The organism is uncultured Kocuria sp. (assembly GCF_947500125.1).
Lineage (GTDB): Bacteria > Actinomycetota > Actinomycetes > Actinomycetales > Micrococcaceae > Kocuria.
The window spans coordinates 1-113658 of record NZ_CANMRA010000009.1 but is presented as its reverse complement, the minus strand read 5'-3'; the positions used below and the strand labels follow the sequence as shown (position 1 = coordinate 113658).

General features: G+C 72.8%; 94 protein-coding genes and 3 pseudogenes. 50 read left to right on the top strand and 47 right to left on the bottom strand.

Annotation, left to right across the window (positions count from 1 at the left end; genetic code table 11):
- The first annotated feature begins 69 nt into the window (after positions 1–69).
- The 3 genes from Q0817_RS08325 to Q0817_RS08315 all read left to right on the top strand — a co-directional run bounded on the left by Q0817_RS08325 (position 70) and on the right by Q0817_RS08315 (position 3397).
- Complete coding sequence (locus Q0817_RS08325; RefSeq protein WP_298585697.1) at positions 70–1068, top strand: zinc-dependent alcohol dehydrogenase family protein; 999 nt, start codon at positions 70–72, stop codon at positions 1066–1068.
- Positions 1069–1225: 157 nt separating this feature from the next.
- Positions 1226–1741, top strand: a complete 516-nt coding sequence (locus tag Q0817_RS08320; RefSeq protein WP_298585696.1) for a flavodoxin domain-containing protein — start codon at positions 1226–1228, stop codon at positions 1739–1741.
- Positions 1742–1798: 57 nt separating this feature from the next.
- Entirely contained in the window at positions 1799–3397 is a 1599-nt protein-coding gene (locus tag Q0817_RS08315; protein ID WP_298585695.1) for a DUF4389 domain-containing protein, read from the top strand.
- Between the two features lie 82 nt (positions 3398–3479).
- Here Q0817_RS08315 and Q0817_RS08310 read toward each other — a convergent pair whose 3' ends face one another.
- Positions 3480–4241, bottom strand: a complete 762-nt coding sequence (locus tag Q0817_RS08310) for a DUF6920 family protein (RefSeq protein ID WP_298585694.1) — start codon at positions 4239–4241, stop codon at positions 3480–3482.
- Complete coding sequence (locus Q0817_RS08305) at positions 4238–4936, bottom strand: hypothetical protein (RefSeq protein ID WP_298585693.1); 699 nt, start codon at positions 4934–4936, stop codon at positions 4238–4240. The genes Q0817_RS08310 and Q0817_RS08305 overlap by 4 nt, the downstream gene beginning before the upstream one ends.
- A 119-nt stretch (positions 4937–5055) precedes the next feature.
- Here Q0817_RS08305 and Q0817_RS08300 point away from each other — a divergent pair, with 119 nt between their 5' ends.
- The 4 genes from Q0817_RS08300 to Q0817_RS08285 all read left to right on the top strand — a co-directional run bounded on the left by Q0817_RS08300 (position 5056) and on the right by Q0817_RS08285 (position 9539).
- Positions 5056–7050: a serine hydrolase gene (locus tag Q0817_RS08300; RefSeq protein WP_298585692.1), complete on the top strand. Its 1995-nt coding sequence runs from the start codon at positions 5056–5058 to the stop codon at positions 7048–7050.
- Between the two features lie 130 nt (positions 7051–7180).
- The gene (locus tag Q0817_RS08295; RefSeq protein WP_298585691.1) at positions 7181–7414 is read left to right on the top strand and encodes a hypothetical protein; all 234 of its coding nucleotides are present in this window, start codon (positions 7181–7183) and stop codon (positions 7412–7414) included.
- A gap of 282 nt (positions 7415–7696) precedes the next feature.
- Complete coding sequence (locus Q0817_RS08290) at positions 7697–8932, top strand: VCBS repeat-containing protein (RefSeq protein ID WP_298585690.1); 1236 nt, start codon at positions 7697–7699, stop codon at positions 8930–8932.
- Between the two features lie 196 nt (positions 8933–9128).
- Positions 9129–9539, top strand: coding sequence for a hypothetical protein (locus tag Q0817_RS08285; protein ID WP_298585689.1), 411 nt, complete (start codon positions 9129–9131; stop codon positions 9537–9539).
- Positions 9540–9614: 75 nt separating this feature from the next.
- Here Q0817_RS08285 and Q0817_RS08280 read toward each other — a convergent pair whose 3' ends face one another.
- From Q0817_RS08280 to Q0817_RS08260, 5 genes are all read right to left on the bottom strand, one after another.
- On the bottom strand, positions 9615–10667 hold the full coding sequence (locus Q0817_RS08280) for a hemolysin family protein (RefSeq protein WP_298585688.1): 1053 nt from the start codon (positions 10665–10667) through the stop codon (positions 9615–9617).
- Positions 10664–12127: a hemolysin family protein gene (locus tag Q0817_RS08275; protein WP_298585687.1), complete on the bottom strand. Its 1464-nt coding sequence runs from the start codon at positions 12125–12127 to the stop codon at positions 10664–10666. The genes Q0817_RS08280 and Q0817_RS08275 overlap by 4 nt, the downstream gene beginning before the upstream one ends.
- A gap of 166 nt (positions 12128–12293) precedes the next feature.
- Positions 12294–13301: a DNA topoisomerase IB gene (locus Q0817_RS08270; RefSeq protein WP_298585686.1), complete on the bottom strand. Its 1008-nt coding sequence runs from the start codon at positions 13299–13301 to the stop codon at positions 12294–12296.
- Positions 13302–13395: 94 nt separating this feature from the next.
- On the bottom strand, positions 13396–14493 hold the full coding sequence (locus Q0817_RS08265) for a hypothetical protein (protein ID WP_298585685.1): 1098 nt from the start codon (positions 14491–14493) through the stop codon (positions 13396–13398).
- 93 nt (positions 14494–14586) lie between these two features.
- Positions 14587–15585 (bottom strand): NAD(P)/FAD-dependent oxidoreductase, encoded by a 999-nt coding sequence (locus tag Q0817_RS08260; protein WP_298585684.1) that lies wholly within the window; start codon positions 15583–15585, stop codon positions 14587–14589.
- A 231-nt stretch (positions 15586–15816) separates the two neighbouring features.
- On the opposite strand from Q0817_RS08260, the gene Q0817_RS08255 reads away from it, so the two are divergent.
- From Q0817_RS08255 to Q0817_RS08235, 5 genes are read left to right on the top strand one after another with little or no spacing between them, the layout of a single operon-like run.
- The gene (locus Q0817_RS08255) at positions 15817–16923 is read left to right on the top strand and encodes an iron-siderophore ABC transporter substrate-binding protein (RefSeq protein WP_298585683.1); all 1107 of its coding nucleotides are present in this window, start codon (positions 15817–15819) and stop codon (positions 16921–16923) included.
- A 13-nt stretch (positions 16924–16936) separates the two neighbouring features.
- Positions 16937–18025, top strand: a complete 1089-nt coding sequence (locus tag Q0817_RS08250) for an iron ABC transporter permease (protein ID WP_298585682.1) — start codon at positions 16937–16939, stop codon at positions 18023–18025.
- Positions 18022–19116, top strand: coding sequence for an iron chelate uptake ABC transporter family permease subunit (locus Q0817_RS08245; RefSeq protein ID WP_298585681.1), 1095 nt, complete (start codon positions 18022–18024; stop codon positions 19114–19116). The genes Q0817_RS08250 and Q0817_RS08245 overlap by 4 nt, the downstream gene beginning before the upstream one ends.
- The gene (locus Q0817_RS08240) at positions 19113–20057 is read left to right on the top strand and encodes an ABC transporter ATP-binding protein (RefSeq protein ID WP_298585680.1); all 945 of its coding nucleotides are present in this window, start codon (positions 19113–19115) and stop codon (positions 20055–20057) included. The genes Q0817_RS08245 and Q0817_RS08240 overlap by 4 nt, the downstream gene beginning before the upstream one ends.
- On the top strand, positions 20054–21142 hold the full coding sequence (locus Q0817_RS08235) for a siderophore-interacting protein (RefSeq protein ID WP_298585679.1): 1089 nt from the start codon (positions 20054–20056) through the stop codon (positions 21140–21142). Before Q0817_RS08240 ends, Q0817_RS08235 begins: the two co-directional genes overlap by 4 nt.
- A 73-nt stretch (positions 21143–21215) precedes the next feature.
- Here the strand turns inward: Q0817_RS08235 and Q0817_RS08230 are convergent, their stop codons facing one another.
- A complete protein-coding gene (locus Q0817_RS08230) occupies positions 21216–22391 on the bottom strand; it encodes a sorbosone dehydrogenase family protein (RefSeq protein WP_298585678.1) in 1176 nt (391 codons plus the stop codon).
- Positions 22392–22483: 92 nt separating this feature from the next.
- Between Q0817_RS08230 and Q0817_RS08225 the strand changes: the two genes are divergently transcribed.
- Positions 22484–23425, top strand: coding sequence for an EamA family transporter (locus Q0817_RS08225; protein ID WP_298585677.1), 942 nt, complete (start codon positions 22484–22486; stop codon positions 23423–23425).
- A 261-nt stretch (positions 23426–23686) separates the two neighbouring features.
- Here the strand turns inward: Q0817_RS08225 and Q0817_RS08220 are convergent, their stop codons facing one another.
- Entirely contained in the window at positions 23687–25276 is a 1590-nt protein-coding gene (locus Q0817_RS08220) for an alpha/beta hydrolase (RefSeq protein ID WP_298585676.1), read from the bottom strand.
- A 224-nt stretch (positions 25277–25500) separates the two neighbouring features.
- Positions 25501–26931, bottom strand: coding sequence for an MFS transporter (locus tag Q0817_RS08215; protein ID WP_298585675.1), 1431 nt, complete (start codon positions 26929–26931; stop codon positions 25501–25503).
- Positions 26932–27117: 186 nt separating this feature from the next.
- Here Q0817_RS08215 and Q0817_RS08210 point away from each other — a divergent pair, with 186 nt between their 5' ends.
- Positions 27118–28044 carry a DUF5996 family protein gene (locus tag Q0817_RS08210; protein ID WP_298585674.1) on the top strand — a complete coding sequence of 309 codons (927 nt, stop codon included), beginning with the start codon at positions 27118–27120 and terminating at the stop codon, positions 28042–28044.
- Between the two features lie 7 nt (positions 28045–28051).
- Here Q0817_RS08210 and Q0817_RS08205 read toward each other — a convergent pair whose 3' ends face one another.
- Positions 28052–28489: a GNAT family acetyltransferase gene (locus tag Q0817_RS08205; RefSeq protein WP_298585673.1), complete on the bottom strand. Its 438-nt coding sequence runs from the start codon at positions 28487–28489 to the stop codon at positions 28052–28054.
- 131 nt (positions 28490–28620) lie between these two features.
- Here Q0817_RS08205 and Q0817_RS08200 point away from each other — a divergent pair, with 131 nt between their 5' ends.
- Positions 28621–29235 carry a hypothetical protein gene (locus Q0817_RS08200; protein ID WP_298585672.1) on the top strand — a complete coding sequence of 205 codons (615 nt, stop codon included), beginning with the start codon at positions 28621–28623 and terminating at the stop codon, positions 29233–29235.
- Positions 29232–30830, top strand: coding sequence for a GMC family oxidoreductase (locus Q0817_RS08195; RefSeq protein WP_298585671.1), 1599 nt, complete (start codon positions 29232–29234; stop codon positions 30828–30830). Before Q0817_RS08200 ends, Q0817_RS08195 begins: the two co-directional genes overlap by 4 nt.
- Positions 30831–30853: 23 nt before the next feature.
- On the opposite strand, the gene Q0817_RS08190 is transcribed toward Q0817_RS08195, so the two are convergent.
- Together Q0817_RS08190 and Q0817_RS08185 are read right to left on the bottom strand one after the other, a co-directional pair.
- Positions 30854–31651, bottom strand: a complete 798-nt coding sequence (locus Q0817_RS08190; protein WP_298585670.1) for an IclR family transcriptional regulator — start codon at positions 31649–31651, stop codon at positions 30854–30856.
- An 82-nt stretch (positions 31652–31733) separates the two neighbouring features.
- Positions 31734–32054: a putative quinol monooxygenase gene (locus Q0817_RS08185; protein WP_298585669.1), complete on the bottom strand. Its 321-nt coding sequence runs from the start codon at positions 32052–32054 to the stop codon at positions 31734–31736.
- 178 nt (positions 32055–32232) lie between these two features.
- Here Q0817_RS08185 and Q0817_RS08180 point away from each other — a divergent pair.
- Both Q0817_RS08180 and Q0817_RS08175 read left to right on the top strand, forming a co-directional pair.
- Positions 32233–32334: pseudogene (locus tag Q0817_RS08180) on the top strand (FadR family transcriptional regulator); the annotation flags it as partial.
- Between the two features lie 46 nt (positions 32335–32380).
- Entirely contained in the window at positions 32381–34453 is a 2073-nt protein-coding gene (locus Q0817_RS08175; protein WP_298585668.1) for a chorismate-binding protein, read from the top strand.
- Here Q0817_RS08175 and Q0817_RS08170 read toward each other — a convergent pair.
- From Q0817_RS08170 to Q0817_RS08160, 3 genes are all read right to left on the bottom strand, one after another.
- Entirely contained in the window at positions 34450–35859 is a 1410-nt protein-coding gene (locus Q0817_RS08170; RefSeq protein ID WP_298585667.1) for an aminomethyl transferase family protein, read from the bottom strand. The two genes, Q0817_RS08175 and Q0817_RS08170, sit on opposite strands and share 4 nt — an antisense overlap.
- A gap of 61 nt (positions 35860–35920) precedes the next feature.
- Complete coding sequence (gene purU, locus Q0817_RS08165) at positions 35921–36775, bottom strand: formyltetrahydrofolate deformylase (protein WP_298585716.1); 855 nt, start codon at positions 36773–36775, stop codon at positions 35921–35923.
- A gap of 17 nt (positions 36776–36792) precedes the next feature.
- Positions 36793–37665 (bottom strand): methylenetetrahydrofolate reductase, encoded by an 873-nt coding sequence (locus Q0817_RS08160; protein ID WP_298585666.1) that lies wholly within the window; start codon positions 37663–37665, stop codon positions 36793–36795.
- A 374-nt stretch (positions 37666–38039) separates the two neighbouring features.
- Here Q0817_RS08160 and Q0817_RS08155 point away from each other — a divergent pair, with 374 nt between their 5' ends.
- On the top strand, positions 38040–39260 hold the full coding sequence (locus Q0817_RS08155; protein WP_298585665.1) for an MFS transporter: 1221 nt from the start codon (positions 38040–38042) through the stop codon (positions 39258–39260).
- Positions 39261–39264: 4 nt separating this feature from the next.
- Here the strand turns inward: Q0817_RS08155 and Q0817_RS08150 are convergent, their stop codons facing one another.
- The 3 genes from Q0817_RS08150 to Q0817_RS08140 all read right to left on the bottom strand — a co-directional run bounded on the left by Q0817_RS08150 (position 39265) and on the right by Q0817_RS08140 (position 43620).
- The gene (locus Q0817_RS08150) at positions 39265–41331 is read right to left on the bottom strand and encodes a fructose-specific PTS transporter subunit EIIC (RefSeq protein WP_298585664.1); all 2067 of its coding nucleotides are present in this window, start codon (positions 41329–41331) and stop codon (positions 39265–39267) included.
- A complete protein-coding gene (locus Q0817_RS08145) occupies positions 41328–42056 on the bottom strand; it encodes an HAD family phosphatase (protein WP_298585663.1) in 729 nt (242 codons plus the stop codon). Before Q0817_RS08145 ends, Q0817_RS08150 begins: the two co-directional genes overlap by 4 nt.
- A gap of 397 nt (positions 42057–42453) precedes the next feature.
- Positions 42454–43620, bottom strand: coding sequence for an ROK family protein (locus Q0817_RS08140; RefSeq protein WP_298585662.1), 1167 nt, complete (start codon positions 43618–43620; stop codon positions 42454–42456).
- 150 nt (positions 43621–43770) lie between these two features.
- On the opposite strand from Q0817_RS08140, the gene xylA reads away from it, so the two are divergent.
- From xylA to Q0817_RS08125, 3 genes are all read left to right on the top strand, one after another.
- Positions 43771–44994 carry a xylose isomerase gene (gene xylA, locus Q0817_RS08135; protein WP_298585661.1) on the top strand — a complete coding sequence of 408 codons (1224 nt, stop codon included), beginning with the start codon at positions 43771–43773 and terminating at the stop codon, positions 44992–44994.
- Positions 44995–45136: 142 nt separating this feature from the next.
- A complete protein-coding gene (xylB, locus tag Q0817_RS08130) occupies positions 45137–46561 on the top strand; it encodes a xylulokinase (RefSeq protein WP_298585660.1) in 1425 nt (474 codons plus the stop codon).
- Positions 46551–47606 carry an aldose epimerase family protein gene (locus Q0817_RS08125; protein WP_298585659.1) on the top strand — a complete coding sequence of 352 codons (1056 nt, stop codon included), beginning with the start codon at positions 46551–46553 and terminating at the stop codon, positions 47604–47606. Before xylB (Q0817_RS08130) ends, Q0817_RS08125 begins: the two co-directional genes overlap by 11 nt.
- Positions 47607–47610: 4 nt before the next feature.
- Here Q0817_RS08125 and Q0817_RS08120 read toward each other — a convergent pair whose 3' ends face one another.
- The gene (locus Q0817_RS08120; protein WP_298585658.1) at positions 47611–48117 is read right to left on the bottom strand and encodes a PTS sugar transporter subunit IIA; all 507 of its coding nucleotides are present in this window, start codon (positions 48115–48117) and stop codon (positions 47611–47613) included.
- 205 nt (positions 48118–48322) lie between these two features.
- Here Q0817_RS08120 and Q0817_RS08115 point away from each other — a divergent pair, with 205 nt between their 5' ends.
- The 3 genes from Q0817_RS08115 to Q0817_RS08105 are packed head-to-tail and all read left to right on the top strand — an operon-like array spanning position 48323 to position 52516.
- Positions 48323–49087 carry a LamB/YcsF family protein gene (locus Q0817_RS08115; protein ID WP_298585657.1) on the top strand — a complete coding sequence of 255 codons (765 nt, stop codon included), beginning with the start codon at positions 48323–48325 and terminating at the stop codon, positions 49085–49087.
- Entirely contained in the window at positions 49084–50784 is a 1701-nt protein-coding gene (locus Q0817_RS08110) for a 5-oxoprolinase/urea amidolyase family protein (RefSeq protein ID WP_298585656.1), read from the top strand. The genes Q0817_RS08115 and Q0817_RS08110 overlap by 4 nt, the downstream gene beginning before the upstream one ends.
- Before the next feature lie 4 nt (positions 50785–50788).
- Positions 50789–52516, top strand: a complete 1728-nt coding sequence (locus Q0817_RS08105; protein WP_298585655.1) for a biotin carboxylase N-terminal domain-containing protein — start codon at positions 50789–50791, stop codon at positions 52514–52516.
- 32 nt (positions 52517–52548) lie between these two features.
- Here Q0817_RS08105 and Q0817_RS08100 read toward each other — a convergent pair whose 3' ends face one another.
- On the bottom strand, positions 52549–53511 hold the full coding sequence (locus tag Q0817_RS08100) for an ABC transporter substrate-binding protein (protein ID WP_298585654.1): 963 nt from the start codon (positions 53509–53511) through the stop codon (positions 52549–52551).
- A gap of 113 nt (positions 53512–53624) precedes the next feature.
- Between Q0817_RS08100 and Q0817_RS08095 the strand changes: the two genes are divergently transcribed.
- Positions 53625–54359: a GntR family transcriptional regulator gene (locus Q0817_RS08095; protein WP_298585653.1), complete on the top strand. Its 735-nt coding sequence runs from the start codon at positions 53625–53627 to the stop codon at positions 54357–54359.
- Here the strand turns inward: Q0817_RS08095 and Q0817_RS08090 are convergent.
- Both Q0817_RS08090 and Q0817_RS08085 read right to left on the bottom strand, forming a co-directional pair.
- Positions 54322–55065 (bottom strand): putative hydro-lyase, encoded by a 744-nt coding sequence (locus tag Q0817_RS08090; protein ID WP_298585715.1) that lies wholly within the window; start codon positions 55063–55065, stop codon positions 54322–54324. The two genes, Q0817_RS08095 and Q0817_RS08090, sit on opposite strands and share 38 nt — an antisense overlap.
- 71 nt (positions 55066–55136) lie before the next feature.
- Entirely contained in the window at positions 55137–56390 is a 1254-nt protein-coding gene (locus Q0817_RS08085) for an NRAMP family divalent metal transporter (protein WP_298585652.1), read from the bottom strand.
- 202 nt (positions 56391–56592) lie between these two features.
- On the opposite strand from Q0817_RS08085, the gene Q0817_RS08080 reads away from it, so the two are divergent.
- Positions 56593–57582 (top strand): DNA-3-methyladenine glycosylase, encoded by a 990-nt coding sequence (locus Q0817_RS08080; RefSeq protein ID WP_298585651.1) that lies wholly within the window; start codon positions 56593–56595, stop codon positions 57580–57582.
- Between the two features lie 28 nt (positions 57583–57610).
- On the opposite strand, the gene Q0817_RS08075 is transcribed toward Q0817_RS08080, so the two are convergent.
- From Q0817_RS08075 to Q0817_RS08050, 6 genes are all read right to left on the bottom strand, one after another.
- On the bottom strand, positions 57611–58642 hold the full coding sequence (locus Q0817_RS08075) for an ABC transporter ATP-binding protein (protein WP_298585650.1): 1032 nt from the start codon (positions 58640–58642) through the stop codon (positions 57611–57613).
- On the bottom strand, positions 58635–59693 hold the full coding sequence (locus Q0817_RS08070) for an ABC transporter ATP-binding protein (RefSeq protein WP_298585649.1): 1059 nt from the start codon (positions 59691–59693) through the stop codon (positions 58635–58637). The genes Q0817_RS08075 and Q0817_RS08070 overlap by 8 nt, the downstream gene beginning before the upstream one ends.
- Positions 59690–60667, bottom strand: a complete 978-nt coding sequence (locus Q0817_RS08065) for an ABC transporter permease (RefSeq protein ID WP_298585648.1) — start codon at positions 60665–60667, stop codon at positions 59690–59692. The genes Q0817_RS08070 and Q0817_RS08065 overlap by 4 nt, the downstream gene beginning before the upstream one ends.
- A complete protein-coding gene (locus tag Q0817_RS08060; RefSeq protein ID WP_298585647.1) occupies positions 60660–61583 on the bottom strand; it encodes an ABC transporter permease in 924 nt (307 codons plus the stop codon). Before Q0817_RS08060 ends, Q0817_RS08065 begins: the two co-directional genes overlap by 8 nt.
- 125 nt (positions 61584–61708) lie before the next feature.
- Entirely contained in the window at positions 61709–63340 is a 1632-nt protein-coding gene (locus Q0817_RS08055; protein ID WP_298585646.1) for an ABC transporter substrate-binding protein, read from the bottom strand.
- A 292-nt stretch (positions 63341–63632) separates the two neighbouring features.
- Positions 63633–64799 carry an AI-2E family transporter gene (locus Q0817_RS08050; protein ID WP_298585645.1) on the bottom strand — a complete coding sequence of 389 codons (1167 nt, stop codon included), beginning with the start codon at positions 64797–64799 and terminating at the stop codon, positions 63633–63635.
- Between the two features lie 669 nt (positions 64800–65468).
- Here Q0817_RS08050 and Q0817_RS08045 point away from each other — a divergent pair.
- Both Q0817_RS08045 and Q0817_RS08040 read left to right on the top strand, forming a co-directional pair.
- Positions 65469–66695 carry an IS110 family transposase gene (locus tag Q0817_RS08045; protein ID WP_298585644.1) on the top strand — a complete coding sequence of 409 codons (1227 nt, stop codon included), beginning with the start codon at positions 65469–65471 and terminating at the stop codon, positions 66693–66695.
- A gap of 85 nt (positions 66696–66780) precedes the next feature.
- Positions 66781–67863, top strand: a complete 1083-nt coding sequence (locus Q0817_RS08040) for a Gfo/Idh/MocA family protein (RefSeq protein ID WP_298585643.1) — start codon at positions 66781–66783, stop codon at positions 67861–67863.
- 372 nt (positions 67864–68235) lie between these two features.
- Here Q0817_RS08040 and Q0817_RS08035 read toward each other — a convergent pair whose 3' ends face one another.
- The gene (locus tag Q0817_RS08035; RefSeq protein WP_298585642.1) at positions 68236–69672 is read right to left on the bottom strand and encodes a PLP-dependent aminotransferase family protein; all 1437 of its coding nucleotides are present in this window, start codon (positions 69670–69672) and stop codon (positions 68236–68238) included.
- Between the two features lie 135 nt (positions 69673–69807).
- On the opposite strand from Q0817_RS08035, the gene Q0817_RS08030 reads away from it, so the two are divergent.
- The 4 genes from Q0817_RS08030 to Q0817_RS08015 all read left to right on the top strand — a co-directional run bounded on the left by Q0817_RS08030 (position 69808) and on the right by Q0817_RS08015 (position 75320).
- Positions 69808–70692, top strand: a complete 885-nt coding sequence (locus Q0817_RS08030; protein ID WP_298585641.1) for a dihydrodipicolinate synthase family protein — start codon at positions 69808–69810, stop codon at positions 70690–70692.
- A gap of 181 nt (positions 70693–70873) precedes the next feature.
- The gene (locus Q0817_RS08025; protein ID WP_298585640.1) at positions 70874–71983 is read left to right on the top strand and encodes an MFS transporter; all 1110 of its coding nucleotides are present in this window, start codon (positions 70874–70876) and stop codon (positions 71981–71983) included.
- 1102 nt (positions 71984–73085) lie between these two features.
- Positions 73086–74231 carry an ABC transporter ATP-binding protein gene (gene ugpC / locus Q0817_RS08020; protein ID WP_298585639.1) on the top strand — a complete coding sequence of 382 codons (1146 nt, stop codon included), beginning with the start codon at positions 73086–73088 and terminating at the stop codon, positions 74229–74231.
- Positions 74232–74252: 21 nt separating this feature from the next.
- Entirely contained in the window at positions 74253–75320 is a 1068-nt protein-coding gene (locus tag Q0817_RS08015) for an NAD(P)-dependent alcohol dehydrogenase (RefSeq protein WP_298585638.1), read from the top strand.
- 587 nt (positions 75321–75907) lie between these two features.
- Here Q0817_RS08015 and Q0817_RS08010 read toward each other — a convergent pair.
- Genes Q0817_RS08010 through Q0817_RS08000 form a run of 3 tightly spaced genes read right to left on the bottom strand, consistent with a single transcriptional unit; the run spans position 75908 to position 79048 of the window.
- Positions 75908–76795, bottom strand: coding sequence for a carbohydrate ABC transporter permease (locus tag Q0817_RS08010; RefSeq protein WP_298585637.1), 888 nt, complete (start codon positions 76793–76795; stop codon positions 75908–75910).
- Positions 76796–76799: 4 nt separating this feature from the next.
- A complete protein-coding gene (locus tag Q0817_RS08005; protein WP_298585636.1) occupies positions 76800–77735 on the bottom strand; it encodes a carbohydrate ABC transporter permease in 936 nt (311 codons plus the stop codon).
- 5 nt (positions 77736–77740) lie between these two features.
- The gene (locus Q0817_RS08000) at positions 77741–79048 is read right to left on the bottom strand and encodes a sugar ABC transporter substrate-binding protein (protein WP_298585635.1); all 1308 of its coding nucleotides are present in this window, start codon (positions 79046–79048) and stop codon (positions 77741–77743) included.
- Positions 79049–79274: 226 nt separating this feature from the next.
- On the opposite strand from Q0817_RS08000, the gene Q0817_RS07995 reads away from it, so the two are divergent.
- Positions 79275–80255 carry a sugar-binding transcriptional regulator gene (locus tag Q0817_RS07995; RefSeq protein WP_298585634.1) on the top strand — a complete coding sequence of 327 codons (981 nt, stop codon included), beginning with the start codon at positions 79275–79277 and terminating at the stop codon, positions 80253–80255.
- The gene (xylB, locus tag Q0817_RS07990; RefSeq protein WP_298585633.1) at positions 80252–81661 is read left to right on the top strand and encodes a xylulokinase; all 1410 of its coding nucleotides are present in this window, start codon (positions 80252–80254) and stop codon (positions 81659–81661) included. Before Q0817_RS07995 ends, xylB (Q0817_RS07990) begins: the two co-directional genes overlap by 4 nt.
- A gap of 39 nt (positions 81662–81700) precedes the next feature.
- Here xylB (Q0817_RS07990) and Q0817_RS07985 read toward each other — a convergent pair whose 3' ends face one another.
- Positions 81701–83200, bottom strand: a complete 1500-nt coding sequence (locus tag Q0817_RS07985) for a mannitol dehydrogenase family protein (RefSeq protein WP_298585714.1) — start codon at positions 83198–83200, stop codon at positions 81701–81703.
- 475 nt (positions 83201–83675) lie between these two features.
- Here Q0817_RS07985 and Q0817_RS07980 point away from each other — a divergent pair, with 475 nt between their 5' ends.
- Complete coding sequence (locus tag Q0817_RS07980) at positions 83676–83897, top strand: hypothetical protein (protein WP_298585632.1); 222 nt, start codon at positions 83676–83678, stop codon at positions 83895–83897.
- 159 nt (positions 83898–84056) lie between these two features.
- Here Q0817_RS07980 and Q0817_RS07975 read toward each other — a convergent pair whose 3' ends face one another.
- Genes Q0817_RS07975 through Q0817_RS07965 form a run of 3 tightly spaced genes read right to left on the bottom strand, consistent with a single transcriptional unit; the run spans position 84057 to position 86919 of the window.
- Positions 84057–85109, bottom strand: coding sequence for a LacI family DNA-binding transcriptional regulator (locus Q0817_RS07975; protein WP_298585631.1), 1053 nt, complete (start codon positions 85107–85109; stop codon positions 84057–84059).
- On the bottom strand, positions 85106–85894 hold the full coding sequence (locus Q0817_RS07970) for a TIM barrel protein (RefSeq protein ID WP_298585630.1): 789 nt from the start codon (positions 85892–85894) through the stop codon (positions 85106–85108). Before Q0817_RS07970 ends, Q0817_RS07975 begins: the two co-directional genes overlap by 4 nt.
- Positions 85891–86919, bottom strand: coding sequence for a Gfo/Idh/MocA family oxidoreductase (locus tag Q0817_RS07965; RefSeq protein WP_298585629.1), 1029 nt, complete (start codon positions 86917–86919; stop codon positions 85891–85893). The genes Q0817_RS07970 and Q0817_RS07965 overlap by 4 nt, the downstream gene beginning before the upstream one ends.
- Before the next feature lie 245 nt (positions 86920–87164).
- Between Q0817_RS07965 and Q0817_RS07960 the strand changes: the two genes are divergently transcribed.
- The 3 genes from Q0817_RS07960 (at position 87165) to Q0817_RS07950 (ending at position 90441) form a co-directional block, all read left to right on the top strand.
- A complete protein-coding gene (locus Q0817_RS07960; RefSeq protein WP_298585628.1) occupies positions 87165–87455 on the top strand; it encodes a GntR family transcriptional regulator in 291 nt (96 codons plus the stop codon).
- Between the two features lie 236 nt (positions 87456–87691).
- Positions 87692–89188, top strand: coding sequence for a sugar porter family MFS transporter (locus tag Q0817_RS07955; protein WP_298585627.1), 1497 nt, complete (start codon positions 87692–87694; stop codon positions 89186–89188).
- A 71-nt stretch (positions 89189–89259) separates the two neighbouring features.
- The gene (locus Q0817_RS07950; protein WP_298585626.1) at positions 89260–90441 is read left to right on the top strand and encodes an alpha/beta fold hydrolase; all 1182 of its coding nucleotides are present in this window, start codon (positions 89260–89262) and stop codon (positions 90439–90441) included.
- A 162-nt stretch (positions 90442–90603) separates the two neighbouring features.
- Here the strand turns inward: Q0817_RS07950 and Q0817_RS07945 are convergent, their stop codons facing one another.
- Entirely contained in the window at positions 90604–92436 is a 1833-nt protein-coding gene (locus Q0817_RS07945; RefSeq protein WP_298585625.1) for a glycoside hydrolase family 15 protein, read from the bottom strand.
- A 423-nt stretch (positions 92437–92859) separates the two neighbouring features.
- Between Q0817_RS07945 and Q0817_RS07940 the strand changes: the two genes are divergently transcribed.
- The 3 genes from Q0817_RS07940 (at position 92860) to Q0817_RS07930 (ending at position 95434) form a co-directional block, all read left to right on the top strand.
- Complete coding sequence (locus Q0817_RS07940) at positions 92860–93678, top strand: alpha/beta fold hydrolase (RefSeq protein ID WP_298585624.1); 819 nt, start codon at positions 92860–92862, stop codon at positions 93676–93678.
- 107 nt (positions 93679–93785) lie between these two features.
- Positions 93786–94589 carry an SDR family oxidoreductase gene (locus tag Q0817_RS07935; RefSeq protein ID WP_298585623.1) on the top strand — a complete coding sequence of 268 codons (804 nt, stop codon included), beginning with the start codon at positions 93786–93788 and terminating at the stop codon, positions 94587–94589.
- 131 nt (positions 94590–94720) lie between these two features.
- A complete protein-coding gene (locus tag Q0817_RS07930) occupies positions 94721–95434 on the top strand; it encodes a haloacid dehalogenase type II (protein WP_298585622.1) in 714 nt (237 codons plus the stop codon).
- Here Q0817_RS07930 and Q0817_RS07925 read toward each other — a convergent pair whose 3' ends face one another.
- The 5 genes from Q0817_RS07925 to Q0817_RS07905 form a co-directional block, all read right to left on the bottom strand.
- The gene (locus Q0817_RS07925; protein ID WP_298585621.1) at positions 95435–95641 is read right to left on the bottom strand and encodes a hypothetical protein; all 207 of its coding nucleotides are present in this window, start codon (positions 95639–95641) and stop codon (positions 95435–95437) included. It lies immediately after the preceding gene.
- A gap of 106 nt (positions 95642–95747) precedes the next feature.
- The gene (locus Q0817_RS07920; protein WP_298585620.1) at positions 95748–96290 is read right to left on the bottom strand and encodes a carboxymuconolactone decarboxylase family protein; all 543 of its coding nucleotides are present in this window, start codon (positions 96288–96290) and stop codon (positions 95748–95750) included.
- 84 nt (positions 96291–96374) lie between these two features.
- A complete protein-coding gene (locus Q0817_RS07915) occupies positions 96375–97163 on the bottom strand; it encodes a Crp/Fnr family transcriptional regulator (protein WP_298585619.1) in 789 nt (262 codons plus the stop codon).
- Entirely contained in the window at positions 97160–97345 is a 186-nt protein-coding gene (locus Q0817_RS07910) for a hypothetical protein (RefSeq protein ID WP_298585618.1), read from the bottom strand. Before Q0817_RS07910 ends, Q0817_RS07915 begins: the two co-directional genes overlap by 4 nt.
- Before the next feature lie 386 nt (positions 97346–97731).
- Positions 97732–98157 (bottom strand): nuclear transport factor 2 family protein, encoded by a 426-nt coding sequence (locus Q0817_RS07905; RefSeq protein ID WP_298585617.1) that lies wholly within the window; start codon positions 98155–98157, stop codon positions 97732–97734.
- Between the two features lie 219 nt (positions 98158–98376).
- Here Q0817_RS07905 and Q0817_RS07900 point away from each other — a divergent pair, with 219 nt between their 5' ends.
- Positions 98377–98784, top strand: a complete 408-nt coding sequence (locus tag Q0817_RS07900) for a YciI family protein (RefSeq protein WP_298585616.1) — start codon at positions 98377–98379, stop codon at positions 98782–98784.
- 6 nt (positions 98785–98790) lie between these two features.
- A complete protein-coding gene (locus tag Q0817_RS07895) occupies positions 98791–99936 on the top strand; it encodes an RNA polymerase sigma factor (RefSeq protein WP_298585615.1) in 1146 nt (381 codons plus the stop codon).
- 19 nt (positions 99937–99955) lie between these two features.
- Here Q0817_RS07895 and Q0817_RS07890 read toward each other — a convergent pair whose 3' ends face one another.
- Entirely contained in the window at positions 99956–100732 is a 777-nt protein-coding gene (locus Q0817_RS07890; protein ID WP_298585614.1) for a GAF and ANTAR domain-containing protein, read from the bottom strand.
- A 172-nt stretch (positions 100733–100904) separates the two neighbouring features.
- Between Q0817_RS07890 and Q0817_RS07885 the strand changes: the two genes are divergently transcribed.
- Both Q0817_RS07885 and Q0817_RS07880 read left to right on the top strand, forming a co-directional pair.
- Positions 100905–101732 carry a DUF1206 domain-containing protein gene (locus Q0817_RS07885; RefSeq protein ID WP_298585613.1) on the top strand — a complete coding sequence of 276 codons (828 nt, stop codon included), beginning with the start codon at positions 100905–100907 and terminating at the stop codon, positions 101730–101732.
- A 112-nt stretch (positions 101733–101844) separates the two neighbouring features.
- Positions 101845–102117, top strand: coding sequence for a hypothetical protein (locus tag Q0817_RS07880; RefSeq protein WP_298585612.1), 273 nt, complete (start codon positions 101845–101847; stop codon positions 102115–102117).
- A gap of 30 nt (positions 102118–102147) precedes the next feature.
- Here Q0817_RS07880 and Q0817_RS07875 read toward each other — a convergent pair whose 3' ends face one another.
- Positions 102148–103002: an SDR family oxidoreductase gene (locus Q0817_RS07875; RefSeq protein ID WP_298585611.1), complete on the bottom strand. Its 855-nt coding sequence runs from the start codon at positions 103000–103002 to the stop codon at positions 102148–102150.
- Positions 103003–103229: 227 nt separating this feature from the next.
- Between Q0817_RS07875 and uvrB the strand changes: the two genes are divergently transcribed.
- The 3 genes and pseudogenes from uvrB to Q0817_RS07860 all read left to right on the top strand — a co-directional run bounded on the left by uvrB (position 103230) and on the right by Q0817_RS07860 (position 108448).
- The gene (gene uvrB, locus Q0817_RS07870; RefSeq protein WP_298585610.1) at positions 103230–105350 is read left to right on the top strand and encodes an excinuclease ABC subunit UvrB; all 2121 of its coding nucleotides are present in this window, start codon (positions 103230–103232) and stop codon (positions 105348–105350) included.
- Between the two features lie 278 nt (positions 105351–105628).
- Positions 105629–106585, top strand: a pseudogene (locus Q0817_RS07865) (TerC family protein); the annotation flags it as partial.
- A gap of 534 nt (positions 106586–107119) precedes the next feature.
- Positions 107120–108448: a TerC family protein gene (locus Q0817_RS07860; RefSeq protein WP_298585609.1), complete on the top strand. Its 1329-nt coding sequence runs from the start codon at positions 107120–107122 to the stop codon at positions 108446–108448.
- Between the two features lie 120 nt (positions 108449–108568).
- On the opposite strand, the gene Q0817_RS07855 is transcribed toward Q0817_RS07860, so the two are convergent.
- Entirely contained in the window at positions 108569–111181 is a 2613-nt protein-coding gene (locus Q0817_RS07855; RefSeq protein WP_298585608.1) for an RNA helicase, read from the bottom strand.
- A 98-nt stretch (positions 111182–111279) separates the two neighbouring features.
- On the opposite strand from Q0817_RS07855, the gene Q0817_RS07850 reads away from it, so the two are divergent.
- Complete coding sequence (locus Q0817_RS07850) at positions 111280–113016, top strand: formate--tetrahydrofolate ligase (RefSeq protein WP_298585607.1); 1737 nt, start codon at positions 111280–111282, stop codon at positions 113014–113016.
- On the opposite strand, the pseudogene Q0817_RS07845 reads toward Q0817_RS07850, so the two are convergent.
- Positions 113000–113658 (bottom strand): annotated as a pseudogene (locus Q0817_RS07845) (hypothetical protein); the annotation flags it as partial. The gene Q0817_RS07850 and the pseudogene Q0817_RS07845 sit on opposite strands and share 17 nt — an antisense overlap.

Here is a 113658-nt window from a genome sequence, read left to right as displayed (position 1 = left end):
TAGACTCGGAGCAGGACAGGGGTCACGGCCGCGGCCGGAGCCCTCCGCCGGGGGATCGACGAGGACGGCATGCGTGCGTGGTGGATCGACGAGCCCGGCCCCGCCGCCGGCGGGCCGATGCGGTTCGGACAGTGCCCCGACCCGGTACCGGGAGCAGGGGAGCTGCTCGTCCGGGTGCGGGCCTGCGGGGTGTGCCGCACCGATCTGCACCTCGTGGAGGGTGATCTCCCGCTGCACCGCGCGGGGGTGATCCCGGGCCACGAGATCGTCGGCGAGGTGGTGCGCCCGGGTCCCGGGTGCGCCCGGTTCCGGAATGGCGAGCGCGTGGGCGTCGCGTGGCTGCGGCACACCTGCGGACGCTGCCGCTTCTGCCGCCGCGGGCAGGAGAACCTCTGCACGGCGCCGCGCTTCACCGGGTGGGACCAGGACGGCGGCTACGCGGAGCTCACCCTGGTCCCCGAGGCCTTCGCCTACCGTCTGCCCGAGGAGTTCGACGACGAGCACGCGGCCCCGCTGCTGTGCGCCGGGATCATCGGCTACCGGGCGCTGCGGCGGGCCCAGCTGCCGCCCGGGGGCCGGCTGGGCATCTACGGCTTCGGGGCCTCCGCGCACCTCGCCGCCCAGGTCGCCCTGCACCAGGGCGCGGAGGTCCACGTCATGACCCGCTCGGCCGCGGCGCGCGAGCTGGCCCGCGAGCTGGGCGCCGCCTTCGTGGGCGAGGCCGACGAGCCTCCCCCGGTGCCGCTGGACGCGGCGATCCTCTTCGCCCCCGTGGGCACGCTCGTCCCCCCGGCGCTGCGCGCCCTCGACCGGGGCGGCACCCTCGCCGTCGCCGGGATCCACCTCAGCGACGTCCCGGCCCTCGACTACGCCGCGGAGCTCTTCCAGGAGCGGCAGCTGCGCAGCGTCACCGCCAACACCCGGCAGGACGGCGAGGAGTTCCTGCGGCTGGCCGCCCGGCTGAGGCTGCGCCCCACCACCGTCCCCTATCCCCTGCGCGCGGCCGACCGGGCCCTCGCGGACCTGGCCGCGGACCGGATCACGGGCGCCGCCGTCCTGCGCCTGTGAGCCGTGGCCCCGCGGACGACGCCGGCCGTGCGGGACGCCGGCCGTGCGGAAGGGACCGCGGGAAAAACCGCGGGGAAGGACCGCGGGGGAAGGAATCGCGGGGCAGGAACCGCACGGAGGAGTGCGCTTCGCACGGATCACAGAGAGGAGACCCGCCATGACCGTCCTGGTGGTCTACGAGTCCATGTACGGCAACACCCACCGGATCGCCGAGGCGATCGGGCGGGGGCTCACGGAGGGAGGAGTCCCCGCGGAGGTGCGCTCGACCGCCGAGGCGCAGCGGCATCCACCGGGCGCCGGGGACGTGCTGGTGGTGGGCGCCCCCACCCACGGCCACGGGCTGAGCCGGGAGAACTCCCGCGAGCAGGCCATGCGGGACGCCTCCCGCCACCACCTGGACGTGGACGGCTCCGCGACCGGTCCCGGGGTCCGCGAGTGGCTGGCCGCCCTCGACGCGCAGGGCGGACGGGCGACCGCCTTCGACACCCGGGTCAAGGGCCCGGCGATGCTCACCGGCCGCGCCTCGCAGAAGATCGTCCGCGCCCTCGAGGAGCACCGCTACGAGCTGGTCGCGGAGCCCGAGAGCTTCCTCGTGACCATGGGCAACGAGCTGGTCCCCGGTGAGGAGGAGCGCGCCGTCGCGTGGGGCCGCGGCCTCGCCGCCGCCCTCTGACCACCCGGACGCCCCGCCCCGGGCCCCGGCCACCCGTCCGACTCCTCAGGAGCTCCCATGAACGCCCACCCCGTCACCCACCCACCCCGCCCGGCCGGCCGGCACGGCGCCCCGCGCCGCACCAGACCCGGGCAGTGGGTGCTGCTGGTCCTGGGCGCCGTCCTGACCGCCCTGGGCCTGGGGGCGCTCGTCAGCGGTCTCGTCCTCGCCGGCGCCGCCGCGGCCCAGCAGGACGGGCGCTTCCTCACGACGTCCCCGGACCGGCACCAGACCATCACCTACGCCCTGGTCGGCCCGCCCGCCGTGCTCGACGTCGGCGACGCGCAGATCTCCCCCGTGCCCTTCCTCGACCAGCTCGGCCGGGTGCAGGTGCGCGTGACGGCGGCGGACCCGGAGCAGGAGATCTTCGTGGGCGTGGCCGGGACCGGCGACGTGGACCGGTACCTCGACGGCGTCGCCCACGCCGAGCTGGGCCGCGCCACGGAGTCCGGGGACGACACCGCGTCCCGTGTGCCCGGTGAGCGGGTGCCCGACCGGCCCGGGAACCAGACCTTCTGGGCCGACTCGGACCAGGGCACCGGCACCCGGGAGCTGACCCTGGACCTGCGCTCCGGGAGCTGGACGCTCGTGGTGATGAACGCCGACGCCACCCGGCCGGTCTGGGCGGACCTGCAGCTCGGGGCGCGCTCCGAGCTCCTCGGGCCTCTGGCCGGCGGTCAGCTGGTCGGCGGGCTGGTCGGGCTGGTCCTGGGCGTCCCGCTGCTGCTGCTCGGCGCCGCCGGACTGGGCCGGGACATCGACCCGCGCACGCCGCCGCGCGGCACGGGTCCGGGCGCGGCACTCGCCGGGGCCCCGGCCCGGGACGGGACCCCGCGGCAGGTCTCCCCCGTGCGCCTGACGGGCTTCCTCGACGCGGGGCTGTCCCGGTGGCTGTGGCTGGTCAAGTGGTTGCTGGTGATCCCGCACCTGATCGTGCTGGCCGTGCTGTGGTTCGCCCTCGGGGTCACCACGGTGGCCGCCGGGGTCGCCGTGCTGTTCACGGGCCGGTACCCGCCCTCGTGGTTCTCCTTCTGCGTGGGGGTCCTGCGGTGGAGCTGGCGGGTGGGGTTCTACTCGTACTCGGCCCTGGGCACCGACCGGTACCCGCCCTTCACCCTGGCCCGCGCGGACCATCCCGCGGAGCTCGAGGTCGCCTATCCGGAGCGGCTCTCCCGGGGGCTCGTGCTCGTGAAGTGGTGGCTCCTGGCGATCCCGCACCTGCTGATCCTCGGGGTGCTCGCGGGCGGCGGGAGCACGTGGAGCACCACCCGCAGCGGCGACGACGGCACGACGACCACCAGCTGGGGGCCGTCCCTGCTCGGGCTGCTCGTGCTCGTGGCCGCCGTGATCCTGCTCTTCACGGGCCGGTACCGTCCCGAGCTGTTCGCGCTGGTCGTGGGCATCAACCGCTGGGTCAACCGGGTCCTCGCCTACGTGCTGCTGATGCGGGACGAGTACCCGCCGTTCCGGCTCGACCAGGGGCCCGTGGAGCCCCAGCCCCACGGGACGGCGGCACCCTGGGCCCCTCCGCCGCAGCATCGGCCGGAGGACCGGCCGGACGACCGTCCGGGCGAGGGGCCGGAGCACGGACCGGGGCGCCAGGACCCGGCCCGCTGAGCCGGCGCCCTCCCGGCACGGCCCTGCCCGGGAGGATTTGCTCGGGAGGATTTGCTCGGGAGGGCCGGCCCGTGAGGGCCGCTCAGCGGAAGCGGACGTCCTCGATCCGCGCCCGGAAGAACTCGCCCGCGGCCTGCCGGTCGGTCCCCCACGCCCAGCCGGCGCGCAGGAGGGCGGGCACGCGCACGCCGTCGACGTCGGCCTCCTCCGACAGCGCCACGCCGAAGGGGTGGCGGCCGAAGCCGGTGCCGTCGGGGTCACCCCACCGCTGCATGCTCAGCTCCTGCAGCCGGCCCTCCGGGTCGACCCGGATCAGGGCGTCCTCGCGCACCCCGCCGAGCACCCCGGACATGACGGCGGTGTCCGGGGCCGGTCCCTCGGACCAGGCGGCGCGCAGACAGGCCGTCGGGACGAGGACCCCCTCGCCGGCGAGCCGGCCGGCGGCGCTGCGGGTGACGTCCGGGCCCGCGGCCGACAGCACGGGCACGAGGCCCAGCAGCCGCCACCGCAGCTCGCCCCCGCCGGGGCCGTACCGGTCGAAGCCCGCGACCGGCAGGCCGAGGACCCGGGTGCGGGCGGCCCACACGAAGCCGGTGCCGGGAACGATGAGCTGCCGGGCGGAGAAAGCGTGCCAGGAGCCGCCGAGCCGGATCTCGCCGCGCATCGACAGCTCCGCCGCGGACCACGCCGGGGTGCCGGGCGGCACGGCCCGCTCCAGCCAGCGGCGCGCGGGCTCGGGCAGACCGGCGATCGCCGCGGTGTCCGCCGCGGGCGGTGGCGGCAGGCCGGGGCGGTCCAGCGCCGCCCAGTGCCGGCGGGCGCCGCGCGGCAGCCGCCCGGTCACGGCCGGCCCCGGAGCATCACGACGGCGGCCGGCAGGTACCACAGGACGGGCACGAGGCGCAGTGCCGTGGTGAGCTCGCCGAGCGGGGAGAGCGGCCCCGCGGTGGGCACGAGGGAGAAGACGGAGAGCAGGGCCGCCGCGGCCGCCCCGGCGGCGATCCCGCCGAGCCACCGCGGGTACGCGCCGCGGGCGAGGGAGAGCGCGGCGACAGCGGCGAACGAGACGGCGAGGGGGAGGTTGGCCAGGGCGAGGAGGACCACGCACAGGTCCGTCACCGCGCCCGCCGTCCCCGCACCCATCGACGCCGCCGCCGGCATGGTCAGCACGATCTGCACGCCCTGGCCGGCGATGTTCAGGGCCGCGGCCATGAGCCCGGCCCCGAAGGCCACGGCGGAGACCGCGCCGGGCGGGCCCTCCGCCCGGAGCAGGCGCGCCCGCACCCACCCGAGGAAGCACACCAGCGCTCCCTGGCCGAGGACGAAGAGCATGCTCTGCGCCAGCAGGGGGCCACGGTTGCGCGCCAGGAACGGCCCGTAGGCAGGGTCCCCGGTGGCCGGCCAAGGACCGGAGAGCGCGGTCTCCAGGAGTCCTCCGGCGATGCCGAGGAGCACGGAGAGCAGTCCGGCGGCCGCTCCGGCGACCGGCCACAGGACGGCTGCGGGAGCGGAGTGCGACAGGGTCCGGGACCGGGTCATGCTCCCAGGCTAGACCGGTGGTCCGGCCCCGGTCCCGTTCCGGGCGCCGGACCGGCCGCACGCCTGCGCTCCCCGGTCACACTCGGACACGGGACCCGGTGCCGGAGCAGGATGGCCTCATGCGCGTGCACCCGTTCCCGGTCCGGTCGCCGATCCCCGCGGCGCCCCCGCGAGCGCCCGGGGCGGTGCTCGCGCTGGTCCTCGTGACGCTGCTGCTGCTCGCGCACCTGGCGGTGCCGTCGTCCGCCGCCGCGCGGGAGCACGGGGCGCAGGAGGATCAGGGCGTGCGGGAGCTGACCGCCGGCGACGTCGACACATGGCTCGACGGCCTGGTCCCGGCCCTCCTGGACGCCGAGCGGCTCCCGGGGGCGACGGTGGCGGTCGTCTCCGGCGGCGAGATCGTCACGGTGCGCGGCTTCGGCGCGGCGGACCGGTCCCGGCTCGTGCCGGGCGCCACCCCGGTGGACCCCGAGCACCACCTGTTCCGGATCGGGTCGGTGTCCAAGCTCTTCACCGCCACCGCCGTGCTGCAGCAGGTGGAGCGCGGCGCCCTGGACCTGGACGCCGACGTCCGCGAGCACCTCGACTTCCCGCTGGAGCTGCCCCGGGGAACGGTGACGCTGCGGCACCTGCTGAGCCACACCGCCGGTTTCGAGGAGCGCGTGGACCACCTCATCACCCCGGACGCCGAGAAGGTCCGCGACCTGCGCACCGAGCTGGCCGAGGACCCGCCGCAGCAGATCTTCGCGCCGGGCACCACCCCCGCGTACTCCAACTACGGCCTGGCCCTGGCCGGCTACGTCGTGCAGCAGGTCACCGGCGTCCCGTTCGAGGAGTACGTGCGCGAGGAGGTCCTCGGCCCGCTGGGCATGACCTCCAGCACCGCCGAGCAGCCGCTGCCGCCCGCGCTCTCCGACCGCGTGGCCGGCGGCTTCCCGGCGCCGGGGGCCGAGCCCGCGCCCTTCGAGCACATCTCCGTCCCGCCCGCCGGGTCCGTGAGCAGCACCGCGCAGGACATGGCCGCGTTCCTGAACCTGCACCTGGGCCACGGTCCCGACGACGTCCTGGGCCCCGGGGCGCTGGCGGCCATGCACGCCCCGGCGCTGCCGCCCGCGTCCCTCGGCGGGCTCGGTGCCGCCGAGCAGATGACCCTGGGCTTCCGGGGCCACGAGATGCGGGGGCAGCGGGTGCTCTCCCACGGCGGCGACACGAACCTGTTCCACAGCGAGCTGGTCCTGTTCCCCGACGCGGACACGGGCCTGTTCGTCTCCGTCAACGGCAACGGGGTGCGCGCGCTCAGCACCTCGGTGCTGCGGCAGCAGCTGGTCGGGCAGTTCGCCCGCCGCTACGTCGCCCCGCCCGAACCGGCGGCGCCGGAGCCGCCGCCCGGCGCCGCGGAGCGGGCCGCCGCGGTGGCCGGCCACTACCGCAGCGCACGGCGGGCGGAGTCGAGCGCCGCGGCCCTGGTGGGCGCGCTCGCGATCACCACGGTGCGCGCCGGCCCGGACGGGACGATCAGCGTCGGCTCCCTCGCGGCTCCTCCCACCACGATGCACGAGGTCGAGCCGTGGCTGTGGCGGGAGACCGGGGGCACGGCCACCCTCGCGGCGCGGGCCGACGAGGACGGTGTCCGGGACATCGCGCTGGTCGCCTACAGCACCGAGGGGAGGGTGAGCGCCTGGCACGGGCTGTTCGTGCCCCACCTCCTGCTGCTCGCGGCGCTGCTCGTCCTCGTCGTGACGCTGGTCGCCTGGCCGGTGAACCGCCTGCGGCGGCGGCGCCGGTGGGACACGCCGGGGGGCGCGGCCCGTCCCCGGCGCGTGCGGCGGCTGGCCTACGCGGCTCCGGTGGCCGTGCTGGCGGGGCTGGCGCTGTTCGCCGCGAGCGTGCAGCCGGACCTGTCCCTGGTGCGGCCCCTCACCCGTCTCGGGCAGGCGCTCCTGCTCCTGGGCGTCCTCGGCGTGGTGCCCGCCGTCCGGCACCTGGCCGGTGCGCTCCGGCACCGCCGCGGGGTGGTCGCCGTGGCCGGGGCGGGGCTGCTGGCCCTGTCCCTGGCCTGGATCGCCGGCTACGCGGTGGCCTACCGCGTCCTGTGGCCCGACATCAGCGTCTGACCGGCGCCCGGGCACCGGCGCCGGAGGCGGGCGTTGACTGCCGGCGGCGCCCGCACCAGCATGAGTGCCACAGGCCGCCCACGGAGCGGCCGCCGGGACCACCGGGTCCCCGAGCACCAGGAGGACGACCATGACGCGCATCGGCACCAGGAAGAGCACCAGATGGAAGGACCTCACGCCGGGGCAGCAGACCGCGCTGCTGACGCTGGCCTCCGTGCAGGTCTCGCTGGCGGCCACCGCCTGGGCGGACCTCGCCCTGCGTCCCGCCGAGGAGGTCAACGGCGGCAAGGGGAAGTGGGCGGCGATCATCGCCGTCAACTTCGTGGGCCCGGTCCTGTACTTCCGGCGCGGCATCCGCCGCTGAAGGCCCTCGGGGGTCCGGACCAGGACCCGGTTCCCGGGCGGGGCTCCGGATAACGATTCGGCACGGAGCGGAGAACACTTAGCGATGGCATACGCGCGGATCTAGACTGGTTCCACCAGCAGTTCCGTCCGCTCGGCGGGAGGCGGTCACCGGTGGACCACGGTCCCGGGACCCCGGCCGAGCCCACGGCCAGACGCCGGTCGGTGGGGGTCGACCGGCTCCCACCCGAGGTCCGGCGATCCGGACCGAGTTCTCCGCTCTTCGGAACCTGGAGGTTCCACCATGAAACGCTCACCGATGGCCCGTCTGCTCACCGGGGTCTCCGCGACGGCACTGGCCGCCACCGGCATCGCCCTCGCCGGACCGGCCCACGCCGTGTCCACCCAGGGGTTCCTCTCCTACGTCGACGGCTGGCGGGTCGACCAGCACGTGCGCGAGCTCGCCGACGTCAACGGGGACGGACGCGCCGACGTGGTGGCCTTCGGCGACCCCGGCGTCTTCGTCGCCCACGGCCAGGCCAACGGCACCTTCGCCGCACCGGTGCTGAGGGTCCGCGACTTCGGCACCGCGCAGGGCTGGGGCACCGACCGGCACCCGCGGCAGGTCGCCGACGTCGACGGCGACGGCCGCGCCGATCTCGTCGGCTTCGGCGACGCCGGCGTGCTCGTCGCCTACGCGCAGCCGGACGGCAGCTTCACGGCGCCGGCGCTGAAGGTCCGGGAGTTCGGCTGGAACCAGGGCTGGCGGGTCGACCAGCACGTCCGCGAGCTCGCCGACCTCGTCGGGGACGGCGCGGCGGACGTCGTCGGCTTCGGGTACTCCGGCGTGACGATCTCGCACGGCCGGTCGGACCGCACCTTCTTCGGCACCGGCAAGCGGATCGACAGCTACGGCTGGGACCGTGGCTGGCGGGTCGACCAGCACCCGCGGATGCTCGCCGACATGGACGAGAACGGGACGGCCGACATCGTCGGTCTCGGGGACGCCGGCACGTACGTCTCCTACTTCTCGGCGCTGGGCGACACGTTCACCCAGCCCGCCCTGGAGGTCCGCGACTTCGGGTACGCCCAGGGCTGGCGGGTCGACCAGCACCCCCGGGACGTCGGCAACGTCAGCGGGCACCTTGCCCCGGACGTCGTCGGGTTCGGCCACCGCGGCGTCCTCGCCGCCTACTCCCGGCCCTACGCCCCGGGCGAGCCGAAGTACCTCCCGGTCACCCTCGAGCTCGCCGACTTCGGCATCGCGCAGGGCTGGCGCACCGACCGGCACCCCCGGGACCTCGCCGACATCAACGGCGACGGGATCCTGGACGTCGTCGGATTCGGCGACGCGGGTGTGCACGTGGCCTACGGGGACGACAACGCCTTCTTCGGGCCCGAGCTGACGTCCACGTCCTTCGGCTGGTCGGCCGGCTGGGACCCGGCGCGGTTCCCGCGCCTGCTCGGGGACGTCGACGGCGACGGCCGGGACGACGTCGTCGGCTTCGGGTACTCGGCGACCTACGTCGGCCTGTCCTGAGGTGCACGGCGGACTCCGCCGAGACGCGGCGCCGGGCGCGGCACGCCCTCGAAGGCCTCCTCCGGGGCCGGTCCCGCCCCGGCCAGGAACAGCCCTCTCCGTGTCGCCCGGCGGCTCCGGCGGCTAGGGTGGGTCGTCCCGGGCCGATGGCGCCCAGCCCGGAGCACGTCCCGCCCGACCACCGAGGAGCACGCTGATGACCCACCGCACCCTGACCCTTGCCGCGGCCGGCCTGACCGGGGCGCTGCTGCTGAGCGGATGCCAGGACGAGACGAGACTGACCCAGCTGGACCAGTCCGAGGTCGCCACCGAGGAACTCGTCGGGAAGGAGATCACCCTCACCAACGAGGTGGAGGGGATCTACGGCGAGGAGTTCCTGACCATGGGCGACGAGCAGACGGTGGTCTTCGTGCGCGAGATGCCCGCCGACCTGCGCCCCGGCGACGAGGTCGAGGCCACCGGCACCGTCGAGGCGGACGACCTGTTCAGCGAACCCGGCGACCGGGACCGGCTGCTGCGGCTCACCGACGAGGAGACCGCCAACCACCTCGTCAACCGCGAGTCCGAGCCCTACCTCACCGAGGCCACCGTCACCGTCGTCGAGTAGGCACCCGCCCGCGGAGGGGCGAGGCCCTCGTCCCCCGGCGGGACGAGGGCCTCGTCGGTGCGGGCCGGCGCCGGCTCAGGACGGGCGGCTGGTCGCGTCCCGGACCTCCCCGACGAGCTCCTCGAGGACGTCCTCGAGCGCGACCACGGAGACGTCGCCGGCCGTCGTGCCCCGTCCCTCGACGAGGGCCAGGTGGGCGTTGCGCTGCTGCATGGAGCGCATGACGTGCCGCAGCTTGGCGTCGGCGGCCACCGTGCCGAGCCGGCGGACGGCGTCCTGCGGGACGGGGGCGTGGCGGCGCTCGGGCGGGATCCCGAGCAGGTCCTTGGTGTGCACGTAGCCCACCAGCGTCCCGTCGTCCTCCTGGACGGGGAAGCGGGAGAAGCCCGTGCTCGCGCAGATCTGCTCCAGCTCCGCCACGGTGGCGGACCGGGACACGGTGTGCAGCTGCTCGGGCGGGATGGCCACGTCCTCCGCGGTGAGGTGCTCGAAGTTCAGCGCCCCGGTGAGCAGGGTGATCTCGTCCTCGTCGAGCAGGCCCTCGCGGCCGGACTCGGCGACGAAACCGGCGACCTCGTCCGAGGTGAAGCTCGACGCGACCTCGTCCCTGGGCTCGGCCTTGAACACGAACCGGACCACGAGGTTCGCGGACTGGTTCATCAGCCAGATGAACGGGCGGAAGACCAGCACGAAGACCCGCAGGACCGGGCCCAGCAGCAGGGCCGAGGCCGCGGGCTTGGCGATGGCCATGTTCTTGGGCACCATCTCCCCGATCACCATGTGGAAGAACGTGACGACCAGCAGCGCGATGACCAGGGCGACGGGGTGCACGAGTCCCTCGGGCACGCCGGCGTCGGCCATGGGGCCCTCGATGAGGTGGGCGATCGCGGGCTCCCCCACGGCGCCGATCAGCAGGGAGCAGGCGGTGATGCCCAGCTGGGTGGCGGCCAGGGACGTCGAGACGTCCTCGATGCCCTTCAGCGCGGTCCTGGCGGCGGCGGAACCGGCGGCGGCCTTCGGCTCGATCTGGTCGCGGCGGGCCGAGACCATGGCGAACTCCGCGGCCACGAAGAACGCGTTGCCGCCCAGCAGCAGGACCAGGAACAGGATGGCGAGGCCTTCGCTCATCGGGACTCACCCCTCTCGGCGTCGACGGCCGTGGAGCCGGACGCATCACCGGTCCCTTCGGGGGCCCTCTCGGCGGGCGTCCCCGCGGGCGTGGCACCGCCCGCCTCGGCCCGGCGGCCGTCGCCGCGCCGGACGACGATCCGGTCCACCCGGTGCCCGTCCATCCGCACCACGGTGAGGGTGACGTCGGTGCTGGTGGGCAGGTTGTCCTCGTCCCGGTGGACGTGGTCGACGGCCTCGAACGAGACCGTGTCCCCACCCAGGGGCAGCCGGTCGAGCCGCTCGGCCATCAGCCCGCCGAGGGTGTCGGACTCCTCCCCCTCGGGCAGCTCGAGGCCCATGACGTCGCCGAGCTCGTCGGGGCGCAGCAGACCGGACACGGAGATCCCGCCGTCGCGGGTGCGGCGGTACCGGGCGACGGTCTCGTCCTGCTCGTCGTCGATCTCCCCGACGATCTCCTCGATCAGGTCCTCGAGGGTGACGATCCCGGCGGTCCCCCCGTACTCGTCGACGACGACGGCCAGCTGCAGTCCGGGCTTGCGCAGCTCGCGCAGCAGCGGGTCCAGGGTCATGGACTCGGAGACGGTCGTCGTCGGGACCGCGATCTCGCGCACGGTGCGGGTGCCGCGTTCGTCGAAGGGCACCGCGAGGGCGTGCTTGAAGTGCACGACACCCACGATGTCGTCGACGGAGTCGCCCTCCACCGGGAAGCGGGAGTGCCCGGTCTCGGCGGAGATCGCGATGAGGTCCTGGACGGTGTGGTCGTCCAGGAAGGTGACCTGCGGGCGCGGGCGCATGACATCGGCGGCCGTGCGGTCGCCGAACTCGATGGACCGGGCCACCAGCTCGGCGGTGCCGGCGTCGAGGGTGCCCTCGGCCCCGGAGCGGGAGACCACGGCCATCAGCTCCCCGGCCGTGCGCGCGCTGGCCACCTCCTCGGTCGGGGTGAAGCCGAGCAGCTTGAGCACCCAGTTGGCGGAGGAGTTGAGGATCTTCACGAGCCAGCCCAGCAGCAGCATGAAGATCCGCTGCGGGTGGACCACGAGCCGGGACACGCGCATCGGCTCGGCGATCGCCCAGTTCTTCGGCACGAGCTCGCCGAAGACCATCTGCGTGAAGGTGGCGATCACGAACGCGGCCGTGGTGGCGACACCGGTGGCGACCGCCGGGGACAACCCGGTGAGGCCCAGGCCCTGCCCCAGGATCACGCCCAGGGAGGGCCCGGCGAGGAACCCCACGATGAGGCTGGTGAGGGTGATGCCCAGCTGCGCGCCGGAGAGGTTGGTGGCGGTCTTCGTCAGGGCCCGCTCGATGGCGGCGGCCCTCCGGTCGCCGGCCTCCTCAGCGGCCCGGACCTCGTTGCGGTTGACCGTCAGGAAGGCGAACTCCACGGCCACGAAGAGCGCGTTGCCGAGGACCAGGAGAACGGCCACGGCGAGCAGGATCCATGCTTCTAGCACGCGGCGCTCCCCTCGGGCGGGAGAGTGCGGTCAGGGGAACCCGTACTTCGGGGCTCCGTTTCGTCCGGACCGGCGGTGGCGCGGTGCGCGCCTCCGGGGGACCGGGAGTCGAGGGAAGGCATGCCCCCCAGAATAACGGCACCGCGTGGGAGCGCGGTGCACGCGCTCAGGTGAGGAACGCGCGCAGGGACCGCTCCGCGGCCCGGTAGGTGGCGGCGTCGATGGTCTCGCCGTCCAGGAACCGGTCGATCACCCGCGGGTCCGTGTAGGAGCTGCGGGCGATGGCGGCCGTGTTGCCCAGGTGCTCGGCGACCTCCCGCATGGCGGCGGACACGGCCTTCTTCCGGGCGCTCTCGCCGGGCCCGGTGCCGGCGCGGGCGGCGAGCGCCATCGCGGCGGTCACCGTTCCCTGCCAGGTGCGGAAGTCCTTGGCGGTGAAGTCGGGGCCGCACCGGTCCCGCACGAAGTCGTTGAGCCGGGCGCTGGTGATGCCGGCCCACTGCCCGTCCTCGTCGCGGTACGCGAGCGCGGTCTCCTCCGGGCCGCGCTCCAGCATGGGCGCGAGCGCGGCGGCGAGGTCGGCGTCCCGGAGGGTCAGCGTCCATCGGTGCCCGCTCTTGCCGGGGAAGTCGAGGTGCACGTCCTGACCGTCCACCCGGACGTGCTGGACCAGCAGGGTGGTCACGCCGTAGGAGCCGTTCGACTGGGCGTACTCCTCGTTGCCGACGCGCAGGGCGGCCTCGTCCATGAGCCGGAAGGCCGCGGCGCAGGCCTTCTCCGCCGTGGCGCCCTCGGACCGCAGCAGCCGGGTGACGGCCGGGCGGGCCTGCGGGAGCGTGTCGCCGAAGTCCAGGACGCGGTCGAACTTCTCGCGGTCCTTCAGCTCCCGCCACCGAGGGTGGTAGAGGTACTGGCGCCGCCCGGCGTCGTCGACGCCCGTGGCCTGGATGTGCCCGTTGGGCTGCGGGCTGATCCACACGTCCTTCCAGGCAGGGGGGATCGCCAGCTGCCGGATCCGCTCGAGCTCGGAGCGGTCCTGCACCTTCGTGCCGTCGGCGTGGCGGTAGGCGAAGCCCGTGCCGTGTCCGCGGCGGGTGATCCCGGGACGGTGGCAGTTGCTGCGCCGCAGGCGGGGCGTGCGGGGCTTCGCCGGGGTCTGCTGCGTGGCGGCCATCGTGTCCTTCCGGGTCGGACCCGGGGAGCACCCCGGGAACACCAAGTCTACTGACTGTCGGGGTCCGCGCAGAGGGGCACGGCGGCGGCCCCGGTCAGGGCTCCGAGCGGGTGTACGCGGCGGCGCGCACGGCGTCGTCGTCCTCGAGCCCGGCGCCGAGGGCCCCGCCCACGGTGGCGAGCGTGGCGGTCAGCCACGCGAGCTTGACGTACTCCACCGCCCCGACCGGGGCGCCGATCACGTCCGCGAAGACGTCGCCGTCCACGAGCAGCAGCGCCCCCAGCCAGGACAGGGCGAAGACCGCGAGGTAGAAGACGGACACGCCGATGGCCACGGTGGCGGCCGTGGCGAGGTTGAACAGGGCCACCTGCTCGCGCTCGGCCCGCCGGCGCGGGCGCTCCCACAGCCGGGCGCCGACGACGAGCGCTCCGGTCACCGCCGCGATCGACAGCAGGCCCAGCAGCCCCAGCCGCCAGGGGCCGTAGGCGGCGGCGAGCAGCCACAGGTCGGACGCGACCAGGGTGAGCACGCCGGTCGCCGCGGCCAGGGCGAGGAGGCGGGAGAGCCGCACCACCAGGGTCCAAGGGCGGTTGGCGCGGATCATCCCGAGGAGCAGGCGCACGTTGCCGCCCAGGACGCGGGCGGTGAACTGCACGGCGTTGTCCTCGGGCCGGTCCTCGACGTCCTCCGAGCGCTGCCGCGCCCGCCGGACGAGCTCCTCCTGGGCGTCGGCGTCGTCCGCGTCCTCCGTGTCGTGGCCGAGCAGGTGGCCGACCACCCGCACGGTCGCCTGCCGGACCTTCTGCCCCACGTGCAGGGCGCCGAGGGCCGGGACGGCCACGAGGCCCACGCCGTGCACGGGGCTCAGCTGCATGAGCACCGGGCTGCGGCCGTCCTTGAGCGGGACGTCCGTGAGGACGACGACGAGGTCCCAGTCCTCGTCGAGCATCCGGTCGCGCGCGGCCTCGAGCAGGTCGAGGCCGTCGGCGGGCGGGACGACCAGCCGGTCGGTCACCGCCGCCACCCGCCAGCGCACTCCGGGGTAGCGCCCGTGCAGCGGCCCGGGCAGGGAGGCCGCGATGTCCGGGGGCAGGGCGCCCGCGATCTGGGGCGAGAGGACGAGGCCGACCAGCAGCTCGGGCACGGGCTCGTGGGCGGGGTCGGCGGCGGTGGCGGAACGGTCGTCGGGCACCGGTCAATCCTGGGGCAGGTCGCCCGGAAACTCCATTCGGGTCCGGTCCCGCACGTCCCGCCGCCGCTCCTGCGCCCGGTCGGGGCGAGGTCCTCAGCGCGCGGTGAACCAGCGCGTCGGCGGCGCCGGGGCGGGGGCCGAACCGGCGCCGGAGTGCCCCCGCAGCGAGGTGGCGCACGCGACCCCGGCGGCCGCCCCCTTGCCGATGGCGATCGGCACCAGCTGCAGGCCGGCGGTGATGTCGCCGGCGGCGTAGACACCGTCGACGCTGCTGAGCTGGAACGCGTCGACCGCGATGCGTCCTTCGTGGTCGAGCTCGCACCCCAGCTCCCTCGCGAGGTCGTTGGTGGGGTGGTGCGCACAGGAGAAGAAGACCTTGTCCCCCTCCACGAGCTCCCCGCCGGCCAGCTGGACCCCCGTCAGGGCGCCGGGGGCCCCGATCAGCGCCTCCGCGACCCCGTCCACGACCTCGGCCCCGTGGTCGGCCAGGACGGTGCGCTGCTCCTCGTCGAACGCCGGTTCGGTGGTCCCGGTGACGATCCGGACGCTGTCGGCCCAGTCGAGCAGTTCCGCGGCGTAGGCCGGCACGTGCCGCCCGGAGCCGAGGACGATGACGACCTGGCCGCGGGCGGTGTACCCGTCGCAGGCCGGGCAGTGGTGCACGTCGACGCCGTAGTGGTCGGAGAAGCCGGCGATCCCGGGCACCTGGTCGCGGACCCCGGTGGCCAGCACGACCCGCTCCACGGTGATCTCGGCGCCGGTGATCTCGGCGCCGGTGATCTCGGCGCCGTCGACGACGGCGCGGAACAGGCCGCCCTCGTCCCGGCGCAGGCCGGTGACCGTCCCGTGGTGGAGGCTCACCTGCGGGTACTGCGCCAGCCCGGCGCGGGCCTCGGCCAGCAGCTCGCCCGGGGTGGTCGGGTCCCTGCCCAGCAGGCCGTGGGTGAACTCGGCGGACAGGTTGCGCTGCCGCCCCGCGTCCACGACCACGGTGGAGCGGAGGTAGCGGCCCAGCCAGGTGGCCGCGGACAGACCGGCGGGGCCACCACCGACCACGAGCACGTCGGCGGAGGACGGGAGGGCAGATGCCATGGGTTCTTCTCTCCGGCTCGGGACCAGCACTGCATCGGTCGTCCGGCCCACTCTACGCAACGGGCCGGAGGCGGATCCCGGCCGGCTTCGACCGCCGCGCCGGAGGATTAGCTCATGCTCGTGTTGCGTATTCTCCGGATCACGCCCTAGGGTGATCCCTGTCCTGGAGGTTAGGCAACCCTTGCCTCACCTCCGTCCGCGCCGACGGCCCCGCCGTCGACCTCCGAAAGGGTGGCCGTGGCCCCTCTGCTTCCCCGCGCTCCGCGTCCTCTGTCCCCCGGCGCCGCGCGCCGCCACGTCCTGGTCCCGGCCGCCCTGCTGACCGCGGGGGCCCTGGTCCTCACCGGGTGCTCCACCGGCCCGGCGGGCGGGGGGTCCGGAGGCGGGGCCACGACCGCGGAGGGCGCCACCGGCGAGTTCCCGCGCACCGTGCAGCACGCCTTCGGCGAGACCACGCTCGAGGAGGCCCCCGAGCGCGTGGCCACGGTGTCCTGGGTCAACCACGACGTCGCGACCGCCCTCGGCGTGGTCCCGGTCGGGGTGCCCGCCCTGGACTTCGGCGCCAACGAGAACGGGTCCACCGACTGGTTCGACGCCGCGCTCGAGGACGCCGGCGCCGAGGCCCCGGAGACCTACGCCGAGACGGACGGGATCAACTTCGAGGCCATCGCCGCGCTCCAGCCCGATGTCATCCTGGGCGCCTACTCCGGGCTGACGCAGGAGGACTACGACAAGCTCTCCGAGATCGCCCCCGTGGTCGGTTTCCCGGAGGACGCCGTCGCCTACGGGACGTCCTGGCAGGACTCCACGGAGCTCATCGGCCAGGCCCTGGGCCGGGAGGAGCGGGCCGCGGAGGTCGTGGCGGACGTGGAGCGGCAGATCGACGAGGCCGCGGCCGAACACCCCGAGCTGGAGGGCACCTCGTTCGTGTACGGCACGCTCGACCCGTCCGCGGCCGACCAGATCTTCGCCTACACCGCGGTGGACAACCGCCCCAAGTTCCTCGAGTCCCTCGGCATGGTCCAGTCCGGGGCGGTCGCGGAGGCCGCCGAGGGCGAGGAGGACGAGTTCTTCATCACCTGGTCCCCGGAGCGCGCCGACGAGCTGACCTCCGACGTCTTCGTCAGCTGGGCCGAGGACGAGGGCGTGCGCGAGTCCATCGAGAACGACCCCCTGCTCAGCCGCGTCCCCGCGGTCGCCGACGGCGCCCTGGTGCTCCAGAGCGACCAGCAGGAGGTGCTCTCGGTCTCGGCCGCCTCCCCGCTGAGCATCCCGTGGGCGCTCGAGAACGTGGTCCCGGACATCGCCGAGGCCGCCGCGTCCGCCGGCGGCGAGTGAGACGGCGGACCCGGTGATCAGCACGAGCACGGTCTTCCCCGTCCGGGCCACCCGGCAGACCCCCGGCACCGCGCAGCGGCGCCGGGGCCTCGCCCTGTCCGCGGCCGTGCTGCTGCTGGCCCTGGCCGCCGCGGCCTCCCTGTTCTGGGGGGCCCGCTCGGTGGACCCGGCCACCGTGGTCGCCGTGCTCACCGGGCTGCCGGCCGACCTGCTCGAAGGAGGCTGGTCCCAGGTCTCCGCCGGGCTGGGCATCGACGCCGCCGTGGTGCAGAGCAGGATCCCCCGGACCCTGACCGCGGTGCTCGTGGGGGCGGCCCTGGCCGTGGCCGGCGCCGGGATGCAGGGAGTCAGCCGCAATCCGCTGGGCGACCCCGGGCTGCTCGGGCTGACCGCCGGCGCGGCGTGCGCCGTGGTCCTCGGGATCGGCTGGCTCGGCCCGGTGGCCACGTGGCAGCTCACCGCGCTGGCCCTCGCCGGCTCGGCCGTGGCCGCTGTGCTCGTCTTCGGCTCGTCCCGGCTCGGCGGCGCCCCGACCCCGGCGGGCCTGGTCCTGTCCGGCGCGGCCGTGAACGCCGGCTTCACCGCGCTGACCACCTCCGTGGTGCTCGTGCTGCCCGCGGTCCTGGACCGCTTCCGGTTCTGGAGCATCGGCTCGGTCGCCCGCGCCGAGACCACCGACCTCGCCGCCGTGGCACCCCTGGTCCTGCTGGGCGTCCTCCTCGTGCTCGGCGGCTCCTCCGGGCTCAACGCCATGGCCCTCGGGGACGAGCTCGCGCACGGGCTGGGCGTGGACCTGGGGCTCCAGCGCGTCCTCGTCTTCGTGGGCGTGGTCCTGCTCTCCGGCTCGGCCACGGCGCTCGCCGGCCCCATCGCCTTCGTGGGGCTGCTCGTGCCCCACGCCGTGCGCCGCCTCCTCGGCGGCGACTACCGCTGGATCGTCCTGTTCAGCGCGGCGCTCGGCCCCGTGCTGCTCCTGCTGGCCGACGTCCTGGGCCGGGTCCTGACCCCGCCCCAGGAGATCCACGTGGGCGTGACCACGGTGGTGCTCGGGGTGCCCGTGCTGCTGGCGCTGCTGCGCCGGGGACGGAGCGTGACCCTGTGACCGGCACGGTCCTCGCCCCCTCCCCTGCCGCCTCCGAGGAGACCGGTCCCGGGGAGACCGGCCCCGCCGAGCTCGTGCGGGCGGTCCGCCGCGACCGGCTCCGGCGCACCCGCCGGGCCGTCGCCCTGCTGGCCCTGGCGCTGCTCGCGGCCCTGGCCGTGCGCGTGCTGCTCGGGCGCTACACCGTGACGGTCCCCGACTTCCTCGCGATCCTCGCCGGGGAGCAGATCCCCGGGGCGAGCTTCATCGTGCTGCAGGAGAAGCTCCCGCGCGCCGTGCTGGGCGCGCTCGCCGGGGCCGCCCTCGGCTGCTCCGGCGCCCTGTTCCGCCGGGTGCTGCGCAACCCCCTGGCCAGCCCCGACATCCTGGGCATCACCTACGGCGCCGCGGCGGGGGCCGTGGCCGGCACCGCGGTATGGGGCCTGCGCGGCACGGCCGTGTCCTGGACCGCCCTGGCCGGGGCGCTGCTCGCCGCGGCCCTCATCGCCACCGCCTCGGTGCGGCTGCGCACCGGCGGGATCGTGGGCGAGCGCTTCCTGCTCGCCGGCATCGGCGTGGCCGCGCTCGCCCAGGCCCTCACCGCGGCCCTGCTGGCGCGGCTGTCCCTGAACTCCGCCCAGGACGCCGCCCTCTGGACCGCGGGCTCGCTCAGCGCCGCCACGTGGGAGCGGATCGCCGTCCTCGGCGCGTGCCTGGCGGTGGCCGTGCCCGCGGCCGTGGCGGTGCACCGCGCGCTCGAGCCGGCCGAGCTCGGACCGGAGCTGGCCGCCGGGCTCGGGGCGCGCCCGGCGCGCAGCCGGGCCCTCGCCCTGGGCCTGGGCGTGCTGCTGGCCGCCGTGGCCACCGCCGCGACCGGTCCGCTCGCCTTCGTGGCGCTGATGTCCACCCCGGTGGCGACCGCCCTGACCCGGGGACGGACCTCGATCGTGGCGTGCGCCCTCGTGGGCGCCGTGGTGGTGGTGGTCGCCGACGCCGTCGGCGCGGGCCTGGTCGCGCAGGTGCAGCTGCCGGCCGGGGTGGTCACCGGCGCCGTGGGCGCCCCCGTGATGCTGTGGCTGCTCGTGCGGCAGCGCAGAGGAGCCCTGGCATGAGCCCCGACCCGCGCTCCGATCCGCGTCCCGCGGAGGCCCCCGCGGCCGACGCCCCCGCCTTCCGGATGCGCGGCCTGTCCCTGGGCTACGGCGACCGCCCCGTGGTGCGGGACGTGGACCTCGACATCCCGCACGGGGCCACCACCGTGCTCATCGGCGCCAACGGGTGCGGCAAGACCACCCTGCTCAAGGGCCTGTCCCGGCAGCTGCGCCCGCTCACCGGCACCCTCGAGGCCGACGGCCGCGGCGTGCGCGAGTGGCACGCCCGCCGGTACGCCCGCTCGGTCAGCCTCCTGCCGCAGTCGCCGGTGGTCCCGGAGGGCCTGACGGTCGCGGAGCTCGTGGAGCGCGGCCGGCACCCGCACCGCCGCTGGTGGGGCGCGCCCGCCCCCGACGACGACGCGGCCGTGGCCCGGGCGATGGAGCTCACCGAGCTCACGGCCCTGGCGGCGCGGCCGGTGGAGGAGCTCTCCGGCGGGCAGCGCCAGCGGGTCTGGATCGCCCTGACCCTGGCCCAGCGGGCCCGGACGATGCTGCTCGACGAGCCCACCTCCTACCTCGACCTGGCGCACCAGGTGGACCTGCTGGACCTGCTCCGGGGGCTGGAGCACCCGGACGGACCGGGCGCCGGCCGGGCCACCGTCGTCGCCGTCCTGCACGAGCTGAACCTGGCCGCGCGCGTGGCCGACCGGCTCGTGGCGATGGCCGCCGGGCGCATCGTGGCCGTGGGCACGCCGGAGGAGGTGCTCACCCCCGATCTGCTGGCCGAGGTCTTCGGGCTCCGGGCGGACGTCGCCCGGGACCCCGAGGGCGGGCGGCCCGTCGTCCTGCCCCGCGGGCGGGCCCGCGAGGGCTCCCACCCCACCCCGCCCACCGCACCCGTGTCCCTGGACCCCGGGCCCCGGGCTGCCGCCGCCCCGACCGGAAGGACCCCGCTGTGACCGTCGTCCCCGCCCCCGAGACCACCGCCCCCGACGCCCCCGTGCTGTGCGTCGAGGCCGCCGTGACGTCCGTGACCCAGCTGTGCCCGTCCTTCCGCCGGATCACCCTGGCGGGACCGGAGCTCGCCGGCCTGTCCCCGGCCCTCGTCGGGGCCGGGGACCGGACGCGGTGCCGCGACGCCTACATCAAGCTGCTGGTCCCGCCCCCGGGCGGAGAGCCCGAGCGGGCGGACCTGTCCCTGGGGCTGCGCGAGGGCTGGTTCGCCCGGCCGGCCGAGGAGCGCGGCTGGATGCGGACCTACACCGTGCGCGGCGTCCGGCGCACCACGTTCTGCGGGATGGTGGTCCCGGAGCTCGTGATCGACGTCGTGGTGCACGGCGGGCACACCCAGGACGGTCCCGGCAGCCGCTGGGCGGCCGGGGTGTCTCCCGGCGAGCGCGTGTACCTGCTCGGGCCCGGCCCGCAGGAGCGGCCCTGGGCGGCGTGGGACCACGGCGGGACCCAGCGCGTCCTCGCCGTCGGGGACGAGACCGCGGCCCCGGCCCTGATGTCCGTCGCGGAGGAGTTCACGGACACCCTTCAGGGGGCGCCCGACGGCGGGACCCGTCCCCGCCTCGACGTGGTGCTCGAGGTCCCCCACCCCGAGGACGTCGCTGCCCACCGCCTGCCCGCCGACCTGCCGGACGTGCGGCTGCACGTCCTGCCCCGGGCCGGGAGCGGGGAGCCCGCCGGGCACGGGCACCGGGCCGCGGAGCGCCTCGCGCGTCTCCTCGAGCTGCCCGGCGGCGCCGTGGACGACGTCCTGGCGGGCCGCCGACCGCAGCGCGGCCGCGGGGCGCCCGCCCGGTCCGCCCTGTCGGCCCCGTCGGCCCCGTCGGCCGGAGAGAACGCCGCCGAGAACGCCGCCGAGCCCCGGGCGTGGTCGGTGGCCGGCCCCGGGCGCGCCGACGTCCCCTACGTGTTCCTCGCCGGTGAGTCCGGCACCGTCAAGGCCCTGCGCCGACTGTGCGTGGACGCCGCGGGCATCCCCAAGGACCACGTCTCCTTCATGGGCTACTGGCGGCAGGGTCAGGCGGAGTCCTGAACGCTCCGCACAGGCCCGCACCGGGCGGCCTCCGCGCCGGGATCCGCCCGAGGACGGAGCACCGGGGCGCAGATCAGCCGTCGTCCGGCCGCGGGGTGACGCGCAGGACGGCGTCGTCGTCGCCGTTGGAGGTGGTGACCCACAGGGCGCCGTCGTCGTCGAGGGTCAGCGAGCGCAGCCGGCCGTAGTCGTTCTCCAGCTCCGCCATGCGGGTCAGGCCGGTGACCGCGGTGTCCTCGACCCGGTAGACCCCGACCCCCGTGTTCTTCAGCTCGGCCACGGCCAGCGCGCCCTCCCACGCACCCCACTGCTCCCCGTCGAGGAAGGCGGCGCCGCTGAGGGCGACGGTCGGGCGCCCGGAGGACCACGCCGCCGGGACCGCGTCCGGGTACTCCTCGAGATCGGTCATGGGCACGGACTCGTCGTAGCCGGGCGCCGGGTCCCACCCGTAGTTGGCGCCGGGCTCGAGGACGTTGATCTCGTCGTCGGTGCCGGGGCCGTGCTCCGCCGACCACACCGTGCCCGTGCCGGGCTGCACCGCGAGGCCCTGGACGTTGCGGTGGCCCAGGGTGTGGACGGCGGCCGCGGACCCGTCCCGGTCGGCGAACGGGTTGTCCTGCGGGATCGTGCCGTCGGGGTGGAGCCGCAGCGTCTTGCCCCCGAGCGAGTCCGGGTCCTGCGGGTTCCCGCCCTGGGCGGCGTCGCCGGTGCCGACGCGGAGGGTGCCGTCCGGGGCGAAGCGCAACCGGCAGCCGCTGTGCCGGCCGGAGCTGATGGGCAGCCCGTCCACCACGGTCCCGGTGCGCTCGGCCGCCGCGGCGTCCTCGTCGAGCCGCCAGCGGGTGACCCGCACGTCCTGCGGCCGGCCGTCGCCGGTCCGTGTGGCGTGGCACAGGAAGATCTCCCGGGTCCGCTCGAAGTCCGGGGAGACCTCCAGGCCCATCAGCCCGGCCTCGCTGCCCACGAACAGGTCGTCCAGGTCGGCCGCGACCTCCCGCGTGCCCTGCGCGTCGTGGGCCAGCAGCCGGCCGGCCCGCTCGGTGACCAGCACGGTGCCCTCCGGGGTGAGGGCCACGTCCCACGCCAGCTCGAGGTCGTCCACGACCACCTCGACGTCCAGGGCGGGCGCGTCCGCCGGGGCGCCCAGGCCCTCGCCGGTCGCCACGGTCCCGCCGCCCTCCGGGGCACAGCCGCTCAGCAGCAGTGCCAGCACGGACAGCGTGCTCACGATCCCCCCGCGGACGTCCATGGTGGCAATCTACTCCGGTTCCCGGCCGGCGGGACCGTAGGATCGGTGCATCCCGCCCCGGACGGGGCAGGACGCAGAGCGGGGGTGCACCGGTGGACCACGACCCGGCCGGTCATGCCCGGCTGATCCTCCTCGGCGCGGTGGCGCCGGTCGTGTGGGGGACGACCTACGTGGTCACCACCGAGCTGCTGCCCCCGGACCGGCCCATGACCGCGTCCCTGCTGCGGGCCCTCCCGGCCGGGCTGCTGCTGCTCGCCCTGACCCAGCAGCTGCCGCCGCGCGCCTGGTGGGGACGGTTGGCGGTGCTCGCACTGCTCAACTTCGGGGCGTTCTTCCCCCTCCTGTTCCTCGGCGCCTACCGCCTGCCGGGGGGTCTCGCCGCCGTGGTGGGCTCCGCCCAGCCCCTGGTCGCGGCGCTCCTGCTGCTCCTGGCCTTCCGGCAGCGCACGCCCCTGCCCCGGGTGCTGTGGGCCCTCGCCGCGGTGGCGGGCGTGTCCGTGGCCGTGTTCGCGGGCACCGTCACCCTGGACGCCCTGGGGCTCGCCGCGGCCTTCGCCGGGACCGCGGTCATGGCCGCCGGGGTGGTCCTGACCCGGCGGTGGGGGCTGCCCGACGGCCTGAACGGGCTCGCGGCGACCGGCTGGCAGCTGACCCTCGGCGGTCTCATGATCGCCCCGCTCGTGCCCCTGCTGGACACCGGTCCCCTCGTCCTGGACCTGCCGGCCGTGCTCGGCTACGCCTGGCTGGCGCTGCCCGGCGGCGCCATTGCCTACGCCGCGTGGTTCCACGCCGGCCGGCGCGTGCCGGCCACGAGCCTGACCCTGCTGATCCCGCTGACCCCGGTGACGGCCGCGGTGCTGGGCTGGCTGCTGCTGGACGAGACGCTCACGGGCCTCCAGGCGGCGGGGTTCGGGCTGGCCCTCGTGGCGTCCCTGGCCGGGCAGCTGCCGGGCCTGCCGCGCCTCGGGGCCCGGCGTGCGGGCGCCGGCCCCGGGACCCGGCGTGCAGGCGCCGGCCCCGGGCGGCGGCCATGACGCCGCCCTCTCCGAGGGCAGGACGCGTCACGGTTCTTCATGTCCTCCCCGCTCACCGCCCGGGGCCCTCCGGTCCGGCCGGCGTCCGTCCGCGGGCCGTCCCGGAGGGCGTCCGGGAAAATCAAGTGGTGATCCGTGACCCGCGTCTCAGTAGGATGGGCCGGAGTCGCCGGATCTTCCTGATTTCCCTGGCGGCTGGGCCGGTGCGGGGGCGATCTCGTACCGGCCCGTTTCTGCCCCCGTCACCGGGGACGGTCCCGCTCAGCAGATCCGCTCCTCCGCGGGCAGCACGCCCTCGAGGAAGTAGGTGGTGATCGTCTCGTCGACGCACCGGTTGCCCCTCAGGTAGGACCCGTGCCCCTCGCCCACCCGGGTCAGCAGGTGCCCGCCCTCGAGCTGCGCGGCCAGCGCCTGCGACCACGCGTAGGGCGTGGCGGTGTCCCCTGTGCCGCCGACGACCAGGATGGGGCCGGCCCCCGCGGCGTCGATGGGCGCCGGCTCCCGGACCGGCTCGTACGGCCAGGCGTCGCATGTGACCGCACCGTGGCTGAACCAGTCGCCCAGGGTCGGCGCCACCTCCTGGAGCCTGGTGTCGACCGCGGCCATGGCGGCCGGATCGGCGTCGTAGGTGCGGTCCAGGCAGTTGACCGCGACGTTCGCCTCGGATCCGTTGTCCTGGTAGGAGCCGTCCGGCTGCCGGCCGTGGTAGGCGTCGGCGAGCGCCAGCAGCGCGGTCCCGTCGCCGTGATCGAGCGCGAGGACGAGCGCGGGGGTGAGGAACCACCAGTTCTGCTCGTTGTACAGCGGCAGGATCACCGCGGTCAGCGCCTCGTCGACGGTGAGCGGCCGTCCGTCGGCGGTCGGCAGCGGCTGCGCCTCGGCCTGCCGGAGCAGGGCCTCGATCTCGGCCAGCCCCTCGTCGACGGTCCCCTCGAACGGGCACCCGTCCAGCGGCAGGCACGACTCGACGTACAGCCGGAGAGCCCGCTCGAAGCCGGCGGCCTGGTCGAGGATCGTCCCGGTGCCGTCGAGGGACGGGTCCATCGCCGCGTCGAGCACGAACCGGCCCGTGGTCGCGGGAAACAGATCGGCGTAGGTGGCGCCGAGCAGGGTGCCGTAGGAGTAGCCGAGGTAGTGGAGCTCGTCGTCGCCCAGCACGGCCCGCAGGATGTCCAGGTCCTTGGCGGCGCTGATCGTGTCGACCTCGCCGAGCAGCGGGCCGGTGTTCGCCGCGCACGCCGCGGCCAACCGCTCGGCGGCCGCGACCGCCTGGGCCAGCCCCTCCGGGGTGTCGGGGTCGACGGAGGTGGCGCGCATCGCGTCCATCGCGGCGTCGTCGATGCACTCCACCGCGGTGGAGCTGCCCACGCCCCGCGGGTCGAAGCCCACGACGTCGTACGCGGCCCGGACGCGCGGGTCCAGTCCGGCCGCCCACGGCTCGATCGACGCCGTCCCGGACCCGCCCGGCCCGCCGAAGTTCACGAGCAGGGAGCCCTGGCGGGCGGCGGGGTCGGTGCTCACCACCCGGGTGACCGCCAGCTGGATCGCTCCGGCGGCCGGGTTCTCGTGGTCGAGCGGCACCCGCACCTGGGCGCACTCCGCCGCCGCGCCGCACGCGGTCCACACGAGCTGCTGGGCGTAGAACTCCTCGAGCCCGGGCGGCACCTGCGCGGTGACGACGACGCCCTGCTGCGGCGCGGCGACCGTGGCCGCGGCGGCCCCGCCCGCCGGAGCGGCCGCCAGGAGCACGGCCAGGGCCAGCGCGGAGCCCGCACGGCGCGTCCGCCGGCGCCTCCTGCCGCGAGCGCCGGAGGAGTCGTCGGGGCCGTGGGTGTTCTCGGGAGGACGCATGGCTCACCACTGCTTTCGGTCGAACCGGCCGGACGCCGGTGCGCGAGCACGAGCGCGGACGCGCACGTCATGACCCCTTCCGGCGGTCTCGCGGCCCGCCGGGCCCTCGGGCGCCCCCGCGCCCCGCAGCCCCCGGCCTCCACGCCCCACCACCGCACGACAAGGGGCTTCAGGGTAGGAACGCGCCGATCGGGCGGTCAAGGATGTGTCGCGCCGCGAAGCCGTCACGCATCGTCCCGCGCCGTGGGGCGGAGCACCGCCGCGGACAGCAGCCCGCCCGCCGCGAGCAGGCCCGCGCACAGTCCCATGACCACGGGGAAGCCCTCGCGGACCCGGACCGGGTCGGTGAGGCCGGTCTCCCCGAGCCCGCCCACCAGCGGGATCGCCGCGACCGCGAGCAGGCCCGCCGTGCGCGCCACGGCGTTGTTGACCCCGCTGGCCAGCCCGGCCTGCTCCGTGGGCAGTGCGCCGAGGACCGTGGCCGTCAACGGCGTGACCAGCAGGGTCAGTCCGGCGCCGAACACCGCGGCCGGGACCAGCACCTCCAGGAGGTAGTGCGCCCCGGGTCCCGCCCGCCCCAGCAGGAGCACCCCGAGAGCGGCGATCAGCGGACCGGCCGTCATGGGCAGTCGCGGACCCACCCGGTGCACCAGGGCACCGGCGGACGGCGAGAGCAGCAGCATCAGGACGGTGACGGGCAGCAGGGACAGCCCGGCCGCCAGGGGTGAGAAGCCGGCTCCCACCTGGAGGGCGACGACGAGGACGAAGAAGACCGCGCCCAGGCCGGCGTAGACCACGAAGGTGATGACGTTCGCCGCGACGAACAGTCGCCGGCGGAGCAGGGCGGGAGGCAGCAGCGGGGACACCGCACGCCGTTCGCGGAGCAGGAACGCCGCCAGCAGGCCCGCTCCGGCCGCGAGCGCCCCGCCCGTGCGCGGCGCCGACGCGTCGTCGCCGGCCGCCGCCGTCAGCCCGAGCGTCAGCGCCCCGAGCCCGGTCACCAGCAGCGCGGCGCCGGGCACGTCGAGCTGCGGGCAGGCCGCCGGGTCCCTCGACTCGGGGACGTGCCGGCGGGCGATCAGCGCCACGGCGAGCGCCACCGGCAGATTGACCAGGAACACCCACCGCCACGAGGTGGTCTGGACGAGCCAGCCGCCCGCGAACGGGCCCACGGCCGAGGCCACCCCCGTGAGCCCCGACCAGGCGCCGATGGCGCGGGCGCGGTGCCCCGGCGCGAAGGACGACTGCAGGATCGCGAGGGCGGTCGGCACGAGGAGGGCGCCGCCGACCCCCTGGACGGCCCGCGCGGCGATGAGGACGGTGACGTCGGGGGCCAGTCCGCACAGCGCGGAGGCTCCCGCGAAGCAGGCGACGCCGATCAGGAAGATCCTGCGCCGGCCGTACCGGTCCCCCAGCGAGCCGCCCAGCAGCACGAGGGCGGCCAGGCTCAGCGTGTACCCGTTGACCACCCAGGTCAGGCCGGTGCTCCCCGCACCGAGGTCGGCGCCGACGGCCGGCAGGGCGATGCTCACCACGGTCGTGTCGATGAACGTCAGGGCCGAGCCGAGCACGGTGGCGGCCAGCACCCACCGGGCCCGCCGCTGCCCCCAGGACAGCAGCTCGGGCGGAGGGTCGTCGCCGGAGGATCGCAGCACGGGCAGCTCGTTCGTCGTCGTCGTCGCCGGTGGCGGGGCGGGGCCCCGCCGGAGCACCACCGCACCGCCACCGGATCGTCTCCGCCCAGTGTCCCACCGGGAGGACCGCACGGCCCCGTGCTGCCGGCCCCGGATGCCCTGGACGCCCGGCCCGGTCCGGCCGCACACTGGGGCGCAGGAGGCCTCATGACCCACGCCGCTCTCCCCGAGATGCCCTACGAGTCCTGGCGGGACACCCTGGACACCGTGCACCGGTTCGCCCAGGTGGTCGGCAAGGTGCGGCTGGCGGCCGCGCCGCGCCGGAACCACTGGTGGAACGTGCCGTTCCACCTGACCGGCCGCGGCATCACCACCCGCCCCATGGGACGGGACCCGGTCTTCGCGATCGACTTCGACTTCCTCGACCACCGCCTCGACGTGAGCACCGCCGCCGGCGCCCGGCACTCCTTCGCCCTGCCGGGGCTCTCCGTCGCCGAGTTCCACGCCCGGGTCCTGCACGCCCTGGCGGCGGTGGGGGTGGAGGTGACCATCGCCCGCCCCCACCCGTTCGACCTCCCCGACTCCGCGCGCCCGTTCAGCGCCGACACCGCGCACGCCGCCTACGATCCCGCCGCCGTCACCCGCTACTGGCAGGTCCTCGGCCGGGTGAACCTGCTGCTGGAGGAGTTCGCCGCCGGCTGGTCCGGCAAGACCAGCCCCGTGCACCACTTCTGGCACACGTTCGACATCGCCGTGACCCGCTTCGCCGACCGCTCCGTGGACCTCCCGCCCGGCACGGACCCGGTCACCCGGGAGGCCTACTCCCGGGAGGTCATCAGCTCCGGGTTCTGGTTCGGGGACCCCGCCTTCCCGGAACCGGCCTTCTACTCCTACACCGCGCCGGAACCGGAGGGGCTGACCGGCGAGCCCCTGCGTCCGGACGCCGCGTTCTGGAGCGAGCGCGGCGGCAGCCACCTCGCGGTCCTGCGCTACGAGGACGTGCGTGCGCTGCCCGATCCGCACGGCGCCGTCCTGGAGTTCTGGGACAGCGCCTACCGGGCGGGGGCGCGCCGCAGCGACTGGGACTTCACGCGCTACGACTGCCCGGAGGGCGTCACCGACCCCGAGGGGTGAACCGGGCTCAGCCGCTCTGCTGGGCCTGCCGCCCGGGGTCGAAGAACTTCCCGAGCACCACGGTGTCCTGGACGGCGTAGCCCATCCGTTCGTAGAACTCCCGGGTCCCGGTGTTCGTGGTGCGGACCATGAGCTGCATCTTCGGGATGCCGCGCCCGGCCACCCACTGCTCGGCCGCGGCCATCAGCTCGCGGCCCAGCCCCTGCCCCCGGCGGGACGGGTGCACGGCCACGTAGTACACCCACCCCCGGTGGCCGTCGTGGCCGACCATGGCGGTGCCGGTGAGCCGGCCGTCCTCGACGGCGGCCAGGACGGTGGAGGACGGGCTCCCGAGCGCCCGGTCCAGGTCCGCACGGGGGTCGTTCCAGGGGCGGGTCAGCCCCGCGTCCTGCCACAGGGACACGGCGTCCTCGCACAGGTGCTCCGGCAGTCGTTCGACGATCACGCGGCCTCCTTCGCTCGGCCCATGCTCTCACGGGCACCGGATTCTCGCCCTGCGATAACAGGCCTGGCCCACCACGGTGCGCTGGCTCACACTCTGGACTACACCCGTCACCGCCGACGAGGAGGAGACCCATGGTCTATCCCGCGAAGTACTCCGCACTGAACGCCCTGGCCCTGACCGACGAGGCCAAGCGCACCCTCACCCGCGTCATCCGGGTCGCGTTCCCCCACCCGCAGATCCCCGACGGCCCGTACGAACGGATGACGGAGAAGATCGTCGCCGAGGCCGAGGGCTCCACGTGGTTCCGGATGGCCCTGACCCAGGGACTGCTGACCCTGAACTCGCTCAGCGACGCGCCGTTCGTGGAGCTGCCGGACGACGCCGCGCTCAAGGTGCTCAAGCGGATCGCCGACCTCGAGTTCTTCGGCTTCATCCGCCGCACCACCGTGCTGCACCTCTACGACGACCACGAGGTGTGGGAGGCCCTGGGCTACGAGGGCGAGTCCTTCTCCCGGGGCGGCTACCTGCACCGCGGCTTCGACGACCTCGACTGGCTGCCGGACCCGCGCGTCGAGGAGTCCGAGGAGGAGCTCACCGAGTGCGGGCCCCTCGGGTACCAGGTGGCGACCGCGGCCCCGAAGGAGGGCTGGAACCTGGACCAGCAGGGTGCCTCGGAGACCACGGAACAGCCCTTCAGCGACCTCTTCAAGGGGTCGGACGTCATCGAGCACGGGGAGACCGCATGACCACCACGCCCCAGGACCAGCAGCGCTCCGCCCGGATCGAGCTCGACGACGACTCCGCCGTCGTCGTCATCGGCTCCGGGGCCGGCGGAGGCACCCTCGCCCACGAACTGACGGAGAAGGGCATCAAGGTGGTGCTCCTCGAGGCCGGGCCGCACCTGACCAGCGAGGACTGGGTCAACGACGAGTGGGAGGCCTTCCACCAGATGGCCTGGCTGGACCCGCGGACCACCACGGGGTCGTGGCGGATCGCCCGGGACTTCCCCAACCTCCCGGCGTGGATCGTCAAGGCCGTCGGCGGGACCACCACCCACTGGTCGGGGGCCACGCCCCGGTTCAAGGCCCACGAGTTCCGCACCCGCAGCGTCTACGGCCGTGTCGACGGCGCCAACCTCCTGGACTGGCCGATCGGCCTGGAGGACCTCGCCCCCTACTACGACCGGGCCGAGCAGAAGATCGGCAGCACCCACCGCCACGGCCGCCCGCCGCTGCCCGCGAACAACAACTACAAGGTGCTCGCCGCGGGCGCGGAGAAGCTCGGCTACCGGCACTACGCGACCGGCCCCTACGGGACGAACGCGGAGCCGTACGACGGGCGCCCGGCGACCGTCCAGGACGGGTTCAACTTCCAGGGCGACAAGAACCGCTCGAAGTGGTCCACGCTCGTCTCGGAGATCCCCAAGGCCCTGCGCACCGGCAACCTCGACCTGCGCCCGGACTGCCACGCCGTGCAGATCACCCACACGGAGAAGGGCCTGGTCGACAGCGTGCTCTACGTCGACGGACAGGGTCAGGTCCAGCGGCAGCGGGCACGGCTCGTGGCGGTGGCCTGCAACGCCATCGAGACACCCCGGCTGCTCATGCTCTCGGGCTCCCCGCTGTTCCCGGACGGGCTCGCGAACTCCTCCGGGCAGCTGGGCCGCAACTACATGCGGCACACCACGGGCTCCGTCTACGCGCAGTTCGACCGGCCGGTGCACATGTACCGGGGCGAGACGATGGCGGGGCTCGTCGCGGACGAGTCCCGGCACGACGTCGACCGCGGCTTCGCCGGCGGGTACTACATGGAGACGATCTCCCTGGGCCCCGCCTTCCTCGCCAGCTTCGTGGACCCCGGCTCCTGGGGGCCGGACTTCACGGCCCTGCTGGACGGCTACGAGAACACCGCCGGGATGTGGGTGGTGGGCGAGGACATGCCGCAGGAGAGCAACCGGGTGACCCTCAACCCGTCCGTGACCGACCACCTGGGGCTGCCCGTGCCCAACGTGCACTTCGACGACCACCCGAACGACGTGGCGATGCGCAACCACGGCTACCAGCAGGCGTCCCTGCTCTACGAGTCCGTGGGCGCCACCTCCGTGCACCACACCCCGCCCTACCCGTCGACGCACAACATGGGCACGGCCCGGATGAGCGAGCGGCCCGAGGACGGGGTGACCAACGCGTTCGGCCAGACCCACGACGTGCCGAACCTCTTCGTCTCGGACGGATCGCTGTTCACGACCGGCGCGGCGGCGAACCCGACGCTGACGATCGTGGCCCTGGCCGCCCGGCAGGCGGACTACATCGCGCAGCAGCTGGCGGGCCGGCACCTCTGACGGCCGCGGCGGCGGAGGGCTGCTCAGCCGGGCGCGGGCCCGGCCGGGCAGCCCTCCGCCGCGCGCAGGGCCCGTCCCACCCGGTCCGCCGCGTCCCGCAGTACCGGGGCGATCGACCGGTGCCGCTGCTCGAACTCGGCGGGCGGCAGGGACACGGCCACGGAGCCCAGGGTGCGCCCGGCGGCGTCGACGACGGGCGCGGCCAGGCACGAGGCGCCGGGCACGAACTCCTCCCGCTCCACGGCGACGCCCTCCGCGCGCACCTGCCCGAGCTCGCGCCCCAGACCCTCCGGCGTGGTGCGCGTGCGGTCCGTCAGGGGACGCATCCCGTGGCGGCCGAGGTAGTCCGCCACCTCGTCGTCGCCCATGCGGGAGAGCAGGATCTTGCCGAAGGCCGTGGCGTGGGCGGCGTCCGTGAACCCGAAGTCCAGGGGGGTGATGCGCGGCCGGCGCGGGGAGTCGACCACGTGCGACACCACGATGGCGTCGCCGCGGTAGATCGCGAAGTAGGCGGCGGCGTCGGCGCTCGCGTGCAGCTCCCGCACCGCGCGCCGGACCGTGGCCGGCGTGGCGACCTGCTGGCGCAGCGAGGCGTCGAGGGCGTGCAGCTTGTAGCCCAGGCCGTAGCGGCGCTGGTCCCGGAGGTGCACCACGTGCTCGGAGGCGACGAGCGTCTGCAGCAGCCGGTAGACCGAGGGCAGCGGCATCCCGAGCTCGGTGCTGATGTCCTTGGCCGTGGCCCCTCGGGGGTCCCCCGCGACCACGTCCAGGAGGGCGAAGGCCTTCTGGACGGAGGCCATGCCGGTGTCGCGTGTGCTCATGCCCCACAGTCTGGCGTGCCGGGTTGCACCTGCCAACAGGCCGGGAGCGCTGCTCCCGGCGCGCCGGCACGCCGGCGGGCGGTCAGTCGACCGTGATCTCGCCCATCCGGTTCCAGCCCGAGGCCGAGATCTGCTCGCTGATGATCTGCGGGGTCTCCACCAGCGCCTGGGGCGCCTCCGCCGTGAACTTCTGGAAGTGGTCGCTGTTCACGTGCGGGCCCGCGGCGTCGTCCTCGAAGGCCTCCACCAGCACGAACTCGTGCGGGTCCTCCACGCTGCGGGACCAGTCGAACCACAGGTTGCCCGGCTCCGCGCGGGTGGCCTCCGTGAACTCCTTCGAGAACTCGACCCAGCGGTCGGCCCAGTCCGGCTTCACCTTGAACTTGACGACGATGAAGATCATCCCTGCTCCCTTCTCGGCGGACGCCCCGCAGTGCCGGGGGCTCTCCGTGCCAGTGTCACGGGCCGTGGACGGCCCGCCAAGGGAGGTTATCGCGGACCGATAACGACGGCGCGCCGCCGCCCCCGCCGTGGACTCCTGGCCGCCGGGGAGACCGCCGGCGGGGTGGGATCATGTCCTCATGAGCCGCAACCTCACCACCGCCCTCGTGGACGACCTCCGGGCGCGCATCGTCGACGGGCGCATCTCCTCCGGCGAGCGCCTGCCCAGCGGCAGCTCCGTGCCGGCCCCTGCGCCTCCGGCCGCGGCGGGGAACGGCTGAGGCCGGGATGGCGAGGGAGGAGCTCCTCGCCGGGGTCCGCCTGTCCCCGGCGCAGATGCTGCGGGCCCTGCGGGACCAGCCCGGGCTGGTGGGGCTGTTCGGCGACTGGCACGCCGGCGACACCGTGATCGGCGTCCGGCCGCTCCGGGTGCTGGGCGCCGACGAGGACCCCTTCGCGGCCCTCGACGCCCGGGATCCGCAGGAGCACGACCCCCAGGGGGACGGCCCCGGCACCGCCTTCGGCGGCGGCTGGATCGGCTACCTCGGCTACCAGCTGGCCCAGCGGCTCGAGCGGCTCCCCGCCGCCCCGCCGCGCCCCGCACGGCTGCCGGACCACCACCTCGGGTACTACGACCACGTCCTGCGCCACCGCTCCGCGGACGGCGCCTGGGTGCTCGAGTGGCTGCCCGGCACGGACCCGGCCCGGGTGGCGGCCGCGCGGGAGCTGGCCCTGACGGCGGCGGCCACGGCGCCCGCACCGGCCCCCTACCGGTGCGGGCCCTTCACGGCCGACGCCTCGGCGGCCGCGCACGCCGCCGCCGTGACCGCGGTGCTGGGCCACATCCGCGACGGCGACGTCTTCCAGACCAACGTCTGCCGCGGTCTCGAGGCCGGCTTCGAGGACGACCCCCTGGACCTGTTCTGCGCCGGTCTCGAGGCCCTGTCCCCGCGCTTCGCCGCCTTCCTGCGCCTCCCGGCAGGGGCGGTGGCGAGCCTGTCCCCGGAGCTGTTCCTGCGCCGCACCGGGCGCACGGTGCTGACCTCCCCGATCAAGGGCACCGCACCGGCCACGAGCGACCCTGCGGCGCTGCACTCCTCGGCGAAGAACCGGGCGGAGAACGTCATGATCGTGGACCTGATGCGCAACGACCTCTCCCGGGCGTGCGTCCCCGGATCGGTGCGGGCCCCGGCGGCGCCCCGCGTCGAGCCGCACACCGGGGTCCACCACCTGGTGGCGGACGTGCACGGGCGGCTGCCTCCGGGCCTCGGGGACGGGGCGCTGCTGCGGGCCACGTTCCCGCCGGGGTCCTGCACTGGCGCGCCCAAGATCCGGGCCATGGAGATCGTCAACGCGCTCGAGCCCGCGGCCCGCGAGGTCTACACGGGGGCGGTCGGCCGCTCGGGTCCGGCCGGCCTCGTGCTCAACGTGGCGATCCGCACCTTCGAGTTCACCGGCGGCCGGGTCCGGCTCGGGGTGGGCGGCGGGATCGTGGCCGACTCCGACCCCGCGGACGAGGCGCACGAGACGCTCGTGAAGGCGGTGCCCCTGCTCGACGCCGTCGGCGCCGTGCTGGGCGAGGACCTCCGGCGGGACTGGGACGGGCACCGGCCCGCGACCGGCCTCGAGCTCCTCCCGGCCCTGCCGGCCCTCCCGCCGATCCGCGGGGAGGGGGTCTTCACCACGCTGCTCGTGCGCGAGGGCGCACCCGTGGACCTCGACGCGCACCTCGAGCGGCTCGGCACCAGCTGCCTCGCCTGCTGCGGCGCCGCCCTGCCCCCGGGCGTCCGCGGCGAGGTGCTGGACCGGGCCTCCGGGCTCCCCGGCCCCCACCGGCTGCGGATCACGGCGGTCCCCGCCCCGGAGGGCGCGCCCACCGTCACGGTCACGGTCACGGCCACGGCCCTCCCGCCGGAGCCGGTGCCGCCGTGGCGGCTCGTCCCCGTCCGGCTGCCCGGCGGTCTCGGCGGGCACAAGTGGGCGGACCGCCGGACGCTGGCCCACGAGCCGGTTCCGGGCCTGTGGTCCCGCAGCTGCGACCCGCTGCTCGTGGACGCCGACGGCACGCTCCTGGAGACGGGCCGGGCCAACGTCTTCGTCGTCGTCGACGGTGCCGTGCGCACCCCGCCCGCGGACGGCCGGATCCTGCCCGGGGTGGTGCGCGCCCGGGTGCTGGCGGCGCTGCGCGCCGCCAGGGCGGACGTGCGCGAGCGCCCGGTGCGGTGGGAGGAGCTCGCCCGCGCCACCGAGGTGTTCGTGACCAACTCGGTGGCGGGCGCGCACCCCGTCGGATCCGTCGACGGCGTCGGACGGTGGGAGCCGGGGCCCGTGCTGCGCGCCCTCGGGCCGCTCCTCGGCTAGCGCTGGGCCGAGGCGGTCCGCCAGCCGCCGTGGTAGTCCTTGCGCACCACCTCGGAGTAGGGCACCGGGCTGACCACGGCGCGGACCTCGAGCTGCTCGTGCGGCTCCACGGTGGTCTTGCGGCTGCCGCCGTCGGGCTCGCCCCAGACCACCTTGAGCTCCGTGCCCTCGGGCACGTTCGGGTCGACGGTGGCCAGGGACAGGCCCTTGCGCTCGTTGTAGCTGTAGCCGGTGAACATGGACAGGCCCACGGTGCGGCCGTCGGCGTCGACCACCGCGTCGTAGTTGGACGAGCCGTAGTTGGCCAGGGGCAGGTCGAAGTACTTGTAGTCCGGTCCCTCGGTGTCGAAGAGGGAGGCGAAGATCTTCGTCATGTCCTCGGCGTTCCAGGCGAGGGTCGCCTTCCGGCGCTGGGTCGAGGGGTCGACCTGCTCCAGGGCGTCGCGGCCGATGAAGTCGTGGTCGAACTTCACGAAGGACCCGTAGCCGAGCTCCCACGGCGTGAGGTAGTAGTCCTCGATGTTCTCGGAGACGAAGCTGCCGGCGAGCGCGTTGGTGGCCTCGTAGCTGTCCGCCCCGAGCCACTTCCGGTAGCCGGCCGTGCCCGCACCGGTGTAGATCGCCGGCAGCGGGGACGGGATCCAGCCCGACTCCAGGGTGTTCGAGGGGTACGCGCGGGCGCCGACGGGGACGATGCCGAACTCGGCGCCGACCTCGAGGATCGTGGCCCGGACCTGGTCGTAGGACTCGTACGGGCCCCAGATCTCGAGCCCCGGCTCCCCCGCCATGCCGTGGCGCAGGGTGCGGACCTGGGCGCCGCCCACGCTCATGCGGTCCATCGTGAAGAACTTCAGCTGCTCGAGCGGCCCGCCGTTGAGCTTCTCGATGATCTGCCACGCGTTGGGGCCCTGGATCTGGAAGCGCCAGTACTTCCGGACCACGGGCTTGCCCATCGGGCGGGACGGCGAGCGGCGGTCGACCTCGATGTCGACGTCGTAGCCGCCGGTCTCGCCGTGGTAGAGCAGCCAGTTGGCGGCCGGGGCGCGGCCCACGTAGACGTACTCGTCCTCCTCCTGGTGGAAGAGGATGCCGTCGCCGATGACGTGGCCCTCCGGGGTGGTGGGCACGTACTGCTTCGCCTTGTTCACGGGGAACGTCTTCGTGCTGTTGATCGCGGTGTCCGAGATCAGCCTCAGCGCGTCCTTGCCGCGGATGAACAGGTTGTCCATGTGGTGGGACTGGTCGTAGAGCACGGCGGTCTCCCGCCAGGCCTTCTGCTCGCTGCGCCAGTTGTGGAACTCGGGCGCGACGACGGGGTAGACGTACGCGCCGATCTGCGAGTTGCGCAGCAGTTCGACGGTGCCGTTCGAGGCGTCGAGGACGTCCTGGAGAGTGCGGGGTGCCACGGTGAACTCCTTCTCTGCGGTGGTGCCCCGGACGCGCTCGCGGCCGGGGCGGGAACGGGGATCAGAACACGATGGTCTGGCGGTCGTGCCGGATGATGCGGTCCTGGCAGTGCCACAGCACGGCGCGGGAGAGCACCTGGCGCTCCACGTCCGCGCCGCGCCGGGCGAGCTCCTGGGCGGAGTCCCGGTGCGAGGCCCGGACCACGTCCTGCTCGATGATCGGGCCCTCGTCGAGGTCCTCGGTGACGTAGTGCGCGGTGGCGCCGATGATCTTCACGCCCCGCTCCTTGGCCTTCCGGTAGGGCTCGGCCCCGATGAAGGCCGGCAGGAACGAGTGGTGGATGTTGATCACCGGGACGCCCACGGCCTCGAGGAACGGGGAGGAGAGGATCTGCATGTAGCGCGCGAGGACCACGAGGTCGACGTTGCCCTGCAGCAGGCGCAGGTGCTCCGCCTCGGCGGCCGCCTTGTCCCGGGTGGGGACGTGGAAGAACGGGATGCCGAAGCCGCGGACGTCCTCGGCCATGTCGGGGTGGTTGGAGACGACCATGGAGATCGTCATGGGCAGCTCGCCCCGGCGCTGGCGCCAGATGAGGTCCAGCAGGCAGTGGTCGGACTTCGAGGCGAAGATCGCGACCCGCCGCGGCACCGAGAGGTCCGTGAACCGCCACTGCAGCTCGAAGCCGTCCGCGAGCGCGGCGCCGAGGTCCTGCTCGAGCGCGGGGCGCAGCGCCGGGTAGCCGGGCAGGTGGAAGACCGTGCGCTGGAAGAAGGCCCCGCCCTCGGGGTCGTCCGAGTGCTGGTCGAGGGCCACGATGTTCGCCCCGTGCCGGGCGAGCACCGAGGTGACGACGGCGACGATCCCCGGCTGGTCCCGGCCGTGCACCACGAGGCTGGCGTGGTCCGGGCGGAGCATCGACGGGCGGGCGGCGCTCACGGGGTCCGCCCGCCCGTGCCGAACGCGCGGACCCACTCGGCCGTGGTCCGCAGCCCCCCGAAGGTGTAGAAGTGCAGCAGCACCTGACCGTGCACGGCGGGGTCGTGACCGGCGGCGAGGTCGCGCAGGAAGCGGTCCGGGCCCGCGGTGCCCAGCAGGTTCGTCAGGGAGAAACCGTACTTCTGCACGATGCCGGCCGAGGTGCCCACGCCGAAGCGGCGCGCGTAGCCGAGCAGGCGCTTGACGCCCGCCGGCCCGGGCACCCCGATCCGCACGGGGGCGTCGATGCCCCGGCGGCGCACCTCGGCCAGCCACTCCAGGACCGGGTCCTTGTCGAAGCCGAACTGGGTGATGACCTCGGGCTCGAGGCCCTGGTCGCGGATCGCGGCCGTCTTGTCGGTCAGGGCCGACCAGAGGGTGTCGTCGTCGATGTCGGGGTGGCCCTCCGGGTAGCCGCTGACGCCCACGCCGCGGACCCCGTGCCGCTGGAGCACCCCGGTGCGGATGACGGACAGGGAGTCCTCGTACGGGCCCTCCGGGGTCTCGGGGTCCCCGCCGACCACGAAGACGTGCTCGGCGGCGCCGACCTCCGCGAGCGCCGCGAGGAACTCCTCGAGCTCGTCCTGGGAGCGCAGCCGCCGCGCCGAGAGGTGGGGCACGGGGACGAACCCGTGCTCCCGGACCGCCCTGGCCGCGGCCACCCGCATGGTCAGGTCCTCGTTGCCGAGGAAGGTCACGTTGATCCGGGTCCCCGCCGGCACCACGGCGGCGGCCTCCTCCAGCGCCGGCACGTCCTTGCCCGTCATCTCGAGGGAGAAGTCCCGCAGCAGGGCGGCGGCCGGTCCGGCGTCGGGCGTGTCGATCGGCATCGATCCACTTCCTTTCCACGGCGCGTGCCCGGGGGCCCGCCCCGCGGCGTGGGGTGTACACGGTCTCGCCGCCAGTGTCGCAGGTCACAATAACTATGTACAGAGTGTTTGCGTCCAGAGCTTGCCCCGCTTCGCGAGGGCGCCCCGGCGCCGGGGCGGGAGCGGGACGCGACCCGGCAGGCATCTCCCGGTGCGGAGACCAGCTCGCCTCGTCCGCCGGCCCGGCCACCGGCCCGTCCGTCACCGTCCGACCGGGCACGGCGCGCGGCGGACGGAGGACCTGCTGCCCGCGGAGTACTGTGGTCCCGCGCAGCTCACGGTCGGTCGGCGTCGCCGTTCCCCGGCCCGCGCCCCGAGCCCTGAGGAGACCCCCCGTGCCGAGCCCGCACGCCGATCCGACGACGGCCCCGACGTCCCGCAGGGCGCTGGTCTACCTCGCCGTGTGCGTGGTCCTGGTGGGCCTGAACCTGCGCACCGTCTTCTCCAGCTTCTCCGCGATCCTCCCGGAGATCACCGCGGCCGCCGGCCTCCCCGGGTGGGCGGTCACCGTGCTGACCACGGCCCCCGTGACGCTGCTCGGCGTCTTCGCGCCGTTCGCGCCGCGCCTGGCCCGGCGGTTCGGGCCGGAGAACGTGCTGCTGGGCGCCATGGTGGTCCTGACCCTGGGCCTGCTGGCCCGCGGTCTCCCCCTGCCCGGCGCGAGCGCCCTGCCGCTGCTGCTCGCGGGGACGGTCGCGTGCGGCGCGGCGATCGCCCTGGGCAACGTGCTGCTGCCCTCTATCGTGAAGCGGGACTTCGCCCACCGCATCGGCCTGATGAGCGGGCTCTACACCACCGCGATCTGCGCCTCCGCCGCCCTCGGCGCGGGCCTCACCTACCCGGTGTTCCAGGCGACGGACTCCTGGCGGGGGTCCCTGGCGGTGTGGGCGGCCCCCGCGGCGGTCGTCGTGGCCCTGCTCGTCCCGGTGGCGGTCCGCCACCGCACGTCCGGCCCCCCGCAGCCCGACACCGGCGGGCCCGGCCCGTGGCGCTCGCCGGTGGCCTGGCAGATCACCCTGTTCATGGTCTTCCAGGCGATGATGTCCTTCAGCGTCTTCGCCTGGCTCGCCCCCATCCTGCGGGACCGCGGGATCGACGGGGCCACCGCCGGGCTGATCGTGGCGGTGTCCATCCTGCTGCAGATGACGGGCTCGCTCTTCGCCCCGGTCCTGGCCGCACGGCTGGCCGACCAGCGGGTGCTCAACGCCGCGGTGGCCCTGATGGCCGGCGGCGGCTTCGTGCTCTCCATCTTCGGACCGACCCAGCTGATCTGGATCTGGACCGGGCTGCTCGGGCTGGGCCAGGGCAGCCTCACCGCCGTGGCCCTGACGATGATCGCCCTGCGCACCCGCAGCAGCCACATGGCGGTCCGGCTCTCGGGCATGATGCAGGGCGTCGGCTACGGCCTGGGCTCCTCCGGCACCTTCCTGGTGGGGCAGCTGCTGCACTGGACCGGGGGCTTCGCCGCGGCGGGCGTCATGTTCGCCGTGGTCGGCGCGCTCGCGGCGGTCTTCGGCTGGCAGGCCGGCAGGGCCCGCTTCATCCGCGAGGAGTGAGCGCTCAGCCCAGCCGGTCCTCCAGGACCCGGATCACCTCGGACCTGCTCCGCGCCTCGAGCAGGGAGTTCCGGAACTCGGTCTTCGTCAGCGCCCGGGACAGGGTGGCCAGGATCTTCAGGTGCTCGTCCCCGGCCTGCTCCTGCGGCACCGCGATGAGGAAGACCAGGTGGACGGGCGCGCCGTCCATGGCCTCCCACTCCACGCCCTCGTCGCTGCGGGCGAACGCGATCAGGGGCGCGGCCACCTCGGCGGACTTGGCGTGCGGGATCGCGATGCCCTGCCCCACCCCGGTGGTGCCCTGCCCCTCCCGGGCCAGGGCCGCGGCGACGACGGCGTCCACGTCCCGCACCTGCCCCGTGGCGGCGCCGAGCTCCACGAGCCGGCGGACGACGTCGTCGCGGCCCGCGCCGTCGACGTCGAGCAGCACGGTGTCCTCGCTCAGGTGGTCGAGGACGGAGCCGGTGCGCCGCTGCCCGGCACGGGCGGCGGGCGCGGCGCCCGACAGCCCGGGGGACGGCGCGGAGGCCGACGCCGCCGCGGTGGAGCCCCCCGCCGCCCCGACCGCCACGGGCTCGCGCTCCCCGGTGCCGGTCCGGTCGCTCTCCGCCCCGGCGCTCCCGCCGCGGCCCTCGGTGTCGCCGTCCGGCGCGGCGCCGTCCGTCCCGTTCCGGCGCGCGCTCAGCCCGAGCAGGAACAGGGCCGTCAGGGCCGTCACGAGCAGGCCGATCCCGATGGCCACGAAGAACCCGGCCACGTTCTCGACGGCGCCCAGGACGGCGACGATCGGGCCGCCGTGCATGACGTTGTCCTCGACGGCCAGCACCGCCGCGACGGCCCCGGCGACGGTGCCGCCGAGCATGTTCGCCGGGATGACCTGCAGCGGGCGGGCGGCCGCGAAGGGGATGGCCCCCTCCGTGATGCCGAAGAAGCCCATGAACAGGGCCGCAATCCCGGACTCGCGCTCCTGGGCGGTGAAGTAGCGGCGGCGCAGGAGCGTGGCCAGCCCCATGCCCAGGGGCGGGACGGCGATGGCCGCGGCGACCATGCCCATCGGGGCGGCGTTGCCGGCCGCGATGAGCCCGCCGCCGAACAGGAACGCGGTCTTGTTGACGGGCCCGCCCATGTCGAAGGCGATCATCGCGCCGAGGACGGCGCCGAGCAGGATGACGCTGCCGCCCTCGAGCCCGGCGAGGAAGGCCGTGAGCGCGGCGAACGCCCCGGCGATCGGGGCGCCGAGGACATAGACGAACAGCAGGGCGACCACCAGGGTGGTCAGCACCGGGATGACGATGATGGGCCAGATCGGGGCGATGTAGCGGTGCACGGGGATCTTCTTGATCGCCAGCGCCACGTAGCCGGCCAGGAAGCCGGTCACGATCGCGCCGATGAAGCCGGCCCCGGACTCGGACCCGTACAGCGCTCCCGTGTTGGCGATGAACCCGCCGATCATCCCGGGGGCGAGCCCGGGCCGGTCCGCGATCGCGTAGGCGATGTAGCCGGACAGGACCGGGACCATCAGCGTGAACGCGAGCACGCCGACCTGGCTGATCACGTACCAGAAGCTGTCCTCGGGGATGACCAGGCCCTCGGGGGTCGGGGTGCCGCCGAGGGACAGCGAGACGGCCAGGAGCAGACCTCCGGCCACCACGAACGGGATCATGTGCGAGACACCGTTCATGAGCGCCTTGTAGACGGTCGCACCGAAGCCGGTGCCGGCGTCCTCCCGGGTCTCCTGGCGCGGGGCGTCGGCCCGGGGCGTCGCGGCGAGCGCCTCGCGGATCAGCTCCTCGGGCCGGCGGATCCCGTCGGCCACGGGAGCGGTGACCACCCGCTTGCCGGCGAAGCGGGAGAGGTCCACCTGCTTGTCGGCGGCGACGACCACGGCGTCGGCCCGGTCGATGTCCTCGGCCGTGAGGGCGTTCTCGACCCCGATCGAGCCGTGGGTCTCCACCTTGATCTCGTGGCCGAGCCGTGCCGCGGCCTGCTCGAGGTTCTCGGCGGCCATGAAGGTGTGCGCGATGCCGGTGGGGCACGCGGTGATGGCGAGGATCCGCTGCGAGTCGCTCATGTCTGTTCCGATCGACGTGGTGGGCGGTGCCCGGACCGCGGGGCGGGGCCGGTGCGCGGCAGGCTCCGCAGGAGCGGGAGATCGATGGTCTCCAGGCTATCCACGACGAGGCGCCGGGTGGCGTGTTCCACGGGTATGACGCCGCGGACCGCGACGACCCACGCCCCGGCCGCGGTCCCCGCGGCGGCCCCCGTGGGCGAGTCCTCCACGACGACGCAGTCCGCGGCCGACACGCCCAGCAGCTCGCACGCCGCCAGGTACGGGGCCGGGTGCGGCTTGGGCCGGTGCCCGTGGTCGCCGGCGACCACGGCGGAGAAGACCCCGGGGGGCAGGGCGCGCACGGCGGCACGGAGCAGCGAGGCGGGCGAGGACGAGACGAGCGCCGAGGGCACGCCGGCGGCCCCGAGCTCCCCGAGCAGCCGCTCGACGCCCGGCTGCCACCGGAGTCCTCCCCCGCCGAGGTGCGCGTGCATGGCGCGCTCGAGCCGGCCCGCGACCGCCTCGACCTCACCCGGGGACGGCTCCGGGCGACCGGCGTGGCGCAGCAGGATCCCCGCCGTGGCCGTCATGGTGGTCCCGACGAGCTCGGCCGCGAGCTCGGGGCTCCACGTGCCGCCGAGCGCCTCGAGCTCCTCGCGCTCCAGCTCCAGCCAGAGCGGCTCGGTGTCCACGAGCGTGCCGTCGAAGTCCCACAGGACGGCGGCAGGGAACCCGGGCGCGGTCACGACGTCGCCCCCTCGGCGACGACCACCCGGGGCCGGCGGGCGGACGAGCTCGTGCAACCGAGGGCGGCGGCCTGGCTCACCGTGGTTCTCTTCATCAGGACGATCTCCTCGGACGTCGAAGGGGCCACCGGGACAGACCGTTCGTCGCGTCCGGCACGGTGGTGACCTGTCTACCAGGGATCGGTGCGTGGAAGACCCTGGTCCGGTCCCAGCCGGGCGGCGCGGCGACGTGGAAGCACCACCCCGCGTTCCGCTGAGCCGGGCGTCCGGCCGAGTGCCGGAGCGCGACGGGGCCCGCTCGTGCGAGCGGGCCCCGTCGTCGCCCCCGGGCGGCGAGGGGATCAGCCGCAGAGCGCCGGCGCCGGAGCATCGGCACCGGAGGATCAGCGCCGGCGGCTCAGCGCCGGTCGATCCAGCGGGCCGGGGAGGCGTAGATCGGCTCGAGCGCCGTCGCGGCCGCACCGGTCAGGGCGGGACGGGCGTCCGCCGCCGACCGCTGGATCTCGACGGGCCCCGCCTCCGCCGTGAGCGCGTGCGCCTCGAGGACCTCGCGCAGCACGGGCTCCAGCTCCGTCGCGATGGGGGCGAAGTATCCGGAGAGCACGACCGTCGACAGGTCCAGGAGGTTCATGGAGTTCGCGAGCACCACGCCCAGGGGCCGCCCGATCATCTCCATGACCGCCGCCCGGCTCTGCAGCCGTTCGGCCGTGGCCGCCACGAGGTCCTCGATCCGGACGTCCTCCGGCAGTCCCGTCCGCCCCCGCAGCGCGTGGTAGCTGGCGTAGGCCTCGAGGCAGCCGCGCCGGCCGCACCGGCACAGCTCCCCGCCGGGGGTGATCGTCACGTGGCCCAGCTCCCCCGCCCAGCCGTGCTCGCCCCGGTGGATGCGCCCCTCCAGGACCACGGCGCCGCCGATGCCGGTCTGGCCGTGGAGGAAGAGGAAGGACTCGCCGGGCCGGCGCAGGACCTCCGTGCGCGCGGCCAGCATGCTGTCGTTGCCGGCGGTGAGCATCGGTCCCCGGAACTCCGGGAGCCGGCGGAGCCGCTCGACCAGCGGCACGTCCCGCCAGGCCAGGTTGGGGGCGGAGAGCACGGTGGCGCGGTCCGTGGAGAGCCTCCCGGGGACCGAGACGCAGACACCGGCCAGGGGCACGTCCCGGCGGGGGGACAGGGCGGCGTCGAGCAGGCCGGCCAGCACGGCGGCGACCTCGTCCACGGACGCCCCCGCGAAGGCCCCGAACCGGGCCTCCTCGTGGAGGACGCGACCACCGAGATCGGTGACGAGGCACGCGAGGTGGTCGGCGGCGATCTCCAGGCCCACGCCCAGCACGGTCCCCCGGGCCACGGTCAGGGGGATCATCGGCCGGCCGGAGACCCGGGCGGCCGCCTGCCGCCCCTCGACGAGGAGTTCCGACTCGAGCAGCTCCTGCACCAGCTTGGAGACGGTGGGCTTCGTGAGACCCGTGAGCTTCGCGAGCGCGGCCCGGGAGACCGGATTCTGCGCCCCGGCGACGGCGCGGAGCACGGCGGAGAGGTTGTGCTCCCGCAGATGGCTCGACTGCACGGACGGCTCTCCTCTGGTGCCGGCGGGACCGGGTCCGGCACGGACCCCGGCCGACCGGCGGAACAGAAAGTCCTCCGCCGGTCTTCCCCCACGGTACTCCGGCCCGTAAAGTAAGTAACGGTAACTAACCTATTGGGAAAGGAACTTCCGATGCCTACCGCGTCCCCCGCGACCTCCCTCGCCAGCACGCTCGCCCCGTCCCCCGCCGACAAGTTCTCCTTCGGCCTCTGGACCGTCGGCTGGGCGGCCCGCGACCAGTTCGGCACCGCCTCCCGGCCGGACCTGGACCCCCTCGCGTCCGTGCGGAAGCTGAAGGAGCTCGGCGCCTGGGGCTTCACCTTCCACGACAACGACCTGATCCCCTTCGACGCGTCCGAGGCGCAGCGCGAGAAGCTGATCGGACAGCTCAAGCAGACCATCGACGAGACCGGCATGGTCTGCGAGATGGTCACCACCGACACCTTCGCGGAGCCGATCTTCAAGGACGGCGCGTTCACGTCCAACGACCGGCGGGTCCGGCGCTACGGCCTGCGCAAGGTGCTGCGCAACGTGGACCTCGCCGCCGAGCTCGGCGCCACGACCTTCGTGATGTGGGGCGGGCGCGAGGGCACCGAGTACGACTCCTCCAAGGACCTGTACGCCGCCCTGGACCGCTACGCCGAGGGCATCGACACCGTGGCCGGGTACATCAAGTCCCAGGGCTACGACATGCGCATCGGCATCGAGCCGAAGCCCAACGAGCCCCGCGGCAACATCTTCCTGCCCACCATCGGGCACGCGCTCGCGTTCATCGACCGGCTCGACAACGGGGACGTCGTCGGCGTGAACCCGGAGACCGGGCACGAGCAGATGGCCACCCTCAACTACACGCACGGCCTCGCCGAGGCGCTGTGGTGCGAGAAGCTGTTCCACATCGACCTCAACGGGCAGAACGGCCCGATGTACGACCAGGACCTGGTGTTCGGCCACGGCAACCTGATCAGCGCCTTCTTCACGGTCGACCTGCTGGAGAACGGGTTCCCGTCCCGGCCGGGGGGCTACCAAGGGGCCCGCCACTTCGACTACAAGCCCTCCCGCACCGAGCACGTCGACGGCGTCTGGGACTCGGCGGCGGCGAACATGCAGATGTACCTGCTCCTGAAGCTGCGGGCCGTGGCCTTCCGCCAGGACCCCGACGTGCAGGAGGCCATGGAGCAGTCGGGCGTCCTCGAGCTCGCCGAGCCGACCCTCGCGGAGGGCGAGGACCTGCAGGCCTTCCTGGCCGACCGCAGCGCCTACGAGGACCTCGACCTGACCGGGCCCTCGGAGCGCAACTACGGCTTCGTGCGCCTGCACCAGCTCGCCGTCGAGCACCTCATGGGCGCCCGCGGCTGACGCACCCGGGGTCCGGCGCCCGCCCCCGATCCGGGGCGCCGGACCCCGCCCCGGCCCGGCCCGGCGCACGTCCCCCCTGCGCCGGGCCGGGCGTCCCGCGGCCTTCCCGCCGACCCGCCCCGACCCCGCACCGAGGTTCTTCATGGCACGCACGACCGTCCTGGGCATCGACTCCTCCACCCAGTCCACCAAGGCGCTCCTCGTCGACGCCGGCACCGGCGAGGTGCTCGCGCAGCGCCGCGCCCCCCATCCCGACGGGACCGAGGTGGATCCGCGGGCCTGGCTCGCCGCGCTCGACGACGCCGCCGGCCCCTTCCTCGACGAGGCCGCCGCCGTGTCCGTGGGAGGTCAGCAGCACGGGATGGTCGCGCTCGACGAGCACGACGCCGTGGTGCGCGACGCCCTCCTGTGGAACGACACCCGCTCGGCGCCCCAGGCACGAGAGCTCGTCGAGGAGATGGGCGGCCCGGCCGCCTGCGCCGAGGAGCTGGGCAGCGTGCTGGTCGCCTCCATGACGTCCACCAAGCTGCGCTGGATGGCGCAGCATGAGCCGCAGCACGCCGCCCGCACCCACCGGGTGCTGCTGCCCCACGACTACCTGTCGTGGCACCTGGGCGCCGACAGGGCGTCCTTCTTCACCGACCGCGGCGACGCCTCCGGCACCGGCTACTTCTCCACCCGCACCGGCGCGTGGAACCACGCCCTCGTGGCGCAGGCGCTCGGTCACGACCTGGAGCTCCCGCACGTGGCCGCGGCCCCGAACCAGGTCATGGGCCGCACGAGCGCGGGGGCGGTGCTCGCGGCCGGCACCGGCGACAACATGGCCGCCGCGCTGGGCCTCGCGCTCGGTCCCGGGGACGTGTCCCTGTCGATCGGCACCTCCGGGGTCGCGGCCATGGTCTCGGAGGCCCGCACCGCGGACCCCAGCGGGCTCGTGACCGGTTTCGCCGACGCCACCGGCCGGTACCTGCCCATGGCCACGACCCTCAACGCCGCCCGGGTCCTGGAGTTCGGGGCCCGCGTGCTGGGCGTCGACCACGCCGGGCTCGCCGATCTCGCCCTCGCGGGACGTCCCGGGGCGGGCGGTGTCACACTGCTCCCGTACCTCGACGGGGAGCGCACGCCCAACCGGCCCGAGGCCCGCGGCACTCTCCACGGGATGTCGTCGGGCACCGGCCGGGAGGACATCGCGCGGGCCTGCGTGGAGGGCCTGCTCTGCTCCCTCGCCGACGGCGTGGCCGCGCTCGAGCGGGCCACCGGCACCGCCGCGGAACGGATCCTCCTGATCGGCGGCGGCGCGCAGTCCGAGGCGGTGCGCCGGCTCGCCCCGGCCGTGCTGGGCCGGCCCGTGCTCGTGCCCGCCCCGGGGGAGTACGTGGCCCTCGGCGCCGCCCGGCAGGCCGCATGGGCCCTCTCGGGCGACGCGGAGCCCCCGGCCTGGGCGCTCGCCGGCGCCCAGGAGTACGAGGCGGAGCCGACGCCCGAGGTCCTGGAGGCCTACCGCACCCTGCGGGACCGGACCGCCGACTGGTCCCAGCCCCCGGCCGGTGCCCACCGTGGGCGGTGAGACCGCCCCGCGGTCCTTCGGGACGCTGCCCGACGGCCGGGAGGTCACCGTGCACACCCTGTGCGCCCCGGGCGGGCTGCGCCTGCGCGTGCTCGACCTCGGCGCCACCGTGCAGGCCCTGCACGTGCCCGACGGATCCGGTGGCACGACGAACGTCGCCCTGGGCCACCCGGACGCCGCCGGCTACGCCGAGCACGCGGACGCGTTCCTCGGCTCGGTCGTGGGCCGCTACGCCAACCGCATCGGCGGCGCCTGCTTCCCCCTCGACGACGAGCTCGTGCAGCTGGCGGCCAACGAGGGCGGCAACACCCTGCACGGGGGACCCGACGGCTTCCACCGCAGAATCTGGCGGACGGTGTCCAGGGGCCGCGACGTCCTGGTGCTGGAGCTGGTCAGCCCCGACGGCGACCAGGGGTTTCCCGGCGAGGTGGTCCTCCGGGCCCGGTACGCCGTCGAGGACGACGTAGTGACCCTGGACCTGGAGGCCCGCACCGACGCCCCCACGGTGGTCGGACCCGCCAGCCACCTCTACCTCAACCTCGCCGGCGAGGGATCCGGAACGATCGACGACCACCGGCTGACCGTCGAGGCCGACCGGTACCTCCCCGTGGGCCCGGGCTCCCTGCCGCTGGGCGGCCTCGCGGACGTGGCCGGGACACCGTTCGACCTCACGGCGCCGGCCCGGATCGGGGACCGCGTGCGGGCGGAGCACCCGCAGACGATCGCCGTGCGCGGGATCGACCACTCCTTCCACCTGCGGGGGACGGGCCTGCGCCGGGCGGCGCTGCTGGAGCACCCGGCGAGCGGGCGGTCCGTGGAGCTGCGCACGGACCAGCCCGCCCTGCAGGTCTACACGGGCAACTCCCTGGACGGCACCGGCGCCGGCAGCTCGGGGCGCCGGTACCGCCAGGGCGACGGCGTGGCCCTCGAGCCCCAGCGACACCCCGACTCCCCCAACCGCCCCGAGCTCTCCGAGCTCTCCGACCCGGTCCTGCGCCCCGGCGAGACCTACCACTCCCGCACGGAGTGGCGCTTCCGGCACTGACCGATCAGCCCATCGCGTCCCTCAGCACGGCCAGCACCTCGGACGCGCTCCCGGCGTCGAGGAGGGCCTGCCGGCAGGACTCCTCGGCCAGGGCCTCGGAGAGCTCCGCCAGCAGCTCCAGGTGCTCGCCCCCGGACCGGTCCCCGGGCAGGGAGATCAGGAAGACGAGATGGACGGGCTCGCCGTCCAGCGAGTTCCACTCCACGCCGTCCGTGCTGCGGGCGAACGCGACCATCGGCCGCTCGGCCCCGGCGGACTCGGCGTGCGGCAGGGCCACGCCGTTGCCCACCCCGGTGGACCCCTCCTCCTCCCGGGCCAGGGCCGCGGCGACGGTCTCGTCCGCGTCGTAGGCCCGCCCCGTGTGCGCACCGAGCTCGGCGAGCTGCCGGATGACGCCGTCCCGGTCCGCGCCGTGGACGTCCAGGAGCACGGTCGACTCGCTCAGGTGCTCCAGGACGGAGCCGGAGCGTCCCGGGGAGTCGTGCGTGGTGCGGGGGGTCCTGTCGCTCATGCGCTGTCCCATCGGTGGAGGCGGACGGGCGGCGCGGGCCCACCGTGCTGCCCGTGGCCCCGCTGCACCCTCGTGCGGGCCAACATACGGCGGGCAGGACCTGGCGTCCACCGGTGGGACGGAGTCCGATCCCGACGGAAAATATTGTTGAACAATCCTGGCGGACAGGGCATGCTGGAGGGACCGACGTGACAAGGAGCACAGCATGCCCCCCTCCGACATCGATCTCAACGCGGACTGCGGCGAGTCGCTCAGCGCCTGGGCCATGGAGGGCGACGAGGCCGTCCTCCACGTGGTCAGCAGCGCCAACGTGGCCTGCGGCTTCCACGCGGGGGACCCGACGGTCGCCCGCCGGACCTGCACCGTGGCCGCCGAGCAGGGCGTGGCCGTGGGCGCCCAGGTCTCCTACGACGACCTGAAGGGCTTCGGCCGCCGGTTCATCGCCGTGCCCCGGGCGGAGCTGACCGACCAGCTGGTGTACCAGATCGGCGCCCTCCAGGCCCTGGCCCGCGCCTCGGGCACCCGGGTGAGCTACGTCAAACCCCACGGCGCCCTGTACAACGCGATCGTCCACCACGAGGAGCACGCGGGCGCGGTCGTGGACGCCGTGCGCGACGTCGACGACGCCCTGCCCCTCCTCGTGCTGCCCGGCTCCGAGATCGAGCGGCAGGCGCGGGCGGCCGGGCTGCGCACGGTCCGTGAGGCCTTCGCCGACCGCGGCTACACGCCGCAGGCCACGCTCGTGCCCCGCACCGAGTCCGGGGCCGTCCTGCACGACGCCGAGGAGATCGCCGCCCGCGTGGTGCGGATGGCCGTCGAGGGCGTCGTCGAGGCCGTCGACGGCTCCCTCGTGGCGGTGGACGCCCAGAGCATCTGCGTGCACGGGGACACCCCGGGGGCACTGGCCATCGCCGGGCGCGTGCGCCACGCCCTCGAGGAGGCCGGCCTGCGCGTCGGCAGCTTCCTGTGAGCGCGCCGGCCCCCGGCGTGCCCCGCCGGGTCCGGCCGCTCGGCCCGCGCGCGGCGCTGGTCGAGTGCGCCGACCTGCACGACGCCGTGGCGGTGCACGCCCGTCTCGCCGGCGCGGACCTGCCCGGGCTCGTGGACTGCGTGGCCGGTGCGGAGACCGTGGTGGTGCGGGCGAGCACCACCGCGGCGCTGCGGGACATCGTCCGCGCCGCCCGCGCCGCCCCGCGCGGGAGCGCCGGGACGGGCGAGGCCCGCACCGTGACCATCGACGTCGTCTACGACGGGGAGGACCTCGCGGCGGTCGGCGAGCTCACGGGCCTCGGCGCGGACGGGGTGGTCCGCGCCCACTCCGAGCAGACGTGGACGGCCGCCTTCGCCGGCTTCGCGCCCGGCTTCTTCTACTGCGTGGGCGACGCCGAGGACGGCCTCGACGTCCCGCGCCGGGACACGCCGCGCACCACCGTCCCCACCGGGTCGGTGGCGCTGGCGGGCCGGTTCTCCGCCGTCTACCCGCGCAGCTCCCCCGGCGGCTGGCAGCTCATCGGGCGCACGGCGGCCCGGATGTTCGACCTCGACCGCGACGACCCGGCCCTGCTGCGCCCCGGGGACCGGGTGCGCTACCGGCCCGTGCGCGAGCTCGCGGAGATCGCCCCGGGCACCGCTGGGCCCGCACCGGTGCGGGGACCGCACCTGGCGGTCGGGGCCCCCGGGCTGCAGACGCTCGTCCAGGACGGCGGCCGCCCGGGCTCCGCCGCGCTGGGCGTCTCCCCCTCGGGCGCGCTGGACGCTGCCGCCGCCGCCTCGGCCAACCGGCTCGTGGGCAACGACCCGGGGGCCGCGGTGCTGGAGAACCTGCTCGGCGGTCTCGAGCTGACCGCCCACGGCGAGCACGTCCTGGCCGTCACCGGCGCGCGGGCGGCGCTGACGGTCACGGGCCCGGCCCCGTGGCGCCCCCCGCTCGGCACCCCCTTCGCCCTGCGCGACGGCGAACGGCTGGTCGTCGGCGCCGTGACGGCCGGGGCGCGGGCCTACGTGGGCGTGCGGGGCGGCGTCGCGGTCCCGCCGGTGCTGGGCAGCCGCTCCGCGGACACCCTCGCGGGGCTGGGCCCGGCTCCGCTCGCCGCCGGCGACGCCCTTCCGGTCGGGCCGGACCCGGGCACGGCCGTCCGGCCCCCCGTGCCGGTGCCCGGCCCGCCCGCGGTGTCCTCCGTCCGCGTGGTCCCGGGCCCCCGCGACGACTGGTTCGCCCCCGCCGCCGTGGCGTCGTTCTTCGAACAGGAGTGGGAGCTCGCCACCTCCTCCGACCGTGTGGGCGCCCGGCTGGCGGGCGAACCGCTGGAGCGGGCGCGCACGGACGAGCTGCCCAGCGAGGGGACCGTGCCCGGCTGCGTCCAGGTCCCGCCCTCGGGCCTGCCGGTGGTCCTGCTGCAGGACGCGCCCACCACCGGCGGCTATCCCGTGCTCGGCGTGGTGCACCCGCAGGACCTCCCCGTCCTCGCCCAGCTGCGCCCGGGCGGCCGGCTGCGCTTCGTGCGGGCGCCGGCGCCCGAGCTCGGCGCACCGTCCCCCGAGGATCCAGTCGGCGGCACCGCCGAGCCGCCGGGCCCCGTCAGCACCACCACCGAGAGTTCCACCGCCGAGACCTCCACCCCCGAGAACTCCACCACCGAGACCTCGACCGACACGTCCCAGGAGTAGCACCGTGCGCAAGATCCTGATCGCCAACCGCGGGGAGATCGCCGTCCGCGTCGTCCACGCCTGCGCCGAGGCCGGCCTCGAGTCCGTGGCCGTCTACGCCGACCCCGACGCCGACGCCCCGCACGTCCTGCTGGCCGACGAGGCGTACGCCCTGGAGGGCACCTCGGCCACCGAGACCTACCTGGACGGGGACGAGGTCCTCGCGATCGCGCTCCGGTGCGACGCCGACGCCGTGCACCCGGGCTACGGGTTCCTCTCCGAGAACGCCGGCTTCGCCCGGGCCGTGATCGAGGCCGGCCTCACCTGGATCGGCCCCTCCCCGGAGACGATCGTGCTGCTGGGGGACAAGGTCGCCGCCCGCGAGATCGCCCGGCGCGCCGGCGCCCCGCTCGTGCCCGGCAGCGACGGACCGGTCGAGTCCCCGGAGGACGCCCGCGCGTTCGCCCAGGAGCACGGCCTGCCGGTGATCGTGAAGGCCGCCCACGGCGGCGGGGGCCGCGGCATGCGCGTGGTCCGGGAGCTGGACCAGGTCGAGGACGCCTTCCTCTCCGCCGCCCGCGAGGCGCAGAGCGCGTTCGGCCGCGGCGAGTGCTTCGTGGAGCGCTTCCTGGACCGCCCGCGGCACGTGGAGGCGCAGGTCGTGGCCGACGCCCACGGTCACGTCGTCGTGCTCGGCACCCGGGACTGCTCCCTGCAGCGGCGCCACCAGAAGCTCGTCGAGGAGGCCCCCGCGCCCTTCCTCACGGACGTCCAGCGCGAACGGATCGCCGCGGCCGCCGAGGGCATCTTCCGGGAGGCCGGGTACGTGGGGGTGGGCACGGCCGAGTTCCTCGTGGCCCAGGACGGGCTGATCTCCTTCCTGGAGGTCAACACCCGGCTGCAGGTGGAGCACCCGATCACCGAGGAGGTCTACGGCGTGGACCTGGTCCGCGCCCAGCTGACCGTGGCCGCCGGGGACCCCCTGCCGGTGCTCGAGACCCCGCCCGCGCGCGGGCACGCGTTCGAGTTCCGGATCAACGCCGAGGACCCCGGCCGCGGCTTCCTGCCCTCCGGCGGCACGGTCGAGGCCGTCGACACCCCCACCGGCCCGGGGGTGCGCGTCGACTCGGGGGTGCGCCGCGGCACCCGGGTGGCCACGACCTTCGACTCGCTCCTGCTCAAGCTCGTCGTCAGCGCCCCCACCCGCGCGCAGGCGCTCGTGCGGGCCCGCACCGCCCTGCGCGAGCTGCAGGTGCACGGCGTGGCCACCACGGTCCCGTTCCACCGCGCCGTGCTGGACGCCCCCGCCTTCGCGGGGGACGAGGAGCTCGGGGTGTGGACCACGTGGATCGAGGAGGAGTTCGCCGACCGGCTCGCCCCGGACGCCGAGTACGCCCGCGCGGACGAGCAGGGCCGCACCCGCTTCACCGTGGACGTGGACGGGCGGCGCGTGAGCATCGGGATCCCCGACGCCCTCGCCGCGGCCCTGAGCTCCGCTCCCGCCGGGGACGCGTCCCCGGCGGGAGCGGTCCCCGCCGACGACGGCGCCGTCACCGCGCCCTTCGCGGGGACGCTGGTCTCCTGGCTGGTGTCCGAGCAGGACGAGGTGGAGGCGGGCCAGGACGTCGCCGTGCTGGAGGCCATGAAGACCGAGACCCGGGTGTCCGCCCCGCGGGCGGGAACGGTCCGCGAGCTCGTGGTGGGTCCCGGCGACGCGGTGGACGCCGACCAGGTGCTCGCCCGGCTCTCCTGAGCGGGCTCAGCCGCCGGTCCCCCGGCCGCCGGTCACTCCGGAAGCAGCTCGTTGAGGTCGGGTGTCTCCTCGATGAGACCGTGCTGCACGGCGAGGTCCGCGAGCTCCTGCACGGACTCCCGGTTCACCTCGGTGGGGTAGGACGGCAGGACGAGCTGGTCGATCAGCTCCTCGTCGAGCTGCGTGTAGCTGGGCAGGACGGCGCGCACCTCGTCGGGGTTGTCCTGCGCGAACTCGAGGGACCTCTCGATGGCCGCCTGGAAGGACTCCACCATCTCGGGGTCCTCGGCCACCACGTCGTCGGTGGTGAAGTACACGGCCACCGTCAGGTCCTCGATCGGGAACGCGTAGTTGGACACGGCCGAGCGCGCGCCGTCCTGCATCGCGATGGTCCGGAAGGGCTCGATCGACCCGATCGCGTCCACCTCGCCCCGGTCCAGGGCCGCCGGCATGTCGGGCAGCGGGATCTCGACGAACTCGACGTTCCCGGGATCGCCGCCCTGCGCCTCGATGGCCGCGCGGATGGTGGTGTCGCTGATGTTGTTCAGGGTGTTGACGCCGACGGTCCTGCCCTCCAGGTCCGCCGCGTCCTGGATCTCGCTGTCCTCGCGCACCAGGACGTCGGCGAAGTCCTCGCCCTGGACCCCGGTGGAGTTGTTGGCGTTGGCGATGATCTGCAGCGGCAGCCCCTGGGACCGGGCCACGATCAGCGACGTCACGTTGCTGAAGCCGAAGTCCAGCTCCCCGCTGACCACGGACGGGACGATGGCCGCCCCGCCCTGGGCCTGGGTGATGTCGAGCTCCAGCCCCTCCTCCTCGAAGAAGCCCTGCTCGATCCCCAGGTAGAGGGGCGCCACATCGGTGCTCGCGATGACGCCGATGCTGACCGTCGTCAGCTCGCCGTCCCCGGCCGCTCCTCCGCCGGACTCCCCACCTCCGCACGCGGTCACTGTCAGGACGGCGGCCGTGGCCAGTGCTGCACCGGTCTTCTGCATCGAAGCCTCCAGGGTGTGGGACGGATGTGCTGGAAGCCTAGAGGACGGCCCGGGCCCGCCACCAGGGTGCCGTCGCGGGTTCAGGTCCCGCCGGATGCCAGGATGGTGGATTGATGAACACCGTGGAGAACGCGTTCCTGATGACGGCCGTCGCGCAGGCCGGGCCCGCCCCGCAGGGGGAGGCCATCCCGTGGGCCGTGGACGTCCTGCGCCAGGGCGTCGTCGCCGGCCGGCTGCCGCCCGGGACCCGGCTCTCGGAGGCCCGGGTCAGCGAGGCGCTGCGGGTCTCCCGCAACACCCTGCGCGAGGCCTTCACGATCCTGGTCGGGGAGAACCTGCTGGTCCGGGTCCCCAACCGCGGCGTCTCGGTGGCCCGGCCCGGCGCGGACGACGTGCGGGAGATCCACCGGGTGCGCCTCGCGCTGGAGACCTCGGCGCTGCGCTGGTCGGACCCGGTCCCGCAGCCGGGCCTGCACGCGGCCGTCGAGGACGGCCGCGCCGCCCGCCGCCGCCAGGACGTCCCGGGCATGGCCGACGCGAACCAGCGGTTCCACCGCGGCGTCGTGGAACTGGCCGGCTCGGTGCGCCAGAACGAGCTGATGTCCCGGACCCTCGCGGAGGCGCGGCTCGTGTTCTACTCCATGCGGCAGGACCCGTCCTTCCACGCCCCCTGGATCGAGCGCAACGCACGGATCCTCGAGCTCTTCGAGCAGGGCCGGCGCGAGGAGTCCGCCGTGCAGATGCACGACTACCTGGAGGCCTCCCGGAAGCAGCTCCTCGACGTCCTGGAGGGTCCCGCGCCGGCCGCGGTCAGGGCACCTGGTACTGCCAGTTCGGCAGGTCCGTGACCAGCATGTGGCCCGGGGCGTGCCCGAGGGCGAACGGCACCCCGGACTCGAGCACCGCCGCCTGGGGCGTCACCCCGCAGGCCCAGAACACGGGCAGGTGCCCGGCCGGGATCTCCACGGCGTCCCCGTAGTCCGGCGCGGCGAGGTCGCGGATCCCCAGCTCCTGCGGGGCGCCGATGTGCACGGGGGCGCCGTGCACCGCCGGATAGCGCGAGGTGATGCGCACGGCGTCCGCCACCCGGTCGGCCGGGACCGGCCGCATGGACACGACCAGCGGCCCGGACAGCCGCCCGGCGGGTGCGCACGGGACGTTCGTGCGGTACATCGGGACGTTGACGCCCTGGTCGATGTGGGCGACCGGGATCCCGGCCTCCTGCAGGGCCGCCTCGAAGGTGAAGCTGCAGCCCAGGGTGAAGGTCACGAGGTCCTCGCGCCACACGTCCAGCAGGTCGGTGCGGGTGCCCGCGGCCGCGCCGTCCCGGTAGACGGTGTAGAGCGGGACGTCGGTGCGGACGTCGCCCCCGCCCAGCATCGGTCCGGTCACCTCGCCGGCCTCGAGCACGCCCAGCACCGGGCACGGCTTGGGGTTGCGCTGGGCGAAGAGCAGGACGTCGAAGGCCCAGTCCCTCGGGACGACGATCAGGTTCGCCTGCGCGTAGCCGTCGCACCAGCCCGACGTGGGCGTGACCAGGCCGCTGCGGAACATCGCCCGGGCGGCGGCCGGGGTCAGCGCGGCACGCTCCTGACGGTCCTGCGCGCCCGCCGCTCCCACCGCGCTCACGACCACAGCGCGGCGATGCCGCTGAGAGACTGGTATCCCAGGTAGATGGTGAGCAGCCACACCGCGGTGCCGATCAGCGCGAGCCAGGTGGGGTACCGGTAGCCGCCCAGGAGGTCCCTCCGGCGCCAGGCCACCCACAGCAGCACCGCGAAGCCCAGCGGCAGGATGAGCCCGTTCACGGCTCCCGCCACGATGAGCAGCGTGGACGGCGCCTGCCCGAGCAGGACGAACACGGCGGCCGAGACCACGATGAACGCGATGGTCATCAGGTTCCGGGTGCGGGGTCTCGTCCGGGAGGTGGTGAGGAAGGACACCGAGGTGTAGGCGGCGCCGATGACCGAGGAGATGGACGCGGCCCACAGGATGACGCCGAACAGGCGCAGACCGACCTCCCCGGCGGCCGAGAGGAACGCCTGGGCGGCCAGGTTCTCGCCCGAGAGCTGGGCCCCGCCGGCGACCACGCCGAGGATCGCCAGGAACAGCAGGAAGCGCATCACGCCGGTGAGCACGATGCTCACCACGGAGCTGCGGGAGATCTGCTTGACGCTCTCCACGCCGGTGATCCCGGCGTCGACGATGCGGTGGGCGCCCGCGTAGGTGATGTACCCGCCCACGGTGCCGCCGATGAGGGTCGTGATGACCAGGAAGTCCACGTTCTCGGGCAGCACCACGTTGCGCATCGCCTCCCCCACCGGAGGGCGCGAGACGATCGCCACGTAGGTGGTCACGATGAGCATGAGCACGCCGAGGACCACCACGATGCGGTCCAGGGCCACGCCCGCGCGCTTGCTGACGAACACGCCCACCGCGATCAGCGCCGTGATGACGCCTCCCCACGTGGGGTCGAGACCCAGCAGCGCGTCGAGTCCGAGCCCGCCGCCGGCGGTGTTGCCGATGTTGAAGACGAGCCCGCCGGTGGCCACCAGCGCGGCGATGAACCAGCCGAGGCCCGGCAGCACGCGGTTGCCGAGCTCGTGGGCCTTGAGCCCGGAGACGCCGATGATCCGCCACACGTTCAGCTGCACCGCGATGTCGACGACGATGGAGATGACGATGGCGAACGCGAAGGCGGCGCCGAGCCGGACGGTGAAGTTCGCGGTCTGGGTGATGAACCCGGGGCCGATGGCGCTGGTGGCCATCAGGAACAGCGCGCCCAGCAGGGCGGAGCGGTTCACGGCCCGCATCGCCGCGGGGCTGCCGACGGCGCCGCGGCCCTCCGGGGCGGGCGGGACGGGGGCGGAGCTGGACATGCGGCCTCCTCGGGACGGATGCGACCTGCACCGGAGCACGGCGCCGGCCACCCAGGACGTGGCCGCGGTCACTTTCGTGCCAGTGTAGTGATTGTTGAACAATCTGCACAGGGGCTCCGTCGACTTTTCCGCCTGGACAGGCGTCCGCCCCCGGGACAGGCTGGGCCCGACACGTCCGTCCCTCGACGACCGGGAGCCTCGCATGCACGACGACGGGTCCGCGGGTGCCGTGGACGTCCTGCTCCCGCCGCCGGCGTCCCCCGGGTTCCTCCGGGACTTCCTGGCGTCCCAGGCCGTGCCCGGGTGCGACGACCTCGCGGGCGGCGCCCACCGGCGCCCCGTCGTGGTGGACGGAGCAGTCCGCACGGTGACGGTCGACTGGAGGGGCCTCACGCCGGCCGGCCTGCCGGTGCGCGTCGGGCCCGGGGCGGCGGAGACCCTGGAGCCAGTGCTGGACCGGGTGCGCCGCTGGCTCGGCGAGGGCACGGAGTCCCCCGCGGCGGACCGCGCCCTGGCGTCCGACCCCGCGCTCGCTCCCGCCGTGCGCGCCTGGCCCCTGATCCGGCTGCCCGGTTCACCGGACGGCTTCGAGACGGCGGTCCTGACGGTGCTGGGGCAGCAGGTCTCCCTCGCCGCGGCCCGCACCTTCGCCGGGCGCCTGGTCCGCCACCACGGCACGCCCGTGACCGGCGGCGCCGCCGCCTTCCCGACGGCCCGCCGGATCTCCGGGACTGACCCGGCCCGGCTGCAGCGGGACGTGGGTGTCACCAGCCGCAGGGCCGCGACCGTCCACGCGCTCGCCGTGGCGGTCCGGGACGGACTCGTCCTCGACACCCCGGCGGGGCACGCCGGCGCGCGGGCCGGAGAGGACGCCGCCGTGCTGCGCGAGCGCCTGCTGGCCCTGCCCGGCATCGGCCCGTGGACGGCCGGGTCGATCTCGCTGCGCGTCCTGGGCGACCCCGACGTCTTCCTGCCCCAGGACCTGGTCCTGCGCCGCGCGCTCGGCGAAACCGGGGTGGCCGCCGCGGCGGCGACGGCGTCCGCCTGGAGCCCGTGGCGCAGCTACGCCGTGATGCGGCTGTGGGCCCGCGCGGCGTTCCCGGACTCGGCCGCGCCGCTCGCCGGCGGGAACCCCGCAGCGCCCGGGGGCCCCGGCCCTGCCGGGGCCCCCGGAGCGTCCGGAGCCCGCTGAGCCCGGGGCCGGCGGCTCGGGCCGGCGGCTACGCCGAGCCGGGCACGAGGTCCCGGCTCTCGGCGAAGTGGCAGGCCGAGGGGTGTCCCTGGCCGCGGTCGACGAGCTCGGGCACCTCCTCGGCGCAGACGTCCTGGGCCTTCCAGCAGCGTGTGCGGAAGCGGCAGCCGGAGGGCGGGTCCGCCGGGCTGGGCAGGTCGCCGCTGAGCATGATGCGCTCCCGCGACCCGCGCAGGGCCGGCTCGTGGATCGGCACGGCCGAGAGCAGGGCCTGCGTGTACGGGTGCGCGGCCTGCTCGTAGATCGCGTCCCGGTCCCCGGTCTCCACCACGCCGCCGAGGTACATCACGGCGACGCGGTCGCTGAGGTGGCGCACGACCGAGAGGTCGTGGGCGATGAACAGGAAGGACAGCCCGAACTCGTCCTGCAGGTCCTGGAGCAGGTTGATCACCTGGGCCTGGACGGACACGTCGAGGGCGGAGACGGGCTCGTCGCAGATGATCACCTCCGGGCGCAGGGCCAGCGCCCGGGCGATCCCGATGCGCTGCCGCTGGCCGCCGGAGAACTGGTGCGGATACCGGTTCGCGTAGTCGGCCCGCAGGCCCACCCGCTCCAGCAGCTCCCGGACCTGGGCTCCGCGGTCCTTGCGGGCCACGGAGTTGGGGTGCACGTCCCAGGCCTCGGCCACGATGTCGCCCACCGTCATGCGCGGGTTCAGGGAGGAGTACGGGTCCTGGAAGATGATCTGGACGTTGCGCCGGTAGTCCCGCAGCTCGCGGGCGGACATCGCGGTGATGTCCCGGCCCTTGTACAGGATCTGCCCGGCCGTCGGCCGCTCCAGACCCATCACGAGCTTGGCCACCGTGGACTTGCCCGAGCCGGACTCCCCGACCAGCCCCAGGGTCTCCCCGGGGTTGAGGGTCATGCTCACGCCGTCGACGGCGCGCACCTGGCCCACGGTCTTGCGGAACACGATGCCCTGGGTGAGCGGGAAGTGCTTGGTGAGGTCGCGCAGCTCCAGCAGCGGGGCGTCCGTGGTCGTGGGCTGTGGATCACTCATGCTCGAGCTCCTCGCTGTAGTGGCACGCGGCCGTCCGGCCCGGCACGACCTCGCGCAGGACCGGGACGTTCCGCGCGCAGTCCTTGCCCGGCGCCGCCGCCCGCCCGAACCGCGCCATCGGGCAGCGCGGGTGGAAGGCGCAGCCGCTGGGAACGGCGGAGAGGTCCGGCGGGGTCCCGGTGACCGGGTTCAGCCGGTCACCGTGGGACTCGAGACTGGGCATCGACGCCATCAGGCCCTGGGTGTAGGGGTGCAGCGGCTCGGCCAGGACCTCGTCCACCGTGCCGTTCTCCACGATGCTGCCGGCGTACATCACGGCCACGCGGTCGGCGACCTCGTTGACCACGCCGAGGTCGTGGGTGATGAGGATCATCCCCATCCCGGTCTCGCGCTGCAGCTCGCTGAGCAGGTCCATGATCTGGGCCTGGACGGTGACGTCGAGCGCGGTGGTCGGCTCGTCGGCGATGAGGATGTCCGGGTCGAGGGCGATCGCCATGGCGATCATCACGCGCTGGCGCATGCCCCCGGAGAACTGGTGCGGATAGGCGTCCACGCGCTGGCGGGCCGCGGGGATGCCCACGCGCTCCATCAGTTCGATCGCCTTCTCGCGGGCCTCGCCGCGGGAGGCGCCGCGGTGGACGCGGAACAGCTCGCCGATCTGGTGCCCCACGGTGAAGACGGGATTGAGGGCGGACAGCGCGTCCTGGAAGACCATGGCGATCCCCGGGCCGCGGACCGCGCGCTGCTCCTTGCGGCTCATCGTCAGCAGGTCGTCCCCGCGGAACCTGATCTGCCCGCTGGTGATCCGCGCCGGAGGGACGTCGAGGATGCCCATGACGGCCTGGGCGCCGACGCTCTTGCCGGAGCCGGACTCGCCCACGACGGCGAGGGTCTCCCCGGCCCGGACGGAGTAGCTGATGCCGTTGACGGCGCTGACCGTGCGGCGGCGGGAGCGGAACTCCACGGCGAGGTCGTCGACCTCGAGGACGGGCGGCTCCGCAGGGGCGGGAGCCGTCCGGGACGGGGCGGGCGTGGGGAGGGAGGAGGTCATCGGCGCAGTTTCGGATCGAGGGCGTCGCGCAGCGCATCCCCCATGAGGATGAACGCGAGCACGGTCAGGGACAGGAAGAACGAAGGGAACAGGATCAGGTGCGGGGCGTCGCGGAGCCGGTTCTGGGCCGCGTTGATCTGCAGGCCCCAGGAGATCTCGGGCAGCTGCAGGCCGACGCCCAGGAAGGTCAGCGTCGCCTCGGAGGCGATGATCGTCCCCACGGCGATCGTGGAGTACACGAGCACGGGCGCCATGGCGTTGGGCAGGATGTGCTTGGTGATGATCCGCCCGGTGCGCGCGCCGAGCGCGCGGGCCGCCTGCACGTAGTCGGCCTGCTTGACCCCGATGACGTTGGACCGGACCAGGCGCATCGCCGTCATCCAGCCGAACGCGATCAGCGCCAGGGAGACCTCGAGCACCCCGCGCTCGGGCAGCACCGACAGCAGGATGATCGCGCCCAGGATGAGCGGGAGCCCGTAGAAGATGTCCGTGACCCGGGCCAGGAGCGAGTCGATCCAGCCGCCGTAGTAGCCGGCCAGCGCGCCCACCACCACGCCGATGACCAGGGTGCCCAGGACGGCGAGGAAGCCGATGGCCAGCGAGATGCGCGCACCGTGCACCACGTTGGCGTAGTAGTCGCACCCCTGGATGTCGTAGCCGAACGGCGCCCCCGGCTGCGGGCCGTCGCCCGAGCGGGCCAGGCTGCAGTCCCGCGGGTCCACGGAGGTGAAGACCTGCGGGGCCACCGCCATCACGGCGAAGACCAGGAACAGCACCGCCCCCACGATGAAGAACGGGTTGCGGCGCAGCTGGCGCCAGGCGTCCCGCCACAGGCCGGCCTGCTCGATGTCGCCCGCCGCGGCCGCGGAGGCGAGCTCCTCGGCGCGGTCGTCGACGCGGTCCGAGAAGGACTCGCGGTGCTCGCCCTCGCCGCGCGTCGGCTCGTCGAGCGTTTCCGTGCGGGGCTCATTCATAGCGGATCCTCGGGTCGAGGGCGGCGTAGAGGACGTCGACCACCAGGTTGAAGAAGATGTAGAAGAAGACGAAGAGCGTGACGATCCCGACGACGACGGCGCCCTCCTGCCGCAGCACGGCGTCGTAGACCGCCCGGCCCAGGCCGGGGATGTTGAACACCGACTCGGTCACGATGGCCCCGCCCAGCAGCGCGCCGAGGTCGGCGCCGATGAAGGTGACCACCGGGATCAGGCTGTTGCGCAGCGCGTGCTTGCCGACCACGGTGGTCTCGCTCAGGCCCTTGGCGCGGGCGGTGCGCACGTAGTCGCTCTGCAGGTTCTCCGCGAGGCTCGTGCGGGTCAGCCGCGCCACGTAGGCCAGGGACAGGGCCGCGAGCACCAGCCCCGGCAGCACGTAGCTGTACCAGCCCTGCGTGATGCCCGCGATGGGGAACCAGCCGAGCCGGACGCCGAAGACGTACTGGGCGAGGAAGCCCAGGACGAAGACCGGGATGGACACGACGACCGTGGTCGAGACGAGCACGAGGTTGTCGAAGAACGATCCGCGCCGCAGACCCGCGAGCACGCCCGCGAGGATGCCGATCAGGATCTCGAAGCCCACGGCCACGAGGGCCAGCCGCACGGTCACGGGCAGCCGGTCGAGGATCGTGTCGAGGACGGGCCGGCCCGAGAAGTCCGTGCCGAAGTCCCCCTGCACCAGGCCGGCCAGGTACTTCAGGTACTGGATCAGCAGGGGGTCGTCGAGGTTGTACTCGGCGCGCAGCTGCGCCTGGACCGCCTCGGAGAGCGGGCGGTCACCGCCGAGCGCTCGGATGGGATCGCCCGGCAGCGCGTAGACCATGGCGAAGATGAGCAGGGATGCGCCCAGCAGCACCGGAACGGTCAGCAGCAGGCGACGGAGGACGTACCGCCCCATGGGTCTCCTCGGGGTGTGCGGAGGTGGTGTCGGACAGTGGTGGTGTCGAACGGTGGTGGTGCGCGGAGGTGGTGCGCGGGCGGACCCGGGGCGCCCCGGTGGGGGCTTCCCGGGTCCGGTACGGGTCACTCCGAGCCGACGACGACGTCCTCGACCTCGACGCGCCCGAAGCTGTTGACGTACACGTCGCTGACGTTCTCCGAGTGCGCGTACTGGACGAGCCCGAAGAACAGCGGGGCGGCCGGCATGTCGGCCACGAGCAGGTCCTCGGCCTCCTGGTAGGCCTGGATCGCGGCGTCGATCGACTCCGCGCCGTTGCCCTCCTGGAGCTTCGCGTCGAACTCCTCGTTCGAGTAGAAGGTCACGTTGGAACCGGCCGGCGGCAGGGCCGCGGTGGAGTAGGTCGGCCCGAGCATGTTCTCCATGACCGGGTAGTCCATGATCCAGCCCGAGCGGAACGGCCCGGTCATGCCCTTGTCGTCCTGCTTGGGCAGGTACTCGGCGAACTGGAGGTCGCCGCGCAGCTGGTACTCGACGCCCAGGTTCTCGCGCAGCTGGTTGCCCACGGCCTGCATCCACTCCTCGTGGCCGGCGCCGGCGTTGAACCACAGGTCCACGGGCTCGGACTTGTCGAAGCCGGCCTCGTCGAGGAGGCGGTTGGCCTCCTCCACGTTCAGCTCGCAGACGTCGCAGGCGTCCTCGCGGTGGCCGTCGATCACGGGAGAGACGAAGGACGCGGCCGGGGTGCGGGCGCCCTGGAAGATCGCGTCGGTGATCGCCTGCCGGTCGATCGCCATCGAGATGGCCCGGCGGACCTGCGGGTCGGCGAAGCGCTCGTCGTAGGTCGGGAAGCCCAGCGAGGTGATGTCACCGCGCGGAGTGGTCTTGAACCGCTCCCCGAACTGGTCCTCGGCGGAGGCGATGGCGTCCGGCGGGATCTGGTCGACCACGTCGAGGGAGCCGGCCTGGAGGTCGTTGTAGGCGGTGTTGATCTCGGTGTAGACGCGGAACTCCACGCCCGCGGCCTTGGCGGGCTCGTCCCCGCCGAACTCCTCGTAGCGGGTGAGCGTGACGCCCTGCCCCTCCTGGAACGCCTCGTCCGCCTTGAAGGGCCCGTTGCCGATCGGCTGCTCGCCGAAGCCCTCCGGGTTGTCGAAGAACGCCTGGGGCATCGGGAAGAACGCGGTGTAGCCCAGGGTCGTGGGGTACTGCGCGTACGGATCGGTGAGTGTCACCCGGAGCGTCCTGTCGTCCACGACCTCGAGCCCCGACATCTCGGTCCCGGCCGGGGACCCGCCCTCCTCGGCCTGCAGGTCCTCGTAGCCCTCGACGTTGGCGAAGAAGTAGGAGTTGCCCTGGGCGTTCTCGCTGTTGGCCACGTAGTTCCACGTGTCGGCGTAGCTCTGCGCGGTCACCGGAGTGCCGTCGTGGAAGGTCCAGCCGTCCTTGAGCGTGATCGTCCACGTCTTCTGGTCCTCGGACTCCACGGACTCGGCGACGCCGGTGTAGACGGCCTCGTTGGTCTCACGGTCGTACTCGACGAGACCGGTCCACAGCGCGTCGACGACCTGGCCGCCCTCGGTCTCGCTCGTGTTGCCGGGGATCAGCGGGTTCTCGGGCTCGCCGATGTACACGCTGAAGGTACCGCCGCCGTCGGCGCCGGCCTCGGCTCCGCCGCCGCCGCCACCGCCGCACGCGGTGAGCAGCAGGGCTCCGGAGAGCACCGCTGCCGTGCCCGCGATCCGCTTCGTTCTCATCGTTTCCTCCATGGTCGATCTGGGCCCGCCAGGAGTGCTGGGTACGCACTCCGAGGGGGACGGGGCCACGCCGGGGCGAGCACGGGGCTCGCGCGTCGTGGAGCACGAGGCTCCGGGTCCGACGTGACGGAGATCACCGTCCGCCGCACCCAGGAAGAAACCTATGTTCTCCGGTCGCGGGACGAGGGCAGACACGCCAGAAGAAACAGGAACCGGCGGTATCGGTTACCCATTCGTAACATCGAGGCCGCGGCCGGTCGTCCTGCCCCCGGGACGGCTCCGCCCGCTCCGCTCACGGCCCTGCGGATTGCGGCGGGTCGGTCCGCCGCGACGGGACGCCGCCCGGGGGCGGACCGCCGGGCTCGGCGGGCTCGCCGGGCTCGGCGGGCTCGGCGGGGCTCTCGTACCAGATCAACAGGACGGCCCACGCGACGGCCGTCAGCGGCACGGCCAGGACCGCCCCGACGATCCCGGCGAGGATGCCGCCGCCGGCGAGGGCCAGGAGCACCACCAGCGGGTGCAGGCTCAGGGCCTTGCCCATCACGATCGGCTGGAGCACCCTGCCGTCGAGCTGGTTGATGGCCACCACCACCGCGATCACGATCAGCGCGACCACGGGCCCGTTGGCGACCAGCGCCACCAGGGCCGCGAGCACGCCGATCAGCGCAGCGCCCACGATCGGCACGAACCCGCCCAGGAAGATGAGGACGGCCAGCGGCAGGGCCAGCGGCACCCGGAAGATCAGCAGCGTGGCCCCGATGACGACCGCCTCCAGGAGGGCGACCACCGCGGTCCCGCGGACGTAGTTGCCGAGGACCTGCAGCGTGGTGGTGCCCGAGCGCAGCAGCTTGTCCCGGTGCTCCCCGCGGAAGGGGCGCAGGAAGAACGCCCACATCCTCCCGCCGTCCTTGAGGAAGTAGAAGAGGATGACCGCCACGAGCACGACCCCCGTGACGACCTCCGCGGCGGCCGAGATCCCCAGCAGCGCCTCGACGCCGAACCGGCTGCTCGTCGCGAACTCCGTGACGGCGCCGATGCCGTCGTCGAGGGCCTGCTGGCCGATCGGGATCGGCCCCGACACGATGAATGCCTGCAACCGCTCCAGCCCGGCCACCCCGGCCGCCAGCAGCTCGTCCCACTCGCTGCGGACGGCGAAGACGATGCCGGTGACCACACCGCCGAGCACGAGCACCGCCGCGAGGAAGGTGATCCAGGTGGCCAGCGACCCGCGCACGCCGCGCCGGTGCAGGTACCGGACGACCGGGTGGAGCGCCGCCGCCAGGATGAGGGCGATCATCAGCGGGATGACGATGAGCTTGAGCCGGATCAGTCCGTAGACGACGATCACCGCCGCGGCCAGCAGGACGATCAGCTGCCCCGCGCGGATGGAGGCCCGGCCGAGGGCGTCGGCCCACAGCGTGCTCCTCCGCAAACCGCCCCTGGTGCGCGAACCCGCCATCGGAACCAGTCCTCGTGAGATGCCCCTGATGTCCCGCCTCCATGATGCGCCCGGTCCGGCCGATCGCCAAGAGGCCCGGGACCTGCCCGCGCCGTGCCCGCCCAGGACATCCTCCGAGAGTCCCCAAACCCCGTGTGACCTGGAACAACGCCCGTCCGGGAAGTGGACAGGAACGGCGCCGGCTCCTAGGGTCGAGGTGGCCCGAGGGGGATTCGGGACCGCCACCGCACCGGGCGCCCCACCCCGGCGCACCGACGTCCGCACCGGCCCGTCCCCCGGGACCGGCCGGGCGCCCCACCCGGTCGACCGGATCTCCACGGGCCGCCCCCGTCCACGCGCACCCCCTGCGCACGCCCCCGCGCACGGCCCGCCGGTCCCCGCCGGCAGCGGTCACGCCGCCCTGCGCTCCCCCGCCCCCCGTTACCTTCTTCCTAGCTCGTCCGTCCCGCAGGATGGAGGGGTGCTGACCGGCCGGTCCTCGGCATGATCGTTTGCCCCCAGTCGTCGATGATCCGGGGGGTGTTGTCACCGAGGACCGGTCCGGTGGTCGCGGATCGCTAATAGAGGCGGGATCTCCTGTGGAGGACCTTCGTAACGTGGATGCCGAGCGTGACCACCTCCCGGCCGGCCAGCACGCGCAGATACCGGTGCAGCAGAAGGGACTTGATCGTGGCGGAGCAACCACTGTCGGCGGTGTTCGTCGGCCTCGACGTCGGCAAGTCCGATCACCACGCCGTGGCCGTGACCACCGCCGGGAACACGGTCTACGACAAGGCCCTGCCCAACGACGAGACCCGGCTGCGAGCCATCCTCGAGGAGCTGGCCGCCGAGCACGGGCCGGTGCTGATGGTCGTGGATCAGCCGGCCACGATCGGGGCGCTGCCGGTGGCCGTCGCCGAAGCCACCGACCAGGTTGACGTGGCCTATCTGCCCGGGCTGGCGATGCGCCGGATCGCGGACCTGCACCCAGGCGCGGCCAAGACCGACGCCCGCGACGCGGCCATCATCGCCGAGGCCGCCCGGACCATGCCGCACACCCTGCGGAACATCCGGGTCGACGAGGCCCAGATCGCCGAACTGGCGGTGCTGGCCGGCTTCGACGACGACCTCGCCGCCCAGATCACCGCCACCTCGAACCGCCTACGGGGCATGCTCACCCAGATCCACCCCGCCCTGGAACGGGTCCTGGGGCCACGGGTGACCCACCCCGCGGTCGCCGATCTGCTCAGCCGTTACCCGACCCCGGCCAAGCTGCAGGTCGCCGGGCGCGGGCATGTGCGGGCGAGGTTGAAGAAGCACGCCCCGCGGCTGGCCGGGTCGTTGACCGAGGAGATCTTCGACGCCCTGGGCCAGCAGAGCGTGGTCGTGGCCGGCACCGAGGCCGCTACCACGGTGATCCCGATCCTGGCCGGGCAGCTGGCCGCCCTGATCCATCAGCGGGCCACGGTGGCTACCCAGGTCGAGGCCCTCGTGGAGGCCCACCCTCTTTCCGCGGTCCTGACCTCGATGCCCGGCATCGGCGTCAGGACCGCCGCGAGGATCCTCACCGAGGTCGTCGGCAAGGACTTCCGAGACGCCGGGCACTTGGCCTCCTACGCCGGGATCGCCCCGGTCACCCGCCGTTCCGGGACCTCGATCCGCGGTGAGCACGCCGCCAAGGGCGGCAACAAGAGATTGAAGCGGGCGCTCTTCCTCTCGGCCTTCGCCTCACTCAACCACCCGCCCTCACGGGCGTACTACGACCGCAAGCGCGCCCAGGGCAAACGCCACAACCAGGCGATCATCGCCCTGGCCCGCCGCCGGACCGACGTCCTGTTCGCCATGCTGCGCGACGGGACCCTCTACCAAGACCCCACCGAGCCCCAAGCCCCGTCACCGGTGGCCCTGGCCGCTTGACGAAAACCATAGAGGCACCCCCCCCCCCGCACCCGCAAGCCCCTCAGCACTGCGCCTGATGCGCTCAACGACAGGAGACAATGCGTTGGAACCGATCGTCGTAGGACTTCTGGGAATCACCCACCCCCACGCCTCCGCGCGGGTTCGTGCCCTTCGTGAGATCGAAGGCGTCGAGGTGGTGGCCGCCGCCGACGACGATCCGCGGCTGCACTACTTCACCAACAAATACGACATGGAGGCCCGCAGCATCGACGCTGTGCTCCAGGACGAGCGCATCAACGCGATCATGGTCCACTCCAAGAGCAAAGACATGGTCCCCCACGCAATCCGCGCCCTGGATGCCGGCAAGTCAGTGGTCGTGGAAAAGCCCGGCGGAGCAACAGCGACCGACCTTCAGCGCCTGGCCGAGGCCGAAGCTCAGGCCGCACCCGGAGTAGTCGTGCAGGTGGGATACAACGTGCGCCTGGCCCAGTCCATCAACCGGGCCAAGGACCTGATCGAGGCCGGGGTGATCGGTGAGGTGGTCACCGTTTCCGCCCGGGGAGCCGCGCTGGTGGGGGAGCACCTCTCCGCACACCTCAATCAGCCGGCGGACATGGGCGGGGCGCTGTGGGTCATCGGCTGCCACATGCTCGACTCCCTGGTCCACATGTTCGGCGCCCCGGAGTCCGTCAACGCCCGGGTACGCAAATCCAGGCGCCTGTCGGATGAGTCCAGCCGCGAGGACTCCGCCGCGGTCCTGCTCAACTACCCCGAGATGTCCATGACCTACAGCTTCGACGGCCACGATCGGCTCGAGTGGTTCGAGAGCTCCCGCATCACCGTCTACGGCACCGCCGGGATGATCGAGGTCGGCATACTGCCCCAGAAGCTGCGGGTCTACGTGGATCAGGAACATGCAGGATGGCCGGCCGGGTGGACGGAGTGGACCCAGAGTTACTTCACCGCGCCGTTCGCCCGCACCGAGGTCAACAAGTTCTCGGAGTTGCCCGAGCTGGAGAACATCAGCAACTTCCAGCCCGAGATGCGCGGGTGGGTCGACAGCATCCGCACCGGAGCCCCTGTGGTGTCTCCGGTCGCAGACGCTCTGACTGTCGCGCGCATCGTCGCGGCCTGCTACCGCTCTGAGAAGGAGCAGGGAGCCTCAGCCGACGTGACGTCGGTATGAACCCTAATCATGCCCGAGCTCTTGGGCGAGACTGCGCCGCATACCCTCTGCATCCCCCGGGAACCACGCAGAACCAGGAATCCAAATGCCAGTAACTGGACTTTGAAAAGCCTCGGAGCAGATCAGCGCTGTCCATCCACGGAGGCCATTCCACCGCCGAACGGGATTGCCCCGACTTCCGTTGATAAGGAGTCAAGGAAACCCGGGGCAGGCCCTAGTGATGACTCGCACGCCCTGAGAGCAGGAAAGGCATCCAAGGGCGGCGCTTTACATATGGCCGGTTCTCGGACACCCAGCCGCAGGAAGTGCGGTGAACATTGTTATGCGGACATCGGTGGTGGGCCCCGAGAGCAGCCTGATCCGCTCCAACATTCAGGTGCGGTCCTGCCCGCCGGGCGGGACCGTGGTGTCGATCAGCTGGAGCAGGATGTCCAGGGCGCGGGTGAGTTGGAGGTCTGTGGGTGCGCCGTAGCCGATGACGAGCCCGTTCTCGGGTGGCTGGTGGGCGTAGTAGGGGGCGAGCGGGACGACACGGACGCCATGGGCCAGCGCCCTGGCGGCGAGGTCCTCGGCGTCGACCGGTGCCGGGAGGCGGACGACGGCGTGGAGACCTTCTTCAAGGGCGTCAATTTCGAGATCGGGCCGGTCTGTGAGCCGGTCCAGCAGCAGGGCGCGGCGGTGGGCGTAGCCCCGGCGTGCCCTGGCGGTGTGCCGGGCCAGTCCGCCGTCGTCGATGTAGTGGGCCAGCGCGGACTGCAGGACACCGCAGACGGGGGTGTCCAGGCTGGTGCGGGTCTCTTTCACCAGGTGCCCGGAGGCGCCGCGCACCACGAGGTAGCCGCAGCGCAACCACGGGCTCAGGGTTTTCGAGAACGAGCCGAGCAGGGCCACCTCGGCTTGAGAGGGCAGGGAGGCGGTGGCCGGCAGCGGCATCCGCCGGTGGCGGAACTCGCTGTCGTAGTCGTCCTCGAGAAGCAGAACCCGGTGCTCGGCGGCCCACTCCAGCAGAGCCAGCCGTTCCTGCACCGGCATCCGCCCGCCCAGGGGGTACTGGTGGCTGGGAGTGATCAGCACCGCGTCCGGAGCGGGGTCCAGGGAAGTGAGCTGGGCGGCGCGCAGCCCGTCCGGGCCCACGGGCAGGGTCTGGACCCGGGCGCCAGCAGCAGCCAGCACCCGCCGGGCGGTGGGGTATCCCGGGTCTTCCACCAGCACCCGGGGCGCGGGGGAGCGGGTCCGCAGGGCGGTGGCGATCAGCTGCAGCGCGTCACTGGTGCCGGCGGTGACGAGGATGTCTTCGGCGTCCACGGCCAGCCCTCGGGCCGTGACGAGATGCCCGGCGATCGCGGCCCGCAACCGGGGAGTCCCCAGCGCCGGCGGCAGGTCGACATGGCCGGGCTCGGCCAGGGCTTCCCGCCAGGCGGTGCGCCAGGAGCGGTCCTGGAAGGGGGTGTCCGAGGGGCGCCCCGGGGTGAGGTCGATGACCGGGCGGGGAGGTTCTGCGCGGGGGCGGGGTGGAGCGGTGCGCACCGGCGCCCGCACGTCGGCCCGCATATCGGCCCGCACGGCGACGCGGGTGCCTGCCGCACCGTGGCTTTCGAGGTAGCCCTCACCGGTGAGCTGTTCGTAGGCGCGTACGACCACCCCGCGCGAGACGCCGAGATCGGCGGCGAGCCGGCGGGACGAGGGCAGATGGTGTGGTGGGCGCACCGTGCCCTCGAGGATCGCCCGGCGCAGTTGCGCGGCCACCTGGGCGGCCAGGGGTGTCGGACTGTTGCGGTCCAGGGTGAGGGGCAGTTCGGCGACAGCCAATCTTGGTCTCCTCTCTCCGGCCGTTCTTGGATCTAGGTTAGGACCAATCGGTTTGCCAGCATGGGTTCCATCCGGTCGATGAGCCCCCGGCACCGGTGGTGGCGCCGCCCGGGGTGAGTGAAAGAGAGAGTCAGCATGCTTGAAGGGCTCTGCGCCTTCCCCTTGACCCCGCTGTCCGAGACAGGGGTCGACGAGGCAGCCCTGACCGGTCTCGTGGCACGCCTGGCCGCGGCGGAGGTGGACTCGATCGGGGTGCTGGGCTCGACCGGGATCTACCCCTACGTGGACCGCGCCGAACGACGCCTGGTGCTGGAGGTGGCGGTCGCCGCCGCTTCCGGAACGCCGGTGATCGCCGGGATCGGGGCGCTGCGCACCCGCGAGGTGCTCACCTATGCCCAGGACGCGCAGTCGGCTGGTGCGGCCGGGGTGCTGCTGGCCCCGGTCTCCTATCACCGCCTGAGCGAGGAGGAGGTCTACGGGCTCTGCCGCGATGTCGCCTCCGAGGTCTCGGTGCCGGTGATCGTCTACGACAACCCCGGCACCACCGGTTTCACGTTCACCGATGAGCTCTACGGTCGCATCACCCAGCTGCCGAACATCACCGGGATCAAGATTCCGCCCCCTGCCGCAGACGTGGTCGACCGGGTCACCGAGCTCCGCTCGGTCCTGCCCGGCAGCGTCTCCGTGGGCATCAGCGGCGACTGGGTGGCCGCGGAGGCGCTGCTGGCCGGTGCCGACTGCTGGTACTCCGTGATCGGCGGGGTGTTCCCCGCCGCGGCCCAGGCCATCGTGGACGCCGCCGTCGCCGGCCATCGGGAGCATGCCGAAGCGCTGTCCCAGGACCTGGAGCCGATCTGGGTGCTGTTCCGGCGCTACGGCAGCCTGCGCGTGGTGGCCGCCATCGCCGAGATCTTCGGATGGGTGCAGTCGCCCAGCCTGCCGCTGCCGCTGCTCGGGCTGCCCGCACAGGGGCGCACCGAGCTCGAGGCGGCCCTGCTCACCGCCGAACTGGCCGGATGAGCTTGTGCGCCGCCACGATGCGTCCACCTCGGGGCCGGTCCCGCCGTTCCGACTCGAGACGCATCCCGCCCGGACGCAGGATGTCACCGGCGAGCCCGGCATACCGGTAGCACCCGCCTCTGCAGGCCTGCCTCGCTACGTCGTCGCGGCGACCCTGGCGCGCACTGCCGACGGGGGAGCGGTGCTGGCCATCGTGCTGCTCGTGACGACCAGCGGGGCCCCGGGCTGGCTGGCCGGTCTGCTGGGTGCTGCCATCACCGCCCCGCACCTGCTGGGCCCGTTCATCGCCCGCCGCCTGGACACCTCCATCGACGGGCGCACCGTCATCGCCGGCGCCTGCCTCCTCCACGGGACCACCCTGGCTGCGGCCGTGCTGCTCTACCCGCTCACCAGCCCGATCGTTCCGGCGGTGCTGCTGGTCGCCTCCGGGCTGGTCGGGCCGCTGCTCACCGGGGGCATCAGTAGCCGCCTGCCCGCCATCGCCGGGGAGGATCGGCTCAGTCAGCGCCGGGCCCAGGGCTGGGACGTGGCCACCTACGGCATCGCCGGCACCATCGGCCCTAGCATCGTCGCGGCCGTCTCAGTCTGGGCCGACCCCGCCGCCGCCGGGCTCGTGCTCGCCGCCGCCGTTGTCGTGGCCGCAGCCTTCGTGCGGCTGCTGCCCTATGCCCCACCGGCCGCCCACCCGGGCGAGGTCCCCTCGCCCGCTCGCACCCTGAGGATGATGGCGGCCTTCGGTCCGCTGCGCCGCACGCTCTACCTGACCATGGTCGTCGCGCTGTCCGTGGCCGCGCTGCCCATCGCAGCGGTCGCCTCCACCGGGCACCTGCACATCGACTCCGCCGCCGCCGGGCTGCTCACCGCCGCCTACGGACTGGGAGGCCTGGCAGGATCAGCCGGGGTGATGGTGCGCCCCTTCCAAGCCGACGCGGACCGACTCATGAGCTGGCTGGCCGTGGCCGTGGCCGCCGCCCTGATCGGCGCCACCCTGGCCTCCACCTTCGCCCTGGCCCTGGCCGCCTACGCGGTGGCCGGCGTCCTCAACTCCTACTTCTTCGCCGCCACCCTGGCCGCCCGCAGCGAGTACGCCCCCCGCCAAGCCCGCGGCCAGGTGTTCGTGTGGATCGGCGCGCTGAAGATCACCGCAGGCTCCGCCGGCACCGCCCTGGCCGGGGTCCTCGTCACCGGCGCCGCCCAGCTGCCCCTGGCCCTGGCCGCGACCCTCATCGCCGTGGCAGCAGCAGCCTCAATGATCGACCGTCGTGTCGAGCGCGCCCCAGGGACAGCCTGAGCGATGAAGCCGCCCCTGCGTGGTCGTGCTTCCGTCGGTCCACGCGCACCCAGCCGTCGCGCACCTGTTCGTCGCCCCAGGGGTGGTCATGAGCAGAGGTCTACAGGCATGGTCGGGCGCAGCACTGCTCTGCACATGGCCTCTTGGAGGTAGTCGGTGCGCCGCTTGCGCCCCTGAAATGACGTTGCATGCGCAGAACATGCATCGAGCGTGGTCCCCGCTGTCAGGGCTGGATCCACTGACAGAACCCTGGGAAGCCCTATGGCAACGTCTTGAACCAATCCGGGATGGCTCCATCCCTTTCGCTCCGGTCGGGTGGGGTTGCCCCCGCACGCGAAACCGTGATGGCCGCACTGACAAGAGCAGTACGTGCGGTCTGCTCCAGAGCCTGTCGATCCAGATTGTGCTCCGGGACATGTGGCACGAGGTTCGTGGGGCCTACCGGGATACAGCCACTTTGCGTCCTCGTCGCTCATCTTGACGACGTGCGCGGAGTTCGCCAGCGCTTCCACTGTCGGAACGACGTCCTCACGCGCACCCATGACATCGGGGCGGATGGTGGGATCGAAGCTGAGCAGGGTGGACGGCGGCGCGTCGGCGAACGTCCGACGCACCACAGCGGCCCCGGGCTCGAGCAGAGATCCGATGGACCCGGTGGGAATCAGCGTCGCTCCGGTGGTGCGAGGCGTGGGGATGTCCCGAGCGGGCCAGACCGACGGCGACATTCATCGGGCTACCACCCGGGTGAGCACTTCGTGTGCCGTCGCGGGAGGGGACCACATCGACCAAGGCCTCACCGATGACGAGGGCATGGGGTGCGTCAAAGCTGCCGGAGATAGTTGGCATGGCGTCCTCGTCACTGAGCGTGGGCGGATGACCCGTCCCCTGGTGTCCCGGCATCAAGTCCCGGCAACTACTCGGGCCCTGTGGTGGGCCGAGGTTCTGTGGTTGTTGCGGTGAAAGCAGTGGCGAGGCATCTGGCCCTAGTCATCTCAGATGAGTGTCTGTAGTATCTCATATGTGAGTGGCGTGGATCACGCTACCCAGGAATTTTTCCTTCGGATCGTCCGGCACGTGCCTGCCGGGAAAGAGGCTGTGAACCATGTCTTCTGTGCGCTACGCCAATGTGACCTGTCAGTACCCGGGGGCCGAGCGGCCCTCGGTCACCGACCTGAACCTGGAGATCGCCGAGGGGGAGTTCCTCGTCCTGGTCGGCCCCTCCGGGTGCGGGAAGTCCACCACCCTGCGGATGCTCGCCGGCCTCGAGGAGGTCACCGGCGGGCAGATCTTCATCGGGGACCGCGACGTCACGCACGTCCCCTCCCGGGACCGCGACATCGCGATGGTGTTCCAGAACTACGCCCTCTACCCCCACATGACGGTGGCGGAGAACATGGGCTTCGCCCTGAAGATCGCCAAGATCTCCGTCGAGGAGCGCCGTCGCAGGGTCGAGGAGGCGGCGAAGATCCTGGATCTGACCGACTACCTGGACCGCAAGCCCAAGGCGCTGTCCGGCGGGCAGCGCCAGCGGGTGGCCATGGGCCGGGCGATCGTGCGCTCCCCGCAGGTGTTCCTGATGGACGAGCCGCTGTCCAACCTGGACGCGAAGCTGCGGGTGCAGACCCGCACCCAGATCGCCTCCCTCACCCGCCGCCTGGGGGTCACCACGGTGTACGTCACCCACGACCAGGTCGAGGCGATGACCATGGGCGACCGGGTCGCGGTGCTCAAGGACGGGCACCTCATGCAGGTCGACACCCCGCGCAGGCTTTACGACCGGCCGGCCACGGAGTTCGTGGCCGGGTTCATCGGGTCCCCGGCGATGAACCTCTTCCGGGTGCCGGTGAAGAGCGGGGTGGCGACCTTCGGCACCATGTCCCTGCAGCTCACCCGTGAGCAGCAGGCGCACCTGACCGGGGACAAGGTCACGGTCGGGATCCGTCCCGAGGACCTGCACCCGGCCGCCGAGGGCACGGGGCTGCCGATCGAGGCCGACGTGGTCGAGGAGCTCGGCGCCGACGCGTTCGTCTACGGCCACCTCGCCCCGGTCACCGCGGCCAACACCATCGTGCAGGTCGATCCCACCGAGGACACCGGTCACCCCACGGAGGGTCCCGGCGCCCACGAGGTCATCGTGCGGGCCGAGGGCCGCACTCCGCCCAAGTCCGGGTCCACGATCTGGGTCGCCCCGAATCTCGAGCACGTGCACCTGTTCGACACCCGCACCGGCAACCGCCTCCCCGACTGACTGAGCGGAGAACACCCAGACATGAGTACGCAGAACATCGCAGCCCGTCCTTCGACGGAGTCACTGCCCTCGTCCATGCGCGCCAGCGTCCTGCAGGGACCGGGGGAGCTGGTCGTCGAGGAACGCCCGGTGCCCGAGCCCGGGGCGGGCCAGGTACTGGTGCGCATCCTCGCCGTGGGCGTGTGCGGATCCGACACGCACTACTACGAGCACGGCCGGATCGGCGATTTCGTGGTCGACAAGCCCCTGGTGCTCGGCCACGAGCCCTCCGGGCGGATCGTGGCCGTGGGGACCGGGGTGGACCCGGCGCGGGTTGGACAGCGTGTGTCGCTGGAGCCGGGGATCCCGGAACCGTTCTCGGCCGAGACCTTGGCCGGGCGGTACAACCTGGATCCGGCGGTCCGGTTCTTCGCCACCCCACCGGTGGACGGCGTGTTCTCCGAGTACGCCGTCCACCCGGCCGCCTTCTGTCACCCGGTCCCGGAAGAGGTCTCCGACGAGGCGGCTGCCCTGCTCGAACCGCTGTCGGTCGGGATCGCCGCGGTACGGGCCGGTCAGGTGAAACTGGGGTCGAGGGTGCTGGTGGCCGGGGCGGGTCCGATCGGCCTGCTGGCAGCCGCGTGCGCCGATCGTGCTGGGGCCACCGATGTGGTGGTCACCGATGTCCGCGAGGAGCGCCTGCAGCTGGCCCTGCGCTACGGCGCCACGGAGGTGTTCACCTCCCAGGACGCCCGGGATCCGACCGATCCGTTCCCCGGATCCGGCTACGACGTGTTCGTCGACGCGACCGGGGTGGAACCGGCGGTGCTGTCGGGGCTGCAGCGGCTGGCACCTGCCGGGCGGGCGGTGCTGGTGGGCATGGGGATGGACACCCTGGCCCTGCCGGTGCCGCTGGTGCAGAACCGCCAGCTGGAGATCACCGGCACCTTCCGCTACGCCAACACGTGGCCCATCGCGGTCCGGCTGGCGGCGTCCGGGGTCATCGACCTGGACGGGCTGGTCACCTCCCGGCACGACCTCGACGACGTGGCCACGGCGTTGACCATCGGCCGCACGCCCGGGGCACTGAAGGCCGTCGTCCGTCCCTGACCTCTCCGACGAACCCACCCCTGCGGCTTTGGCCCGGCTCCCACCACGGGAGCCGGGCCAAAGCCGTTTGAGTTTCTGCACGGGCCTCGCAGCGGTCATCACGGGCCACGGGTGCGGGTGTCTGGGGGTGTCGACAATGTCCAGCACAGGGGGTCCTGAAGACGTCCGGGCCTTTCGGCACCCTTGCCTTGCGGCGGGTGCTGCTGTGGGGTCTTGGGGGAGTGGTCGGGCGGTGAGCCGCTCCACCCGGATGTGGCCGGGCCGCACGGCGTTGGGACCCTGCGGGTGGACGGACGAGCGACAGCGCGGGTGCTGCGTGCAGGAGCAGGGGATGCCGGGGTCCTTGGCGAGGGACTGCCAGGACCTCGTTCGCGGCCTCGAGGGTGGACCGCCCTGACCGGGGTCGTCCTCGTCGTCGGAGGACACTGGGTGGTCCCGCCGGGCGCGGACCCGAGGGACCCAGCGCAGTTTGGCGGGTCCACCATCTTCGGGGGTGGCCAGGCACTTCGGCCCGGCCCCTGGTGCAGGGGCCGGGCCGAAGGCGTTTCACGTCGACTCGGCGGAGCGAGGGCGACAGGATCCGGTGTTTATTTGATGGCGCCCATCGACAGGCCGCGCACCAGCTGCTTCTGAGCGATCCAGCCGGCGATCACCACGGGCAGGGAGGCGAGCACGCTGGCCGCCGACAGCTGGGCCAGGAACAGCCCCTCACTGGTCATCGTGGACACGAGCATGACGGGCACGGTCGCGGCGTTGACGGCGGTGAGGTTCAGGGCGAAGAAGAACTCGTTCCAGGAGAAGATCACGCACAGCAGCGCCGTGGCGGCGACACCCGGGGCGACCATCGGCAGCAGGATGGTGCGCATGGTGGTCATCAGGCTGGCTCCGTCCATCTGGGCGGCCTCGAGCACCTCCTTGGGCACCTCCTGGAAGAAGGAGCGCATCATCCACACTGCCAGCGGCAGGTTCATGGCGGTGTAGAGGAAGATCAGGGTCCCGATGTTGTCGAGGACACCGATCCGTCCGGCCACCACGTAGATCGGCACGATCACCGCCACCACGGGCAGCATGCGGGTGGAGATGAAGAAGAACAGCACGTCCTGGGTCTTCCCGACCGGGCGGATGCTCACCGCGTAGGCGGCCGGCACGGCCAGCACGAGCACGATCAGGGTCGAGACCACGGTGGCGATCGCCGAGTTGAGGAAGTACTCCCCGGTGCCGGCGTTGAGGATGGCCGCGTACTGGTCGAGGGTCGGGGTGAAGAAGAACTTCGGCGGGTTCGAGGCCGCGTCGGCTTCCTGCTTGAAGGAGGACAGGACCATCCACAACACCGGCATGAAGAACACGAGGGCGACGAGCCAGGTGAAGGCGGTCAGCGCCGCCGAGCGGGCACGGCGCCCGCCGGGACGGGCGGGCCTGGTGGTCCGGTCGGTGTCGGTGGGGTTGGCGGGAGGGGCGAGGGTGTCTGTAGTCATGGGATCACTGCTCCGTGCTCATGAAGCTCTTGAAGATGAGTCGCAGGGCCACGGTGGCGATCACGATGGTCGCGATCACCACGACGACGCCCATGGCGGCGGCCTGGCCGATGTCGAAGCCCAGGAAGGCCCGCTGGTAGATGTAGTACGGCAGGTTTGCGCTCTGGGTGCCGGGGCCGCCGGCGGTCATGAGGTAGATCTGGTCGAAGGTGTTCACCACGTAGATCGCCCCCAGCAGCACGCCGAGCTCGATGTAGCGGCGCAGGTGCGGGATGGTGATGTAGAAGAACGTGTGGAGCGCGGAGGCGCCGTCCATCTGGGCGGCCTCGAGCACGTCCTTGGGCTGGCTCTGCAGTCCGGCCAGGACCAGCAGCATCATGAACGGCGTCCACTGCCACACCAGGGCGATGAGCACCGACAGGAACGGGAACTGGGAGGTCCAGGCGATCGGGGAGATGCCGACCAGCCCGATGATCCAGTTCACCAGTCCGTAGCTGGGGTTGAACATCGAGATGGACCACAGGATGGCGCTGACCACCGGCATGATCAGGAACGGTGTGATGAGCATGGTCCGCACCACGCCCTGGCCGATGAATTTCCGGTCCAGCAGCAGGGCCAGGCCGATGCCCAGCAGCATGGCCAGCAGCACGCAGCCCAGCGTGTAGAGCACGCTGTTCATGGCGACCTGGCGGAAGGTGCTGTCGGTGAAGATCCCGATGTAGTTGCGGAAGCCCACGAAGACGTCGGAGTCCGGGTTGAGCAGGTTCCAGGACCGCAGGGAGTACCAGATGGTGATGAGGAAGGGGATCTGGGTGGCGATGATCGTGAAGATCAGCGCCGGCAGCAGCGGCGCCCGGCGCAGCCAGACGTCCTTGCGGGCGTGCTGGGCGGCGGCGGCGCTCCTGGTCGCGCTCGTGCTCGTGTTCACGGTGGTGCTCATGGTTTCTACTCCCCGTCCTGACGCTGGTAGACCGCCGCGACGTCCTCGGCGTAGGCCTGGGACTGCTCCAGGGCCTCCTCGACCGTGACCTGCCCGGCGATGGCCGCGGAGATCTGCTGGCCCACCCGGGTGCCGAGGTCCTGGAACTCCGGAATGGCGACGAACTGGATGCCCTCGAAGGGCGGCGGATACGTGAAGGTGTTCTCCTGAGTGGCGTTGTTCATCGCGGTGAGCGTGGGCTCGGCGTAGGCCTCGGAGACCTCCGCGTACTCCGGGATCTCGTAGGTGGAGTAGCGGCTGCCCGGAGGCACGCGCTCCCACCCCACCTCCTCGCCGACGAGCTGGATGTAGTCCTTGTCCGTCATCCAGGAGACGAACTCCCAGGCGGCGTCCTTGTGCTCGCTGGTGGAGGGGATGGCCAAGGACCAGGTGTAGAGCCAGCCCGCGGCGTCGGTCTCCATCGTGGGGGCCGGCACGTAGCCGTTCTGACCCGCCACGTTGGACGAGGAGGGGTCCTCGATCGTGGAGACCATGGCCGTGGCGTCGTACCACATGGCCGTCTGCCCCTGGCTGTAGAGGGTGATGCAGTCGCCGTAGCCGGAGGTGGCCGGGCCGGCCTGACCGTGCTCCTGGACCAGGTTCACGTAGTCGGTCACGGCCCGGGTGGTCTCCGGGGAGGTCAGGGTGGGGTTCCAGTCCTCGTCGAACCAGCCGCCGCCGTAGGTGTTCATCACGGTGGTCAGCGGGGCCATGACCTCGCCCCACCCGGCCAGACCGCGCAGGCAGATGCCGGAGACGTCGTTGGCGGGGTCGTCCAGGCGGGCGGCGATGTCCTGGATCTCGGTCCAGCTGGGCTGCTCGGGCATGGTGATCCCGGCCTCCTCGAACATCTCCTTGTTGTAGACCAGGAAGGAGGACTCCCCGTAGAAGGGCACCGAGTGCATGTCCCCCTCGTAGCTGAGCGCGGACTTGATGGAGGAGATGAAGTCGTCGTCGTCGTAGCCCTCGGTCTGATCGATGTAGGGCTGGAGGTTCTCGATCCACCCGTTCTCGGCCCAGGAGGGGGTCTCGTAGTTGGAGATCATCACGACGTCGAACTCACCACCCCCGGTGGCCACGGAGGCGGTGATCTTGGCGCGGGCCTCGTTCTCGGGCAGGGACACGAACCGGACGTTGATGTCCGGGTGCTCCTCCTCGAACTTCTCCTGCAGCGAGATGGCGTCCTGCATCTGCGGGTTCGCCACGATCGCCACGACGATCTCCTCCTCGGACGCGTCCGCGGACCCGCAACCGGCCAGGCCGAGGGTCGCCACGGCGGCGAGGGCGGCGCCGGCTCGTGCCCGGGGTGTCCGGCCTCGAGGCTCTGGCGGACGGGCTGAATGTGGACTGGTGATGTGCATGGCGCTCCTGTTCGAGCCGGGTGGACGACGGCCGCTGACGGGGATCACAGATGAGCTGACCAAAAGGCTCATTTGATGTGATGCTAGTCATATACACTCAGATGAGCAAGGCCTCCCTTCACAGATGTGGTGATCCGTCATGGACCGTCCTCAGGACTCCTCCCGCACAGCCGACCCCGCCCGCAACCGGCTGCTGGCCAATATCGGCCGGGACCACTTTCTCCACGGCAAGTCGAAGGTGCAGATCGCCCAGGACTACGGGATCTCGCGCTTCCAGGTCGCGAACTTCGTGCAGGAAGCTCTCGATCGCGGCATCGTGCGCATCAGCATCCACCTGCCCGACGCCGCCGCCGATGCCGCCCTGGCCTCGGCGCTGGGGATCGCCCAGGTCGTGACCGTCGGTGCTGCCGGCGCCACCGCGGGCCTGGACGAGCTGGCCCGGTCGGTCGCCGACGCCGTGGTCCGCACGGCCACCCCCGGTGACACGATCGGGATGGCGTGGTCGCGCACCCTGCAGGTCGCCGTCCACCACTTGCCCGCCATGCCGACGTGCGCGTTCGTGCAACTGGCCGGGGCCATTGCCACGGACCAGGACACCGAAGGCCCCCGACTGCTGGCCGGATTGCAGGCTCGCGCCGTGTGGCCCCTGTGGGCCCCGCTGGTGGTCCCCGGAGCCAAGGCCCTGTGCGCGAGCCCCGAAATCCGCAGCACCCTCGAGCACGCCGACGACCTCGACGTCGCCGTGATCGCGATCGGGCGGTGGAAGGAAGGGGCCTCCACCGTGTGGGAACGCGTTCCCTCGACCGTGCAGCGGGCCGCCAAGGATGCCGGAGCCGTCACCGAGATCTCGGGACGGCTCCTCGACGCCCAGGGCCAGGCGGTGGTCACCGCGCTGGAGGACATGGTGGTCTCGGCCTCCCTGGAACAGATCGCCGGCGCCGGGCACAAGATCGCACTGGCCTACGGGGCGGACCGGGCCCCGGCAGTGCTGCCGGCGGTGCGGGCCGGACTGGTCGACACCCTGGTGTGCGACCTCGACCTGCACGAGGCCCTTCGTGATCTTGTGCCAGCAGACGTGGCGAGCGCGGTCGAGCAGGACCACCAGGGGCGAGCCTTGTGAGCGGCGTCGTCATCGGAGTGGACTCCTCAACACAGTCCTGCAAGGTCCTGGTGGTCGACATCGACACCGGGCAGATCCTGCGCACCGGGGTCGCACCCCACCCCGACGCGACCGCCGTGGACCCCTCTGTGTGGGTCGAGGCGCTGCGCACGGCGTGGGCGGAGGCCGGTGTGGCCGAGCGCACGGACGTGCTGGGCGTGGGGGTTTCCGCCCAGCAGCACGGCATGGTCGCGGTGGACCGCGACGGGGTGCCCGTGCACGAGGCCCTGCTGTGGAACGACGTCCGCAGCGCCGACCAGGCGGCACGCATGGTCCAGGACCTGGGCGTCGAGGGCTGGATGAAGGCGGTGAACGTCCTGCCGGTCTCCTCGATCACGCTCACCAAGCTCGCCTGGCTGCGCGAGCACCGCCCCGAGGCTGCCGCCCGGGTGCACCGGGTGATGCTGCCCCACGACTGGCTGATCCTGCACCTGAGCGGAGCCTTCGTCACCGATCGCTCCGACGCCTCGGGCACCGGCTACTTCAGCGCCGTCACCGGGGCCTACCGGGCGGACCTGCTCGAACGCTACTTCGGCACCGTGCCGCATCTCCCGAAGGTCCTTGGTCCCGGCGATGTCGCTGGAACCCTGTTGCCGGCGTGGGGTGGGGCCGAGGGGCGAAAGGTTCCCGTCTCGGCCGGTTCGGGCGACAACGCCGGAGCCGCTCTCGGGCTGGGGCTGGAGGCCGGCGACGTCGTCGTGTCCGTGGGGACCTCCGGCACGGTCTTCTGCCGCTCCGCGGCCCCGGTCGTCGATCCCTCTGGTGTGACCGCAGGATTCGCCGACGCCACCGGCGACCACCTGCCCCTGCTGTGCACCCTCAACGCCGCCCGGGTCCTGGTCTCCACCGCGCAGCTGCTCTCGGTGGATCTGGACCGCTTCACGGAACTGGCCCTGTCGGGCCCGACGGACGCCGGGGGACTCACGATGCTCCCCTACTTCGACGGTGAGCGCACCCCCAACCTGCCCGAGGCGACCGGGCAGCTGCACGGGCTGACCCGGGCCTCCTTCACCCCGGAGAACCTTGCCCGCGCGGCCGTGCTGTCGATCGCCAACTCCCTGGCGGACTGCCTGGAGGTGCTGCGCACCGTGGGGGCGCCGGTGGAACGGATCATGGCGATCGGCGGCGGCAGCAAGTCCGCGGCTCTGCGCGCGGTGCTGCCCGACACGATGGGGATGCCGGTCCAGGTGCCGCAGGTGCGGGAGTACGTGGCCCTGGGCGCCGCACGGCAAGCCGCGTGGGCGGCCACGGGAGAGCAGCCCGGGTGGGAGCGCCAGCTCGAGACCGAGCTCGTGCCCACCGGGGACGCCGGCGTGCAGTCCTATCGACAGCGGTACCGGCGCCTGCGCGAGGGCCTGGTCCGCTGACGCCGGCCGCCCCGGTCGACAAGGACCCGGGGCGCCCGATCAGCCGATCAGGTCCTCGAGCGTGGCCCGAGCGCCACGGGCGTGGAAGGACTCCAGGGCGCGCAGGTACGGTTCGGTGAACCCCGGGCGCTCGGCCAGGTCCCCGAACAGGTCGGGGTTCCGTACGAAGGCCAGCGGGTCTCCCGCCAGGTGCCCGGCGGCGGCAGCCATGACCTGATCCCTGCGCTGGTCCACGACCTCGATGGGCGCGCCCTGCTCGTCCGCACCCTCGGCGTACCGGGCCCACGAGGCCACGATCGTGGCGGAGAAGTCCACCGGCCGGCCCGCGGCGAGGTTCTCCTGGATCACCGGCACCAGCCACTTGGGGATCCGGTCCGAGGACTCCGCACACAGGCGCGCCAGGGTGTCCCGCACCGCCGGATTGGCGAATCGTTCGATCAGCGTGGCTTTGTAGGCCTCCAGGTCGATGCCAGGCACCGGCTGCAGCGTGGGGGTGGCCTCCCGGTCCATGTAGGCCAGCAGGTACGCCACGAACAGCGGATCCGAGCACACCTCGTGGGCGTAGCGATAGCCGGCGAGGAAACCCGGGTAGCACAACGCCTGATGGCTCGCATTGAGCAGACGCAGCTTCATGAGCTCATAGGGCTCCACGTCCGCCACGAGCTGCACGCCCACCTCCTCGAACGGCGGCCGGCCCGCCGCGCCGCCCACGAAATGGTCCTCGAGCACCCACTGGGTGAACGGTTCGCAGACCACCGGCCACTGATCCAGCACGCCGTAGGTCTCGGCCAGGTGCTGCCGGTCCTCCTCGGCGGTGACCGGGGTGATGCGGTCGACCATGCTGTTGGGGAACGGGACGTTGCTCTCCACCCAGGCCCCCAGCTCCGGATCGCGCAGGGAAGCGTAGGCCGTGAACTGGCGGCGGGCCACGTCCCCGTTGCCCTGGATGTTGTCGCAGGACATGACCGTGAAAGGTGCGGTGCCCCGGGCCCGGCGACGGTCCAGCGCCTCCACCACCAAACCGAACACGGAACGCGGACCCGCGGCCGACTCGCCGCGACCGAGGGCGGCGGCGGCGAGATCGTGGGCCACGTCCGGGTGCGCCGGGTCGAACGCACCCGTGGCCTGGTTGAAGTTGTAGCCGCCCTCGGTGATGGTCAGCGAGACGATGCGCACCGCCGGATCAGCCAGGCGCTCCACCGCGGCCTCGGGGTCGTCCGGGGCGTGCACGAAGTCCACGATCGAGCCGATGACCCGCGCGTCCGTGGAACCGTCCGAGTGCTTGACCACCAGGGTGTAGTAGTGATCCTGGGAGGCCAGGGCGTCGCGCATGCGCACATCACCGGGGAGCACCCCCATGCCGCAGATGCCCCAGTCCAGGGCCTGCCCCTCGTTCATCAGCCGGTCCAGGTACATCGCCTGATGGGCGCGGTGGAACCCACCGACGCCGACGTGCACGATGCCGACCCTCACGGCCGAACGATCGTAGCCGGGCGTCGGCAGCGCCAGGCGCGGCAGAACAGACGCCGACAAGGGCAGAACTTCGGGGATCGGGGCATTGTTCGGCACGGCACTCTCCTGGCTCGAAGGTGACGCAGGTCATACCCTGCGCCCGCACCAGAACTTATCACATGTGATATTCCGTTTGCTCAAATGTTATGCAGACTCCGCTCGAAGGTCGGCGGCGAAGCCATGCCGGGCCGCAGGGGGAGGTTCGGAGCACCCACAGCCGGCGAAGCTCCACACATCCAGAACAAGACAGACCCTCCGGTGACAAGTGGGAGGACAGGGCCCTCGGGGGGCGTGGGGTCGGTCGCTGCAGAGCTCCGTCCGTCACCAGTTCCCCAGGCGCTGACGGGCAACAACCCACGCCCCAGGCGCGACGGTCAGGGCCCTGACTCCATCCCGGCGTCCATGTCAGCGCAGGGACCACGCCGGACATTCGTCGTCAGCTCTACCGGAGGAGTCCGCAAGACCGCTTCCCTCCGTTGCTCAGCGCATGAGGAGCTCGAACATGTCAGATGCTCAGGAGTCGATGAAAAGGGTCACCGACGTGGTGTCCTTATGCCTCGGTGACTTCGTCCAAGCCCGCCTCCAGGACGGTCAGACGATCTATGACGGTGAAGTCGAGTCCGTCGATTTCCAGCACGGCTTCCTGTGCATCCGGCACGGCGCATTGAAGGAACGAAAGCTTCTGGACGCCTCCGAGTACGAGATCTGGTGGCGTCCCCTCTGAAGCTCTTTCCATCATGAGGTGTGCCGCTGAGGACGAATCAGCACGCACGACACAGCCCCCGGATCCCGAAGACGGCCGGCGGAGCGATCCGGGCGGCCAAGACCTCCGCACGACCGGTGGACGGGGAGCCCCGCTCGTCCGCGCGTGGCATATGGCCCATTACAGGCTGACGGCGACGGGGGCGGTGCTGGTGCGGGTGACCAGCTGGGCGGGGAGCACCACGTGCTCGCCGGGCACGGCGGAGTCCTCGGCCGCGGCATCCAGGCGGCGCAGCGCCAGGTCCACGGCGGTGCGGGCGAGCTGGCGGGGGTCCTGGGCCAGGGTGGTGAGGTCGATGTAGGGGAGGGACGCCTGCTCGGAGTTGTCGAAGCCGACCACGGACAGGTCCTCGGGCACGCACCGGCCCAGGACGCGGGCCTGGCTGATCACCCCGACGGCGCAGCGGTCGTTGAAGGCCATGACGGCGGTCGGTGCGGGGTCGCGGTCCAGGAGTCCGGTGATGGCGGCGGCGCCTTCGGCCTCCGAGGCGCCACCGGGGACGATCAGGTCGCCGAGGCCCGCGGCGGTCATGGCCTCCTGGTAGCCGGTCCGGCGCCGGGCCCCGCCGGCTTCGCGGTCGGCGTCGATGTAGGCGATCCGCCGGTGCCCCAGGTCGAGAAGGTGCTCCACGGCCAGGACCGCGCCGCGGTGGTCGTCGGCGGCCACGCTGTCGAAGGCCTGCGCATCGAAGGCCCGGGTGACCGAGACGACCGGCAGGGTCAGACTGATCTGCTCGAGACGGGTCTGTGGCAGGGCGCTGCCCAGCAGGATCAGGGCCTCGCACCGGTCACGCAGGAGGGCATCGAGGGCGGCGTCCTCGGCCCGGTGAGGCGTGACGGCCGAGAGAACCACGTCGTAGCCCCGCTCCTGGGCGGCGGTGTGGAGACCGTCGAGGATCTCCCCGTGGAAGGGCTGCACCGGCTCGAAGGCCACGCCCAACAGCCGGGAGTGTCCCTGGCGCAGCAGACGGGCCCGTTCGTCACGGCGGTAGCCCAGCTCGGCGGCCACGGCCAGCACGTGGGCGCGGGTCTCCTCACTGGCGCCGGGAACGTCGCGGAAGACGATCGAGACCAGCGGCTGGGACACCCCGGCCACTCGCGCGACGTCGCGCATGGTGACGCGGCGTCGGGACGAATGACCGGGGGCCTCCCGGCCCGGGGCGTCCGGGGTCACGCGGAGGAGAGGGTGAAGGCGTCCCGGAATCGGGCCAGGGCCACCTCGGGGTCGGTGGCGGCGAAGGCCTCCATCGCGATCACTCCTTCGTATCCGGTCTCGGCCAGGGCGGCGGCGACCCGGGGGTAGTGGATCTCCCCGGTGCCGGGCTCGCACCGTCCGGGAACGTCTGCCACTTGGATCTCCCCAATATACGCAAGAGCCCGGGCGCACAGCTCCACCAGGTTCCCCTCCCCGATCTGGGCGTGGTAGAGGTCGAGGTTGAGCCGCAGGTGCGGGCTGTCCACGGCCGCGACCAGGGCCAGGGTGTCCTCGGCCCGGCCGAAGGGCACCCCGGGGTGATCCACGGCGGTGTTGAGGTTCTCCAAGGTGAAGACCCGGCCGTGGCGTTCCCCCAGGGCGGCCAATCGCTCCAGGGTGCGCACCGCGGCCAGCCAGTCCGCCCCGGTCACGACCTCGTGCGGGACCACCGGCAGTCCCTTCGGGTCCAGGCCGGTGCCGTGGACGTTGAGCCGCGGGCAGTCGATGACCTCCGCCGCGGCCAGGGAGTCCTCGGCGGTGCGCAGCAGCTCCGAGGCCCCGTCCGGGTCGATGAGGCTGCCGGAGACGTAGCCGGTCATGGACCCGAACCGGGCACCGGTGGCGGCCAGGGCGGGCAGGTCCTTGGCGGTCCAGTCCCAGATCTCCACCTCGAACCCGGCCTCGTGCAAGCGCCGCACCCGCTGCTCGAACGGCAGGTCGCCGAAGATCATCTCCGCATTCGCCGCCAGGATGAACCCGCTCATCGGGTGGCTCCCACCAGATCCAGGGCCACCGGTCCACCGGTGCGGCAGGACTCGATGCAGCCCAGGGCGATGCGCAGCGCGTCGCGGGCGGCTTCGACCCCGGGGCCCTGCGAGAGGTGCCCGAGAGCGGTGTCAGTGAAGGCCTGCAACTCCCCGGTGTAGGCGGTGCGCATGGACTGGGTGTCGGCACGCACGGTGTCGGCGGCGATGCCCTCGGGCCCGTAGTAGCGCAGGCTCGAGGCCGCCAGCTCACCCGCGGTGACCATGCCGGCGGAGCCGAAGGCCTCGGCCCGGGTGTCGTAGCCGTAGGCGGCCGAGAAGCTGGCCTCGGCGGTGGCGATCGCCCCGTTGTCGTAGCGGATGGTGACCACGGCGGTGTCCAGCAGCCCGGCGTCCCGGTAGTCCGGGGCCACCAGGGCGTCGGCCGCGGCGTAGACCTGCACGGCCCGGGCACCGGGGTTGAGGAAGTTCAGTGTGTCGAAGTCGTGGATCAGCGTCTCGAGGAAGATCGTCCACGGGGCCACCGCGGCCGGGTTCGCCAGCCCCGGGTCCCGGGTGGTCGAGCGCAGCAGCTGCGGGGTGCCGATGCGACCGGCGTCGATCATGGCTCGGGCCTGCGGGAAGCCGTCGGCGAAGCGGCGGTTGAATCCGATCCGGAACAGCACTCCGTGGTTCTCGACGGCCTGGTGGAGCCGGTCGATCTCCTCCAAGGTCATTCCGGCCGGTTTCTCGCAGAAGATGGCCTTGCCGGCGGCTGCGACCTGCTCCACCAGCCCCGCGTGGAAGCGGGCCGGTGCGGTGATCACCACCGCCTCCACTCCCGGGTCGGCCAGCAGCTCGGCGATGTCGGTGTACGCGGCAGGCACGTGCAAGGCCTCCGCCAGTCGCGCCGCGGCGCCCTCGACCGGGTCGGCGATCGCGACCAGCTGGGCGTTGGGCACGGTGCGGGTGATCAGCTCGGCGTGGCTGGAGCCGATCCGGCCGGCGCCGATCAGACCGATGTTCAGGGTACGGGGCTCGGACAAGGGGTTCTCCTTCGGAAGAGGACTGGAGGGCGGAAGAGGTTGTTCAAGACCTGCTGTTGCGATGTGTCCTGACAAGCTCTTGGCAGAAACACTAGTACGTATTAGTGTGATCGACAACACGTAGGCAGAGGGCGAGTCGAAGCAGAGCACCGCGGCGCAGCCGCCCCTGCTGTGGAAGGCGAAAGCCGTGACCGCACGACGTGTTCCCAGACCGCCCCGCCGCACGCACCTTTCGGGAGACCCTCATGAGCGCGACCTTGGCCCTGTCGATCGACAAGAACTCCCCTGTCCCGCTCTATCACCAACTCGCTCTCGTCCTGGAGGGCGCTATCCACAGCGGGGCTCTGGCGCCGGGCACCAAACTGGACAACGAGCTCGAGCTCGCATCCCGGTTGCGCATCGCCCGCGTCACCGTGCGCAGCGCCCTGAACCACCTGGTCGAGGCCGGCCTGGTAGTACGCACGCCATGGGTCGGCACGCACGTCACCGCGCCCCACCACTGGGCGCGCCCTCCTGAGCACTCCACGTCGCAGTAGTCGCAGCAGAGGGTCCTCGACGGTCGCCGCGCGCCCTGGAGGTGGCAACCAACCGGAGTCACTGCCTGTTGACCTGGACGAGCCAACCGCGCTCCACCTGCACGCGCCGCAGCACCGCTGCAGCGTCCCGCCTCTTCGGTGGCATCACGAATCCAAGATCACGAACCACCCGTCATCGGATGGGCGCTGTCCGCGATCCACACATGCTTCATCAGGTCACCAACAAAGGAAGTTCCATGTCTCACAACACTGCGCATGACGGTCGGGTCGCCCTCCCGCCGTTGACCAATGGGCCGCATCGGAAGCGGCTCGGACTGATCTCGGTCGTGGCCTGCCTCGGCGGGCTGCTGTTCGGCTACGACACGGGTGTGACGAACGGGGCCGAGGGGCCCATGGCCGTGGATCTGGGGTTGAACCTGATCCAGCTGGGCGTGGTGGTCAGTTCGCTCATCTTCGCCGCCGCCGTCGGGGCCCTGATCTGGGGTCGGGTCTCGGACGCCTGGGGCCGGCGCAGGACGATCATCCTGCTGGCGGTGCTGTTCTTCTTAGGCACCGCGCTGGTGGTCTTCTCCCCGGCGTCTCCGGAGCCGGGAACGTTCTCCTTGACGGGGTTCACGGTCCTGGTCTGCGGGCGGATCATGATCGGCCTCGCCGTCGGCGGGGCCTCCACGGTGGTGCCGGTGTATCTGGCCGAGCTGGCGCCCTATGAGATTCGCGGGTCGATCACGGGTCGCAACGAGCTGGCGATCGTGTTCGGACAGCTCTCCGCGTTCGTCATGAACGCGATCATCGCCGTCACGCTCGGCGACGTCGTGGACGGGGTGTGGCGCATCATGTTCGCCGTCTCGGCAGTGCCGGCGATCGCCCTGTTCATCGGGATGCTGCGCATGCCCGAATCCCCGCGCTGGCTCACCGAGAAGGGCCGGTACGACGACGCCCTGGCGGTACTGGAGACGGTCCGCCCGGCCGATCGCGCGAAGGCCGAGCTGCAGGAGATCGAGCGCATCGCGGTCATGGAAGTCGAGGCGCACCAGGTCGGGCTGAAAGCGGTCCTGACGAACAGATGGCTGAGACGGATCATCCTGATCGGCATCGGGGTGTCCATGACCCAGCAGCTGACCGGCATCAATTCCGTCATGTACTACGGCACCCGCATCCTGGAGGAGTCCGGGATGACCGAGCAGCAGGCCGTGCTGGCCAACATCGCCTTCGGTGTCGTGGCCGTGATCGGTGGCATCATCGCCCTGTACAACATGGACCGGCTCGACCGGCGCAAGACCTTCATCATCGGTCTGAGCCTCACCACCACGTGCCACGTGCTGATCGGGATCGCCGGCAACCTGCTTCCCGAAGGCCACCCGGCCCGCCCGATCGTGATCCTGATCCTCGTGGTCGCCTTCGTGCTCTCGATGCAGACGTTCCTGAACGTCGCCGTCTGGGTGTGGCTCGCAGAGATCTTCCCGCTGCACATGCGTGGACTGGGCATCGGCATCTCGGTGTTCTTCGGCTGGACCATGAACGGTTTCCTGGCCCTGTACTTCCCGACCCTGGTGGGCACGGTCGGGATCTCGGGCACGTTCTTCCTCTTCGCGGGCATCGGCGTGGTCGCCCTGATCTTCGTCATCACCCAGGTCCCCGAGACCCGGAACCGCTCCCTCGAAGACCTCGAGGAGGACGTCTCCACCGGAGCGATCTACCAGGTCGCCAAGCCCTCCGATGTTCCCCGGTCCTGATCGCGCAACGTGGCCCCTCGAAAGCCATAACCGAGCCATGGCCGTTGCCACGCCAGGCGTACGCTGGCGGTGTGGCCAATCCTGAGCTCGTTGCTCTGCCGGTGGGCTTCGAACGATTCCACCGACGGGACTTCATCAACTACCAACTCAACCGGGCCCATGCTCTGGGCTTCGCGGACCGCCAGGAGCTGTTCGACGCAGCCGCGCACGTACGGTCGATGGACGACTGTGCTCCGGTGTTCGAGAGCTTGTCGAGCCGGGCTGCCGCCGAGGACCGGGCCCGGCAGGCGGCGGGTTACGCACGGATCGCGGAGTTCTTCACGCCGCCACGGACGGTGCAGAAGAGGGATCGCTACCTTCGGTATCTCGAGCTCTTCGACACCGCGTTCGCTGATGCGGCAATCGACCGCCACGAGGTGCCCTGTGCCGGCGCGGCGCTGCCGGCCTATGCGCTGCCGGCGGCCGAGCCCCCGGCGGGCGGCACGGTGCTGCTGCACGGCGGATTCGACTCCTTGATCGAGGAGTTCTTCCCCATCTGCCAGCGGATCGCTGCCGCCGGCTTCGATGTGATCGCCTTCGAGGGACCGGGGCAAGGTGGCGCGCGGACGGTGCACGAGCTCACCTTCGACCACGACTGGGAGAAACCGGTCGCGGCGGTGCTGGACCATTTCCGGCTCGACCGGGCCGCACTCGTCGGCATCTCGATGGGCGGGTACTGGGCGCTGCGCGCGGCGGGGCGCGAGCCCCGCATCGAGCAGGTGGTGGCCTGGCCGCCGGTCTACGACTGGTTGCACAGGGTTCCACCGGTGCTGCGGGCCCCGGTCCGCGCGATGGTGCGGCACCGGGACTTCATGCGGTGGAGCGTGCGCACCCGCGCTCGGCTGTCGCCGACCCTGCGTGCCGTTGTCGACCAGGTGCTGTACATGCTCGACAGCGACGATCCGGCCGATGTCGCCGAGTGGTTCCTGGGGATGAACGCTGGACACCTCGACAGCGGGCGTGTGCGCCAGGACGTGCTGCTGATGTGCGGGGAGCACGACGCCTTCCAGCCGCCGTCCCTGACCCGAGCACAAGCTCAGGCGCTCACGGCCGCCCGCAGCGTCACGACGCGCATGTTCACCCGAGCCGAGCAGGCCGATCAGCACTGCCAGATGGGCAACCTCGAGCTCGCCTGCCAGGTGCTCACCACCTGGCTGCGCAGTGTCGAGGCGAACGTGGATGCCTCCGAGCCGCAGCCCGGGCCGTCTCCATAGCGCATCGGCACCACACCGGAAGCACAGCCTCGACCAAGGTGTCCTCGGAGTCGGCGATGACGATCGTGTTCCGGATGGCCTTGACCATGATGGTCCTCCTGGTCGGTTCCTCGGTGTCGATTCCGCGGGGCGCCCGGTGGCCTCATGGGGGTGCCTCTGGGCTCAGGAGTTCTTCTGCGCGTCGTGCTGGGCCCGGTCGATGGCGGAGGCGGCGACGATCAGACCGATGTGGGAGAAGCCCTGCGGGAAGTTCCCGAGCAGGGAGCCGTCGCGCAGGTCGATCTCCTCGGCGAGCAGTCCGAGGTCGTTGGCGTGGGCGGTGACGGTCTCGAAGATCTCCCGGGCCCGTCCTACGTGTCCGGCCATCGCCCGGGCGGCGGCCAGCCAGTAGGAGCAGATCACGAACGCGCCCTCGTTCCCGGCCCCGGGCCAGCGCTGGAGGAGACCACCGGTGCCCAGCCCGTCCTCGACGGCGTCCAGGGTCGCCAGCACCCGTGCGTCGTCGGCGGGCAGGAACCCCATCAGGGGGAGCAGCAGGACGGAGGCGTCGAGCTGGTCGGAGTCGAAGGCCCCGGTGAAGGCCCCGACGGTGGGGTTGAAGCCCTGGTCGAGGATCGCCTCCCGGGCTCGGTCCCGCTCGGCCGCCCAGTGGTCCACCCGGTGGGCGGCGCCGAGCCGGTCGGCGAGTCGCACCGCCCGGTCCAGGGCGACCCAGCACATCAGTTTCGAGCTCAGGTGGTGGTGATGGCCTCCCCGGCTCTCCCAGATCCCGGCGTCGGGCTCGTTCCAGGTGGCCGCGGCACGGTCGGCGGTGGCGGTGAGGAATTCGGCCACACCCGGGGAGAGCTCCCCGAGCTGCTCGCGCAGGATCCAGGCGCACTCCAGGACCTCGCCGAGCACGTCGAGCTGCTTCTGGTCCCAGGCGTCGTTGCCGATGCGCACCGGGCGGGCGCTCGCGTAGCCGTCGAGCCGGTCCAGAGTGTGCTCGGTCAGATCGTGCTCCCCGCCGATGCCGAACATGATCTGCAGGTGCCCTTCCCGCCCGGCCCCGGCCGAGGAGAGCATCCAGTCGAAGAACCGGTGCGCTTCGTCCGGGCAGGCGCTGATCCACAGGGCGTGCAGGGTCAGGCTGCCGTCGCGCAGCCAGCCGTAGCGGTAGTCCCAGTTCGCGGCCCCGCCGGGCTCCTCGGGCAGGGAGGTGGTGGGGGCGGCGATCACCGCCCCGGTCGGGGCGAAGGTCAGGGCCTGGAGCACCCGGGCGCTGGCCAGGACCTCGTGGCGGTAGGGGCCCCGGTAGCCCTGGTGCAGGACGGACCAGGACTGCCACCCGGCGATGGTGTCGGCCAGCAGCTGCTCCCCGGGCACCGGCGCGGGGACCGGTTCCATCGCCCGGCGGTGGGCCAGGGCGAGCACGGTGAACTGCCCGGCGGCCAGGGTGAAGACGCCGTGCACCGACCCGGTGCCGGTCTCCAGCCCCGGGTCCGGGTCGGCGGTCAGGCGCAGCCGGTCGGCTCCCCCGGAGAGGTCCCAGCCGGTGTCCGTGACGGTGACGTGCGGGACGATCAGCCCGTACTCGGGCCGGGGCGTGATCTCCACGTGCACCGCGACGCTGCCGTCGGTGACCTCGATCCGGCGGACGAGCACGTGCCGGGAGTCGCGGCCGATGGAGTGACCGCGTTCCTCGGCCCCCAGGGCCAGGGCGTCGGTGACCCGCAGCGTGCCCTCGGCACAGTCGAACCGGGTCTCCAGGACCATCGTCCCGGGCAGGTAGCGGCGGCTCACGGTGTGCGGCTCCACCGGGGCGATCGTGAAGTGCCCGGCGGCCGGGTCCAGCAGCCGTCCGAACACCGAGGGCGCGTCGAAGCGGGTCGGACACCACCAGTCCACCGCCCCACCCCGGGACACCAGGGCCGCGCCGTGGCAGTTGCTCAGCATCCCGTAGTCGGCGATCGCCGGCACCGGGCGGGACCCCTCGGGGCCGTGGGTATCGGTCATGGCGGTTTGGTCTCCTTCTCGTGCGGCGCCCACGGCCGGGTGGTGCGGGACAGCGCGGACTTCGGAGGTGCCTCTCGGTGCAGAGCGTGTGCTCGTCCTCATCACATTAGGCTCGCCCGCACACCGGGTCTGCGACCTGGGACACACAACACCGTCCTGTCGACACCGGCGATCCGGACCCCGCTGAGCCGCCCCTGGGCAGGGCTCTGCCTGCGGCTACCGGTCCTGGCCATGCTGGCCTGAGTTCCCGTGGCTCGGTCCGGTTCGCCGCTCGAGACGCCCGTTCGTCCTCGGGGCTGGCCTGATTCTCTCGTGGGCCCAATGCCCGTAGGGTGCACAGCAAGCTGATCGAGTCGTCCGCCGCGGCGACGGTCCTGGCACCGTCGGTTCCGTGGCCCCCAGACCGGAACAGGAGATCATCACATGACCCACTCCACATCCCGCGAACAGATCGAGGTGGACGGCGCAAGGCTCTCCTGTCTGGCCTCCGGGGACCCGCAGGCCCGGCCCCTGCTGCTGCTGCACGGCACCTTCTGGAGCCGGGTGTGGCAGCCGGTGCTGCCCGCCCTGGGCGAGACCGCCCGGTGCCTGGCCCTGGACCTGCCCGGCTTCGGTGCCAGCGGCGGGGAGCTCGACGTCGAGCACGCCACCGTCCCGGCCCTGGCCGACACGGTGCTGGCCGCGGCCGACGCGCTGGGCCTGGAGGAGTTCGACCTGGCCGGTCACGACATCGGCGGCGGGATCGCCCAGCACGTGGCCGCCACCAGCGGCCGGGTGCGGAAGCTGGTGCTGATGAACTCCGTCATGTTCGACTCCTGGCCGGTGCCGGCGGTCGAGCGGTTCCGGGACCCGCAAATGCGGGCGGCCACCACGGTGGAGGACCTGCTCACCGCCCGGGCCACCTCCACCCGCGGCAGCGTGGCCCGGGGGCTGTCCGAGGAGGAGCTCGCCGACTACCTCTCGCCCTGGCACGATCCGGCCCGGGTCCGCTCCTGGACGGCGATGGCCGCCGCCGCGGACCCGAAGTACACGCTGGAGCTGGTGCCCGCCCTGCAGGAGGCGGCGCTGCCCACCCGTCTGGTGTGGGGCCGCGACGACGACTTCCAGAAAATCGGCTTCGCACGCCGCTACGTCGAGCAGATCCCGAACTCGGACCTGGTGGAGGTGGAGGGCAAGCACATCCCCACCGAGGACTCCCCGGACGCGGTCGCCGCGGCGATCACCACCCACCTCGCCGACTAGGTCGTTTCGGCCCGCCCTAGGACGCCGGTCCTTCCCGACACGCTCTTCCCTGGCCTGCTTCAGCAGCCCCACATCTTCTTTTCGCATCGTTTTTGGAGGCATTTCCCATGGACCTGAACAACCGCTCGATCCTGCTCACCGGCGCCGGCAGCGGCATCGGCCGCGCCCTGGTCCTGGAACTGGCCCGGTACTCACCCCGCCTGGCGCTGGTGGGCCGCCGTTCCGAGCCCCTGGAGGAAGTCGCCGCCCTGGTGCGGGAGAGAGGTGGTGAGGCGGTGGTCATCCCTGCCGATCTGACCGCCGACGGCGCTCCCGCCCAGGTGGTGGCTGCGGCCCAGGAGCTGCTCGGTGGAATCGATGTGCTGATCAACAACGCCGGCAACGTCCGCGCCGGCCGCCTGGAGGCGATCGAGGAGTCCGAGGTGCTGGCGCAGATCGCGCTGAACCTTTCTACCCCGATCCTGCTCACCCGTGCCGCGCTGCCGGCGCTGCGGGCCTCGGGCGAGGGGCTGGTGGTCAACGTCTCCTCCGGCTTCGGTCTGCTCGGGATGGCGTTCTATGCGACCTACGGGGCGACCAAGGCCGGGATCGCCCACTTCGGGGAGTCGATGCGCCGGGAACTCCACGGCGAGGGCGTGCACGTGCTCAACGTCTTCCCCGGCGCCACGGACACCCCGATGATGGACAGCTCCGAGGCCCGGGCCGAGCACGGCTTCGACTACGAGAGCCCCGAAGAGGTGGCCGCCGCGACCGTCGCGGGCATGATCGGCGGTGAGCTGACCGTGGTGCGCGGGAAGTCCATGGGGCAGATGATCACGCGCAACCGCCAGGACCCCTCCGGCGTCGATCGGATGCTGGCCGCGGGCAAGGAGGAGCTGGAGAAGGCTGTGGCCGGCCACTCCAGTCTCTGAGGTCTCCGAACAGAACGGGGCGACGGTGTCACCGGTCGCGGTCACTCCGTAGGCTCGGTGGCACACCGCTCCCGTCCGGGACGATGTGCCACCGCAACGAGGAACACCGCAACGAGGAACGAGGCGCAACCATGGTGAACATTCCGGACCTGATCGTGTTCGACGTCAACGAGACCCTCTCCGACCTGGCTCCGCTGGGTGAGGCGTTCGAAAAGGAAGGAGTTGCGGCGGGCTTGTCGCGGACGTGGTTCGCCGGCATCCTGCGCGACGGCTTCGCCGTGACGGCCACCGGCGGGAACACCGGTTTCACCGAGATCGCCAAGGACAGCCTGCACCGGCTGCTGAGCGAGCACGGCGTCACCGCGCCCGAGGAGTCCGTCGAGCGGATCATGGGCACCTTCAAGAGCCTGGACGTGCACCCCGACGTGGTGCCCGGGATCAAGGCCCTGCGTCAGGTCGCCGAGCTGATCACCCTCACCAACGGGGCCACCCAGGTCGCCGAGACGCTGCTGAGCAGTGCCGGGGTCCGGGAGCACTTCTCCGAGCTGCTCAGCGTCGAGGACGCCCCGGCGTGGAAGCCGGCCCGGTCCGCCTACGACTACGCCGCCACCCACCGCGGCACGGACCCCCACGACATGCTGCTGATTGCGGTGCACCCCTGGGACATCCACGGCGCCCACGAGGCCGGGCTGCGCACCGCCTGGATCAACCGCACCGGGGCCCAGTACCCGGCCTACTTCGCCCGTCCCGACCTGGAGGCCGCGGACCTGCCCTCGTTGGCGGACCAGCTCACCGCCGAGGGCGACTCATCCGGGAAACCAGCGCAACGGGACAGCCGGCCCTGATCAGCCGAGCAGGGCGTTGACGGTCTCGGCGATCCGTCGGGGATGGTCCTCGGGGGTGAAGTGCTTCCCGCCCTCGATACGGATCAGCTCGGCATGGAGGTAGCCGGCCGGAGCGGCGAGACCGAGGGCCTGGCGCCGGCCCTCGGGAATGCTCCTGCCGCAGCCGGGCATGTCCCAGGCCGGGGACCGGCCCGCCACCACCGGCATGACGTGGCACCACCGCCGCGGGGAGGTCGGGATGCCGTGGACCGGGGCGCAGCCGTGCGTGGGGCCGAGCCCCTGCCGCATCGACGCGGCAGGAGCGCGGTCCGTCCTAGAGGCCCGGGGCGGCCGGGACGTCGAGGTCGGTTCCGACCATGTGGTTGAAGTAGTTGGTGAACAGGTTCAGCGTCAGGTGCGCCGAGAGCTCGGTCAGCTCCGCGTCGGTCCACCCGGCATCGAGAGCGGCCTGCCAGGTGGTCTCGGTCACCTCGCCCTGCCGGCCGATTGCCTCGCGGGCCACCGCCAGCAGCGCGTCCAGCTTGGGGTCGAAGTCGATCTCGTCCTTGCGGATCGCCACGGTCTGGTCCTCGGTCAGGCCCGCGGCCTTGGCACCGGCGGTGTGGGCGGACTGGCAGTAGGTGCACTCGTTGACGTTGCCCACAGCCAGGGCGACGGCCTCGCGGGTGGCGGCGTCGAAGGTGCCGTAGTCCCCGATCACCTGCTGCAGGGCCACGTAGGACTGCAGGACCACGGGGGAGTGGGCCATGGCGCCGTGGATGTTCAGGACCTTCCCGAACTGCTGCTTGAGGGCGGCGAGCTCTTCGCGCACGGATGCGGGGGCGGAGTCGAGGGTGTGGGCGGGGATGCGGGACATGGTGGTGCCTTCCGTTCGTGGGGGTGCTGAGGATCGGTGGTTCTTCCAGAGGAAGCGTGGGGGCCGATAGGGGTGTGAGGTGGGTCAGGACGTCCTGCGGGCGATGACGCGCAGCGCCTCGGCGTCCTTGACGGCGATCCTTCCGCGGCCCTGTTTGATCAGGCCGTGGGCGGCGAAGTCGGCCATGGTCTTGCTGGTGGCCTCCCGGGTGGCCCCGAGCAGACCGGCCAGTTGTTCGTGGGTGAGCCGCACCGGCGGCGCCGGACCGAAACGGGGCTGGGGAGCCGCCTCGGCGAGGGCCAGGAGGGTCTTCGCGGCCCGGGCCGAGAGCGGTCGCAGCGCCAGGTCCAGGAGCCGGTCCTCCAGGCGTGCGACCTGTGCCCCGAGGATTCGGGAGATCCGCACCGCGATGCGCGGGTCGGCGATCAGATAGCGTTCGACCTCCTCGGAGGTGAGCTGGCAGATGGTCGAGTGCTCGATGGCCTCGGCGTAGTTGTCGTACATCTGCTGGCCCAGCAGGAGCATCTCCCCGAACACGGCCCCGGGCTCGAGGATCGCCATGGTGAGGGCCCGGCCGTCCTCGGCGACGCGGAAGACCCGGACCCGGCCGGTCTTGAGGATGAACAGGGCCGTGACCGGCTGGGCCGGGGAGTAGACGAGCTCGCCCGGGCCGAACCGCCGCTCGGGGACCATCAGGTGCATGGCCTCGATCTCGGCGGCGGTGAGGTCGGCGAAGAGGTCGACCTCCTCCATGCAGGTGAACGGGTCCGCCGGGCCTGTGCTCGAAGGGTCCGCCTCTCGTGCCGGGGGCGACCACGGCCTGTGGTCGCCCCCGGATGCGCGGACGATGTCGTCCCCGCAGGTCTCGCTCATGCGCGGCCCCTGAGAACGCGCACGGCGATCAGGCCCAGGATAAGCCCGTAGACCAGGTGGCCCATCAGGCTGAACAGCGCCATGGTGTCGACGACGAACAGCGGCATGCCCAGCATCAGGGGCATCAGGATCAACGCTTCCAGGACCACCGTGAGGCCCAGACCGATGACCACCGAGTTCACCAAGTGCGCGCCGTTCCGTGTGCTGCGTGGGTGGCAGACATCGGAGTGTCCTTTCCTCGAGGTGACTACCTGCCATCTCAACGTAGGACGACCGTCGCAGCCGTTCTGCAATCCAAGACACACAACGGCGGACGAGGTTCCGGTGACGCCTCCGGGCCCACCCGCAGCCCCGAGGAGTCCAGGAGCGCCCCGGTCCGGTCCCCGGCGCGCAGCTGCGGGGACCGGCGACCTCGGCCGTGAGCTCGTGGAACCGTCCGTGCAGGCCGGCACGGTGATCTTCCGAGAAGTGCGCAATTCTCGCGGCATCGTGTTGAGGGCACGGTGCTGAGGGGTGTCCCCGTGCCCTTCGGCGACGGGGGCATCCCGTGGCAGCGGAACGAAGCAGCTCAGTAGCTGGCGACGAAGGGGGAGTAGTGCTCGTGGGCGATCAGCCACTGGCCCCCGTGCTCGACGAACACCACGGTCGACCGGTTCCGGCCGGAGAAGGACGTGCCGTTGGCCGTGCCCTCCCAGACGAAGACGCCTGTCGCGATGGCCACTGGTCCGAACACGTCGATCTGGAGCCCGTCGAACCTGGCACGGAGTTCGTCCATGACCGCGAACTGCTCGGCCTCCCGGCGCGCGCTCGTCTCGGCGTCCTGACGGTCCAGCGGCTCTTCGTCGTCGAACTTGGTGAACTTCGGTCCGTCCAGGTGGTAGCTCATCAACCGGTCGATGTCCTTGGAGATCGCCGCGTCGAGGATCTCGTCGATCCGTGCGGCCACCGCCGCCTGCGACGCCTCGAACGTGTCCGCAACGATGTCCGTGTCCATGTGAGCCCCCAAGTGCCGGTGAACGTGCCGGTGATCGTGCCGGGGCGCACACCACGGTGCGCCGCTCGAGCCTGGTCCCACCCACCATCGTCCTCCGGTCCGGCGGGGTGCAGGGAGAAAACCGAAAGATGTCGCGGCGGGATGTCGAGATCCCGCGCGCGGCTCCGTCCCCGGGGCGAACGCGGCCACAATGGGCCGTACTTCGGCAAGGAGGACATCATGGCCAAGTACCTGTTGCTCAAGCACTACCGTGGCGCGCCGGCAGCCGTGCACGACGTGCCGATGGACCGGTGGACGCCGGAGGAGGTCTCGGCGCACGTGCGGTACATGGAGGAGTTCGCCGAGCGCCTCAGGGGGACCGGTGAGTTCGTCGACGCGCAGGCACTGTCCCCGGAGGGCACGTTCGTCCGCTACGACGGCGAGGGGCGGCCGCCGGTCACCGACGGCCCGTTCGCGGAGACCAAGGACCTGATCGCCGGGTGGATGGTGATCGACGTCGACTCCTACGAGCGGGCCCTGGAGCTGGCCGGGGAGCTGTCCGCGGCCCCAGGGGCGGGCGGGAAGCCCATCCACGAGTGGCTCGAGGTGCGTCCGTTCCTGGGCGCACCGCCGACCGTCACGGACTGACCCCCGGTGGACGAGGCCCTGCTGCGGACCCTCACCCCCGCCGTGATCGGGATCCTCGTCCGCCGCGGAGCCGGCTTCGCGGCGGCCGAGGACGCCGTGCAGGACGCCCTCGTCGAGGCGGTGCGCGTATGGCCGGGGGATCCGCCGCGGAACCCGAGGGCCTGGCTGATCGCCGTGGCCTGGCGCAAGTTCCTGGACGCCGCCCGCGCGGACACCTCCCGGCGCCGGCGCGAGATCCGGGTCGAGGACGAGCCCGCGCCCGGCCCGGGAGCGACGGCGGACGACACGCTCCAGCTGTACTTCCTGTGCGCCCACCCCTCGCTGACACCGGCCTCGGCGGTCGCCCTGACCCTGCGCGCGGTCGGCGGTCTGAGCACGCGACAGATCGCGCAGGCCTACCTCGTCCCCGAGGCGACCATGGCGCAGCGGATCAGCCGGGCCAAACGGACCGTCTCGGGCGTCCGGTTCCAGCAGCCCGGTGACGTCGCCACGGTGCTGCGCGTGCTCTACCTCGTCTTCAACGAGGGCTACTCCGGCGACGTCGACCTCGCCGCCGAGGCGATCCGGCTCACCCGCCGGCTGGCGGCCGGGATCGAGCACGAGGAGGTGGCGGGGCTGCTCGCGCTCATGCTGCTCCACCACGCCCGGCGCCCCGCCCGGACCCGGCCCGACGGCAGCCTCGTTCCGCTCGCCGAGCAGGACCGCACCCGGTGGGACACCCGTCTGATCGTCGAGGGCGTCGACGTCCTGCAGGCCGCCCTCGCCCGCGACCGCCCGGGGGAGTTCCAGGCCCAGGCCGCCATCGCCGCGCTCCACGCCGACGCCCGCACGGCCGAGGAGACCGACTGGACGCAGATCGTCGAGTGGTACGACGAGCTCGTGCGGCTCACCGACAGTCCGGTCGCCCGCCTCAACCGCGCCGTCGCGCTCGGCGAGGCCGAGAGCCCTCGCGCCGGGCTGGCCGCCCTGGAGGGTCTCGACCCGGCCCTGCCCCGGTACACCGCCGCCGCGGCGTACCTCCACGAGCGCGACGGCGACGCCGTGACCGCGGCACGGCTCTACGCCGAGGCCGCCCGATCGGCGCTCAGCCTCCCCGAGCGCGACCACCTCACGCGACAGGCCGCCCGGCTCAACGCTGGGCTCCGCGGGTGAACGGCCGGCGCCGAGCCGGTCAGGAGTCCCGCGGGCCGGCTGACCCCTCGGGCTGTTCCCCGGCGAGGACGCCGGTGGTGGCCAGCTGCTCGGCCACGTCCCGGAGCTTGGTGTTCGTCTGCGAGCTGGCGGTGGTGAGGAGGACGAACGCCTCGTGGGGCGTGATCTTGAACCGCTCCATGAGCACGCCCTTCGCCTGGCCGATGAGGTCCCGGGTGGCCAGCGCCTCGTGGAGGTGGTCGACCTGCTGGGCGGCGGCGAGGGCCACCGCGGCGTGCGCCGCCACCAGCAGGCCGATCTCCTCCGACTCCTCGGTGAAGGCCCCGAAGCCGGCCCCGTAGACGTTGAGCGCCCCGAGGACGTCGCCGTCGGTGTAGAGCTGGAAGGCGAGCATCGACGTGGCGCCCGCCTCCAGCGCGGCCGGAGCGAACCGCGGCCACCGGTCCTCGCGGCGGAAGTCGGGCACGCGCACGATCCGCTCCTCGTAGGCCGCGTCCATGCAGGGTCCCTCCCCGGTGTCCTCCTGCAGCCGGTCCACCCTGCGGGGCAGCTCGCCGGAGGCGGCCCGGGACTCGATGCAGCGCCGCCGCCTGGCCACCGAGATCGAGGCCTCCACCACCCCGGGGATGAGCTCCTGCGCGGCGTGGACCATGGCCACGAGCGTGCCCTGGACGTCCTCCTCCACCTGCAGGGTGCGGGCCAGCTCGCCCAGCCGCCCGGCCAGGTCCCCGTCCACACTCCTCGCCCGGTCCTCATCGGAGGTCGTCGCGGTCGTTCGTCCGAAGTCCCTGCTCATCCCCCCAGTCTCCCCCCGTGCCCGGTCGGGAGCACCCGGATCGGAGAATCCGTTGCTGCCGGGAACGCCGCCGTCGGACCCGGCAGGGCGGCCGCCGGGTGTCAGCCGAACGGCGTCGTGGACAGGCGCGGTCCGCAGGCGCACGATGGAGTCCCACACCGCAGGAGGAGCCATGGGCGAGGTCGGCCGGCAGGCCACGAGAGCGGCCGACGCCGCGGACGACGCGACGGACTCCCGGGGGTTCCTCCTCGCGGCGCGCGCAGGATACGTGGCGGCGGGGCTGCTGCACATCATGATCGGGGTCATCGCGCTGCGCGTCGCCACCGGCGGCTCCGGTTCCGCGGACCAGTCCGGGGCGGTCGCCGCGCTCGCGGGCAGCCCCGGCGGCACGGTCCTGCTGTGGGCGTGCTTCCTGGGCTGCGCGGCGCTCGCCGTCTTCCTGTTCAGCGAGGTGTTCTTCGGCGCGACGCAGCGCTCGGACGGGGAGCGGCTCAGGCACCGGGCCAAGATGGGCGGCCAGGCGGTCGTCTACGGCGCCATCGGCGCGGTGTTCGGGAAGTACGCCCTCGGGGGCTCGAGCGACAGCAGCGAGTCGACGCAGTCGCTCAGTGCCCGGCTCATGGCGCATCCAGCCGGCACGGTGCTCCTGATCGCCGTGGGTCTGGGCCTCGTCGTCGCGGGTGCGTTCTTCGTCCACCGGGGCGTGACGAGGTCCTTCCGGGACAACCTGAGGAGCCTGCCGGCCGGCACGGCCGGATCGGCCGTGGTCTGGCTGGGCGCGGCCGGGTACGCGGCGAAGGGCGTGGCCCTGGGCGTGCTCGGCGTGCTCTTCGTCGTGGCCACGGTGCAGCACGACCCGGAGCAGTCGACTGGTCTGGACGGTGCGCTCAAGTCCCTCCAGGAGCAGCCCTTCGGCGCGTGGATCCTCGGGGCCGTGGCCCTGGGACTCATCTGCTACGGGGTGTTCATGGTGGTCAGGGCCAAGTACCAGCGGATGTGAGGACGTCCGCGGACGACGTCCCCGGGCGTCCGGAGTCGTTGCCGGCCCTTCGCCGTCCGCGGCACGAGGACTAGACTGGTCCCATCCGCATCGCGGTCACCGGGGGGACGTCATGTCGAAAGAGCAGCACACCGTCAACGAGGACTCACCGTCGTCGGGCTACCGCCTGCTGGACCGGCTGAACCAGATCGCCCTCATGGTCTACGGGGCCGCCGATCGCGTCTCGCCGGAGGCCCACGGCGCCGAGGAGAGCGAACGCGCCCACGCCTGGTTCGAGGAGTGCCAGAAGCACTTCGTGATCGAGAAGGACGAGCACGGCAACGAGTACCTGTACCACCGGGACGACTCCCGCGGCGGCCCCCGGTCCGGGACCTCCCGCAACTGACGGCCCGGCTCCCGGGCGGCGGCCCGGGACTCAGCGCATCTCGTGCAGCGCGTCGACCAGCGGGGTGGTGTGCCGGCCGAGCAGCCGCGACAGGTCCCCGGTGACGAGGTCCAGGGCGCCGTCCTCGATGTTGGCGTCCAGGGCCACCAGGAGGCGCGCGGTGCTCTCGTCCACGCCGGTCCGCTCCAGCTCCGCCAGGTGCTGCTCGGGCGTGAGGCGCCGGTAGGTCACCTCCCGGTCCAGGACCTCGGTGAGCGCCGCGGCGAGCTCGTCGAAGCTCCACGCCACGTCCCCGGAGAGCTCGTAGGTCTGCCCCGAGTGGCCGTCCTGGGCGAGGACCGCGGCGATCGCCTCCGCGTAGTCCTCGCGCGTGGCGCTGGCCACCCGGCCCTCCCCGGCGCTGGCGAGGACCACGCCGGTGGTCTCCGCGTGCCGCAGGGCCGGCTCGAAGTTCTCGGTGTACCAGCCGTTGCGCACGATCGTGTACGGGAGCCCGGACTCGGCGATGGCCTGCTCCGTGGCCAGGTGCTCCTCCGCGAGCAGCAGCTTCCCGCGGTCGGCGCCGAGGGCGCTGGTGTAGACGAGGCGGGACACCCCGGCCCGGACGGCGGCGTCGACCGCGTTCCGGTGCTGGGGCACCCGCCGGCCCACCTCGCTGCTGGAGATCAGCAGGACCGTGTCCGCCCCGGCGAAGGCCTCGTCCAGGGTCGCGGGGTCGGTGTAGTCGATCCGGACCGTGGCGAGGTCCAGCTCCCGGAGGGCTCCGAGCTTGTCCTCGTTGCGGCCGGCGGCCACGAGGTCCGGCAGCTGCACGTCCAGGCGCAGGAGGGAGCTGATGACGTGGCGGCCCAGCTGGCCGGTCGCCCCGGTGATGACGATGGACACGGTGTTCCTCTCGAGGGTGGCCCGGGGGCGCCGGTGGCTCCCCGCCGGGCGCGGCGGTGTGCCCTGTGCAACGGGCGGGGCCCACGGCGTATTTCCCGGGCGTGTCCCCGGGCCCTCTCCGGTGCGCCGCCGGTGCGGCTCCCGGTGCCGACGCCCGGTCGCGGCGGGGCCGATCGCCTCCGGAGGAACCCGGGCTGCGTGTCCGGGGCGGCGCGTAGCCTGGTGTCATGAGCCTCGCCCAGAAGATCAACCGTGTCGTCGCCCCCTTCGAGGTCATCTCCGACTACGTCCCCGCGGGCGACCAGCCCAGGGCCATCGAGGAGCTCGCCACGAGGATCGAGGCGGGGGAGAAGGACGTCGTGCTGCTCGGCGCCACCGGCACCGGCAAGTCCGCGACCGCCGCGTGGCTCATCGAGCGCGTCCAGCGGCCGACCCTCGTCATGGTGCAGAACAAGACGCTGGCCGCGCAGCTCGCGAACGAGCTGCGGGAGCTGCTGCCCAACAACGCCGTCGAGTACTTCGTGTCCTACTACGACTACTACCAGCCCGAGGCCTACGTCCCGCAGACGGACACCTTCATCGAGAAGGACTCCTCGGTCAACGAGGAGGTCGAGCGGCTGCGGCACTCGGCGACCAACGCCCTGCTGACCCGGCGCGACGTCGTCGTGGTCGCCACCGTGTCCTGCATCTACGGCCTGGGCACCCCCGAGGAGTACGTGGAGCAGATGGTCACCCTGCGCCGGGGGCAGGAGATGGACCGCGACGAGCTGCTGCGCCGGTTCGTGAACATGCAGTACGCGCGCAACGACGTCGACTTCCACCGGGGCACCTTCCGGGTGCGCGGGGACACCGTGGAGATCATCCCGATGTACGAGGAGCACGCGGTCCGCGTGGAGTTCTTCGGCGACGAGATCGAGTCCATCTACACCCTCCACCCGCTCACCGGGGAGATCATCCGGGAGGAGACCGAGATGTACGTCTTCCCGGCCTCCCACTACGTGGCGGGCGCGGACCGGATGGCCCGGGCCGTGAAGGCCGTCGAGGACGAGCTCGCGGCGCGGCTGCAGGAGCTGGAGTCGCAGAACAAGCTGGTGGAGGCCCAGCGGCTGCGGATGCGCACCACGTACGACCTCGAGATGATGGAGCAGATGGGCTACTGCAACGGCATCGAGAACTACTCGCTGCACATCGACGGCCGCCCCCGCGGGTCCGCCCCGCACTGCCTCATCGACTACTTCCCGGACGACTTCCTGCTGGTGGTCGACGAGTCCCACGTGACCATCCCGCAGATCGGCGGCATGTACGAGGGGGACATGTCCCGCAAGCGCACCCTGGTGGAGCACGGCTTCCGGCTGCCCTCCGCGATGGACAACCGCCCGCTGAAGTGGGACGAGTTCCTGGAGCGCATCGGTCAGACCGTCTACCTCTCGGCCACGCCCGGCAAGTACGAGCTGTCCCAGGCGGACGGCTACGTGGAGCAGATCATCCGCCCCACGGGCCTGGTGGACCCGGAGGTGATCGTCAAGCCCACCAAGGGTCAGATCGACGACCTCCTCGATGAGATCAACCTGCGGGTCGAGCGGGACGAGCGCGTGCTCGTCACGACCCTCACCAAGCGCATGGCCGAGGACCTCACCGAGTACCTCATGGAGCACGGGGTCAGGGTCCAGTACCTGCACTCCGACGTCGACACCCTCCGCCGCGTGGAGCTGCTGCGCGAGCTGCGGATGGGCACGTTCGACGTCCTCGTCGGCATCAACCTGCTCCGGGAGGGCCTGGACCTGCCCGAGGTGTCCCTCGTGGCGATCCTCGACGCGGACAAGGAGGGCTTCCTGCGCTCGACGACGTCCCTGATCCAGACGATCGGCCGCGCCGCCCGCAACGTCTCCGGGCAGGTGCACATGTACGCCGACCGGATCACCGACTCGATGGCCACCGCGATCGAGGAGACGAACCGGCGCCGGGAGATCCAGGTCGCCTACAACACGGAGCACGGCATCGACCCGCAGCCCCTGCGGAAGAAGATCGCCGACATCACCGACCAGCTCCAGCGCGAGGAGGAGGACACCCGGGAGTTGCTCGCCCGGCGGGCCGCCGCCGGCAAGAAGACCGCGCCGACCGGGGGCAAGGGCGGGCGGGACGCCGTGGTGGCCGCGGAGGACAAGCTGCGCCAGGACGGGTTCACGGCCGCACCGGCGGAGGACCTCGTGGACCTCATCGCGCAGATGACGGAGCAGATGCAGGCCGCGGCCCAGGAGCTGCAGTTCGAGCTCGCCGGGCGGATCCGCGACGAGCTCGCGGACCTCAAGAAGGAGCTGCGCCAGATGCAGCAGGCCGGGCACGCCTGAGCCGAGCGGGAACGGACGCCGGGCGGGACGCCCGTTCCCGGCGTCCTCCCGGCGTCGGGTAGAGTCCTCTGCGCGTAGGGGAGTATCCCTCAGCGCTGCGGTCGTCAGCACGCCGGGCAACGGAGCCGGGCCGGTCGCAGCGACCGCACCTCGGCACCCGGGCACCGCGCCCGCCGGGCGCGGTGGAGAGACTTGCGGCTCATCGTGATGCCCCGGTCCGCCCTCTCCTCGGACGACGCCGGCCCGCGGGCTCACCCATTCCCAGCGAAAGAACTCGCGTGCACACACAGCTACCCGCGTGGTTCGAGATCGGCTCCTTCGTCGTCCTCGGCTGCATCCTCCTCTTCGACCTCATCCTGGTCGCCAAGCGCCCGCACGAGCCCTCCATGAAGGAGGCCGGCACCTGGGTGGGCGTCTACGTGGCCCTCGCCCTCGTGTTCGCGGGCCTGATGTTCGTCTTCGCCGGCGCCGAGCAGGGCACCCAGTTCGTGGCGGGCTGGGTCACCGAGTACAGCCTGAGCATCGACAACCTGTTCGTGTTCATCGTGATCATGGCCCGTTTCTCGGTGCCCCGGAAGTACCAGCAGGAGGTGCTGATGGTGGGCATCATCATCGCGCTGGTCCTGCGCGGCGTGTTCATCCTCCTGGGCGCCACGATCATCGCGAACTTCTCCTGGGTCTTCTACCTGTTCGGCGTCTTCCTGCTCTGGACCGCCTGGCAGCAGGCCAAGGACGACGGCGAGGCCGAGGCCGGGGAGAGCGCGCTGATCCGCCGCCTGCGCACGGTGGTCCCCATGACGGACCGGTACGACGGCAACAGGCTGCGCACCACGGTGGCCGGCAAGCGGGTGTTCACCCCGATGCTCGTCGTCTTCGTGACCATCGGCGTGACCGACCTGATGTTCGCGTTCGACTCCATCCCGGCGATCTTCGGCCTCACCCAGAGCCCGTTCATCGTCTTCACGGCCAACATCTTCGCCCTCATGGGCCTGCGCCAGCTCTACTTCCTGCTCGGCGGGCTGATGGAGCGTCTGATCTACCTCAAGCACGGACTGTCCCTGATCCTGGCGTTCATCGGGGTCAAGCTCGTCCTGCACGCCATGCACGAGAACGAGGTGCCGTTCATCAACGGCGGCGAGCACATCGGGTGGGCCCCGGAGATCCCCACGTTCGTGTCCCTGGGCGTGATCGTGGGGATCATCGTGGTCGCCACGGTCGCCTCGGTGGTCAGCCCGAAGGGGCGCTCCGCCCACGCCGCGGCGGAGCTCCACCGGGCCATCGAGACCTACCGCAGCCCGGGGGAGGACACCAGCACGGGGGAGCTGCGGGCGGTCCAGGCGGATCTCGTCCTGAAGTACCACGCCGCCGTGGCGGCCGCCGGACGTTCCTCGGTGGAGCTGCCTGACCTCTCCGAGCGCACCGGGAAGTCGGTCGAGGAGCACCGGGCCGAGAGCGGCGCCGCGTCGCCGGGCTCCCCCCAGGAGACCGGGCGCTGAACCGTCCCGGGGGCACCGGCCCCCGGGCCGGTGCGCGTGCGAGGGCCCGTCCCGCCGGCCGGCGGGGCGGGCCCTCGCGCAGGTCCGGGCGGACGGCTGTATAGACTGTGCTCAGCCTAGGGGAGTATCCCTCAGCGCTGTGGACGTCAGCACGTCGGGTGCCTCAGCCCGGCCGGACGCAGCGGCCGAGCCCAGCACGACGGACCGGAACGGTCCCGCGCGGCCGGCGGAGAGACTTACGGCTGTCCCGTACTCGACCCCGAAAGCAGAACCATGGAAGTCTCACTCACCGTCTGGATCGTCACGATCGCGGCCATCATCGGCCTGCTCCTGTTCGACTACGTGTTCCACGTGCGCAAGGCGCACGAGCCCCAGCTGAAGGAAGCCGCGATCTGGTCGGCGATCTACGTGGGCATCGCCCTCGTGTTCGGCCTGTACGTTCTCCTCCAGTGGGGAGGCCGGTACGCCGGGGAGTACTACGCCGGGTACATCACGGAGAAGGCGCTGTCGGTCGACAACCTCTTCGTGTTCCTCATCATCATGGCGTCCTTCAAGGTCCCGCGAGCGGACCAGCAGAAGGTCCTGCTGTTCGGCATCACCTTCGCCCTGATCGCCCGCACCGCCCTGATCTTCGTGGGCGCGGGGCTGATCAACCAGTTCGCGTGGGTCTTCTACCTGTTCGGTCTCATCCTGCTGCTGACGGCCGGTTCCCTGATCAAGGGCGAGCTCTCGGAGTCCGCGCACGACGAGGCCGACAACTTCATCATCCGCACCGCCAAGCGCTTCATGCACACCTCGGACGAGTACGACGGCGACAAGCTGTTCACGGTCGAGAACGGCAAGAAGGTCATGACGCCGATGCTCCTCGTCATGGTGGCCATCGGCGGCACGGACGTCCTCTTCGCCCTGGACTCGATCCCCGCGATCTTCGGCCTCACCCAGCAGACCTACCTGGTGTTCACCGCCGTGGCGTTCTCGCTGATGGGCCTGCGCCAGCTCTACTTCCTCATCGACGGGCTCCTGGACCGGCTCATCTACCTCTCCTGGGGCCTCGCGATCATCCTCGGCTTCATCGGCGTCAAGCTGATCCTGCACGCGCTGCACGAGAACAACCTCGGCTTCATCAACAACGGCGAGCACGTGGAGGTCGTCGAGGTCGGCATCAGCCTCTCGCTGACCGTCATCGTGGGCGTCCTGACGCTCACCGTCCTGGCCTCCCTCTACAGCCCCAAGGGCCGGGCGCTGCGGGTGCTCAACGGCCTGCAGACCGTCGCCGAGAAGTACGTGACCCTGCCCCAGGACGCCCCCGCCGAGGAGCGCCGGAAGCTGGCCGAGAAGGCCGCCAGGTACCAGCGGCAGATGCCGAAGATCTCCGACCAGCACCGCGAGGAGCTGCTCGAGTCGGAGAAGCACTTCCACGAGCTGCTGGACCGCGCCCGCGGCAAGCACAGCGAGTTCGAGCGCACCGGTGTGGGGCCCGAGCCGGACACGGTGCCGGAGCCGGAGGCCGAGGCTCTCTCCGGCGCCCGGTCCGAGACCCAGGACACGACCGGGACCACGACCCCGGACGCCCCCCGCGGCGGCGGCAGCTCCGCCGTCTGAGCCGCCGCCCACGGTGCCCCGCGCACCGCGAGCAGGAGCCCCCGGCGCGCACCGATCAGGTGCGCGCCGGGGGCTCCGTCGTCGTCCGGGGGCGCTGGGGAGCGCCCGGGCGGTCCCGGCTCAGCGCCCCGTCTCGGTGACGGGGCCCACGTTGTCCACGACCACGGCGGGGAAGCCGTCCTCGTCCGAGACCCGCAGGTCGATGCGGGCGTTGATGCCCCAGTCGTGGTGGCCGTCCGGGTCGTCGAAGACCTGCACCACGGTCCAGTACCCGGGCAGCCCCTCGGGCTGCTCGTCGATCCGGATCAGCCCCGGGCCCCTCGACTGGGGGTCCGTGTAGATGTCCTCGTGCTCGGCGAAGTACGCGTCCATGGCGTCCGCCCACCGGTCCCGGTCCCAGCCGTGCTCCCCGTCGAGGGCGCCGAGGACCTTGTCCTTCTCGTCCGCGAACAGCTCCACGCGCTGGAACAGGGCGTTGCGGACCATGACGCGGAACGCCCGCGGGTTGGACGTGATCACGGGGGGCTGCTCGTCGATGAGCTCCTCGAGGGAGTCCGCAGAGGTGCCCATGGGCGACTCCTCTCCGGCGGCCAGCTTCTCCCACTCGTCGAGCAGCGAGTTGTCGGTCTGCCGGATGAGCTCGCCCAGCCACTCGACGAGGTCCTCGAGGTCCTCCCGGAGCAGGTCCAGCGGCACGGTCTGGCGCAGCGCCTTGTAGGCGTCGGAGAGGTAGCGCAGCAGGATGCCCTCGGACCGGGCCAGGCCGTAGAACTGGACGTAGTCGCCGAACGTCATGGCGCGCTCGTACATGTCCCGCACCACGGACTTCGGCGTCAGTTCGAACTGCGCCACCCACGGGGCGCCGGTGCGGTAGGTCTCGAACGCCTGGGTCAGCAGCTCCTCGAGCGGCTTGGCGTAGCTGACGTCCTCGAGCTCCTTCATCCGCTCGTCGTAGTCGAGGCCCTCCGCCTTCATCGACGCCACGGCCTCCCCGCGGGCCTTCTTCTCCTGCATGTTGAGGACCTGGCGCGGCTTCTCCAGGGTGGCCTCGATGACGGAGACGACGTCCAGGGCGTAGCCCGGGTCCTCCCGGTCCAGCAGGGTGAGGGCGGCCAGGGCGAACGGGGACAGCGGCTGGTTGAGGGCGAAGTTCTCCTGCAGCTCCACGGTCAGCCGCCAGGTGCGGCCCTCCTCGTCCGGGGTCCCGAGCTTCTCCACGACGCCGGCGGCGCGCAGCTCCTTGAGGATGCCGATGGCCTGCCGCAGCAGCACACGCTGACGCTGCCGCGTCTCGTGGTTGTGGGTCAGCAGGTGCCACGCCGCCAGCACCGGGTCCCCGGGGCGCTGCAGGAGATTGAGCAGCATCGAGTGGGTCACCGTGAAGGAGGAGGTCAACGGTTCCGGCTCGGAGGCCACCAGGGTCTCGAACGTCGGCTTCCCCCAGGACACGAAGCCCTGCGGCGGCTTCTTCCGCACCACCTGGCGCAGCTTCTTCTGGTCGTCGCCGAACTTCGCGTGGGCCTTCTTCATGGCCTTGTTGTTCTCGATGACGTGCTCGGGGGCCTGGACCACCACGGTGCCCGCGGTGTCGTAGCCGGCCCGTCCCGCCCGGCCGGCGATCTGGTGGAACTCGCGGGCGTTGAGCCGGCGGGTGCGCTCGCCGTCGAACTTGGACAGCGCCGTGATGACCACGGTGCGGATGGGCACGTTGATGCCCACCCCCAGGGTGTCGGTGCCGCAGATGACCTTGAGCATCCCGGTCTGGGCGAGCTGCTCCACGAGCCGGCGGTACTTGGGCAGCATCCCGGCGTGGTGGACCCCGATCCCGTGGCGGACCAGGCGGTTGAGGGTCTTGCCGAAGCCGGCGGAGAAGCGGAACCCGGCGATCAGCTCGCCGATGCGCTCCTTCTCCTCCTTGGTCAGCACGTTGACGGACATCAGGTTCTGCGCCTGGTCCATGGCCTGCAGCTGGGAGAAGTGCACCACGTAGACCGGGGCCTGATTGGTGCTCAGCAGCTCCTCGAGCGCCTCGTGGATGGGGTCCTCGGACCAGTAGTGGTGCAGGGGGATGGGCCGCTCGGCGGAGGAGACCGTGGTGGTGGGGCGCCCGGTGAGCTCCGTGATCCCCTCCTCGAAGCGGGAGACGTCCCCGAGCGTGGCGCTCATGAGCAGGAACTGCGCCTGGGGCAGCTGCAGCAGCGGCACCTGCCACGCCCAACCGCGCTGGGGGTCGGAGTAGAAGTGGAACTCGTCCATCACCACGGGCCCCACGTCCGCGTCCCGGCCCTCGCGCAGGGCGACGTTGGCGAGGATCTCGGCGGTGCAGCAGATGATGGGGGCGGCGGCGTTGACGGCGGAGTCGCCGGTGACCATGCCGACGTTCTCCGCGCCGAAGATCTCCACGAGCGAGAAGAACTTCTCGGACACGAGCGCCTTGATCGGGGCGGTGTAGTAGGAGCGCTGCCCGGCGGCGAGGCCCGCGAAGTGCGCGGCGACCGCCACGGTGGACTTCCCGGACCCGGTCGGGGTCGCGAGGATCACGTTGGACCCGCTCGCGAACTCGAGCACGGCCTCGTCCTGGGCGGGGTAGAGCTCCATGTCCTTGGAGGCGATCCAGCCGAGGAACCCCTCGTAGACCTCGTCCCCGGACAGGGCGTTGGTGGCGAAGTCGCCGCGGTAGTACGGGTGGCCCGGGGCGCCGAGCTCGGGGGAGAGTGCTTCGAGGAGTTTCATCGTCCTCCACTGTATCGGGACGGTGCACCGGGGCCCGTGCCGGTTCCGCGGCGGCGGGGCACTGGCCGGGACGCGCCCGGGTCCACCAGACTGGGCCCATGACGCACGTCGCCGCCCCGCTGCCCTCGGACCTGGAGATCGCCCAGGCCGCCGCGCCCCGTCCCGTCGCCGAGATCGCGGCCGCCGCCGGCATCGCCGACGACCGCCTGGACCCCTACGGGCGGTTCGTCGCGAAGATCGACCCGCGCCCGGACGAGGTGTCCACTCCGGAGGAGGCCACCGACCGGAAGCACGCCCGGGGCGTGCGGTACGTGGTGGTCACGGCGCTGACCCCCACGCCGCTCGGCGAGGGCAAGACGGCCACGGCGGTGGGCCTGGCCCAGGGGATGGCGGCCACCGGGCGCTCCGCGGCCCTGACCCTGCGCCAGCCCTCCATGGGGCCCACATTCGGCATCAAGGGCGGTGCCGCGGGGGCGGGCTACGCCCAGCTGCTGCCGATGGACAAGCTGAACCTGCACCTGACCGGGGACTTCCACGCCGTGACCGCCGCCCACAACCTGCTGGCGGCGATGATCGACAACCACCTCCACCACGGCAACGCGCTGGGCCTGGACGTCCGCTCGATCACGTGGCGGCGGGTCCTCGACGTCAACGACCGGGCGCTGCGCAACGTGGTCGTGGGACTCGGCGACCACCAGGACGGCGTGCCCCGCCAGACGGGCTTCGACATCACGGCCGCGTCCGAGGTGATGGTGATCCTCTCGCTCGCCACGTCCTTCGCCGACCTGCGCCGCCGCCTGGGCCGGATCGTGGTGGGCTACACGCAGGACGGCGAGCCCGTCTCCGCCGAGGACCTCCGGGCCGCCGGCTCCATGGCGGTGATGCTGCAGGACGCCTTCCGGCCGAACCTGCTGCAGACGCTCGAGGCGACCCCCGCGCTGGTCCACGCCGGCCCGTTCGGCAACATCGCGACCGGCAACTCCTCCGTGATCGCCGACTACGTGGCCATGGCGCACGCCGACTACGTCATCACCGAGGCCGGGTTCGGCGCGGACATGGGCCTGGAGCGCCTGGTCAACGTCAAGGCCAGGGTCTCCGGCCTGACCCCGGACGCGGCCGTGCTCGTGACCACGGTGCGGGCGCTGAAGACCCACTCCGGCCGCTACACCGTGCGCCCGGGCAAGGCGCTCCCCGCCGAGATGCTCCAGGAGAACCCGGGGGACGTCGAGGCGGGGGCCGCCAACCTGCTCCACCACCTGGCGATCGCCCGGTCCTTCGGGGTGTCCCCGGTGGTGGCGATCAACGCGTTCCCCGGCGACCACCCCTCGGAGCACGAGGCGATCCGCCGGATCGCCCGGGCGGCCGGGGCGGAGGTGGCCGTGTGCACGGCGGTGTCCGAGGGCGGGGCGGGGGCGGCCGAGCTGGCCGACGCCGTGGCCGCGGCGTGCGAGCACCCGGCCGGCTACACGCCGACCTACGGGCTCACGGAGTCCCTCGAGGACAAGCTCACCGCGGTCGCCACCCGCGTCTACGGCGCGGACGGCCTCGAGATCACCCCGGCCGCGGAGCGCCAGCTGGCCCGCTACGAGGAGCTGGGCTTCGGGGGGCTGCCGGTCGTCGTCGCCAAGACCCACCTGTCCACCACGGCGGACCCGTCCCTCAAGGGCGCGCCCACCGGCTGGTCCCTGCCGGTCCGGGAGCTGCGGGCCGCCGTGGGCGCCGGGTACCTCTACGCGATCTGCGGGACGATGCGCACCATGCCGGGACTGGGGACGTCCCCGGCGGCCGAGCGGATCGGGATCGACGACGACGGGCGCGTCACCGGCCTGTTCTGACGCACGCCTCCTCCGGGGCAGGCTCCGTCCGGCGGAGGCCTCGTCCGAGGCGCGGCCCCATCGCGCACCGGCGGGGCCGCAGCTCCTCGCCGGGTCCGTACCGCCGCAGCATGCCCTCCGAGGGCGCCCACCACAGGACGACCGCCCAGGCGTAGGCCGCCCCGGCCACGGCCGGCAGGTCGGTCCGGACGGACCCGGGGCCGCCCGTCCAGGACCACAGCAGCCAGGCCCCGGTGCCCCCGAGGATCGCCGCGGCCACCACGACGACGAGGGCCGGGACGGGCCGCACCCATCCCGCCAGGAGCAGGGCGCCGATCACGAGCAGCGCCACGGCCAGGGCCGCGGCCCGCGGTCCGGCGCCGTCCGGCAGGCGGTCCGGGAGCCCGGTCAGGGCGGCGACGGCCCAGACCGCCACCGCCGCGAGCACCACGAGGGCGGCCCTGCCGACCTCGTCCACGCCCCCGCGACCCGGCACCCGCACCGCCAGGAGCGCGGCGAGGCGCTCCAGGCCGAGTGCGGCGAGCACCAGGAGCAGGCCCGCGGCGGCGCGACCGGACGGCACGGCCGTCCAGAGCGGGAGCAGCAGGGACAGGGCGGCCGCGCCCACCAGGGCGGCCCGCCGCAGCGCGCGGCGGCGGGCGG

Excerpts from the sequence above, each read along its gene's own strand:
- Q0817_RS08325 (WP_298585697.1), top strand. The coding sequence starts at position 70 with ATGCGTGCGTGGTGGATCGACGAGCCCGGCCCCGCCGCCGGCGGGCCG.
- Q0817_RS08320 (WP_298585696.1), top strand. The coding sequence starts at position 1,226 with ATGACCGTCCTGGTGGTCTACGAGTCCATGTACGGCAACACCCACCGG.
- Q0817_RS08315 (WP_298585695.1), top strand. The coding sequence starts at position 1,799 with ATGAACGCCCACCCCGTCACCCACCCACCCCGCCCGGCCGGCCGGCAC.
- Q0817_RS08305 (WP_298585693.1), bottom strand. The coding sequence starts at position 4,936 with ATGACCCGGTCCCGGACCCTGTCGCACTCCGCTCCCGCAGCCGTCCTG.
- Q0817_RS08300 (WP_298585692.1), top strand. The coding sequence starts at position 5,056 with ATGCGCGTGCACCCGTTCCCGGTCCGGTCGCCGATCCCCGCGGCGCCC.
- Q0817_RS08295 (WP_298585691.1), top strand. The coding sequence starts at position 7,181 with ATGACGCGCATCGGCACCAGGAAGAGCACCAGATGGAAGGACCTCACG.
- Q0817_RS08290 (WP_298585690.1), top strand. The coding sequence starts at position 7,697 with ATGAAACGCTCACCGATGGCCCGTCTGCTCACCGGGGTCTCCGCGACG.
- Q0817_RS08285 (WP_298585689.1), top strand. The coding sequence starts at position 9,129 with ATGACCCACCGCACCCTGACCCTTGCCGCGGCCGGCCTGACCGGGGCG.
- Q0817_RS08280 (WP_298585688.1), bottom strand. The coding sequence starts at position 10,667 with ATGAGCGAAGGCCTCGCCATCCTGTTCCTGGTCCTGCTGCTGGGCGGC.
- Q0817_RS08270 (WP_298585686.1), bottom strand. The coding sequence starts at position 13,301 with ATGGCCGCCACGCAGCAGACCCCGGCGAAGCCCCGCACGCCCCGCCTG.
- Q0817_RS08260 (WP_298585684.1), bottom strand. The coding sequence starts at position 15,585 with ATGGCATCTGCCCTCCCGTCCTCCGCCGACGTGCTCGTGGTCGGTGGT.
- Q0817_RS08240 (WP_298585680.1), top strand. The coding sequence starts at position 19,113 with ATGAGCCCCGACCCGCGCTCCGATCCGCGTCCCGCGGAGGCCCCCGCG.
- Q0817_RS08230 (WP_298585678.1), bottom strand. The coding sequence starts at position 22,391 with ATGGACGTCCGCGGGGGGATCGTGAGCACGCTGTCCGTGCTGGCACTG.
- Q0817_RS08220 (WP_298585676.1), bottom strand. The coding sequence starts at position 25,276 with ATGCGTCCTCCCGAGAACACCCACGGCCCCGACGACTCCTCCGGCGCT.
- Q0817_RS08210 (WP_298585674.1), top strand. The coding sequence starts at position 27,118 with ATGACCCACGCCGCTCTCCCCGAGATGCCCTACGAGTCCTGGCGGGAC.
- Q0817_RS08200 (WP_298585672.1), top strand. The coding sequence starts at position 28,621 with ATGGTCTATCCCGCGAAGTACTCCGCACTGAACGCCCTGGCCCTGACC.
- Q0817_RS08195 (WP_298585671.1), top strand. The coding sequence starts at position 29,232 with ATGACCACCACGCCCCAGGACCAGCAGCGCTCCGCCCGGATCGAGCTC.
- Q0817_RS08190 (WP_298585670.1), bottom strand. The coding sequence starts at position 31,651 with ATGAGCACACGCGACACCGGCATGGCCTCCGTCCAGAAGGCCTTCGCC.
- Q0817_RS08185 (WP_298585669.1), bottom strand. The coding sequence starts at position 32,054 with ATGATCTTCATCGTCGTCAAGTTCAAGGTGAAGCCGGACTGGGCCGAC.
- Q0817_RS08175 (WP_298585668.1), top strand. The coding sequence starts at position 32,381 with ATGGCGAGGGAGGAGCTCCTCGCCGGGGTCCGCCTGTCCCCGGCGCAG.
- purU (WP_298585716.1), bottom strand. The coding sequence starts at position 36,775 with ATGCTCCGCCCGGACCACGCCAGCCTCGTGGTGCACGGCCGGGACCAG.
- Q0817_RS08160 (WP_298585666.1), bottom strand. The coding sequence starts at position 37,665 with ATGCCGATCGACACGCCCGACGCCGGACCGGCCGCCGCCCTGCTGCGG.
- Q0817_RS08150 (WP_298585664.1), bottom strand. The coding sequence starts at position 41,331 with ATGAGCGACTCGCAGCGGATCCTCGCCATCACCGCGTGCCCCACCGGC.
- xylA (WP_298585661.1), top strand. The coding sequence starts at position 43,771 with ATGCCTACCGCGTCCCCCGCGACCTCCCTCGCCAGCACGCTCGCCCCG.
- xylB (WP_298585660.1), top strand. The coding sequence starts at position 45,137 with ATGGCACGCACGACCGTCCTGGGCATCGACTCCTCCACCCAGTCCACC.
- Q0817_RS08120 (WP_298585658.1), bottom strand. The coding sequence starts at position 48,117 with ATGAGCGACAGGACCCCCCGCACCACGCACGACTCCCCGGGACGCTCC.
- Q0817_RS08115 (WP_298585657.1), top strand. The coding sequence starts at position 48,323 with ATGCCCCCCTCCGACATCGATCTCAACGCGGACTGCGGCGAGTCGCTC.
- Q0817_RS08100 (WP_298585654.1), bottom strand. The coding sequence starts at position 53,511 with ATGCAGAAGACCGGTGCAGCACTGGCCACGGCCGCCGTCCTGACAGTG.
- Q0817_RS08095 (WP_298585653.1), top strand. The coding sequence starts at position 53,625 with ATGAACACCGTGGAGAACGCGTTCCTGATGACGGCCGTCGCGCAGGCC.
- Q0817_RS08090 (WP_298585715.1), bottom strand. The coding sequence starts at position 55,065 with ATGTTCCGCAGCGGCCTGGTCACGCCCACGTCGGGCTGGTGCGACGGC.
- Q0817_RS08085 (WP_298585652.1), bottom strand. The coding sequence starts at position 56,390 with ATGTCCAGCTCCGCCCCCGTCCCGCCCGCCCCGGAGGGCCGCGGCGCC.
- Q0817_RS08080 (WP_298585651.1), top strand. The coding sequence starts at position 56,593 with ATGCACGACGACGGGTCCGCGGGTGCCGTGGACGTCCTGCTCCCGCCG.
- Q0817_RS08075 (WP_298585650.1), bottom strand. The coding sequence starts at position 58,642 with ATGAGTGATCCACAGCCCACGACCACGGACGCCCCGCTGCTGGAGCTG.
- Q0817_RS08070 (WP_298585649.1), bottom strand. The coding sequence starts at position 59,693 with ATGACCTCCTCCCTCCCCACGCCCGCCCCGTCCCGGACGGCTCCCGCC.
- Q0817_RS08065 (WP_298585648.1), bottom strand. The coding sequence starts at position 60,667 with ATGAATGAGCCCCGCACGGAAACGCTCGACGAGCCGACGCGCGGCGAG.
- Q0817_RS08060 (WP_298585647.1), bottom strand. The coding sequence starts at position 61,583 with ATGGGGCGGTACGTCCTCCGTCGCCTGCTGCTGACCGTTCCGGTGCTG.
- Q0817_RS08055 (WP_298585646.1), bottom strand. The coding sequence starts at position 63,340 with ATGAGAACGAAGCGGATCGCGGGCACGGCAGCGGTGCTCTCCGGAGCC.
- Q0817_RS08050 (WP_298585645.1), bottom strand. The coding sequence starts at position 64,799 with ATGGCGGGTTCGCGCACCAGGGGCGGTTTGCGGAGGAGCACGCTGTGG.
- Q0817_RS08030 (WP_298585641.1), top strand. The coding sequence starts at position 69,808 with ATGCTTGAAGGGCTCTGCGCCTTCCCCTTGACCCCGCTGTCCGAGACA.
- ugpC (WP_298585639.1), top strand. The coding sequence starts at position 73,086 with ATGTCTTCTGTGCGCTACGCCAATGTGACCTGTCAGTACCCGGGGGCC.
- Q0817_RS08015 (WP_298585638.1), top strand. The coding sequence starts at position 74,253 with ATGAGTACGCAGAACATCGCAGCCCGTCCTTCGACGGAGTCACTGCCC.
- Q0817_RS08010 (WP_298585637.1), bottom strand. The coding sequence starts at position 76,795 with ATGACTACAGACACCCTCGCCCCTCCCGCCAACCCCACCGACACCGAC.
- Q0817_RS08005 (WP_298585636.1), bottom strand. The coding sequence starts at position 77,735 with ATGAGCACCACCGTGAACACGAGCACGAGCGCGACCAGGAGCGCCGCC.
- Q0817_RS07995 (WP_298585634.1), top strand. The coding sequence starts at position 79,275 with ATGGACCGTCCTCAGGACTCCTCCCGCACAGCCGACCCCGCCCGCAAC.
- Q0817_RS07980 (WP_298585632.1), top strand. The coding sequence starts at position 83,676 with ATGTCAGATGCTCAGGAGTCGATGAAAAGGGTCACCGACGTGGTGTCC.
- Q0817_RS07970 (WP_298585630.1), bottom strand. The coding sequence starts at position 85,894 with ATGAGCGGGTTCATCCTGGCGGCGAATGCGGAGATGATCTTCGGCGAC.
- Q0817_RS07960 (WP_298585628.1), top strand. The coding sequence starts at position 87,165 with ATGAGCGCGACCTTGGCCCTGTCGATCGACAAGAACTCCCCTGTCCCG.
- Q0817_RS07955 (WP_298585627.1), top strand. The coding sequence starts at position 87,692 with ATGTCTCACAACACTGCGCATGACGGTCGGGTCGCCCTCCCGCCGTTG.
- Q0817_RS07945 (WP_298585625.1), bottom strand. The coding sequence starts at position 92,436 with ATGACCGATACCCACGGCCCCGAGGGGTCCCGCCCGGTGCCGGCGATC.
- Q0817_RS07940 (WP_298585624.1), top strand. The coding sequence starts at position 92,860 with ATGACCCACTCCACATCCCGCGAACAGATCGAGGTGGACGGCGCAAGG.
- Q0817_RS07935 (WP_298585623.1), top strand. The coding sequence starts at position 93,786 with ATGGACCTGAACAACCGCTCGATCCTGCTCACCGGCGCCGGCAGCGGC.
- Q0817_RS07930 (WP_298585622.1), top strand. The coding sequence starts at position 94,721 with ATGGTGAACATTCCGGACCTGATCGTGTTCGACGTCAACGAGACCCTC.
- Q0817_RS07925 (WP_298585621.1), bottom strand. The coding sequence starts at position 95,641 with ATGCCGGTGGTGGCGGGCCGGTCCCCGGCCTGGGACATGCCCGGCTGC.
- Q0817_RS07920 (WP_298585620.1), bottom strand. The coding sequence starts at position 96,290 with ATGTCCCGCATCCCCGCCCACACCCTCGACTCCGCCCCCGCATCCGTG.
- Q0817_RS07915 (WP_298585619.1), bottom strand. The coding sequence starts at position 97,163 with ATGAGCGAGACCTGCGGGGACGACATCGTCCGCGCATCCGGGGGCGAC.
- Q0817_RS07905 (WP_298585617.1), bottom strand. The coding sequence starts at position 98,157 with ATGGACACGGACATCGTTGCGGACACGTTCGAGGCGTCGCAGGCGGCG.
- Q0817_RS07900 (WP_298585616.1), top strand. The coding sequence starts at position 98,377 with ATGGCCAAGTACCTGTTGCTCAAGCACTACCGTGGCGCGCCGGCAGCC.
- Q0817_RS07890 (WP_298585614.1), bottom strand. The coding sequence starts at position 100,732 with ATGAGCAGGGACTTCGGACGAACGACCGCGACGACCTCCGATGAGGAC.
- Q0817_RS07885 (WP_298585613.1), top strand. The coding sequence starts at position 100,905 with ATGGGCGAGGTCGGCCGGCAGGCCACGAGAGCGGCCGACGCCGCGGAC.
- Q0817_RS07880 (WP_298585612.1), top strand. The coding sequence starts at position 101,845 with ATGTCGAAAGAGCAGCACACCGTCAACGAGGACTCACCGTCGTCGGGC.
- uvrB (WP_298585610.1), top strand. The coding sequence starts at position 103,230 with ATGAGCCTCGCCCAGAAGATCAACCGTGTCGTCGCCCCCTTCGAGGTC.
- Q0817_RS07860 (WP_298585609.1), top strand. The coding sequence starts at position 107,120 with ATGGAAGTCTCACTCACCGTCTGGATCGTCACGATCGCGGCCATCATC.
- Q0817_RS07855 (WP_298585608.1), bottom strand. The coding sequence starts at position 111,181 with ATGAAACTCCTCGAAGCACTCTCCCCCGAGCTCGGCGCCCCGGGCCAC.
- Q0817_RS07850 (WP_298585607.1), top strand. The coding sequence starts at position 111,280 with ATGACGCACGTCGCCGCCCCGCTGCCCTCGGACCTGGAGATCGCCCAG.